The following is a 114,189-nucleotide window of genomic DNA, read 5'->3' as shown; positions in this document are numbered from 1 at the left end:
CAGACTCCACGATGCCCTCCCACTTCGCAGGAATTATGCAGGGATTGCGGACGCACGCTTTCGGGCAGCGGGTTATCCTGCGTCGCTCATGGATACCCCTATGCCTGCCTTGCCTCGTTCGCCGCCGCGCACTCGTCTGCGCCTGCGCGTGGTGCACAAGCTGTTTCTGCTGCTGGTGCTGGCTGTTGCGCTGGCGCTCGGCGCGCTGGGCAGCATTACCATCCTCAATCTGCGCAGTGGCTTTGTCGCCTACGTCAACAGGCTCGACCTGGCGCGGCTGGCCCCGCTGGCGCAGGAACTCGATCAGCGTGCCGATGCGGCGCAGGGCTTCGATGGCCTGCGCAACAGCACGACCTGGGACGCGCTGCTGCATCGACTGCTCGACCCGAAGCCGCCTCGCGACGAGCCCGATCCGGGCGCAAACCGTCCCCCACCGCCGCCTATGCTAGAGCCCTCGCTGCGCGCGCCGGGTCGCGGCGACGATGCGCCACCACCGCCGGCGTTGTCGCCGCGAGTTTCGCTGCTGGACGCGCAGCACCGCTGGATCGTCGGCGCGCCGTTGCGTGCGGATGCTTTGGAGCGGCCGCTGCAGCAAAACGGCGTGCTGGTCGGCTGGCTGGCGCTACAGCCGCTTGCGCATCCGGTGGAAAGCCGCGACACCGATTTTCTGTCGGCCCAGATCCGCGACATGTCGCTGCTGGCCGGCGTGCTCGTGCTGCTGGCACTGGGCGTGGCCTGGATCTTTGCGCGCCACTTGCTGGCACCACTGCGCGATGTCGAGCAGTCGGCCGACCGGCTGGCCAATGGTACATACGGACAGCATCTGGAAACGTCGCGGCGCGACGAGCTGGGCGATCTGGTCCGGCACATCAACCGCTTGAGCAGCGCGTTACAGGCCAACGAGAGTGCGCGCCGGCGCTGGATTGCCGACATCTCGCACGAGTTGCGCACGCCGCTGTCGATCGTGCGCGGCGAGATCGAGGCCATGCAGGATGGCGTGCGCGTCGCCGACGCCGGCGGCTTGCGTTCGCTGCACGAGGAGGTGATGCGGCTCGATCGTCTGGTCGACGATCTGCATCAGCTGTCGATGGCCGACCTGGGCACGCTGAGCTATCGGCCGCGGCTGATCGATATCGCCCAGCTGATAGACAGCGCTTGCACGAGTCTCGAGCCGATCGCGCGCGAAGCCCAGCTGACGATCGAGCGCGATCTTTCATCGGCGCTGGTGCGAGTCGATCCCGACCGCATGCGCCAGTTGATCGACAACGTGATGGGCAACAGCCTGCGCTACAGCGATGGCGGTGGGCGGGTGCACATCAGCATGGAAAAGCAGGCACAGTCGGTGGCTGTTTTTTTCGACGACACGCCGCCGGGCGTGGATGACGATTCGCTCGCACGCCTGTTCGAGCCGCTTTATCGCGGAGAGGCATCGCGCGACCGAAAGCGCGGCGGCAGCGGCCTGGGTCTGGCCATTGCCCAGCGGATTGCGGCGGCACACGACGGAACGCTGCATGCGCTGGCGTCGCCGCTCGGGGGCCTGCGCATCGTTTTGACTCTGCCCCTGGTACAACGCTGACATGACGCACGCCCATCACATCCTGATTGCCGAAGACGAGCCCAAGATCGCCGCCTTGCTCAGCGAATATCTGCAGGGTGCCGGTTATCTCGCGTCGATCGTCGAGGAGGGCGATCGCGTTCTGTCGGCCATCGGCGACACGCGCCCGGACCTGCTGCTGCTCGACGTGATGCTGCCGGGCATGGACGGTCTGCAAATACTGCGCGAGCTGCGCAAGAGCAGCCAGTTGCCGGTGATCATGCTCACCGCACGGGTTGAGGAAATCGATCGCTTGCTGGGCCTGGAATTCGGCGCCGACGACTACGTCTGCAAGCCGTTCAGCCCGCGCGAGGTGGTGGCGCGCGTGCGTGCGCTGCTGCGCCGTAGCCGCGGGCCGGCATCTCCCAATCCGTTTGTGGTCGACGAGTCGACGCAGCGCATCCTTGTCGGAGGCAAGGCGTTGCCGCTGACCACCACCGAGTATCGGCTGCTGCAGACGCTGTTAGCCCATCCAGGGCGCGTATATTCCCGCGACCGGTTGCTCGATCTGATGCACGACGATTTGCGCGATGTCACCGATCGCGTGGTGGATAGCCATATTCGGAATCTGCGACGCAAGCTGGATGATCTCGTGCCGGGCGGCCCGTATGTCCATTCGGTCTACGGCGCCGGCTATCGTTTCGAGCTGCCTGAATCCGCGCCGAGTTGAGCGGTGGCTTTAAGAGCCCCGATCTAATCACCCCAGGTAACGAACATCACGATCGCTGCAACGGCCATGGTCGCGGTGGCCAGCCAGCCGAATATCTTCAGCGGCAGCGGCATGGTGAAATCCCCCATGACCTTCGCCTGCGATCCCATCAGCATCATCACGACCATCAGCGGTACGGCCACCACGCCGTTGATCACCGCACTCCAGTACAGCGCCTTGATCGGATCGAGCGGCGTCAGGTTCAAGGCGATGCCGGCGACGCTAGCTACGATAAGCACGCCGTAGAAAAACTTCGCTTCGCGCACTTTGTGCTGCAGGCCGCTCAGCTGACCGAAGGCGCCAGCCGCCGCATAAGCCGTTGCACCGGCCAGAACCGGTACCGCCAACAGTCCGGTGCCGATGATGCCGGCTGCGAACAGCGCGAAAGCCAAGTTGCCGGCCAGCGGCCGCAGCGCTTCGGCCGCGTCGGACGACGACTGGATATCGATCTTGCCGTGCGCATGCAGAACCACGGCGGCGGTGAGAATGATGAAGAAGGCGATGAGGTTGGAAAAAATCATCCCCACCGTCGTGTCGATCCCGACCCGGCGAAGCGTATCCGGTGCCTGCAAAGGCGCCAGCAGCAGCGGGCTGCGATCGGCATGCGCTTCAATCTCTTCGACCTCCTGCGCCGCCTGCCAGCAAAACAGGTAGGGGCTGATGGTGGTGCCCAGCAGGGCGACCAGGCCTACGGCGTATTTGGCATTCCACGTCACTGGAGGGATAACGATGCTTTTGAGCACGGGCAGCCAGTGCACGTGTATCACCATCACCGTTCCCACGTAGGCGAAGAGGCTGAGCGTCAGCAGCTTCAGGATCGGCGAGTAGCGCGAGAAAGGGATGAACACCTGCAGCACCAGCGACAACACGGCGAAGCCGCCGGCATAAAGCAGTGCCGGGCCGCCAATCAGCAGCTTCAGCGCCGCGCCCATCGCGCCGATGTCGGCCGCCAGGTTGATCACGTTGGCTACGAAAATCGATACCACCAGTGCATAGACCAGCTTGCGCGGATAGTAGGCGCGGATGCCGTCCATCAAACCGTGTCCGGTCACGCAGCCGATGCCGGCGCTGATCGCCTGAATCGCGATCATCAGCGGCATGGTGAACAAAATGCACCACAGCATGCCGTAGCCGAACGCGGCGCCGACCTGGGAGTAAGTGGCAATACCGCTGGGATCGTCGTCCGCCGCGCCGGTGATCAGACCTGCGCTTAAATTGCGCCACACCGGTATGCCCGGTTTGTCCTTGTTGGGTGGCGCGTGAGAGTCCATGAGGCGAATTTCCTGCGCGAAGGTGCGGTGTGTGCGGTGGGGAGCATCGCACATACGCCTAACCGCTCAGCAACTAATTCATGCCATTCAGACTCAACCTCCCGACCGATGACGTTTGCCGCTTACGTAACGAGCCGACCACAGGCATTTCATTTCCTAGAAGGCAAGGTGTTCGAGTATTTTTAAACAGGTGTAGCCGATGACAGAACACATCCAGTTGCGTAATCGACCCAGCCGAGCCTCGTGGTGCCGGCGGTTTCGATGCACCGACAGCGAGCTGCTTGAGGCGGTACGCGCGATCCATAGCACCGACTCGACAGCTGTCGGTATCTATCTTTTTACGCGACGTGCATTAGAGGCTTTCCGACTTCCCAAGGTGGCTTGAGTTACGTTTCTTTAGGTGGGCAATGTGCACTCGACTTGCGCAAGAAAAACGCCCCTAACTGGGGCGTTTTTTATGAGGCTGATTCAAGGAAGTCGCCGTACGGCTGTTTCAGCGGATGCGCGTGATGTTGCCGTTCTGATCGAGCTGCACGATATCGCCGGCGCGGATGCCGCTGGCGTCCTTCACCTGCACATTGTTGTAGCTGCCGTCGCCCATGCGCATGCGCACGAGATAGCTTTCGCTGCTGCCGCCCTTGCCAATGGCGTTACCGGCAAAGCCGCCACCGACCGCGCCGCCGACGGTGGCGATCTTGCGACCATTGCCTTTGCCGATCTGGTTGCCCAGTACGCCACCGGCTACCGCGCCGATAATGGCGCCGGCCACGCCGTGGTTGCTGCCCTGGGTGATGTTGCGCTCCACGCTCTGCACCGTGCCGCACTGGTCGCAGCGCAGATAGATGCCGTCCTGGCGTACCAGTACGCCGCTGGCATCCGGGCTGGCGCTTGCCGCGCCGATGCCGCCGAAGCTCAAAGCCATAGCGAGGGAGAGGGAAAACAGCGGCTTGATGTTCATGAGTAGTCCCGAAGTGGAGAAGACACGGTTGTGTTGCAGCACCATCAGTCTAATCAGCTCAGCTGAATCGCCCCCGTCAATCCGCCGAATTTTCCTTGAACCGTCTTTCGTCATGTCATGTCATGTCATGGAGCGGCGTTGGCATTTGTCTGCGGCAAGTCGTCGCCGCTGTTGCCGGTGCGCCTCAGCAGCCACGCCAGCACCGGCGGCGTCACCATCGCAGTGAGCAGCGACATCGCCACGATGATGGCGTACATGCGATTGTTGAAGATGCCCGCCGCCAGGCCAAGGCTGGCAATCACTACGCCGACCTCGCCACGCGGCACCATGCCGAACCCGATAATCGTGGCGCTGCGCCGGCCCAGCGACAGCGAGCCTAGCCAGCCGCCGATCAGCTTGGAGACGATGGCGATGACGGTGGCGATTGCCAGCATGATCAACGCGTCGGCGCTGGCCAGTTCATGCAGGTCGATCTTGCTGCCGGTCACGACAAAAAAGAACGGTGTGAGCAGGGCGAGCAACGGCATCATTTGTTTTTCCAGCGTATGCCGCTGCTGCGTTTCCGACGCGATCATGCCGGCCAGGAAGGCGCCGATGATCGCGGCCAGCCCGAACAGCGTGGAGAGATAGGCCAGGCCCAGGCACATCGCCAGCACGATCATCAGCGGCGAATGCGGATCGCGCGGCTTTTCCAGCCAGTCGGAATTCCAGCGCATGACGCGCGTGCCGCCCCAGCCGATTACCGCTATAAATCCGACGGCGCCCACCAGCACCGCCAGCAGATGGCTGGGGTCGAAACCGCCGCCGCCCTGCAGCGAGACGACCACTCCCAGAAGCAGCATCGCGAGGATGTCGTCGATCACGGCGGCGCCGAGAATCACCTTGCTCTCGATTCGCTGCAGCGCATGTAACTCCTGCAGTACGCGCGCGGTGATGCCGGCCGAGGTCGCCACAAAAGCGGCTGCCACGAACAGGGACTTGTCCCAGCCGAAGCCGCTGCCGTGTGCCCACAGGCTGCCCATGGCGAAGGGTACGGCAACGCCCAGCACGCCGACGAGAAACGCCACCTTTCCGACCTTTTTCAAATCCTCCAGTCGCGTTTCCAGGCCGACGGAAAACAGCAGCAGCACCACGCCGATCTCGGCCAGCACGTCCAGCGGCGTGCCGATGGCGATCTGGTCCGTGGCGATAAGGCCGAGCAGAGAAGGGCCTATCACGCAGCCGGCGGCGATCTCGCCGACGACGCCGGGCAGCTTCAGCCGCTGCGCGATTTCACCACCCAGCTGGGCGGCGATAAACACCACAAACAGCGTAAACAGGATGTCGCTCGCGTGCTGCATTCGGTGCGCTCAAGCGGTCTTCGAAAGCGCCATGCTACATCGACAGTCGCGCGACGGTTGCCGCAGCGCGTGCCCCGATCGATCGGCGCGCAGATCAGCGCGCCGCGGCGGCGCTGGCCAGTGGTCTATCCTTCGGCAGCCGGCTGAAGATACGGCTGGCGATCGCGGTGATGCCACCGAGCAAGACCACCGTCCAGCGGAAGGCGACGATGTATTGCTCATGCGCATGGCCTTGCAGCAGCGCTTCCATCAGCAGCGTGGCCAGGGCGATGCCGAAACTCATTGCCAGGTACTGCGCGGTCGAGGCCATCGACGACGCCATCGAGGCATATTTGATATCGAGATCGTTGTAGATCAGTGTGTTCATCGCTGTGTACTGCATGCCGGTGCAGGCGCCGTAGACGAAGACCAGCAGCGCCGTGGCCCACATCGGCGTGGTCGGCCCGAGCAGCGCGAACATCGCCATCAGCACCGAGGCGATCAGCGTGTTGCCGAACAGCAGGCGGCGATAGCCCAGATAGATCAGGGTGCGGTTGATGGCCCACTTAGCACTGATCGAACCGAGCGCCTGTGGCACCATCATCAGGCCGGCCATCAGCGGCGACCAGCCGCAGCCGACCTGCAGAAACAGCACCAGCAGCAGAAACATGCCGGAGATGCCGAGCCGGGTAAACAGGCCGCCCGCGAGCGCCACCCAGACACTGCGCACGCGCAGCAGGGTGAGGTCGGCGACCGGAAATTCGGTGCGTCGGCTGTGCCACACGTAAACCGCACCCAGCAGCAGCGCGAGCAGCGTGCACAGGCCGATAGAACTCCACGGCACCGGCGTGCTGCCGGCCAGTTCCGAGGCGGTGAGCAGCAGGGCTGAGGCGGCGGCAAACATCAGAAAGCCGGTGAGGTCGAAGCGATTGGCTTGATCGAGTCGGTAGTCCGGCATGTCGCGCCGATTCATCCACACCCCGGCAATCGCTACCGGCACGTTGATCAGAAAGATCAGCCGCCATGAAGTGAACTCCACCAGCGCCCCACCGAGCAGCGGGCCGAGCACCGAGCCGAGCAGGCCGAAGGTCGCCACCGTACTCATGGCGCGGACGAACTCGCGCTTCTCGATGCTGCGCACCAGAACATAGCGGCCCACCGGCATCAGCGAGGCGCCGCCGATACCTTGCAGCACGCGCGCAGCGACCAGCTCGGGCAGCGTCTGCGCCAGACCGCACAGCAGCGAGCCGGTGCCGAACACGATGATGGCCAGACCGAACACCCTGCGCGTGCCCAACCGGTCGCACAGCCAGGGACTGGCCGGAATCAGAATGGCGAGCGTCAGCACGTAGCTGGTCAGCGCGGTCCGCATGCCCAGCGGCGTGACGCTCAGCGCGTTCGCCATCGCCGGCACCGCGGTGTTGACCACGGTGGAATCCAGCGACTGCATGAAAAACGCGGCGGCCACCAGCCACAGCAGCCCACGATAGCGCTCGCGCGTGGATATCTCCTGCACCACCTGCGAAACCGAGGCGGGCTCGGCGACCGTGGCGACGGCAGCACGTGTCTCTGCAGTGGCGGCATCGAGGGACATAACCCTTGCATGATAGCTGCTATGGCAGCTTGTTCCTCGTGAAAGATCTTTCAGAAGTCAGCTCGGCTTTAGCTGCGCCGCTGTGTCGTGCGGCTTCGAGCGTGTGCCGGTCATCCGAAAGCCCGCGGTGTCGTTAAACTTGGACGACCCAGGAGATTTGCATGACCGAACGTCCAGCCCTTGCCGATTCCGCTGCGCGCGCCGCGACGCTGCGGGAGCTGATCGAGCAGGCCAACCATCGCTATCACGTGCTCGACGATCCGCAGATGCCGGACGCCGAATACGACCGGCTCATGCGGGAACTCGAAGCGCTGGAGGCCGAGCATTCCGAGCTTGCCACGTCCGATTCGCCGACCCGCCGCGTCGGTGCCCGCGCGAAAGGTGGCTTTGCCGAGGTGCGTCATGCGCTGCCGATGCTGTCGCTGGGCAACGCGTTCGAACAGGAGGGCGAGAACGACCGCGAACGCTTCCACGAAGTCGCCGAATTCGAGCGTCGCATCGAGCAGACGCTGGACCGGCGTGAGGCGGTATTTTCTGTCGAGCCGAAGCTCGACGGTCTGGCGATCAGCCTGCGCTATGAGCACGGCGTCTTCGTGCAGGGCGCCACGCGCGGCGACGGCGAAACCGGTGAGGATGTCACCGCGAATCTGCGCACCGTGCGTGCCATTCCTTTGAAGCTTCGCGGCAAAGGCTGGCCGTCGGTGCTGGAAGTGCGCGGCGAAGTGATCATGCTGCGCAAGGATTTCGAGAGCTTCAACGAACGCGCCCGCGCCAACGATGAAAAGCCGCTGGCCAATCCGCGCAACGGCGCGGCCGGCTCGCTGCGCCAGCTCGACCCGGCCATCACGGCGAAGCGGCGGCTGAGTTTTTTTGCGTATGCCATCGGCGTGGTGGAAGGCGGTGAACTGCCGCCGACGCATTCGCAGACGCTGCAGCAGCTGCGCGAATGGGGCTTTCCGGTATCGCCCGAGGTGGATATAGCCAAAGGTTTCGATGGACTAATCGCGTACTTTCATCGTATCGGTGCCAAGCGCGATGCACTGCCGTACGACATCGACGGCGTGGTCTACAAGCTCGACGACTACGCCGGCCAGCGCGAGATGGGCTTCGTCTCGCGCGCGCCGCGCTGGGCGATCGCGCACAAGTTCCCCGCGCAGGAACAGCTGACGACGGTGGAGGCGATCGAGATCCAGATCGGCCGCACCGGTGCGGCCACGCCGGTAGCGCGTCTGGCGCCGGTACAGGTGGCCGGCGTGATCGTCACCAACGCCACGCTGCACAACGCCGACCAGATCGCGCGGCTGGATGTGCGCGTGGGCGATACGGTCATCGTGCGCCGCGCGGGCGACGTGATTCCCGAAGTCGTGCGCGTGATGGACGAGCAGCGGCCGGCGCACACGGTACCGTGGTCGATGCCGACGCATTGTCCGGTCTGCGGCTCGCAGCTGCTGCGCGAGGAGGGCGCCGCCGCGTTTCGCTGCTCCGGCGGCTTGATCTGCGCCGCGCAGCGTAAAGAGGCGCTGATCCATTTCGCCTCGCGCCGGGCGATGGATATCGAGGGCCTGGGCGAACGCTTCGTCGATGCGCTGGTGGAGCTCGACATCGTCAAGACGCCGGCCGACCTTTACGGACTCACCGTCGAACGCTTTATTGCCATGAAGCAAGCTATCGACGAACGCGATGGCACTACGCCGGAGACGGTGAAGGCCGGTAAGGTCGCAACGAAATGGGCAGAAAATCTGGTCGAGGCGATTCAGGCGAGCAAGCAGTCGACGCTTCCGCGCTTTCTGTTTGCGCTGGGCATCATGCATATAGGCGAGAGCACAGCCAAGACGCTGGCCGCCTGGTTTGGCCGTCTGGATCTCGTGCGCGCGATGCCGGCGCCGATACTGCGCGTGTTGCCGGATATCGGCGACGAGGTGGCCAACTCGATTGCCGGCTTTTTCGCGCAGCCGGGCAATGAAACCGTCGTCGACGCGCTGCTCGCGACCGGCATAAGCTTCAGCGACGAGGCGGCGCCCTCGCCAAGGCTGCGCGAGCGGCTGGGGCTGGGCGTGCTGCTGGATGTCGCCGCTATTCCCAAGCTTGGCAGCAAGACCAAGAGCGGCGAATTGCTCGGCAAGCATTACGCGACTCTGGCTGACTTGAAGAAAGCGGGTTCGGCACATTGGGTGGTCGCCGGGTTGCCGTCCGCAGTGGCCACCAACTTGCAAAATTTTCTCGACGACGATGAAGCGTTGGCGCAACTGCGTGACGTCGATGCGGCGATGCAGTCGCTGCTCGATGCCATTCCCCAAAGCGCCAATGTGCAAAAAGCGCCGCTCGAAGGACAAACCGCGGTGCTGACCGGCACGCTGCCGACGCTGAGCCGCGAGGAGGCCAAAGAGCGGCTGGAGGCGCTCGGAGCGAAGGTGTCCGGATCGGTCTCGAAGAAGACGGATTTTGTCGTGGCCGGCGAAGCGGCCGGCTCCAAACTCGACAAGGCGCAGGAGCTCGGCGTGGCCGTGTGGGACGAAGCGCAGCTGCTGGCGCTGCTGGCCAAGCACGAGGCTACCGCTTGAGGTCCCGGAAGCTGACGCTAGCCGGGGCGCTGCAGCTGCGCGCGAGCATCTATGCGCTGATCCGCAGCTTTTTCGCCACGCGCAACGTGCTCGAAGTGGAAACGCCGATCCTCTCGGCGGCCGGCAACAGCGAGCCGAATATCCAGAGTTTCACCACGCGCTTCAGCGGACACGTCGACGCGGGCGAGGCGCAGCGCTGGCTGCGCACCTCGCCGGAATATCCGCTCAAGCGACTGCTCGCGGCAGGCATCGGCGACTGCTACGAGCTGGGCCGGGTCTTTCGCAACGGCGAGGCCGGCGGCCGGCACAATCCCGAGTTCACCATGCTGGAGTGGTACCGGGTCGGCTGGGACCATCGCCGTCTGATGGAAGAAACCATCACCCTGGTCGAGGCCGCGCTCGCCATGGTCGGTCGCCGGGCCGAGGTGCATATCGTCAGCTATCGCCAGCTGTTTCTCGACGAGCTGGGCATCGATCCACTGCATGCGCCGATCGACGAGCTGCGCGCGCCGCTGGCCGAATACTCGATCGATCCGGCCGGCCTCACGCGCGACGACTGGCTCGATCTGCTGATCACCCATCGGCTGCAGCCCGCGTTTTCGCGCGACTGCATCACGGTGATCCACGATTACCCGGCCACACAGTGCGCGCTGGCAAAAATCCGCGCCGGCGATCCGCCGCTGGCCGAGCGGTTCGAGCTGTATCTGGGCCAGCATGAGGTAGCCAACGGCTATCACGAACTCAACGACGCCGACGAGCAGCGCATCCGTTTCGAACGCGACCAGACCACACGCCGCGAACGCGGTTTGTCCGAGTCGCCGCTAGATCATCGGCTACTGGCCACACTGGATGAAATGCCCGACGCGGCCGGCGTCGCCATGGGCATCGAGCGCCTGCTGATGTGTCTGGCCGACACGAATGCCATTGCCGACGTGCTGGCGATTCCATTTCACGAGGCCTGAGCGGCGATGACGTCCAAGTCCAACGCTGTGTCACTACTGACCTCGATTCACCATGTCGCCATCATCTGTTCGAACTATCAGCGATCGCGCGCGTTCTATAGCGAGACGCTGGGGCTTTCGATCGTGCGCGAGGTGTATCGCGAGGCGCGGCAGTCTTGGAAGTGCGATCTCGCGCTGAGCGACGGCGTGCAGATCGAGCTGTTTTCTTTCCCCGAACCGCCGCCGCGGCCATCGCGGCCGGAGGCTCAAGGCCTGCGGCACCTGGCCTTCGTCGTCGACGATATCGATGCATCGATCGCCACGCTGTTGCAGCGTGGCGTGACCTGCGAGCCGGTTCGCCTCGATGAATACACGGGCCGGCGTTTTACCTTCTTCGCCGACCCGGACGATTTGCCGATTGAGCTCTACGAAGCGGGCTGAATCGCCGGGCTAGAAATTCGCGCCGATGGCGAAGCTGAGAAAGTCGTGATCCTTCAGCAGATCGTAGGGCGCATTGTCGACCCAGTTGGTATAGCTCAGCGTGGCGAAGTAGCGCTTGGCGTATTGCGCAGCCAGGCTGATGGTGTACGGCTTGCGGCCCTGCACCAGCTGGTTGTCGACCGAGAAACCGTGCACGTCCTGACCCCACGACAGCGAGGGCGACAGTGTCCAGCGGCCGGGCAGCGAATAGTTGAGCTGGCCTTTCAGCCGATAACCCCAGGCCTGGCGCGTGTAGTAACCCTGGCTCACGCAGCCCTGCTGGTTCTGCACCGGCGAGCAGCTGCCGTCGCTGTACTGTGGCGAGAATCCCCAGGCAAAGCCGCGGCCGTAGCGCGCTTGCGACAGCGGCGGCAGATTCACGTGACTCCAGACCGCTTCGCCGCCGATCGTGGCGGTGTCGGCGCCCCAGATGTCGTTGAACAATCGCGTCGCGTTGATCTGCCCCTGCGTCTTGTCGAAGCGGTCGTAGCCCTGCAAGGTGTCGCCGGGCAGCAGCAGCGCCATGCGGTTGCCGATCGGGCCACCGTCGCGGGTCAGTGCCGCGAACATGTCGGCGGTGTTGATCTGTACCGGTTGATCGGCGGTGTAGGAGACTTCCGCCGCAACTTTCCAGCCACTGATATGCGTCGATGCCGAGAGGCCGGCGATATGGATCCCATTCGGAAACGCCCAGTAGTCGGTGATGCCGGACAGGCGCTGCGACAGCGCGGCATCGGCGGCCGGTACGCCGGCGGCTTCGAGCGTGGGAATCAGGCTTTTGTTCTCGATCGCCGGATTGATCGTGGTGGCGTCCAGATACGGCGCACGCGAGTTCAGGCGCATGTAGTAAAGGCCGAAATCGGTACCGATGCTTTCGGCCTTGTAGTGCAGCAATAGGCCGAACTGCCCGCTGTTGCTGCCATGCAGATCGTTGCCGCGCGGAAGAATGCCGCCCACCGCATTCTGGTAGCCGTCGCTCAGCCACTGACCGGCGCCTTTCGAGTACGCATTGAGCGGATAGTAGGCATTGCTTTCGATGCCGGCACAACCGCGGTCGATGCCAAGATCGCTGCCGGAGAAAAACGTACCGCAAGGGTCGTACTCGTTCGGCCGCCACTTCCACTGGTAAAACCCTTCCACACTCAGCGGGCCGTCGAACGTCAGCTTGCCCCACAGCATCTCCACCGGCAGCTGCGCCTCGGTGGACGGATCGGTACCGGGGCGGTGCAGGGTGGTGTAGTCGGTGGGATTGATCTGGTTGATGTTCTGGACGAACAGATCCTCGCCCCACTTGATGCTCTGCTTGCCTGCGCGCACGTCGAGGCTCGTGCTGTCGCCCATGTCGAAGTGATCGTAGACATAGGCGTTGAGAAACATGAAGCCGGAAAACTGGTTGCTGTGATCGAAGCCGCGATCGCTGAGCGGGCGGTTCGGCGTAAAGCCATTGGGCGTATTGCCCTGCGGCACGTCGCGGTTTTCCAGCGCGGCGTCGTACCAGGCGCGTGCGCTCACGTCGATGCCGAGATTGCCGTATTTCAGATCGACGCCGCTGACGATCTTGTAGAGGTTGGAGTAGACGTCGCCCTTGCCGTAATTGAGGTTGCCGTCGTCGGCGGTGTCCGCGCCGTCGCCCCCCTTGGGCCTGCCATTGGATTCGAAGCCCTTGCCGACCAGATGCCTGGACGGATTGCTGGTGCGCATGGCCGCCCCGGCCACCAGCCGGGTTTTCCATTCGCCGATGATGTCGCCATTGGCGAGCGTGAAATCCTCGGCGTGCAGCGGAACTACGCAGGCGAGCAAAACAACGGATGACAGGGCGGTACGGCGTATGAAATTCTTCCGTGAGTGGTGCATGACATGGGCTCGTTGCTCAAGTAAGTGCGGTTTATAGCACTTTGTTGTCATGGCATCTATTGGGTTTTCGGGTGGCTGCAAGAACTCGCCGATAGGAGCGTGAAACCGCTTTCAAGGCTGAAATATTGGTGTATGTTCGCCGTCCGACGCCCACGTAAACAACCAGTCGAGTCCTCGATGCCATTCCAAACCCAGTCCTCGCGATCGACAGCCCGCCCGCTCGATCGCAACGACGCACGAACGCTGACGCTTTCCGCATTGGGCGGCGCGCTGGAGTTCTACGACTTCGTGGTGTTCGTGTTTTTTGCGAAGGTGCTGGGCCAGCTTTTCTTCCCGGCCAGCGTCGAGCCCTGGCTGGCGCAGCTGCAGGTGTACGGCATCTTTGCCGCGGGGTATCTCGCGCGCCCGCTGGGCGGCATTGTGATGGCGCATTTCGGCGACAAGGCCGGGCGCAAAAAGATGTTCACGCTCAGCGTCTTCCTGATGGCGCTGCCGACGCTGGCGATCGGCCTGCTGCCGACCTATGCGCAGCTCGGTCTGCTGGCACCGCTGCTCTTGCTGCTGCTGCGCATCGTGCAGGGCATCGCCATCGGCGGCGAGATTCCGGGTGCCTGGGTGTTTGTCGCCGAGCACGCGCCGGTCGGCCGGGTCGGTTTTGCCTGCGCGGCGCTGACCTGCGGACTCACGGCCGGCATCCTGATCGGCTCGCTGCTGGCCGCGGCGATCAGCAAGCACTATGCGCCGGATCAGGTGCTGGCCTTTGCATGGCGTATCCCGTTCGTGCTCGGCGGCGTGTTCGGTTTCATTGCCGTATGGCTGCGCCGCTGGCTCAGCGAAACGCCGGTGTTTTCGGCATTGCGCGAGCGCAAGCAGCTGGCGCAGGAGCTGCCGCTGAAAACGGTGGTGCGCAATCACCTGGCCGGCGTGTGGCTGTCGGTGCTGGTGACCTGGATGCTGACAGCCGGCATCGTCGTGGTGATTCTGATGACACCGACTCTGGTGCAGGTGAAGTTTCATCTGGCGCCGACGCTGGCCTTCGAAGGCAGCAGCATCGCCGCGCTGTGCCTGTGCTTCGGTTGCCTCGGCGGCGGCCTGCTGGTCGACCGCATCGGCCGCGGCTGGGCGCTGCTGCTCGGTTCACTGGCCCTGCTGGCGGCCACGTATGCGCTGTATCTTGATCTGGCCGCAGGCGGCGCGCATTTTTTGCCGCTGTATGCGATCGCCGGCTTCAGCGTGGGCGTGGTCGGCGTGGTGCCGTCGGTCATGGTGGCCGCCTTTCCGCCGGCGATCCGCTTCACCGGCATTTCGTTTTCCTACAACATCGCCTACGCGATTTTCGGTGCGATCACGCCGCCCCTGATCGGCGTGCTGGCGGAGAAACTCGGCCCGCTGGCGCCGGCACATTACGTGGCGATCACGGCTGCGGTCGGCATCGCGGTGGCGGTTTATCTGTTGAGCACGCGCCGCGCGTTCTACGAACGCTGAGACACATCAGAACTCCAGCTCCTGCGCGGCGCAGAGATAGTCGACCAACGGCGATACTTTCTTGTACGTCGATACGAGCCACGGCAGCAGCTCGTCGGAGCAGGCCAGCGCTTCGTCGAAGTGTGCCGAGGCGACGAAGTCCTTGCGCTTGAGGTCGTCGATCAGTTCGTGGGTGGGATCGTAGCCGCGCGGCGGCCGGCTCAGCGACTCGCCGCCCAGCGTCAGATGTTCGCGAAATGCCTTGCTCTGCGTGGCACGCTTCCACGTCGCCGGGTTGTCCGCGATGAATTCGCGGATGTGTTTCAGCGCATCCGACTCCGGATGCCACATGCCGCCGCCCGCAAAGCAGTCGCCGGGCTGAATATGCATGTAGAACGAGGGCGCGGGAATCTCGTGGCGGCGCTCGTGGAAAAACCGCGCACCCTGCCACGATTTGTAAGGCAGTTTGTTGTTGGAAAAACGCGTATCGCGAAAGATGCGGAACAGCGAGCCGCCGTTCTTACGGGGATCGGCGCGGTAGTGCGTGCTGATCTTCGCCAGCGGCGCCTGCAGGTCGGTAATCAGCTGCAGATACGGTTCGCGCACGTGGCGCTCGTAGTCGTCCTTGTGCGCATGAAACCACTCGCGGCTGTTGTGATGGTCCAGCGCGGCGAGAAAGCGAAAGGTGGCGGGCGTGAAATAGGCTTTGGACATGCGCGATCGTCAGGCGATAGTGAGATGAAAATAGTCCGACAGTTTGCCGTATGCGGTGTACTTATGGCGCGATAGCGCTCGTTGAACGGCCCGGGCAATAGGTCGCGCTAGACGCTTGCAGCAAGCTCCTCTCCCCACGCCTGCAGCTGGTCGAGCAGGCCGAGCTTGCCCTGCGCCTGCGGATCGGCGCGCAGTTCGGCGATACGGGCGAAGTATTCGTCCAGCGTCAGGCCGGTCAGCGGGGTATGCCGCGTCAATCGTGCTTTGCGGAACGCATCCCAGCGCTGACGCTCGTCATCGTCCAGAGTCTGCGGCCAGTTGCGCGCGCGATAGCGAAAAAGCAGTTCGGCATAGCGCGCGTCGCGAAAGGGAAAGTGGCGTTCGCCCAGTTGTTCGGGCGGCGTCGCGCGCACCTGGGCCAGCAGCTTCTTGTCGGCATCGGGCAGAAAGCCGCCGCCGTAAAGCGCCAGCTCGGGATCGTCCGGCGGCGGCAGCTCGGCCGCGCGCTGGAACACGCGGCGCAGCTTTTCGGTCAGTCCTTCGGCGGCATGCAGCATACTGCGGTGGGCGAGGCAGGCATCCATATTCAGCTGCAGGCGATTGGTATCGATGCCCTGCAGTACGGACAGCGGCGCCAGCGCGGGCGCGTGATTGGCGCGCACGGTGCGCAGTGGAATGCGCTCGATGCCCTCCGGCAAGTCGGCACGTGAAGTGAAGATGCGATCGGCGATCTCTTCTTCATCGAGCGCCAGCCACGTCGTCGGATCGGTGGCGAGATCGTAGACAATCACTTCGCCCGCGCGGCTGGGATGCGGCGCCAGCGGCGCAATCACCGTGAGGCAATGGCGGCTGGCCGGATAGCGCGAGGACACATGCACCACCGGTGTCATGCCGATCACGTCGAGCATCTCGAACACTTTCTGCTTGCGCCGCAGACCGTAGTACCAGTCCCACAGCCGCGGCTGGCGTACGCGGATCAGCCGAGCCAGGTCGATCAGCGCGTAGACGTCGGACAGCGCGTCGTGCGCGCGCTCCTGCGTGAGCTGGTTGGCCGTGGCCAGATGCTCGAGCTTGAAGCTGGGCGAGCCGTCCTCCCGCGTCGGCCACACGATGCCTTCCGGGCGCAGCGCCTGACACATGCGTACCAGATCGATCAGGTCCCAGCGCGAGTTGCCGTTTTCCCACTCGCGCCCGTACGGCTCGTAGAAATTGCGGTACAGCATTTGCCGTGTGAACTCGTCATCGAAGCGCAGCGAGTTGTAGCCCACGCCGCAGGTGCCCGGGGCCGACAGCTGCTCGTGTACGCGGGCGGCAAACTCGCTTTCCAGCAGGCCCTCGCGTTCGGCCAACTGCGGCGTGATGCCGGTAATCATGCAGGCGTCGGGATGCGGCGGCATTTCGCGCGACGGCCTTCCGTAAAACATCACGGGCTCGCCGATAATCTCCAGTTCCAGCGTAGTGCGGATACCGGCGAACTGCAGCGGGCGGTCGCGCCGCGCGTCGGCGCCGGAGGTTTCGTAGTCGTGCCAGAAGAAAGTCTGCATGGCGTGAATCATCGCACGCGCCACGGCGGCCGAAGCTCAAGGGCGCGCGTGTACGTATGTGAATAGGCAGGTCGGCACACGCATTTGCTGGGCAGATCGAGCAAGACTGATAAACTGGCTTTCCCAAGGAGCATGCATGAGCCTCGTGAACGAAGAAAACCTGATCTGGATCGATCTGGAAATGACCGGACTCGACACCGACAACGACTCGATCCTCGAGATTGCCACGGTGGTGACGGACAAGGATCTCAACGTGCTGGCCGAAGGTCCGGTGTTTGCCATTCGCCACGAGATCGACCGGCTGGAGTCGATGGACAGCTGGAACAGCAACCAGCATCACAAGTCCGGTCTCTGGCGGCAGGTGCTGAACTCCGAAACCGATCATGCGATGGCCGAGCAGGCGACGGTAGAGTTTTTGCGTGCCTGGGTGCCACCGGGCAAGTCGCCGATGTGCGGCAACTCGATTTGCCAGGACCGCCGCTTCATGCACCGGCAGATGCCGCGGCTGGAACGCTATTTTCATTATCGGAATCTGGATGTGTCCACGCTGAAGGAACTGGCCCGGCGCTGGGCGCCGAATGTGGCCAAGAGTTTCGGCAAGGAATCGGCGCATACCGCGCTGTCCGATATCCGCGATTCGATCGACGAGCTGCGCCATTATCGTCGGTTCATGGGCGAGCTTGGCGGCTTGTCCGTCGCGTGAGCCACGCCAGCGCTTTGGCATCCATCGAACGTCGAGGAAACGAACATGTCGGTTGATGCATTTTCTGCTGATACATTTTCTTTGGACGCATTCGCCACGGTGCTCGATTGCGCGGGTCGTCCGCTGCGGCTGGATCGTCCGCGCGTAGCGGGCATCATCAACGTCACGCCGGATTCGTTTTCCGCCGACGGTCTGCACCATCAAGTCGATGCCGCCGTGGCGCAGGGTCTGCGCATGGCGGACGAAGGTGCCGACATGCTCGACGTCGGCGGTGAATCCACTCGACCAGGTGCCGCCGAGGTTTCTGTCGAGGAAGAACTTCGTCGCGTGCTGCCGGTGATAGAGCAGCTGATCGCGCGCACTGCCTTGCCGATTGCCATCGACACCTCCAAGCCTGAGGTGATGCATGCCGCCGTGGCCGCAGGTGCGGGCATGATCAACGACGTTTACGCGCTGCGCCGCGACGGCGCGCGCAGCGCCGCGGCCGAACTGGGCGTGCCGGTGTGCCTGATGCACATGCAGGGCGAGCCGGGCAACATGCAGGATGCCCCCCATTACGACGACGTTGTCGCCGAGGTGCATCGATTCCTCACCGATCAGCTGTTTTCCTGCGAGTTGGCCGGTATCGACCGAAAAAAAATCCTGGTCGATCCGGGCTTCGGCTTCGGCAAGACGCTGGAGCACAATCTGGCTCTGCTCAGCGCGCTCGAACGTTTCGGCAATCTGGGAAGCGGTGTGTATGTCGGCCTGTCGCGCAAGGGCATGATCGGCACGCTCACCGGCAAGACCACGCCAGCCGAACGTGCGGCGGGTTCGGCCGCGGCCGCGCTGATTGCGGCGCAGCGCGGCGCGCGCCTAGTGCGCGTGCACGACGTGGCGGCGACCGTCGATGCGCTTGCGGTGTGGCGCGGAGTGCACGCGATCGATGCCGTGCCCAAGCGCCAAGAAAAGACCGCCACGCCGCGCTGGCCCGACGATGACTGAGCGGCGAAACCGGCGCGGCGCTATGCTCCCGCGTCTTGGAATGCCGTTGAAAAGGGCGACACAATGAATCAGCGTAAGTATTTCGGCACGGATGGTATCCGCGGTCCGGTCGGTCACTGGCCGATCAGCGCGGACTTCATGCTGCGGCTCGGCCGCGCGATGGGCGCGGTACTCGTGCGCGAGGGAAGGGATCGACCACGGGTGCTGATCGGAAAAGACACGCGCGTGTCCGGCTACATGTTCGAATCCGCGCTGGAGGCCGGTCTGGTGGCCGCCGGTGCCGACGTGGGCTTGCTCGGCCCGATGCCCACGCCTGCCGTCGCGTTTCTTACCCGCTCGCTGCGTGCCAGCGCAGGCATCGTGATCAGCGCCTCGCACAACGCGCACCACGACAACGGCATCAAGTTTTTCTCGGCCAACGGCGAGAAGCTATCCGACGCGGTGGAGCTGGCGATCGAGCAGGAGGTCGATGCGGACTTCGTCACGGTCGACTCCGAACGTCTGGGCAAGGCCCGGCGCATCGATGATGCGGTGGCGCGCTACGCCGAATTCTGCAAGGCCACGGTGCCGGAGGATTTCAGCCTGCGTGGCTTCAAACTGGTCATCGATTGTGCGCACGGCGCCACCTACCAGGTGGCGCCGAAGGTTTTCAGCGAAATGGGCGCCGAGGTCATCGTCATCGGTGACAAGCCCGACGGTTTCAACATCAACCGACAGTTCGGCTCGACCCATCCGCAGGCGGTGCAGCAGGCGGTGCTGGCGCACGCTGCGGATATGGGCATGGCCTTCGATGGCGACGGCGACCGGCTGGTGCTGGTCGATCGCCACGGCGCACTGGCCGATGGCGATGACATTCTCTACGTGCTGGCCAACAGCCTGCATGCGCGCGGCCTGCTGAAAGGCCCCGTCGTGGGTACCTTGATGAGCAATTTCGGCTTGGAGCAGGCGTTGGCCCGGATCGACGTGCCGCTGGTCCGCGCCAACGTAGGCGATCGCTACGTGATGCAGCTGCTGCGCGAACGCGGCGGCATGCTCGGCGGTGAAACCTCCGGCCATATCCTGTGCCTCGATCGCGCGACCACTGGCGATGGCATTGTCGCTGCGCTGGCGGTGCTTGAAGCATTGGCGTTGTCTGGCGAGGATCTGGCATCGGCACGTCAAGGCCTGCATAAAATGCCGCAAGTGATGCTCAACGTGCGCACGCAGGGCGCACGCGAAGCCATGGCGGGAGCGGCGGTGCAGCAGGCGTTGGCGGAAGTGGAACAAACGCTCAGCGGCCGCGGCCGCGTGGTACTGCGCGCTTCCGGCACCGAGCCCCTGGTGCGCGTGACGGTGGAAGCGGAGGATGCCCTCGAAGTGCGGGCGTTGGCCGAACAGCTGGCCGACGTCGTAAAATCAGCGGCCCAAACCTATCTCGCCGACGTCTCATGAAACAGGTTCCCACGCTCGATATCCGCCGTTACGACACCGACCGCGATGCCTTCGTTGCCGAGCTCGGCGCAGCCTATCGCGAGTTCGGTTTTTGCTGCATCAGCGGACACGGGATCGAGCGCGAGCTGATCGACAACGCCTACGACGCGTTCAAGCGCTTCTTCGCGCTGCCTGCCGATACCAAGATGAAGTATCACGTGCCCGGCAGCGGCGGTGCGCGTGGCTATACGCCGTACAAGGTCGAAACGGCAAAGGACAGCAAGCATGCCGACCTGAAAGAGTTCTGGCACGTCGGCCGCGAGATAGCGCGCGATTCGATATTCGCCGACGTCATGCCGCCGAACCTTTGGCCGGTCGAGGTGCCGGATTTCAAGCCGTACGGCTATGCGCTGTATCAGGCGCTGGATCAGCTCGGCGCGCGCGTACTCCACGCGCTGGCCCTGCATATCGGGCTGCCGGAGCGCTACTTCGACGACAAGATCGATCAGGGCAATTCGATTCTTCGTCCGATCCACTATCCGCCGATTACCCAGGACAACATCCCGAACGAGCGCGCCGGCGCGCACGAGGACATCAACTTCATCACCCTGCTCGTCGGCGCCAGCGCCGAAGGGCTTGAGGTCTTGAGCGAGGGCAAGTGGCTGCCGGTCACTACCGAGGGCGATGCGATCGTGGTGAATATCGGCGACATGCTGCAGCGGCTGACCAATCACGTGTATCCATCGACCTCGCATCGCGTGATCAATCCGGCGAATGCCAACGCGCGCAAGCCGCGTTATTCGGTGCCGTTTTTTCTGCATCCCAACCCGGACGTCGTGCTTGACCCGGTGCCCGAGTGCATCACGCCGGACAATCCCAGCCGCTACAGCGAATCGATCACGTCGCACGCGTATCTGATGCAGCGACTGCGCGAGATCAAGCTGATCTAAGAGCCTGTTCAACGTCTACACGTAGCTCGCGTTGTCTCGCCGTGGCCGCCAGGTGGTTGTGCGTGGCGCAGCGCTTGCCTGACTGGCAAGTCAAGCCTTGCGCTGCCGCCTGGCGGCCACGGCGAGACAACCCGCAGGGCGGGGTCTGTTTGCCCCCATTCCTGCGTCATCACTCGGTCGTGGACGGACGCCCACTCCTCGCTCCTCAAAGCCGGTGCCATCCATGGCGCCTCCCCGTATACCCTCGTTCTTCCTTGGCCTGCGCGCAAACAACTCCCGGCGCGTGCCACGCGGAGACGTTGAACAGGCTCTGATACCCGTTCGCGGCATCGGTCTGACGACGTGAGGTCAGTCGTGTCCGTTGCGATAGCGCTTGGACTGCTTGGCCGACAGCGCCAGCGCGAGCCGGTCCGGCACCAGTTCGAACACGGCCTTGATGAAGCGATTGAGCTTGCCGGTCACGTGCACCGCATCGCCACGCTCCACGGCATCGATGCCTTGCCGCACCACTTCTTCCGCGCTGAGCCACATGAAACCGGGCAGCTTGTTCATCTTCTCGCGCGTGCCGGTGACGTCGTGGAATTCCGAAAGGGTGAAGCCTGGGCATAGCGCGCAGACGTTGACCCCGGCGGATTTGTTCTCCAGCGCCAGGGATTGCGAAAATTTGATCAGATAGGACTTGGTCGCGGCGTAGAGCGTGTGGCCGGAGGTACCGGGGAGAAAGCCGGCCAGCGAGGCCACGTTGATGATGCGGCCGTAGCCGCGATCGCGCATGCCCGGCAACAGGCGTCGCGCCAATTCGGTCGGCGCCGTGAGCAGCACCTGCAACGAATCGGCATGCGTGCTCCACGGGCTGTCTACCAACGCACCCGGCACACCGTAGCCGGCATTGTTGATCAACCAGTCGACCTTTATGCCGCGCTCGTCCAGCGTAGCCATCAGTTTTTGCGGCGTCGCCGGGTCGGCAAGATCGCAGGGCAGCACGGTGACGTTAGAGCGGTATTTATCTCGAAGTTCAGCCGCGAGCGCTTCGAGGCGATCGCTGCGGCGCGCCGTAAGCACCAGATCGTGCCCGCGTGAGGCGAGCTCGCGTGCGAAGGCGGCGCCAATGCCGGCCGAGGCGCCGGTGATCAGACTGACGGGGCGTGAGGGTTTCATCGGTTATTCCTGCGAAAGTTGCCCATTCTTGACCGTATCCGTCGCCGGGCGCCACCGACGAGCGGGTTTGTCGATGTTTCATCCCGGGGTAAGCTTGCGGTTTGACCGAAGCGGAAGCGAACCCATGCGCACGAAACTCGTCGCCGGCAACTGGAAGATGCACGGCAGTCGCTCGATGGCGACCGCTCTGGTCGACGAGATCGTGGCGGCAAAACCCGCGTCGATCGACGTAGCGATTTTCCCGCCGTTCCCTTACATCGCCGCTTTGGCCGAACAACAGGGCGACGCCGGGCTGGCTCTGGGCGCGCAGGATGTCAGCGAACACGAGGGGCAGGGCGCGTATACGGGTGAGGTCTCGGCGGCCATGTTGCGCGACATCGGCGCGCAGTGGGTACTGGTCGGTCATTCCGAGCGTCGTCATTACCATGGCGAAAGCGACGAGCTGGTCGCGCGCAAGTTCGCCGCCGCCCGCGCTGGCGGGCTGACGCCGATTCTCTGCGTCGGCGAAACCCTGGAGCAGCATGAGGCAGGGCAAGCGCAGGCCGTGATCGGCCGCCAGCTGCAGGCCGTGCTCAAGCTCAACGGTATCGCCAGCTTCGATACTGCCGTGGTTGCCTACGAGCCGGTCTGGGCCATCGGCACGGGCCGCACCGCCTCGCCGGAGCTGGCCCAGCAGGTACATGCCTTCATTCGTAGCCAATTGGAAAAAGAAGATGTTATAATTTCGCGGCTAACACGACTGCTTTACGGCGGTAGCGTTAAAGCGGCCAACGCCGCTGAACTATTCGCGCAAGCGGACGTGGATGGCGGGTTGATCGGGGGCGCCTCACTGGCTGCAGCTGATTTTCTCGGTATCTGCCACGCGGCGCATCAAGCGCAACAGGCCTAAAAGAAACCATGTTCGTCATTTTCAGCGTGTTCTACATCCTGATCGCTGCTGCCATGATCGTTTTGATCCTGCTGCAGAACGGCGCGGGTGCCGATGCCGGCTCCGGCTTCGGCAGCGGTGCGTCGGCGACGGTATTCGGCGCACGCGGGTCGGCCACGTTTCTGACGCGGGCTACCGGCGTTCTGGCGACGCTGTTTTTCCTGTTGAGCCTCGGCATGGGTATCTACCTGCACGCCAATGGCCAGTCGCGCGCTGCCGCTGCCGATCTGGGAGTGATGTCGGGCGTCACCGGTGCTGCCAAGTCGTCATCGGCAGCCGCCGTGCCGGTCGCACCGGTCAATTCCGAGGTTCCCTCGGCCACTCCGGCGACCCAGCCTGCGGCTCCGGCGAAGGCGGACAATCAGGGTGAAGTACCGGCGGCACCTGCAAAAGATTCAACGAAAAAGCACTGAGTAATACGTAATACACCTGCCCAGGTGGCGGAACTGGTAGACGCACTACCTTGAGGTGGTAGCGACGCAAGTCGTAGGGGTTCGAGTCCCCTCTTGGGCACCAATAAACGTTTCAGGGATTCTCCTCAAGTCTCTTAAACACAGAAACCCCGCATTGTTGCGGGGTTTTTTGTTTCCGATGGTCCTGGTCCATCAGGACGGCCAGAATTTTTGCGTAGGCGTAACTGCTGGCTCGGTCATCGTCGGCGATGACCGAGCCAGCTCTCCCTCAGATCCGTGACGCGGGTCGGTCAGTAAGAGATACTGGACCAGGCACGCTTCATGGCGAGAACCCAGCCGATCACGCTCCAACCCAAAAGCAGGTTGAGCGTAAAGATGGCTGAAGTATTGGGATCTCTGCGGCTTGCGGCGATAAGCGCCGGCGCAAAGTACCAGGACAGACCAATCGCAAAAGCGACCAGAAACATAGTGGTTTGCACGATTCCCCCCGGAATCCGCCAGAGAAGTGTTGTGTTTTGGCGGCAGCACGAATATACCGCATCTTTTTGCAGCAAGTTACAACCAGGCCAGATCCAGGCTTTGTGTCGAGTCCTGCCGCCGCGTTCCACGGGCAACCCTGCGCGGGCCAGGCGGTTTGTCCGCATCTCGGCGTCATCACTTCGTCATGGGCCGGCGCCCACTCCTCGCGCCTCAAAGCCGACGCCATCCATGCGTACCCTCGTTCTTCCTTGGCCTGCGCGCAAAGCGCTCCCGGCGCGGCGCCAGGCACGGGTAGATCTCGAACAGGCTCTACTAAGAGCTAACGGCAGCCTGCCGCGCTATCCACCGCCGTCAAAGTGCCACAGTCGTATCCTGCCAACTCAGTGCAGGCGGTTCCAGGAGCGAATCGAAGCCTGATGGCGAGCTTGATCCACTGCAGATTTCAGCTGGTTGAGGCCAAACGGTTTCTGTAGATAGGGAGCGTGCCCAGGGAGCGGATTGCATCCATGCGACGAGGCGACGACGTGCGCGACATCTTTTGCGTCCAGCGCGTTCAGCACAGGCTCGGTCGAATGGCCTCTGACGTCGGTCTCGATCACAGCGAGGTCGATGTTTTCACTGTTCACCGCGTCCAGCGCGGCTTTTATCGAACCCACTGTCTCAACTGACGTATAGCCGATCGCGGTGAGGCCATCAGCGATCGTCTCAGCGACGAGTGAATTGTCTTCCACGACTAACGCCGATGGCGATACATCTTCCTGCTGGCCGAAAGGCTTGTTTGCCATCATCACCGGATTTCCTATCTACTCAGCGTTGCAACAGCCAATCATCACCATACGCGCTCGATCATCCCGGGATGTTACGGTCCCACGCCGGCCGGGCCGTTGTCTGACGGGCGTGCTTCCTGGTGCGTTATGCCGAGATAGAAACCCGTAACCAAGATCGCGATCGTTGCCGCGATGAGAACCAGGAACGCCCAGCTGCGCTTGCGCTTCATGAGCTCAGTCTACGCGCCATCGCGACGATCATGTGGCGAGCCATATCGAGCAAGCCCAGAAAGCCCCACAGGAAACAGACAAAGGGTGCAATCGTGAGTGACTTTTGGTGTAACTTTCAGCTCGAAACTCCGCGGGCATTGCTTGAGCTAGCCTTTCGTGGCCTCTCTTGGCACCAGGTAAATGTTTCAGGCCAATCAATCGTGACAGAAAAAAGAATCGCCATTCGGCGATTTTGTGCTGAATTTGCTTCGGATAGCTTGGTGCTGAATAGTTTGAGCTTTGAGCAGGGTAAGTGGCAAACGGCGCCCGAACCTCGTCGTATTCTGACGCGACGCGTCCAAGGCACAGGCCGTTGCGCCTCATGGTTTAGCCGCTATTACCGCACGAAGTATGTGGGCCTCTGCCGACAGATCGTGGGCGGACAACGTGGCACATTAAGTGCTTGAGTGACGGAGGCCAACGGCTTTGCGCCGTTTCTTAAATGAGCTTGTCATGGACGGGTTGACGCAATGGTGATCATTTCCCTGAAGCAGGGGCGTAACGGCAATTGGAACGTCACCCGCGCGCATATCACGTTATTCAGTGACCTGCAGCTGGAAGCGGGTATCGCGCTGGCAAAAGAAGTCGCGTACGACGAACATGTGCGCAGCGGTCGCCCTCTGCGTGTCGAGATGCCTGGGCCGGCATCGACGCTGGTACTGGCTCGCTATCTGAACGCGTCGGAAGCGTCTTCCAAAGATGTCATGGCCGCTTGATTCTTCACCGGCACGGTTTGCGGGCGAGTCGTCCCGTGCGATAAAAAATAAAACATTGAGTGCCTCACGCTGGCCGCCGTACCCGCGTCGAGCTTTTTCAACACGGCTGAGCTCGCGCTTGCCAGGCATGGTTGGAAGGGACTTGGTCGAACTATTCAAGGAGCGATGACATGATAAATATTGTTCTGGTGGACGATCACGAGTTGGTTCGCACCGGCTTTCGCATGATTCTTCAGCAGCATGCGGATATCAGCATTGTTGGCGAGGCAAAAAATGCGGAAGAGGGGCTGCGGCTGATTCGAACGCTGGCACCGGATATTGCCTTGGTCGACGTTCATATGCCGGGCATGAGCGGCGTGGAGCTGACCGAACGCGTGTGTCGCGGCAAGATGTCTACCCATGTGGTAATCGTTACTGTCGTGGATGACGCGCGTTTCCCCAAGCGGCTTCTCGATGCTGGCGCGCTGGGTTATCTGACCAAGGGCTGCACGTCCGAGGAGCTTGTCGCCGCTGTGCGCCAAGTGGCTTCCGGTCGGCGCTATCTGGCACCTTCCGTCGCCCAGCAGCTCGCGCTGGCTACGCTGGACGGAAACACCTCGCCGTTCGATGTGTTGTCCAGCCGCGAACTGGAAGTGGCGATGATGCTGGTCCGTGGCAAGCCGCTGACGACGATCGGTGAACAGCTCAATCTCAGTCCAAAAACCGTATCTACCTACAAGCAGCGCCTGATGGAAAAGCTGCGCGTCGATCATGTGCTCAGTCTGGCTCATCTGATGACTGTGCATGGTTTGCTCGATACGTCCGGTCAGCAGGTCGGCGGCTGAAGCCTCTTTCTATCAGCCAAGAATCAGGCAAAAAAAACCGGGCGAACGCCCGGTTTTTTTATCCGAAGAAGCTTCCCATCACTCCTTCAAATCGTCCTTGCGCTCGTGCTCTTGCTCGGTCGTATCCTTGGCATGCGCTATTTCGGGCTTGCCGAAGCTTGCCTCAACGGCATGAGACGTCGCTTGCGCGAGCAGATCGCCCTGCTTGGGCAGCGGCGCCACGGGTACGTCGACCTTGATCTCGTTGGAAGTGTCGGTATGCACGTCGTCAGCCACGACGGATGTAGCGACGGGTTCGATCGCCTGCACCGGGGGACGCGCTGATTCGGAGGCATTCACCAGGCTGACCGTCGAGGCCTGATCGGTGCTTTCACTGAGGTCGGCGAATGCTGCGATCGACTGCCGGTCGAGCACGGCGTCGGCAGGTGACGCTGAAAGCGTCTTCGGCTCTTCCGCCGCTGCACTAAAGGGCAGCGTATGCGAGGAGTCTGCCTGGGTAGACGCTGGCGGCGCCTTGACCGTCAGCTCGTCGGCATGATTCACCGGTTCGGAAGGCGCTGGAGCGCCGGCTTGGTCGGGAATCGGCGGAAGCGTCGGCAGGTTGAAACTGGTCGCCGCGGGCAGGGTCGTTGTGGCGACGTCGTCCGTCACGACATCGCTTTTCGGCGTCGCAGGCGCCAACGCATCAGCCGGAGCCGGCGAAATCAGCGCCGGCGTTTCTGCCACATCGGCGGAAGCACGGGCATCATGGCTCCGATCTCGTTTCGGTCCTGCGGAGGGACGGACAGAATCGGAGTCGTCAGCAGCTACAGGCACAACGCGCGTAGGCCGGGTATCGCGCGCAGCGGCCGGCTTTGGCAGCTCAGCTTTTTCCGTCGGGTCATTGCGGTCTTCGTCGTCCAGCCCGGCTGCCTCTGCCGTGTCCAGCGCTGTTCCCGTCGATGCGGTTTCGTCATGCCGGCGCCGGCGACGACCACCGCGACGGCCGCGGCGGCGACGTGACTGACTGCCGTCGGCATCGAGCTCTTGCGCGCCAGATTCGGGCGCTACCGACTGAACCGGCGTCGCGGTCAGCTGGGCTTCTTTCGCGATGGTTTCCGGTGCCTCAGCCGGCGTCGTAGAAGCATCGTTCAACGGCTGCTCGGTCACGGCTGGGCGAGGCTGGCGCTCGGCCTTGGGCTGCTGCGGTGGATTGGGCTTGCGCTCGGCGCGCGGCTGATTGCCGTCGACGTTGGCAGGCTTCGGCTGCCGCTCCGCCTTGGCCGTTTGCGACGACTGCTGCGGCTGGCGCGACTGTTGGCCGTCATTGTTGCGCTGACGGTTGTTCTTCGGCTGCTGCTGGGATCCGGGCTTCGGTCCGTTTTGTGCCGACGAATCGCGGCGCGGCTGCTGCTGACGCGAACCGTTGCTCTGGCCACTGTTGCTGCGACCAGAACGCTCGTCGCGACGGCTGTCGCGCGAAGCGTCGCTGTATTCCGTGCGCGGTTTGGGGGCGGGCGCCGGAGCCGGCGTTTCAGCGCCACGGAACCAGCCCAGCACGCGCGACATCAGGCCGCCCGAAGAGGGAGCCGCCGCAGCGGCGGTGGGCGCCTGACGGACGGCAACGGGTGCTTTTGCGACGGCGGCTTCGGCGACTTCCTCGCGCACCGGCGCGGGGCTGGCGGGCATGATGCCGCTCACCGCGGGCTGTTCGCTGCTGCCGAGCGTCTGGCCCATCTTGGGCAGTCCGGTGGGCTCGACGGCGGTCAGGCGCTCATAGCTGGGCTTGCTGTGCTCGCCCATGTCCGCTTCGCGGATGCGCTGGATTTCGATGTGCGGCGTCTGCAGCTTCTCGTCGGCGATGATCATCACATGCACCTTGTGGCGCATTTCGATCTCGACCACGCTGGCGCGCTTTTCATTGAGCAGAAAGTTGACCACGCTGGACGGCGCCTGCACCAGCACCTGGCCGGTGTTCTCCTTCATGGCGTGCTCTTCGATCAGGCGCAGGGTCGACAGCGCCAGCGATTCCACGCCACGGATGTGGCCGTGGCCTTCGCAGCGTGGGCAGACGATCTGCGACGCCTCGCCCAGGCTGGGGCGCAGGCGCTGGCGCGACATCTCGAGCAGACCGAAGCGCGAGATACGACCGACCTGGACGCGGGCGCGATCGTGCTTCAGCGCGTCCTTGAGTTTATCTTCTACGTCGCGCTGATGCTTCGGGCTGTCCATGTCGATCAGATCGAGCACGATCAGGCCGCCGGCATCGCGAATACGCAGCTGGCGGGCGATTTCCACCACGGCCTCGCAGTTCGTATTGAACGCGGTTTCCTCGATATCGCTGCCCTTGGTGGCCTTCGAGGAGTTGACGTCGACCGCGGTGAGCGCCTCGGTCTGATCGATGACGATCGAGCCGCCGGACGGCAGGCGCACCTGACGATCGAAGGCATTCTCGATCTGCGTCTCGATCTGGTAACGGGTGAACAGCGGGGTGTCGTCTTTGTAAAGCTTGAGCTTGCGCAGGGCGTTCGGCATCACCTGCTGCATGAAGTCGCGGGCGTCGTTGTAGAGCGACTCTTCGTCGACGAGAATTTCGCCGATGTCCGTGCGCAGGTAATCGCGCAGGGCGCGAATGAACAGCTTGGACTCCTGATAAATCAGGAAGGGCGCCTTTTGCGACATGGCCGCCGCGGAAATCGATTTCCACAGCTGCAGCAGATAATCAAGGTCCCACTGCAGCTCTTCGGCATCGCGACCCAGACCGGCGGTGCGGACGATCAGGCCGACGTCATCGGGTACGGTGACGTGGTCGAGCGCTTCTTTCAGTGCCTGCCGGTCTTCGCCCTCGATCCGCCGCGAGACGCCGCCGGCTTTGGGGTTGTTCGGCATCAGCACCATGTAGCGGCCGGCCAGGCTGATGAAGGTGGTCAGCGCTGCGCCCTTGTTGCCGCGCTCCTCCTTTTCGACCTGGACGACGACTTCCTGGCCTTCCTTGATCAGCTCACGGATGCTCGCCTTATGCGGGTCGAGCCCGGTGGTGAAGTAGTCGCGGGAGATTTCCTTGATCGGCAGAAAGCCGTGACGTTCGGCGCCGTATTCGACAAAGCAGGCTTCAAGTGATGCTTCAACGCGGGTGATGCGGCCTTTGTAAATATTGGATTTTTTCTGTTCCCGCGAAGGGATTTCGATATCGAGGTCGTACAGGTTTTGGCCATCGACAATGGCCACGCGCAACTCTTCACGCTGAGTCGCGTTGATCAACATACGTTTCATGGTGGTTTCCTCAGCTTTGCCGCGCGTCGCGCGCCTCGGTGGCGCCTGCGAATGGCGGCCTGCCGGGGATCGCGCCGCAGCGGTTAAGCGGCAAAATGACCAACGCCGATACCGGCGCCGGGATGATTCGGTCAACTACGCCTGCCGCCTCGATGCCCGATGGCACCGGACAACGGCAGCCCGAACCGTTACGATGAAAGGGAGTCGAGGCTGGATGCCAATCGGGCAACCGCCGCAATCCTCGCCGACGTGACGGGCCGTCATTCGACCCGATCCAGACATCGGTGGGCAAAATGTGGCGCCCGCCGAGTATCCTATTTCACCAGGTTTTTTTCAATGCAGACGGTAACTTCCCCCGACGCACCTCAAGGTGTACGTCAAGTAGCGATCGGCCCCGAGCGCGATGGTCAGCGGATCGACAACGCCCTGGTCACCCTGCTCAAGGGCGTGCCCAAGAGCATGATTTACCGGCTACTCCGCACCGGCCAAGTGCGCGTGAACGGCAAGCGGGCCAAGCCCGATACCCGTCTCACCGATGGCGATATGCTGCGCATTCCGCCGGTTCGCGTGGCCGAGCGACCCGAGGGCAAGGGGCCTGCGACCGGCATGGTGGCGCAGGTGGCCGATGCCATCATTTTCGAGGACAAACACTTTCTGGTGATCGACAAGCCCGCCGGCATTGCCAGCCATGGCGGCAGCGGCGTGAGTCATGGCGCCATCGAGCTGCTTCGCGCCGCGCGGCCGCAGGAACACCTTGAGCTGGTGCATCGGCTCGATCGCGATACCAGCGGGGTGCTGGTTTTCGCCAAGACTCGGTCGGGGCTGACCGGACTGCAGGCGCTGATCCGGGGCGGCGAGGTCACCAAGCAGTACCTCTGTTTGATGCTCGGCCACCCGTCGAAGGCCAAGTTTGACGTCAACGCGCCGTTGCTCAAGTCAGTCATGCAGGGCGGCGAGCGGATGGTGCGGGTAGCCGACAACGGCAAGCCCTCGCTAACGTTTTTTCGTGAAATGGAGCAATACCCCGCCGCGCGTCTGATGCAGGCACAGCTGGGTACGGGGCGCACTCATCAGATCCGCGTCCACGCCGCCCATATCGGGCACCCGCTTGCGGGTGATCCCAAGTACGGCGATAAAGAGATGAACAAGCGGTTCAAGGACATGGGACTGAACCGGATGTTCCTGCATGCGGCGCACCTGAGCTTTGAGCTGGAAGATCGCTCATACAGCTTTTCCGCCCCGTTGCCGGATGACCTGAAGGACTTTCTCGACGTGCTTTCGGTCAAAGGCAAGCGGCTGATCTATACCCTGCCCAAGTCCCGCACCGACTTTTGACTAGCGCGCCAGCAACTGTTCGACCCGCGCCGCGCAGATAAAGTCGTTCATCGACAGACCGCCGACATCGTGCGTCGACCACAGCACCTGGCAGTGGCCGTAACCAGCCTCGATATCGGGATGGTGATCTTCATGGTTGGCCATGAAGCCCACCGCATTGATAAAGCCCAGCGTGTGGTGGAAGTCGTCGAATTTGAAGTCTTTGATGATGGCCGCCTCATCATCGCTGAGCTTCCAACCCGGCAGCTGCTTGAGCAGCGTGGCCACTTTTGCGGCGTCCAGTGCGTGTTCCTTGCCCTTCAGAGGCCGGCAATGCTGTGTGGCTAAATCGTTGGTGGTCATGGGTATCTCCGGTGATTGAAAGAGCTGCCAAGCGTCGAGTGTGAATGCCGGAAAGTCAAAGGCGCGCATCGGCGCGCTAAACAGGACTAAAATGGTGCTGTTTCGCCTGTGTATGACGGCAGGCGTTGATCAGATTTTCGCGGAGTAGACATGATCGAGATTTCAGAGCACGCCCAACAGCATTTTCTGCGGCTGCTTTCGCAGCAGGGCAGTGACGGCATGAGCATCCGGCTGCGGGTGACCCAGCCGGGTACGGCAGCGGCGAACTGCGAGCTGGAATTTTGTGAGCCGGCGGATCTACAGGGTGGCGAGTGGACCATCGAGTGCAAAGGCTTCGATTTCCATATCGATGGCGACAGCGCGCGCTGGCTGGAGGGCGCCACGATCGATTTCGAAACCAATGCCACCGGCGGCCAGCTCAATATTCGTGCGCCGAAGATCAAGGGCGAGGTGCCGTCGGCCGAGGCTGGCCTGATCGAGCGTGTGCGCTACGTGCTCGATGCCGAGATCAATCCCCAGCTGGCTTCGCACGGTGGTCGAGTCACGCTGCTCGAAATCGATGCGGAGGGCGCTGTGCTGCTGCAGTTCGGAGGAGGCTGCCATGGTTGCGGCATGGTTGACGTCACTCTCAAGCAGGGCGTCGAAAAGACCTTGCGCGCTCGCGTGCCTGAGATAACGGCGGTTCGAGATGCCACCGATCACTCGGGTGGAGAAAAACCTTATTACAGCAAGACCGAAGGGCGTTCCGCGCTCGGTTGAGTCATTCCTGCGGGCCCGCGGTCGCACGAACTCCAATATAAAAAGGCCCGCAATTGCGGGCCTTTTCGATGTCGTCGCCGATCGACCGGCGCAGTTATTTGTCGCCGCTGACGTGTCCTTCCAGGGTATCGAGCTTGGTGGGCAGGCCTGAGAAATAGGCCGCGATGTCTTCGATATCCTGGTCTGACAGAGTCGCGTCCATACCTTTCATGATGGCGTTGTTGCGCCGTCCGTCTTTGTATTCGTGCAACGCCTGTTGGATGTACTCATCGTACTGGCCGGCCAGGCGCGGATATTGGGGGTCGACCGCATTGCCGTCGGTGCCGTGGCAGGCGAAGCAGGTGCCCGCCTTCTTTTTGCCGTTCTCGGCATTGCCGTTGGCCAGCAGCTGCGTGGACGCAAACGCCAGGATGGCACCTAAGGAGAGCAGGGTGAGCGCACGGGTCATGCGAAGAGTCCTTGACGACTACTGAGCGAGGCTGGAAAGGTAGGCGGCGACGTTCTGGATGTCCGTATCGGACAGGCTTTGCGCCTGCCCCCCCATGGTCGGGTGCGTGCGGTCACCGCTCTGATAGCCATGCAGGGCGTTGATGATGTACTGCTCGTTCTGCCCGGCAATCTTCGGCACCGGATACTGCGGGTATGCATTGCTGTAGCCGGGCACGCCGTGGCAGCCGGCGCAGGTGTAAACCAGCTTTTTGCCGGCCGCCTTGTCGCCCGCGGCATGCGCGCCCGCGGTGGCTAGAAGGGCAGTGGCCGCGGCCAAGCTGAGTAGTTGCAGTCGGGTCATCGAGATCAGTCTCACGATTGCGGCGAATTCGCGGTCATGTAAGCGACCGAGTATAGAGGTTGCGTCGCGGCCCGAACAACAGTCCGGAGGCTTTCGCCGCATGACCGATGCCGCTGCGCGCGCCCGCTGTATTCTGGAACGTGTCGTGCCTATAGAAACACGCCTACGGCCGCGGCGATTCCGCCTTTTTCGCAGCGACTTATCCATCTGCGGCCCACAATGACACGGATTCGATTGATGATCGTGCCGTCGTCCCCATATACTCGGCAGGTTAAATCGTTTTCCCCGGGGGTGTTCTGGCTTCGACGGGGGTAGTGAGATGACTTGGTGCATGCCGAGGGGGCAGCTTTCCTCGTAAATCCAGCAGCAAACTTCTAGTTGCCAACGACGACAACTACGCTCTCGCCGCTTAAGGCGTAAGCCCCGAACCCACTTGTGCTCGTGCTTGTCGGTGTAGGGTCATTATCACGAGATCGCCGAAGACTGCCGCCTGGCGGTACTAGGTCAAATCAATCAGGCTGGTTCCGCGGTGCGCTTTGCCCATCGTGCTTGTCGCGGAACGAGATCGAACGTTGAGCTAAGCATGTAGATCCGGGCGTTGAACGCTCTCGGACGCGGGTTCGACTCCCGCCACCTCCACCAACAACTCGGCAGCTCTTTAATTTGAAAGAGAAATTTGGTGCCTTCACTACCCCTCACAGGGTACCAATGAAGGTACCAAATGCCGAAACCTCTGATGCTCCAACGACGAAGCGGACTTTACGTCCGCTTTTTCGTGCCCGTTGATTTGCAACCCAGGGTGGGGTCCACCTATCTCGTTCGAAGCCTTCAAGGCGTCCGGGCCGACACCGCCCGTCTCATGGCGGCGGCATTTGGGTATGCTTTGAACCAAGTGTTCGAGCGGTTGAGGATGGATGCCATGATCGAACCCAAGGGGCTGCTAGACGTTGCGCTGGCAGGGGTGAAGACCGGTAAGATTTACGACATCGAACTTCCAAACGGATTAAGAATCCGAACGGATGGCAGTGACACCGAGCATCAACGTGTTCGAGAAACCATTGATGACTTGACGAAGGCGGGGGCCTTCCAGGCTATCCCCACATCTGCACCGGCCCCAACCAAGGCGGGTCTTCTCTCCGAGCGCGTCCAAGTCTTTTTGGAGCAGATGAAGCTTCGGGAACGGAGCGAAACCGACCTACTCGATTCCACGTTCACCCTGAAAGTCTTCCTGGGTATCGTTGGAGACAAAGACCTGACGGAAGTCAGCCCGGATGACATGGACCAGTTCATGGTCGCCCTGTCGCATTGGCCTGCCAATGCCAGCAAGAAGCCCCAGTACAAGGGTCTGACGCCCACTCAGGTCGTCGCCAAGGCCAAGGCTAGTTCCGACAAAAAACTAGCCCCCAGGACGAAGGAAAAACACCTCGACCGGTTGCGGGTTTTCTTTAAAAACTGCATGGACCGACGGCTGCTTTCCTACAACCCATGCGATGGCTCGCGCGTCACTGGCAAAGCCCAGGATGAAGAACAGACCAAGCGACCTTTCGATGAGAAAGACTTGAAGGTTCTGTTCGACCCGAGCCATGTCACGCCAACCATGCCCCACAAGCACTGGATACCGATCCTTGGCCTGTACACGGGTGCCCGGCTCAACGAACTAGCGCAGTTGCAGGTGGAAGACCTTGAGCAAATCGATGGGATCTGGGGTATCCACATTCGCCGCCAGGTGAAGAATCGAAGCTCAAAACGCTTTGTGCCGCTTCGGCAAGAAGTGCTCGACCTCGGATTCATCGACTATGTTGAAAGCGTCAAACAAGCCAGGTTTGAGCACGTGTTCCCTGGCCTTCCCGCATGTACACGTAGCACCCCCATGCGATGGGTGAAGGAGTCTTCCCTTTAACCGTGCCCTTCGGATTCCACGAGATTTTCGCCATGGTGCCGTCCTAGCTTGTCTGGTGAAGACCATCATGCCTCAGTGGATGGGTGGTCAGGCAACGGCCTGCAAAGCCGTGGATGGCAGTAGACGGGATCTACCTTTGCGATTCCGCGCTTGTCAGCTTTTCGTGCTTGTCTGATGTACTGAGCTTGTCATGCACTTTCAGAGCAGCATTGGCTTGACCGGAGCCACGCCAACACCGGAAGGAAAACAGGCCCAAAAGCAGTAGTACCCAGCCACCAGCGACACGCTGCTCATGTACGGTCTTTTCAATATAGGCAGTTATTTTTGGGTCCGGCCATAGCTTGCAGATGCTGGCTGCATCGCCTGGTGTGAACTTGGTCTTGGCCACATCCCCAAGCTTGGGCTGAGTGCACTGATCTCTGTCAAATTCCTCTGATGACCATACAAAGATGGCCTTCGCACTGTCCTGCCCAAGCAGGAACCACCGCCCTGAAGAATTGAATATTAGTATCGCCCGATATGTAGCGAAGGTCAGAAGCACCGGAAGCATGACCACCATGAAGAAGACGGAGAGCGTGCCAAACGCTCGCTTGTCGAACTTCAGCCACCGGACCTTCTTCTCCTTGATGCAACGCAGCTCTGGATCAAAGTAGTCACCCGCCCGTCCCACGGTCTCCAAGCTGATGTTCTTGGACTTGGCCCAGCGAATCATCCCTCGGGCGTCTTTGTTGGTTTCAGCATCGACAGCCACAAAGCGGAAGAGCATCAAGCTTGACTGCTCACCCAGGTAGCTTTTGATCACGGGGTCGGTGATGCCGCCCTTGCCGTGGAACATTCTCCAAAGAAAATACTTGAGGATGTACCAAGAGCGCGTCTGGAAAACTATCCAGCCAAAGAAGACGAGGCCAGCCAGCCCGCTCAGGAAGCCAGCTAGGTGGCTGTAGGTAAAGAAGTCCTGGAACATCCATTGCCCCTATCCGTTTGAAGAACCTGCCATATATCGGCAACCCGTCGCAACTTCTGAGACGACCGGCCACAACAGGTCAGGCCATGGCCGTGTGGGACGCAGGTTCGATTCCAACTTTGGGAATCGAATGACACTCGTCGGATGCCTGCTTATCGCGAAGCCTGGATCACCTGTGTTCACCCACGGGCGGGGGAGCATGGCTAAGATGCAAGGTACGACTTGAGGCACCAAATTTGCGCCGAGTTGATACTTGTTCGGGTCTGAAGGACCCAATGGCATCAAGGGGTTGGCTCGGGTTCTCTGAAACGTCCCGCCACCTCCACCAATTTAGTGCGCGACGCTGTACAACGAAGGCCGGTAACCCAAGCGAAAGCAAAGGTTCCGGCCTTTTTTGTGCGCGTATTGTCGGCTTGGGGCTTGCTGCAATCCGAGCTGGAAATCGCGAGAGCGTCTCTGCCCTCTGGTCTCCTTCAAGCGGCCCCTAGGTGCAGTTCCTTCAACGATGTGCCGCCGCGAGCAGCGCATCGCAGGCAAGAGCCGGGCTGCCGGTGCGCTCGTAGGTATCCACCCAGCTGCGGTAGTTATGGATCACCGGTTGATCGTTGGGATGAAAGCCGGGCTTGAAGTAGGCCAGCAGTTTGGGAGTCAACGATCCGAAGACGCCTTTTCTGGGGCCATGAATCCACAGAAGATTCTTGATGTGCAGCCACAGCCGCTCCGGCCCGGAATAGCCATCGGCCTTGAGCATGCGATTGGTGATGGAATACGAGATACCCAGGATGTCTTTGGTGAACACCACCATCGCGGCAACGCGCTTCCAGTAGCCCACTTTGGCGATCTTGCGCATGACATCGAAGGCTACCGACTTGTGCTCCATTTCCTCGATGGCATGCCAGGCCAGCATGGCACGCATGCGTGGATTCATTCCTTCGGTAGTCGACACCTTGGCGAAAAACGCCTCGGCCAGCATCGCGGTGAAGTGCTCGGCTGCTGCCGTCAGCGCCAGATTGAACTGCGGCGAGTAGATGCGCATGCGCCGGGCGATCAAGGCCTTGATCTGATCCAGCAACGCCTCGACCGGCAGGCCCTGCGCTTCAAGCAACTGGTTGTAGCGCGTGTGGGCCATGCCATGCTGACCCTCCTGGCGCGTAAAATCGCGGACGGCGACTTGCAGCTCGGGGTCCGTGATCTGATCGCGAAATGCCCGTACGCAGGTGATGAAGTAGCGCTCCCCGTCGGGGAAACTGAGCTGTACGGCATCTACGTAGCGCGATTTGTAGGCATCGCCGCGATACCAATATTTGGGAATGCTCGCATCCAGGCCGAAGTCTAGATTTTCGCGGGGAACGATGGTTTCGCTGTAGCTGATAGCGGCAGGCATGAGGTATTCCTCTGCTATTTCATTGTGGCTAGGCTAGGCGGTCGCCTACGGGTAGGCTATGCCGCGTGACGCCAAAATATGTCTTTTGGCGACAGCTGCGTTAGAGTCGTCGCCCAGAGACTCATGCGAGGCGTAGCGGCCGATGACGGCGGACAATGGCGATTCCGTTGAGAAAGGCGACGGCCACGGGGGGCGTTCCATTTCCTTTCGCGACGTTTCTCTTCTCGCGCGAGTCGCAGCGCTTTGCGGCTTCGATATCGAGTCGGTGCTGTCGGACGTCGGCATCCGGGTGTCGGACATGCAGGACGACGGCGACCCGGGCGATGTGCACCTGATAACCACCATGATGGATTTCGGCGTGCGACGCTCCACCCGGGCCTACTTTCCCTTTGCCCTCGGCGAACATTACGCCTTCGAGCACACGCCGGAAGTACAGACCTTTCTGGCCACCTGCAGCTCGTTGAGGGAGGCGCTGTGGCTGCTGGATTTTCTGCCGCATTTCGTCCACCCGAGCATGACGGCGAGGTATGACATCGCCGGCGATCGCTTCACGATCTATTTCGAGCTTCATGACGCTTCAGACGCTCTTGTCAGCTCGCCGGGCCTGACCGAGACTGTGCTTGTCGTTCTGAATCGCGTGCTGAACCAGCTGTTGGGCCAGCATTCCTGTCCCGACATCACGTTCCGACATCAGCCGATGACGAACCTGGCTGCCTATGAAAAGCAGTTCGGCTCGCTTCCTCGCTTCGGCGGCAGCTTTGACGGCGCCAGCCATCCGCTGGCGTTGCTCGATCACCCGATACCCGGCAGCTCGCCAGCGCTGCACGCCAAGATGCGACTGTTGCTGGAGCAGCGGCTGAAGCAGCTGCAGGAGGTGGATGGTCTCGAAAAAGCGCTTTCCGGCTTGCTGCGGCACTCGCCCGCGATGACGGTCGGCCAAGCGTCGAAGCGACTGGGTATCGAGACGCGCACACTGCAGCGCAGGCTGAAGAAAACCGGCAACTCGTTTGCCGCCATCCAGGCGCAGGCCCGGTTTCAAGCGGCCAAAAACATGCTGGCCGATCATGATTTGGACATCGATACGATCGCGCTGAAGCTGGGTTTTGCCGATCGCACAACCTTCAGCAAGTCGTTTTCAAAGTGGTCGGGGCTTCCGCCGGCGACCTATCGTCGGGTGCGAGCGAGCCAGGGCGCTGACCGCCGGTGATAACTTGCGCGCTCGATGAGCGAAACCGTCCGGAGCCTTTGCCGGTCAGCCTGACGAGTTCGGCGTAGGCGCGGCCCAGCATCGGCTGGGAGTTTTTCGATCAGGTGCCGCGATTGTGCGAGCGCATGGTGCGCTGCTTTTCGATCTGCCAGTCGCGCTGCTTTTCGGTGTCGCGCTTGTCGTGTTCCTGCTTGCCGCGTGCCAGGCCGATTTCGACCTTGACCTTGTTGCCCTTCCAGTACATGGCGGTAGGGACCAGGGTGTAGCCCTTGCGCTCGACGGCGCCGACCAGCTGATCGATTTCCTTGCGATGGAGCAGCAGCTTGCGCGTGCGCCGGTCTTCGGCAATCACGTGGGTGGAGGCACTGATCAGCGGCGGGATCGACGCGCCGACAAGAAAGACTTCGGCATTCTTGGCGACAGCGTAGCTCTCGCCGAAGTTGATGCGGCCGGCTCGTAGCGCTTTCAGCTCCCAGCCCTGCAGGGCGATACCCGCTTCGTAGCGTTGATCGATGTGATATTCGAAACGCGAGCGTTTGTTGAGCGCGATAGTGCCGCCGCCCTTGTTGTCTTTGTCCTTTGCTTTAGCCATGTCCGTTAAACTCGGGCTTAGTTGCCCTGATGCCGGATCGACCGCATATCGGGTCGAATCCTGCGTGATATGAAGAGGCTGCCATGATCGAAATTCGCCGCAGCGCCCTGGTGAATTACTCGCCGGCGCAGATGTTCGACCTGGTCAATGACGTCGAAGCATACCCAAAGCGGTTCGCTTGGTGTGCGGGTGCCGAAGTTCTGGAGCGCGGTAATGATGTGCTGGTGGCCAGGCTCGATCTCAAGTTTGCCGGGTTTCGCCAGAGCTTCACCACGCGCAATACGGTAAATCCGCCGGCGCGCCTGCACATGAGTCTGGTCGACGGTCCGTTTCGCAGCCTGGACGGGGTATGGGAGTTCATTGCCCTCGGCGACGTGGGCTGCAAGATCAGTTTCGCGCTGGATTTCGATTACGCGGGCCGACTTGGCGGTGGCGCCATCAAACTGGGATTTCAGGGACTGGCCAACCGGATGGTCGACGATTTTTGCCGCGAGGCCGAGCGGGTTTATGGTTGAACGCGTCATCACCGTGGAAGTCGTTTATGCCGGCGCCGATCGTCAGCATCTGCGACGTGTCGACGTGGCTGAAGGCTGCACCGCGCTTGAAGCGATCGAAGCGTCCGGTATCGCCGACGCCATGCCTGCCGGAGTCATGCACCGCGACCGGCTGGGAATTTTTTCCAAGCGTGTGCCCTCTGATCACGTCGTAGAACAAGGCGACCGGATAGAAATCTACCGGCCGCTCGTGCTCGATCCGATGGAGGCGCGCCGAAAGCGCGCCCGCTGATCCGGGCGCGCGAATCTCGCCATCAGTGACCGTCGTTGCCGCCGCTGGTGGGCGAGGGCTGTGTGCCGTTGCCGGTATCCGTGCCAGAACCGAAGGTGCCATCGTCTTTCTTGTCGTCGGCTGACGTGTTCTTGTCGCCCTTGGTTTCGTTGACGGGATAGCTGGCGTGATACTTCTTGCTGTCCTTAACGAGCTGCTGCGCATCCTGCGCGAAAAAGTCGCCCTGGGTCCGTACCAGCGTGTCGTTGTTGAAGGTCAGCGTAAAGGTGCGCAGCTTGATCGGGCCGCCGCGATGCTGCTGCGTCGACACGTAGTCCCAGCGGCTGCTGTCGAAGGGCGTGCTGACCGATGGCGTGCCCATCAGTACCAGAACCTGACGCTTGGTCATGCCGGGCTTCAGCTGACCGACCATGTCCTTATCGAGCAGATTGCCTTGCTGCACGTCCGGGGTATAGACGAGGTGGCAGCCGGCCATCGAGAGCGCCAGCACGGCGAAAACCAGCAGGGTGATCAGCTTTTGCATGCGTCTTGCGTCCAGATCGTAAAGGTGTCGGATGATACACTACGGGCTCGATGGCGCCGCGTGCGATAGGGTCGGTTATGGAACAGGAAACCAGAGAACTGCGTCGGGTCGGCCTCAAGGTCACCCATCCGCGGATGCGAATTCTGCAAATTTTCGACGAGGAGGGCGTGCAGCACCTCACCGCCGAAGACGTCTACAAGAAACTGCTCGCCCACCAGGAAGACATTGGCCTCGCCACCGTTTACCGGGTGCTGACCCAGTTCGAAGCGGCCGGCATCATCGTCAAACACAACTTCGAGGGTGGTCAGGCTGTCTACGAGCTGGATCGCGGCAAGCATCACGATCACATGATCGACGTAGACAGCGGAACCGTGATCGAGTTCGTCAGCGAGGAAATCGAGCGGTTGCAGCGCGAGATTGCCGACAAGCATGGCTACGTGATCGAGGATCACAGCCTGGTGATTTACGTGCGTCCGAAGAACCGCCCCAGGAAAGGTTGAGCGAAGCCGGGGCCTTCTGCCCTTCTGCCGGGCAAATAGCGCGCATAAAAAAGCCGTGAAGAGGACTCCTGTCCACTCACGGCTGCTCCACTATCCTGACTCACGACCGGCGAGGGCATTGCGTGCCGTTTGCCGAGGCTCGTCGCCGGATAGCGGCGAAACAGCATCCTGCCGTTTTTCAGAACCACCGTCCCCACGGTGACCCTGATCCACCATCTTGCAATGGTGGCTCCCCCACATCGATGACCTGATCGTAACGAAGTCTTTACGTTCCAGGTATAAGAAAAATTCTTACTCCAGCCGAGTGAGATCGGGCAAGCTATTGTTGCTTCGCAACAAAATGCGCAAGTGCACGCCGGCGTGATCCGCACGTAGCCGAAACTGTCCGCCGAGTGAAGTCACCCGATCGCGCATGCCTTGCAGACCGCGGCCGCCGCGGGGCATGCGATTGGGCAGTCCGGTGCCGTTGTCACGCAAGTCGAGCAACGCAAGCACCATGCCCTGGCGTTCGCCGATACGCAGGCGCACCCTGAACTCGCTGGCCTGCGCATGTTTGACGGTATTGGTCGCGCTTTCCTGGGTCAGTCGATAGATCGCCGTTCGCGTGTCGTCATCCAGAAGGCGCGGATCGCCGTGGAGTTCGGTGAAATAGGCGATATTGGCCGCCTGCAATAGATCGCGGATCGGACCCTCGTCCAGCGCGCGAATCAGCCCGAACTCGTCCAGTACGGCGGGGCGCAGATCGTCAAGCAACCGATGCAGCGCGCGGCGCATGTGCCCCAGGATGGTATTGATCGAGGCGCTGATGTCCTGCATGCCGGCGTCACGCAGGCGGCTCTGTGCCAGCTTCACATGGGTCTGGATCGCGGTGATGTTCTGCCCCAGCTCGTCGTGCAGCTCGGCCGCAAGATAGCGGCGCTGGTTTTCATCGGCCTGCAGATTGCCGCGTGCGGCGCTGCGCAGCTGCTGTGCCAGCTGATCCAATCGTCGATTCACCGCGCCCAGATAAACGTTCTGCTCGGCCACCCGCGCGCTGCTGCGGCGCAGGGCGTCGGTCGCCGAACCGAGCATGATTGCGCCCGTGCCGGCCACCGCCAGAAACAGATAGGCCGCCGCGGTGGACGGCGCATGCCCGAGATGCTGTTCGACCAGATTCATGCCGAAACTCGAAATGATCATCGCCATGCTGGCTCCGCGCCAGCCGTGGCGGAAGGCGAAAAACAGCACCGGCGCCAGCGACAGCACGCGGGCGAATTGCGGCTGCGGCGCGGCCTGCTCGGACAGCACCAGCAGTATCATCATCGAGGGGAACATCACCAGCAGCCCGTCCATCGCCAGGCTGGCCAGCGAGCGATGGTCGAAGCGCGTGCGCAGCAGCAGAATCATCAGTGGCACGATCAGCAGAATGCCCAGATAGTGGCTGAGCAGTTCCTCCCCGAGGATGCTGATGATCAGCTCGGGCGAGCCCGGTTCATGGATCAGGTCGAGCAGGGCCGCGTCGACAGCGGTGGTTGCCGCGACGACGAACACGACCGAGAGCAGCAGCCGGGTCACCTCCTGTGGGCTGTTCAAACTGGCGTGCAGGTTGAGGCGCCGCAGCAGCCATAGCGCCAATGCCATCACCAGCGGCTCCGGCAGCTCGGTAATCAGGAATCCGTTCCAGCCCAGCGGCATGCCGTGTGCCATGGCGATGCCGGCGGTGACCGCAAGCTCTGCTCCCAGCAGCCAGCCCCAGTGGCGCAGTGGCGTAAGCAGCAGCGCGCCGAAGCGTAGACCGTACGGCAGCATCCAGTATGGCTGCACGGTCAGCCACAGCAGTAGCCACAGCAAGACATAGCCGATAGCCAGCAGCGGGCCGGAATCCGGCAGATGGAGTGATTTCAGGCGCATGCGCGGATGGTACATGCGACGTCCGGCGCTCGGCGGACAAGCCTGCCATCGGCGATCACGGTCACTGCATCTGCCTAAGTCGCCATGCACTGTGTAAAGTAATGCGATGCATACCATTGTCCTGGTCGATGACCACGCTATCGTTCGTGAGGGATTCAAACGGCTGATCGAGCTCGAGCCCGATCTGGACGTGGTGGCCGAGTGCCGCAATGCCGATGACGCGGTGGAGGCAGTCAGCCGGTGGCGGCCCAATCTGGTGGCGCTGGATCTGTCTCTGCCCGACGGCAGTGGGCTGCCGTTGATCGAGCATCTGCTGAGCGTTTCCAGCGAAACGCGCATCGTGGTACTCAGCATGCACGACGGCGATCCGTATGTGTCCGAAGCGCTTCGTCGCGGTGCCAGCGGTTATGTCACCAAGGGTGTAGCGCCGGAGGAACTGGTCGCCGGGCTACGCGCGGTGATGAATGGCGAAACCTTTCTAAGCTCCGATCTGCAAGAGCGCCGCGCCGGCCGTTCAAACGCCGGGCTTGATCCGATCAGCCGACTGACGGCGCGCGAGCGCGAAGTGTTTTTGCTGCTGGCCGGCGGCCTGACGCCGAAACAGGTGGCGGCGGAACTGGGCATCGGCCAGAAAACCGTTTACATCCACCGCGCCAGCCTCATGGGAAAACTGGGCGCGGGTTCGGAGCTCGACCTTTACCGCATGGCTACGGATCGCGGGCTGCTGCCGGTCAATACCTGAGGCTCGATTGGGGACCGAAATGCGACGCGGAGAAGGGCGTCAGCTGTTCTGCGCCCGCTCCAGCATCTGCTTTGCGTGCGCGCGCGTTTCGCGGGTGATCTCCACGCCGCCCAACATGCGCGCCAGTTCATCGCGTCGACCGGCGGCATCGAGCGTCTCGATGTGCGTGCGGGTCGCGTCGCCGTCGGTCTGCTTGCTCACTCTGAGATGCGCGTGGCCCTGGGCCGCGACCTGCGGTAGATGGGTGACGCACAGCACCTGCCGCTGAGAACCCAGCGCACGCAGCTTCTGGCCGACCACCTCGGCGACGGCGCCACCGATGCCGGTATCGACCTCGTCGAAGACCATGCTGCCGACCGTGTCCTTGCCCAGCGTCGCCACTTCGATGGCCAGGCTGATGCGCGCCAGTTCGCCGCCGGAGGCTACCTTGCGCAGCGGTCGCGGTGGTTGGCCGGGGTTGGCGCTGACCAGCAGTTCGCAGCGTTCCTTGCCTTGGGGATCGGGTTCATCGCCATCGATCGATTCGAGCTCGATGCGCAGGACGCCGCCGGCCATGCCGAGCTCGCTCATCAGGGCGCTTACCTCGGTGGCGAGTCTGGCGGCGGCCGCGGTGCGTGCTTTGCTGAGGTCAGCAGCAGCGACGTCGTAATCCTTCTGCAGGCGCTCGCGCTGCGCGGCCAGCTTTTCGAGCGCTTCGCCCGCGCCTTCGAGTTCGGCCAGCTCGATGCGCACGGCGCCGAGCTTCTCGTGCAGCTCGACGACGGGTAGCCGATGGCGTCGTGACAATTCGTGTAGGCGTGCCAGATGCGTGTCGACTTCCTCGAAGCGCTCAGGGTCGAGATCGACATCCTGCGCATAGCGGCTCAGACCGTCGACCGCCTCGCCCAGCTGGATCTCGGCGTTGTCGAGCAGCTCCAGCAGCGGTGCCAGCCGGTCGTCGATCGCGGTGAGCTTGCCGAGCTCGGCATGGGCGCGACCGAGTGCGCGTCGCAGGGCGAACTCGCCGTCGCCGTCGAGCAGTTCGACCACGCCCGAGGCGCCTTCGGCCAGACGCCCGGCGTTGGCCAGCCGCTTGTGGCTGGATTCCAGTTCGGCGAGCTCGGCTGGCGCAAGCGCCCATTTTTCCAGCTCGCCCAGTTCATGACTCAGCAGCTCGATGCGCCGGTCGCGATCGTCGCCGCCGCTGAGTTTGCGCACGCGGGCGCCGAGCTCGCGCCACTGCAGCGCGCTGTCGCGCACCTTGGTCAGCAGCGCATCGTGGCCGGCGTAAGCGTCCAGCAACGCCATTTGATGGGAGCGCGACAGCAGCGCCTGATGTTCGTGCTGGCCGTGGATTTCCACCAGCAGCGAGGCCAGTTCGCCTAGCTGGCGCGCATTGGCCGGGCGTCCGTTGATCCAGGCCTTCGAGCTGCCCTCGACGCGGATCACGCGGCGCAGCTGGCATTGACCGTCTTCGTCCAGCTCCTCGCGCCGCAGCCACTCGCGCGCTTCGGGCAGATCGCTCAGATCGAACTCGGCAGTCAGGTCGGCCCGATCGCTGCCAGCGCGTACCATGCCGCTGTCGGCGCGGGCGCCGGCCAGCAGCATCAGCGCATCGACCAGCAGCGATTTGCCCGCACCGGTCTCGCCGCTGACCACGGTCAGGCCTGGGCCGAAGGCGATCTCGGCGCCTTCGACTACCGCAAAATGACGAACATAAAGCGAAGTAAGCATGGGGGAGACAATGATGAGGTCGGTGGATTGTAGCGGCACGCTGCCGGTACGAAATAAGCCTTGTACTTGCAAGCGACGCGCGCAGACCTTATTTCTGTGCAGTCTCAAGGACTGCTACAGCCCATGATCAATTCGCACGGCCCCGATCTCGACGCCCGCACGCGACGCCTGTTGCGTACGCTGATCGCCCAGTATCTGGTCAACGGCGAGCCGGTAGGTTCGCGCACGCTGTCTCGCTCGTCGGGGCTGGACGTGAGCCCGGCGACCATTCGCAACATCATGGCCGACCTCGAAGACGCCGGGTTGGTGTCCTCGCCGCATACCTCGGCCGGGCGCGTACCCACGCCGCGCGGGCTGCGTCTGTTTGTCGACAGCCTGATCGAACTGCAGCCGCTGCCGCAGGAAGAGATGGCACGCCTGCAGCGAGAGCTGCCGCCGGGGCCGACCAACACGCTCGACCTGCTCGGCAACGCATCGACACTGCTGTCGGCGATGACGCACTTTGCCGGCGTGGTCACCGTGCCACGACAGGCCGACTTTCCGCTGCGCCATATCGATTTCGTGCCGTTGCCGGACGCGCGCGTGCTGGTGATTCTGGTGTTTTCCGACAACCAGGTGCAGAACCGCATCGTGCAGCTGGCCAAGCCGCTGGACAGCCGCGAGCTGGAAGAGGCGGCGAATTATCTCAACGCGCAGTTCGTCGGTTTCCGGGTGGATGACATCCGCGCGCACCTGCTGGCCGAGCTGCGCGAGGCCGGCAGCGAGCTCAATCGCCTGTTGTCCAGCACGATGGAACTGGCCACTGCGTCGTTTGCGCCGCAGGCCGGCGGCAGCGACGTGCTGGTCAGTGGCCAAACCAATCTGATGGCGTACTCGGAGTTGTCGGATCTGCAGCGACTGCGCGAACTGTTCGAGGCATTCCAGCAGAAAAACGAATTGCTGCAGCTGATGGAAGTGTGCGCCCGCGCGCCGGGCGTACGGCTTTTTATCGGCGAGGAATCGGGTTTCACCGCGCTGGACGGTTGCAGCGTGGTCACCGCCAGCTACGGCGCGCAGGGGCGCGTATTGGGTGCAGTGGGGGTCATTGGCCCAACGCGCATGGCCTACGATCGGGTCATTCCGGTCGTGCAGGCGACTGCCACATTGCTCAGTGACGCCTTGAATCGCGCCACGACGGCCTTATAACCGCAGCGGGAGATACGGGTTTCCCGCCAATTGTCGAAGGTCGGCCATCCGCAGCGGTGCCGGCCATGGAAAAGTCTGGGAGTGTTTTCAATGCATAACAATGATCCGCACGCGTCCAACGACGCGCAGGATGGCCATGATGATCTTGCGGCCGAGTCGGCACCGGAAAATGCCGAGCTGGAGGCATTGCAAAGCCAGCTGAAAACGTTGGAAGCCAGCCACGCCGAGCTGCGCGAAACCGTATTGCGCGAGCGGGCCGAGCTGGAAAACCAGCGTCGCCGCATGCAGCGCGATCTGGAGCAGGCGCGCCGCTTCGCCAATGAAAAGCTACTCAACGAGCTGCTGCCGGTGTATGACGGTCTCGAGGGCGGCTTGGCGGTGGAAGGCGGCGATCTGGCCTCGATGCGCGAAGGCATCAGCCTGACCTTGAAGGCGCTGCTGAAAGTCGGCGAGAACAACGGCATGGTCCAGATCGATCCGCTCGGTCAGCCGCTCGATCCCGAGCGCCACCACGCGGTGAGCATGGTCGAGGCGCCGGACAAGGCACCGGGCACGGTCGTGACCGTGCTGCAGAAGGGTTACGTATTGAACGACCGCTTGCTGCGTCCGGCGCTGGTCGCCGTGGCGAAGGATTAGGACTTTTCCGGCTGGCGCCTGGCTGAATGAGGCGCCGGCAAATGGATCGAAATCGCATTGAGGGCGTTGCTGGCATTGAATCGCCGGGCCACACCCCCACCTGATAACCAGTCGCGGCCGCGGGGGCCGCTAGTAAAAATATCGGAGTAGTAGACATGGGCAAGATCATTGGTATCGACTTGGGCACCACCAACTCGTGCGTCTCCGTCATGGAAGGCGGCACGGCCAAGGTCATCGAAAATTCGGAAGGCGATCGCACCACGCCCTCCATCGTCGCCTTCAACAAGGACGGCGAAGTGCTGGTGGGCGCCTCGGCCAAGCGCCAGAGCGTCACCAACCCCAAGAACACTTTCTACGCGGTGAAGCGCCTGATCGGCCGCAAGTTCGCCGACGCGGAAGTCCAGAAAGATCTGAACATCGTGCCTTATGCCATCGTCGCGCACGACAACGGCGACGCGTGGGTACAGACCTCTGACGGCAAGAAGATGGCGCCGCAGGAGATCGCGGCGAAAGTGCTGATGAAGATGAAGAAGACCGCCGAGGATTATCTGGGCGAGTCCGTCACCGAAGCCGTGATCACCGTGCCGGCCTACTTCAACGACAGCCAGCGCCAGGCGACCAAGGACGCCGGCAAGATCGCCGGCCTCGACGTCAAACGCATCATCAACGAGCCGACCGCGGCCGCGCTGGCCTATGGCATGGACAAGAAGGGCGGTGACCGCAAGATTGTGGTTTACGATCTCGGCGGCGGCACGTTCGACGTGTCGATCATCGAGATCGCCGAAGTCGACGGGGAGAAGCAGTTCGAAGTGCTGGCCACCAACGGCGACACCTTCCTCGGCGGCGAAGATTTCGATATGCGCGTCATCGATTACCTCGTCGACGAGTTCAACAAGGAGCAGGGCATCGACCTGCGCAAGGATCCGCTCGCCCTGCAGCGTCTGAAGGATGCCGCCGAGCGCGCCAAGATCGAGCTGTCGTCCAACCATCAGACCGACGTCAATCTGCCGTACGTCACGGCCGATGCATCCGGTCCGAAGCATCTCAACATCAAGCTGACCCGCGCCAAGCTGGAGTCGTTGGTCGAAGAACTGATCAAGCGCACCATCGATCCGTGCCGCACCGCTCTGAATGACGCCGGTCTGCGCGTGTCCGACATCAACGAGGTCATTCTCGTGGGTGGTCAGACCCGCATGCCGAAAGTGCAGGAGTCGGTGAAGGAGTTCTTCGGCAAGGACCCGCGCAAGGACGTCAACCCGGACGAGGCCGTCGCTGTCGGCGCTGCCATCCAGGGCGGCGTGCTGGGCGGTACGGTCAAAGATGTGCTGCTGCTGGACGTGACCCCGCTGTCGCTCGGCATCGAGACGATGGGCGGCGTGATGACCAAGCTGATCGAGAAGAACACCACGGTGCCGACCAAGGCCGCGCAGACGTTCTCCACAGCCGACGACAACCAGACCGCCGTGACCGTGCACGTACTGCAGGGCGAGCGTGAGCGCGCCAGCGCCAACAAGTCGCTGGGCAAGTTCGACCTGTCCGGTATTGAAGCAGCGCCACGCGGCATGCCGCAGATCGAGGTCACCTTCGATATCGACGCCAACGGCATCCTGCACGTGTCGGCCAAGGACAAGAAGACCGGCAAAGAACAGAAGATCGAAATCAAGGCCGGCTCGGGTCTGTCCGAGGACGAGATCCAGCGCATGGTGGCCGACGCCGAGGCGAACAAGGAAGAAGACAAGCGCTTCCACGAGCTGGTCGCCACCCGCAACAAGGCCGACCAGCTGGTGCACTCGACTCGCAGTGCGCTGAAGGAGCACGGCGGCAAGATTCCGGCCGACCAGCTCAGCACGATCGAAGGCGCATTGTCCGATCTGGAAAAGGTCAAGGATGGCGAGGACAAGGCTGCGATCGACGCCAAGGTCGAGAAGCTGGAGCAGGCGGCGCAGGCGCTGCAGGCCGCAGCTCAGGCCGGCGGTAACGCCGATGCCGGTTCACAGTCGGCGCCGGGCGGCTCGGCTCAGCCGGACGACGTGGTCGATGCCGAGTTCACCGAAGTGAAAGACGAGAAGAAATAAGAAATAATCGGCAGCCGTCCATCACCAAAAGATGCGGCAGGGTCGTCAACACCAGCCCGTGCCGGGATCATCCCGTCGCGGGCTTCGTGTTGAGGGGCAAGGCGTTGATGACACGAGGATCTGGAGCAGTATCGCTCGATCTTTAACCGGCAAGCGGCAAGCAGTGTGGATGCATGAATGAGCAAGCGTGATTACTACGAAGTGCTGAGCGTCGAGCGCAGCGTCACTGAAGTCGAGCTGAAGAAGTCCTTCCGCCGGCTGGCGATGAAATATCATCCGGACCGCAATCCAGATGACCCGGGCGCGCAGGAAAAATTCAAGGAGGCCAAGGAGGCCTACGAAGTGCTGTGCGACCCACAGAAACGCGCGATCTACGACCAGTACGGCCACGCCGGACTCGAGCAAGGTGCCGGCGGGCGCGGCGGGGCCGGCTTCGGCGACGTGGGCGATATCTTCGGTGACATTTTTGGCGACATTTTCGGTCGCAACAGCGGTGGTCGTCAGCGTCGCGGTGCGGATCTTCGCTACATCATCGAGCTCGACCTGGAGGAAGCCGTTTTCGGCGTCAGCCGGCAAATCGAAGTGCCGACACAGGTCAACTGCCACCACTGCAACGGCAGCGGCTCGGAAGACGGCAAAGTGGTGCAATGCAAAACCTGCCGCGGTCATGGCCAGGTGCGCATGCAGAACGGCATTTTTTCGGTACAACAGGCTTGCCCGCACTGCGGCGGAACTGGCAAGGCCATCGAGAAGCCGTGCAAGAAATGCCATGGCGAAGGTCGTATCGAAGAGTCGCGCACGCTTTCCGTGCAGATTCCGGCGGGCGTGGACAACGGCGACCGCATCCGTTTGAGCGGGCAAGGTGAAGCGGGCCCGGGCGGCACGCCGGCGGGTGACCTTTACGTAGAGGTGCGGGTGCGCGAGCACGCGATCTTCCAGCGCGAAGGCAACGATTTGTACTGCGAGCTGCCGATCCGATTCACGCAGGCGGCCTTGGGCGTGGAGCTGCCGGTGCCGACGCTGGAAGGCGAGGTGCCGATCAGCATTCCGGCCGAGACGCAGACCGGTACGCAGTTCCGCCTGCGCGGGCGCGGCGTCAAGTCGGTGCGCAGCACGCGACATGGCGACCTCATCTGTCGTGTGGTGGTTGAAACGCCGGTGCGTTTGACCAAGGCGCAGCGTGAGCTGTTCGAGGCGCTTGAGGCCACCTTCGAAGAAAGCGACGGCGATCGGCATACGCCGCGCGCCAAGGGCTGGATCGACGGCGTCAAAGAATTCTGGTCGCGGGTCACCGCTTAACCGCTGCTCTCCATCGAGGCGTTGCGAACGGCGGCCTGGTGATTGCTGCCGGCTGTGCCGCTCGCGCTACGATGGATCGTTCAACGCACAAATAGGGAGCGCGCCGGTGACTCAATCTCTCCGCCTCGGCATCAGTGGTGCGTCCGGTCGCATGGGCGCCGCCTTGCGTGACCTGCTCAATGGCGACGAGCGGTTCGAGCTGGTCCATGCGGTGGTGTCATCCGCATCGGCCCACGCGGGCCAGCCGGTTTTCCCTGATGGAACGCATCCCCTGCGTTACGCGCGGGATTGGTCGAATGCTCCGGCTCTCGATGTGGTGATCGATTTCAGCGGTCCGCACGGTTTGAGCGCGACGCTCGACTATTGCCTCGCCAACGGCACGCCGCTGGTCACCGGCACCACCGGTATGGACTCGATGCTGGAAGCCCGTCTGCAGAAAGCCACGGAAACCATCGCCCTGCTGCGCGCGGCCAATTTCAGCCTCGGCGTGGCTGTACTGACGCATCTGCTGCGTGACGCGGCGGCGAGTCTGCCCGAGTGGGATATCGAGATTGTGGAGGCGCATCACAGCCGCAAGCAGGATGCGCCTTCCGGTACGGCACTCGCGCTGGGACATGCCGCCGCCGCGGCACGAGAGACGACGCTGGATGCGGCAGCCGTCTATACACGCGAAGGTCGGACAGGCGAACGGGTTGAAGGCTCGATCGGCTTTGCCGTGGTGCGCGGCGGTGACATCGTCGGCGAGCACACGGCGATGGTGATCGGGCAGGGCGAGCGGCTGGAGCTGTCGCATCGGGCCACGGATCGTTCGATTTTTGCGCGGGGCGCGTTGCAGGCGGCGCTGTGGTTGCGCGGTCGTGCCACTGGTCTGTGGAGGCTCGAGGACGTCATCACCACGCCGCGTTGAGTACGGTCGCTGGCTGTTTTCACGTATTGGCCGGCGAGCAATTCCTTGCGATTTGCGCCCGCTGTCGTTAGCATCACGGCCTTGTCATTGGGGAGTAGCCAGCCTCGTACCCAGAGGCGTTCGCATCAACACAATTGGGGCCGGACTTTCCGGAACCATGGTGCGATCAGCAAGCCGTCGCTTCGCGCGACGGCTGTGCCCGGCGAGACCTTTGGCCATCGACATGCTCACCCGGCCGGGCGAGCGGTGTCGATGCGCCATCGGTTTCCGCTCGCCCGGCCCTCGTGCATTTCATGCCGCTTACTTTCGCGTTATTCATTGGCTCGGCGGTCGCGATTTATCTCGCCTGCGAGTATTTCGTCAACGGCGTCGAGTGGTTCGGGCGCAAACTCAAGCTGAGTTCCACGGCTACCGGCACGGTGCTGGCCGCGTTCGGTACGGCCTTGCCCGAGAGTGCGGTCACCTTTGTCGCGGTGATTTTCGGCAAGACGCCCGAGGCACGAGATATTGGCGTGGGCGCTGCGCTCGGCGGTCCGCTGGTACTGGCCACGATCGCCTACGCTGTCGTCGGTGGCGCGCTGTGGCTGCACCTGCGCCGGCTCAAGCGGTCCGACCGGCTGATTCGCGTCGACAGCAAGCGACTGGCGCGCGATCAATCCTGGTTCCTCGCGATCTTCGTGGTGAAGTTCGGGTTGGGCCTGGTTGCCTTTGCCATCAAGCCCTGGCTTGGCCTTCTGTTTCTCGCCGCCTACGGCACGTACGTCTGGCGCGAGATGCGCAGCGGCGACCACACGCCGGAGGACGAGGAACTCGAGCCGCTGAAGTTTCGTCCGACCCAGCTTGATCCGGCCATGCGCTGGGTGGTCGCACAAACCTTTATCGCCCTGGCAGTGATCGCCGCCGCGTCGCGACTGTTTGTCGGCCAGCTCGAAGCCATCGGTGCGCTGTTTTCGCTGCCGGCGCATCTGGTGGCCCTGGTGCTGAGCCCGGTCGCCACGGAATTGCCCGAAACCGTGAACGCACTGATCTGGGTGCGCCAGGGCAAAGAGCGGCTGGCGCTGGCCAATATTTCCGGCTCGATGATGATCCAGGCCACCATTCCCAGTTCGCTGGCTCTGTTCGCCACGCCGTGGCTGTTCGACACCCCGCTTGTGGCAGCCGGCGTGCTCACCATGATAGCGATAGGTTATCTGTGGTGGCTGTTCCAGCGAGGCCGGGTCGACGCGCGCTGGCTGCTGCCGGTGGGCGCGTTGTACGGCGTGTTCGCTGCGTTCGTGGGCTGGTATTTCAATCGATGACCAGCATCGCAAATACCGGGGAGACTTGCGCGAGCTTGCCTAGTCCGGGTGAGAAGCGTTGCGATCGCGGCCGGCGCCGAGCTTGGTATCCAGGCTGCCGAAAAGTTTCTTGAACACGCGCGAGAATTTGCCGCGCTTGGTCTTGCGCAGTTTCTCTTCTTCGCTGGTCAGCCACGCCACCTGGATGACGCGCCGCTCACCCTCGAACGGCAGGTGGCCGTGAAAAGAGTTGTCGCAACGCTTGAATACCGCAAATTCGCCATACAGCGGCGTTAGCTCCGGCACCACGATACTGTCGATGTCGTCGATCTTGTGCAGAAAGCGCAGGCAGCCGTCGCTGGTATCCGGCCACTGCGTGTTGAGGTAGATCAGCGCGGTGGCGACCTTGGACTTGCTGTCGGTGTGGATGGTGCCATGGCGCTTGTTGAGCAGCCGGCACAGCGTGACCAGGGTCGGGTACTGGCCGAGATCGTCGATGCCCAGCCGCTCGCCGACCGCCCGGGCGAACGCCGGAGAGGTCATGTTGTCGATCAGCGCATTGACGCTGGGGCCGCAGTCGCTGGGGTCGTAAGGGAAAAATCCCGCGCTGGGATAGCGCGGGAAGTCCTTGTCCAGCTCGTTGCGGGCCTCGTCCGGCAGCTGACCGTGCGCAACCATGAAGGGAAACGGGTGCTGCGTAACCGTAGTATCCGGACGATCGAGTCGTGCGGGATCGAGCAGAACGGCGGCGCTCATGACGGCTGGCTCCCTGAAAATATCGGTTAGTTTAGCGCCCGCCGGTCCGGAAATAACGTGAGTTCCCCGTGCGGTTCATGCTTTGTAAGGTGGACAGAAAGGACGCTGCGTCTTATCATTTCAACCCGCCCAGATACTTTCCCTCCCGAGCTCCACAAGCCAGCCATGGCGCGGCTTGCGGGTCTTGCTGCATCAAAAAGGCGGACACCTCATGCATATTTCCGCTCTGCTCGCCCTCGAAGACGGCAGCGTGTTTCACGGCTACGCCGTGGGCGCCACTGGCGACACTGTCGGCGAAGTGGTTTTCAACACGGCGATGACCGGCTATCAGGAGATCCTCACCGATCCCTCCTACGCGCGCCAGATCGTCACGCTGACCTATCCCCATATCGGCAATACCGGCGTCAATGCCGAGGATGTCGAGTCCAACGCGGTGCACGCGGCAGGCCTGATCGTTCGCGACGTGCCTCGCCGTGCCAGCAACTGGCGCAGCAGCGAAAGCTTGCCCGATTACCTCAAGCGCAATGGCACCGTGGCGATCGCCGGTATCGACACGCGTCGGCTCACGCGCATCCTGCGCGACAAGGGCGCACTGTCCGGCTGCATCATGGCCGGCGAGCATGTCGACGCGGAAGCGGCCTTGGCCAAGGCGCGCGCGTTTCCCGGGCTGAACGGCATGGACCTGGCCAAGGCGGTCAGCGTCACCAAGCCGTACGTCTGGAACGAGGGCGTTTACGACCTCGACAACACCCGCTTCAACCAGCCGGCCAAGCGCTTCAAGGTCGTCGCTTACGACTTCGGCACCAAGCTCAACATCCTGCGTCTGCTGGCCGAGCAGGGCTGCGAGGTTACCGTGGTGCCGGCGCAAACCTCTGCTGCCGACGTATTGGCGATGAAGCCCGACGGCGTGTTTTTGTCCAACGGCCCGGGCGACCCGGCGGCGTGCGATTACGCCATTGCGGCAACGCGCGAATTCCTGGAGGCGAAGATTCCGCTCTTCGGTATCTGCCTCGGACACCAGATCATGGGCCTGGCGGTCGGTGCTTCCACGCTGAAGATGAAGTTCGGTCATCACGGGGCCAACCATCCGGTGAAAGACCACGACGACGGTCGCGTGCTGATCACCTCGCAGAACCACGGCTTCGCGGTCGATCCGGCCACGCTGCCAGCCAACGTGCGCGTCACCCATACCTCGCTGTTCGACGGCTCGCTGCAGGGTTTCGCGCTGACCGATCGCCCCGCGTTCTGCTTCCAGGGTCACCCGGAGGCCAGCCCCGGGCCGCTCGATATCGGCTACCTGTTCGATCGTTTTGCGGCACTTATGCAGGAGGCCCGCTGAGATGGCCAAGCGTACCGACATAAAAAGCATCCTCATCATCGGCGCCGGTCCGATCGTCATCGGCCAGGCCTGCGAGTTCGATTACTCCGGTGCCCAGGCCTGCAAGGCGCTGAAGGAAGAAGGCTACCGGGTGATCCTGGTGAACTCCAATCCCGCCACCATCATGACCGACCCGGAAACCGCCGACGCGGTCTACATCGAGCCGATCAACTGGCAGACGGTCGAGCGCATCATCGCCAAAGAACGACCGGACGCGGTGCTGCCGACGATGGGTGGCCAGACCGGCCTCAACTGCGCGCTGGATCTGGCCGATCATGGCGTGTTGGAAAAATACAACGTCGAGCTTATCGGCGCCTCGCGCGAAGCGATCCGCATGGCCGAAGACCGCGAGCTGTTCCGCGTCGCGATGGCGGAAATCGGGTTGGATTGCCCCAAAGCCGAGGTCGTGCGCACCTTCGAACAGGCGCTGCTGACACAGGCCAAGGTCGGCTATCCGACCATCATCCGGCCCAGCTTCACGCTCGGCGGCTCGGGGGGCGGTATTGCCTACAACCGCGAAGAGTTCGAGGAAATCGTCAAGCGCGGCCTGGATCTCTCGCCGGTGGGTGAAGTGCTGGTCGAGGAGTCGGTGCTGGGCTGGAAGGAGTTCGAGATGGAAGTTGTCCGCGATACCGCGGACAACTGCATCATCGTGTGCTCGATCGAGAACCTCGATCCGATGGGCGTGCACACCGGCGACTCGATCACCGTGGCGCCAGCGCAGACGCTGACCGATAAGGAGTACCAGCGCCTGCGCGACGCCTCGATCGCCGTGCTGCGCAAGATCGGCGTAGATACCGGCGGCTCCAACGTGCAGTTCGGTATCAATGCCGAGAATGGCCGCGTGGTGGTCATCGAAATGAACCCGCGCGTCTCGCGCTCCTCGGCGCTGGCGTCGAAGGCGACCGGTTTTCCGATCGCCAAGATCGCGGCCAAGCTCGCCGTGGGCTACACGCTGGACGAGCTGAAGAACGACATCACCGGTGGCCTTACGCCGGCGTCGTTCGAGCCCTCGATCGATTACGTGGTAACCAAAATTCCGCGCTTTGCGTTCGAGAAATTCCCCTCCGCCGATGCGCGTCTGACGACGCAGATGAAGTCGGTCGGCGAGGTGATGGCGATCGGCCGCACGTTCCACGAGTCGCTGCAGAAGGCGCTGCGCGGTCTGGAGATCGGCAAGACCGGTCTCAATCCGACCGGTCTGGATATCAGCACCGACGACGGTCTCGCCGTGCTCAAACGCGAGCTGCGTGAGCCGCGGCCGGACCGTGTCTTCCATCTGGCCGATGCGTTCCGTGCCGGCCTGTCGCTGGAAGAAGTGCACAACCTCAGTCGCGTCGATCCATGGTTCCTCGCCGCGTTCGAGGACATCGTGCTGACCGAGACGGAGATTGCCGAGCAGGGGCTCACCGCGATCGACGAGCCGCGCATGCGCGAGCTGAAGCGTCTCGGCTTCTCCGATGCGCGCGTGGCAGAACTGCTCCATACCGACGAAGCGGCGGTGCGCCATCTGCGCCATACGCTGGGCGTGCGGCCGGTCTACAAGCGCGTGGATTCCTGCGCGGCCGAGTTCGCCACCAGCACGGCCTACATGTATTCGACCTACGAGGAAGAGTGCGAGGCCGCGCCGACCAGCCGCGACAAGATCATCGTGCTCGGCGGCGGCCCGAACCGGATCGGTCAGGGCATCGAGTTCGACTATTGCTGCGTACATGCGTCGCTGGCCCTGCGCGAGGACGGCTACGAGACCATCATGGTCAACTGCAATCCGGAAACCGTCTCGACCGACTACGACACCTCCGATCGCCTGTACTTCGAGCCGCTCACGCTGGAAGACGTGCTGGAAATCGTGCACATCGAAAAGCCCAAGGGCGTGATCGTGCAGTACGGTGGCCAGACGCCGCTGAAGCTGGCGCGTGCGCTGGAAGCGGCCGGCGTGCCGATCATCGGCACCAGCCCGGACAGTATCGATCTGGCCGAGGATCGCGAGCGCTTCCAGCACATGATCGAAAAGATCGGCCTGAAGCAGCCGCCGAACCGCACGGCGCGCAACGCCGACGAGGCGCTCGCCTTGGCGCGCGAAATCGGCTATCCGCTGGTGGTGCGTCCGAGCTATGTGCTGGGTGGCCGCGCGATGGAAGTGGTGCATGACGATGCCGACCTCTCGCGCTACATCCGTGACGCGGTACAGGTGTCGAACGATTCGCCGGTGCTGCTCGATCGCTTCCTCGACCACGCGGTCGAGGTGGATGTGGACGTGATCGCCGATGCCGAAGGCAACGTGCTGATCGGCGGCATCATGGAGCACATCGAGGAGGCGGGCGTGCATTCGGGCGATTCGTCCTGCTCGCTGCCGCCGTATTCGCTGAGCGCGGAGATTCAGGATGAGATGCGGCGTCAGGTGACCATGATGGCGCGGGAACTCAAGGTCATCGGCCTGATGAATACGCAGTTCGCCATTCAGGGCGAGACGGTATTCATTCTGGAGGTGAACCCGCGCGCGTCGCGCACCGTGCCGTTCGTCTCCAAGGCGATCGGCGTGCCGCTGGCCAAGATTGCCGCGCGGGTGATGGCGGGGCGCACGCTGGCCAGCCTGGGTGCCACGAAAGAGGTCATCCCCGAGTACTACTCGGTAAAAGAGGCGATCTTCCCATTCCTGAAATTCCAGAACGTCGATCCGATCCTCGGTCCTGAGATGCGTTCAACCGGCGAAGTCATGGGCGTGGGTCGCAGCTTTGGTGCGGCGTTCGCGCGCGGTCACGAAGCAGCCGGCATCAAGCCGCCGAAGGTAGGCAAAGTCTTCCTGTCCGTCCGCGACAGCGACAAGGAGCGCCTGCTGCACGTAGCCAAGGAGGTCGTGGCGCGTGGTTTCAACCTGGTGGCGACGTCGGGCACGGCGAGCTATCTGGCCGAACACGGCGTGATCTGTGAGCGCATCAACAAGGTGCTCGAAGGCCGGCCGCATATCGTCGACTTGATCAAGAACGGCGAGATCGTCTATATCGTCAACACAACCGAGGGCAAACAGGCAATCGCCGATTCGTTCTCGATTCGGCGCGAGGCCTTGCAGCATCGCGTGACGTATTCCACCACCGTGGCAGGCGCGCGCGCGCTGGTCCATTCGCTGGATTTCCGCAGCGATGGCGACGTGCACAGCCTGCAGGAACTGCACAAGGAGCTCAGCGCATGAGCCGTCCACCGATTACCAAAGCGGGCGCCGAGCGCCTGCGCGCCGAGCTGGAGAAACTGAAGTTCGTCGATCGGCCGCGGATCATCGCGGCCATCGCCGAGGCACGCGCGCACGGTGACTTGAAGGAAAATGCCGAGTATCACGCGGCGCGCGAGCAGCAGAGCTTTGCCGAAGGGCGCATCGCCCAACTGGAATCCCTGCTGTCGAATGCCGAAGTGATCGACGTGACCCAGCTCAATCCGGGCAGTCGCGTGGTGTTCGGTGCCATCGTCGATCTGGAAGACGAAGACACGGGTACGGCAGTGACGTATCAGATCGTTGGCGATCTGGAGGCGGACATCAAGCTGCACATGATTGCGGTATCGTCACCGATCGCGCGCGCGCTGATCGGCAAGAACGAGGGCGACAGCTTTGAATTCACTGCGCCCAATGGCGTCAAACACTACGAAATCACCGGCGTTCGCTACAGCTGATACTTACATGGCGAGATGCAACCGCGTCTCGCCATGCGAAAGCCATTTCGATGGGCATAAAAAAAGGCCGCTTGCGCGGCCTTTTTCATTGCATCGCTAACGTGTGGGTCCGACTGGACTCAGCGCTGGCGAGCCTTGAAACGCGGATTGCTCTTGCAGATCACGAACACCTTGCCGCGACGGCGAACGACCTTGCAGTCACGGTGCCGCGCCTTGGCGGACTTCAAAGAGTTAAGCACCTTCACGGCCAGCTCCTGACACTATTCAAAAGTTAAGTCAGCAAGTGTAACGGGGCTACGTGGTTATCACAAGCCTTGCACGGCGGTCACCGCATCGGCCACGGTGGCCATAAATTGCCTAAGGGCAGGGGAGTCGTCGTCGACGCGGCAAGCCACAGCCAGTAGAAGATAGGCGTCGGAATCCTCCAGCGCTAAATAGCTGACTCCCGCCAGACGCACCGCGCGCATGCTCGCAGGCACCAGCGCCATGCCAAGTCCTGCCGCGACCAGTGCCAGCAGGCCATTGATCTGCTGGGCCTGTTGAATGATCAGTGGCTCGAAGCTCGCCTTCGTCGCCAGTTTGACCAAACTGTCGTAGAGCGTGGCGGCAAGCTCGCGCGGCTGGGAAATAAACGCGTCACCGGCGACTTCGATCAGGCGCAGGCTTTTTCGGCCGGCCAGCCGGTGGCCGATCGGCACGGCAAGCACCAGGGGTTCGCGATCGATCACGCGCAGCCGTAAATTGCGCGCATCCTGGGCGTGCAGCGGTTCATCGCGCACAAAACCGACGTCGATGTGACCGGCCAGCAGCGCGGCGAATTGAGGTTCGGTGTACATCTCGCTCAACTGCAGGCGCACGTTCGGCGCAATTTGCCCGTAACGCAGTAGCGTCTGCGGTAGCGCAGGATGGAAAGAGACGGAAGTCGTGTAAGCCAGGCGTAGCTGTCCGCTATGGCCTTTCGCCGCCGCGACGACGTGGCTGCGCGCCTCATCGGCCTTGGCCAGAATCTGCCGCGCCTCTTCCAAAAAAATCTTGCCGGGCTCGGTCAGGGCGACGTTGCGCTTGTTGCGCTCGAGCAGTCGCACGCCCAGATCCTGTTCCAGCGATTGAATCTGCTGCGATAACGGCGGTTGCGACAGGTGCAGCCGGATCGCCGCGCGAGTGAAGCTGAGCTCCTCGGCGACGGCCACGAAATAACGCAGCTGGCGAAAATCAAACATATCGACACATTGCTGATTTATAGCGTTATCAAATAAGTAAGAGCCTAAATATATATTGGATACTTAGATGCGTCGATCACATACTTCCGCTCGTCCCGCCGCTTCCCCTCCCCCTAGCGGCGGTGGCCCTCGCCCCGCGGTAACGCTAAATACGACATCTGGTCATCTCCCCCCTGACCCATGTTGATGCGTTACAAACGCGGGGCGTTCTTTTTTTTGGCAGCCCACCGGCAGCTCTCGCGCCGAGGCGGCTACATCCGGCTGGCGACCTGCGTACCCTGCGCGATAGCGCGTTTTGCATCGAGTTCGGCCGCCACGTCGGCACCGCCGATGACGTGAACCCGGATGCCGGCGGCGATCAAGTCATCGGCCAGCCGGCGGTTCGGCTCCTGACCCGCGCAAATTACGATGTTGTCGACCGGCAAAATCTGCGACTGGCCGCCGACAGTGATATGCAGGCCCTGGTCGTCGAAGCGCTCGTAGCTGACGCCACCGAGCATCTGGACCTGCTTGGCCTTGAGGGTGGCGCGGTGGACCCAGCCGCTGGTCTTGTTGAGCCGTCCGCCGGGTCGACCCTCGCTGCGCTGAAGCACCCAGATCTGCCGAGCCGGTGCCTCGGGCTGCGGTTTCTGCAGGCCGCCGCGGTGCGCCAGCTGCATGTCCACGCCCCATTCGTGGGTCCAGCGCGCCACGTCGGTGGCGGCTGAGGGAGCGTTTTCCACGAGAAACTCGGCCACGTCAAATCCGATGCCGCCGGCACCGATCACGGCGACCTTTGCGCCGACCGGCGCGTGGCGCGCCAAAACATCCAAGTAGCTCAGAACGCGAGCATCATTACTGCCGGGAAAGCTCACCGCGCGCGGCGTGATGCCTGTGGCGATGACCACCTCGTCGTAGCCGCCGGCGACCAGCGAGACCGCATCCGCGGTCTGGCCCAGTTGCACGTCGACGCCGTGGTCGGTCAGCTGATGACCGAAGTAGCGCAGGGTTTCATAAAACTCTTCCTTGCCTGGGATCTGCTTGGCGTAATTGAACTGGCCACCGATTTCCTGCGCCTTGTCGATCAGCGTCACGGCGTGGCCGCGCTGGCCCAGCGTGCTGGCACAGGCCAGGCCGGCTGGGCCTGCGCCGATGACGGCAATGCGTTTGCGTTTCGAGGCTGGTGTAATGACCAGCTCGGTTTCATGGCAGGCGCGCGGGTTGACCAGGCAACTAGCGCGTTTGCTCTGAAAGACGTGATCGAGACAGGCCTGATTGCAGGCGATGCAGGTATTGATGCGGTCGCCACGTCCGGCCTTGGCCTTTACCGCCCACTCGGGGTCGGCCAGCAGCGGCCGCGCCATTGAGACCATATCGGCGGCGCCGTCGGCAAGAATGCTTTCCGCCACGTCGGGCATGTTGATGCGGTTGGTGGTGATCAGCGGGATCGCGACCTCGCCCTTGAGCTTCTTTGTGACCCAGGCGAAACCGGCGCGCGGCACGCTGGTGACGATGGTCGGCACGCGCGCTTCGTGCCAGCCGATGCCGGTATTGATGATGCTGGCACCGGCCGCTTCGATGCCCTTGGCAAGCGTAACGATTTCGTCCCAGTCCTGGCCGCCTTCGACCAGGTCGAGCATCGACAGGCGATAGATGATGATGAAATTCTTGCCCACCGCTTCGCGTGTGCGACGAACGATTTCAATCGGCAGGCGCATGCGCCTTGCGGCGTCGCCACCCCAGGCATCGCTGCGTTGATTGGTGCGGGCGGCGATGAACTGGTTGATCAGATAGCCTTCCGAACCCATGACTTCGACGCCGTCGTAGCCGGCCTCCTGCGCCAGCTTGGCGCAGCGCACGAAGTCCCTGACGGTCTGCTCAACCCCGCGCGTGCTGAGCGCGCTCGGTGTGAACGGCGTGATCGGCGATTTGATCTTCGAGGGTGCCACCGACAGCGGGTGGTAGCCGTAGCGGCCGGCGTGCAGTATCTGCATGCAGATCAGCCCGCCCTCGGCGTGCACGGCATCGGTCAGCTTGCGGTGGCGCGGTTTGTGCCATGGCATCGACAGGCGACCGCCGAAGGGTTTCAGCCAGCCGCGAATGCTCGGGGCGATGCCGCCGGTCACCATCAGGCCCACGCCGCCGCGGGCGCGTTCGGCGAAATAGGCGGCCAACTTATCGTAATCGCTGGCTTTGTCCTCGAGCCCAGTGTGCATCGATCCCATCAGGATGCGGTTGGGCAGGGTGACGTGGCCAAGGTTCAAGGGGGCAAACAGGTGCGGATAGTTCATGCGATCACGGCCGGTTCAAACAATCGTATGAATGTGCCGGTGTTCGAGGGTTGAAAGCAAGTGTTGGATGGAGCGTATTGCCGTTTCAGGCCAGCAATTGGTGCACGAGGGCGATGTAGCGGCGCATTGCTTCTTCCTCCGATACACCTTGCAGCTTGGCCCACGCCTCGTGTTTGGCCGTGCCTATGAAATCGAAAAAACCGGGTGGCGCGCTGTTCAGATCACCCTCCGATCCTTGCTTGTAAAGCGCGTAGAGCTTGAGCAGGGTGTCGTTGTCAGGGCGCTTGCCGTGTCGCTGAATATCCTCAGCGGCCTGTTCGAACTCGCGGCGAAGATCGGTCATGATGGGGGTCGGAAAAGCTTGCGAACCAAGCGCATTGGTGTGATATCACGCGACTCAGTCGGGGTCAACGAGGCGGTGCACGCGCTAAACTGGCGGCCTGCTTTTCCTCGAACCAGGATTCTTCATGAGCCATGCCACGCCCGCGCCCGTTCTGACTATCGATGGACCATCGGGATCAGGCAAAGGCACGATCAGCGCGCTGGTGGCCCGGCATCTGGGCTGGCGTCTGCTCGATTCGGGTGCGCTTTATCGCGCGGTGGGCTATGCCGCTGGTATGGAGGGGCTGGATCTGTCCGACGTGGACGCGGTAACCCGCTGCGCGCGCAGCACCCGCATCAGGTTCAGCGCGGCGATCGATGGCGGCGAGACTCGCGTCCTCGTCAACGGGCATGACGCGACGGACGAGCTGCGCACGGAGACGGCTGGCGCGGCCGCCTCGGCGATTGCCTCGATGCCATCGGTGCGTGAAGCCTTGGTAGCGCTGCAGCTCGGCTTTCGCAAAGCGCCCGGGCTAGTGGCCGACGGGCGCGATATGGGGACGGTGATCTTTCCGGATGCCGCGTTCAAGGTGTTTCTTACCGCCAGTGCCGCCGAAAGAGCGAAAAGACGCTATAAGCAGTTGAAGGAAAAGGGACTTAGCGTTACACTTTTCGGCCTTCAGCGCGAAATTGAGGCGCGTGACAGCCGCGATGCATCGCGTGCGGTCGCGCCGCTCAAGCCTGCCGAAGATGCCTTGCTGATCGACACCACCGGCATGGGCATCGAGGAGGTCGTCGCGAAAGTACTCGCCGTGGTGCAGCCGTAAACAGCGGCACCGCGGTTTTCTCGTCCCGGTCGAAGCTTCCCTTTGGAGGCGACGTCGGGATTTTGGCCAACGGTGACAAGGGTTGTCGTTCCTGCGGGAACCACCCGGACTTGCCCTCAACCGGTGGACCGGCCGGTACGTGCGCAATCTTAAGTAAAGCGCAGCGAGCCGCGGTCTTTTCCCACTATGGAATCAACATGACTGAAAGTTTTGCCGAACTGTTTGAACAGAGCCAGCAGGCCATCTCCAAGCTGAAGCCTGGCGCCATCGTCACCGGTATCGTTGTGGAAATCCGCAACGACGTCGTCGTGATCAACGCCGGCCTGAAGAGCGAAGGCATTGTCCCCATCGAGCAGTTCCGCGATGAGCAGGGCGTGCTTGAGGTGCAGGTAGGCGACGAGGTGAAGGTTGCCCTCGAAGCTTTGGAAGACGGTTTCGGCGAAACCAAGCTGTCGCGCGAGAAAGCCAAGCGTTCGATGGTGTGGGACGATCTGGAGCACGCGTTCGACAAGGAAGAGACCATCGTTGGTCTCATCTCCGGCAAGGTCAAGGGCGGCTTCACGGTCGACATCAAGGACGTCCGCGCGTTCCTGCCGGGCTCCCTGGTCGATGTGCGCCCGGTGCGCGATCCGGTTTTCCTCGAGGGCAAGGAACTCGAGTTCAAGATCATCAAGCTCGACCGCAAGCGCAACAACGTCGTGGTCAGCCGCCGTGCCGTGGTCGAGACCGAGTTCTCGGCCGAGCGCGAGCAGCTGCTTGAGCGCCTGACCGAGGGCGCGGTGGTCAAGGGCACGGTCAAGAACCTCACCGACTACGGCGCGTTCGTGGATCTGGGCGGTATCGACGGCCTGCTGCACATCACCGACATGGCGTGGAAGCGCGTTCGCCATCCGTCCGAAGTGGTCAACGTCGGCGACGAGCTGGACGTGCGCGTGCTGAAGTACGACAAGGAGCGCAACCGCGTTTCGCTGGGCCTGAAGCAGCTGGGCGACGACCCGTGGGTCGCCATCGCCCGCCGCTACCCGGTCGGCAGCCGCCTGTTCGGCAAGGTCTCCAACGTCACCGACTACGGCTGCTTCGTCGAGATCGAGCCGGGCGTGGAAGGCCTGGTGCACGTCTCGGAAATGGACTGGACCAACAAGAACGTCAACCCGGCCAAGGTGGTTCAGGTGGGCGACGAGACCGAAGTCACCGTGCTGGACGTGGATGAGGAGCGTCGCCGCATCTCGCTGGGTATCAAGCAGACCCGCTCGAACCCGTGGGAAGCCTTTGCCGCCATGCATAAGAAGGGCGACAAGGTCTCCGGCCAGATCAAGTCGATCACCGATTTTGGCGTGTTCATCGGCCTGGATGGCGGCATCGACGGTCTGGTCCATCTGTCCGACATCTCCTGGCAGGTGACCGGCGAAGAGCTGGTGCGCAACTTCAAGAAGGGCGACGAGATCGAGGCCGTGGTGCTGGCCGTCGATCCGGAGCGCGAGCGCATCTCGCTGGGCATCAAGCAGATGGAGCAGGATCCGTTCGGCCAGTTCATGGCGGCGAACCCCCGCGGCACGATCGTCAACGGCGTGGTGAAGGAAGTCGACGCCAAGGGTGCGTTGATCGACCTGGGCGAGGGCGTCGAGGGTTACCTGCGCGCCAGTGACATCGCCAAGGAGCGCGTCGACGATGCCACCGAGCATCTGAAGGTTGGCGACAAGGTCGAAGCCAAGTTCACCGGCATGGATCGCAAGGGTCGCCAGCTGGCGCTCTCGATTCGCGCCAAGGATGAGGCCGATCTGCCGGAAGAGCCGGCCGCTCCAGACTATGCTTCCGCCTCCACCGGCACGACCAAGCTGGGCGCGCTGCTGAAGGAACAGTTCGACAAGGCCGACTGATCGTTGCGAGAGCACGACACGGGGCGGCACGAGCCGCCCCGTTGTTTAACGTCACGGACATTGGGGTCCCATGACCAAATCTGAATTGATCGAGGCGCTGGCAAGGCGTCAAACCCATCTTGCGTTTGCAGACGTCGAATTGGCCGTCAAAAGCGTGATCGAACAGATGAGTCATGCCCTTGCTCACGGTGAGCGTATTGAAGTGCGTGGCTTCGGAAGCTTTGCACTGCATTATCGGCCACCGCGCATGGGGCGCAATCCGAAGTCGGGCGACGCCGTTGCGCTACCCGGCAAGCACGTACCGCATTTCAAACCCGGTAAAGAGCTACGGGAACGGGTGAATCAGCATCTGGAAGAAACCAGTAGTTGATTGCGTGAGCAAAACACGTTTATCGAGGCAGGCGACCGCAAGTCGATCCTGCCTTTTTTATGTATGTCATTGTCGGAACCGCGCAAGCATCGCAAGCCGTTGGCCCGCGGTCGGCGCTCGCGTCGGTATCTGTGCCAGTCACGGTCAATCGGGTAAAGTCGACGCATGCGATTACTAGTCATCCTTATTCTTTTGGTTTTTGCGGCGGCGGGCATCGTGGTCGGTGCGCTGAATGCCGACATGGTCAACTACGACCTCGTACTTGCCCGGGTGCATGTGCCAAAGGGCGCGGCGTTGCTGTGTGCGCTAGTGATCGGCTGGCTGCTCGGCGGGCTGACAGCGTGGCTGGGCGTGATCACGCGCCAACGCCGTGAACGTCGTCGGCAGCTGCGCGACAACGAAAAGAAGCTGTCGGCCGCTGCATGAATTATCCCTACGCGCTGGTTCTGCTGGTGCCGGTGGCTTTCGTACTCGGCTGGCTGGCCTCTCGTCGACTGGGCGCGAAACGCTCCGGCGCTGAAGTCAGCGAGCTGTCCTCGGATTATTTCCGCGGCCTGAATTATCTGCTCAACGAAGAGCAGGACAAGGCGATCGAGGTGTTCCTCAAGCTCGCCGAGTACAACCGCGATACCGTCGAAACGCATCTGGCGCTCGGCAATCTGTTTCGCCGCCGCGGCGAGGTGGATCGCGCGATTCGCCTGCATCAGCATCTGGTGTCGCGCCCAGGCTTGTCCGACGCGATGAAAACGGTGGCCCTGCTAGAGCTGGGCGAAGACTATATGCGGGCCGGTCTGCTCGATCGCGCGGAGGCGCTGTTTTCGGATCTGGTGGCGATGGACGCGCATGCGCCTTCCGCGCTGCGGCATCTCATTGCGATCTATCAGCACGAGCGCGATTGGCACAAGGCGATCGAGCACACGCGCCGGCTCGAGGCCATGACCGGCGAAGACGAAGCGGCGATGAAGGCGCAGTTTTTCTGCGAACTGGCCGACCGCGCGCGCCAGCACGGCGCGCGCGCCGAGGCGCGCGACTACCTGCGTCAGGCCTTCGAATGCCAGCCCGACTGCGTGCGCGCCTTCATGCTGACCGGTCGGCTGCAGTCCGAGGACGATCATCACGCGGAAGCGGTGCTGGCCTATGAGTCCGCCATCGATGCCGATATCGCGTTTGCGCCGGAGATTCTGCCGCCGCTGCTCAACAGCTATGCGCGCTCGCAGCAGATGGATCGTGCCGAATCGTTTTTGCGCGACATGCTCAGCCGCTACCACGGCATCTCCCCGGTGCTGGCGCTGGCGCATATCTATCGCCAGCGCGACGGCGAACGTGCGGCGATCGACTTTCTCACCTCGCAGCTGCGTCAGCGCCCGTCGGTGCGCGGCCTGATGGCGCTGATCGATGCCACGATGGATAGAATCGAAGGCGAAGCGCGCGAGAATTTCCTGATCCTGCGCGATCTCACCAAGAAGCTGCTGGAGGGGCAGGCGATGTATCGCTGCAGCCGCTGCGGCTTCGGTGCCAAGGCGCATCACTGGCAGTGCCCCAGCTGCAAGAGCTGGGGCACGGTACGACCGATTCATGGCGTGGCCAGCGAATGACGACAGGTATCGTTTCTGTCGCTGCCTGGCCATTCGTCGCTCTGATCATCACATTTTTCCTCGTCCGTGGTGCCATTGCTTACGCACATTGGCGCGGCATGCTGGATCAACCTGGGCAGCGTCGGTCGCACCGCATTCCCACGCCGCGTGGCGGCGGTATCGGCTTGGTTCTCGCGCTCCTGGTTTGCATGCCAGGAGCCTTGCTCAGCACACAGAAAGCATGGACAGCTCCCATCGTCGTCAGCCTGGAGATCGCTTTCGCACTCGTCGCTCTGGTCGGCTGGTGGGACGACCATCGTCCGCTGCCGGTATTGCCCCGATTCGGTGCGCAGCTGCTTGCCGTGCTGTTGTTTTCCAGCGCCTTGCTCGCTACCGGTTTGTCGTGGTGGTGGCTGCCGCTCTTGCTGGGCGCGGGTGCATGGAGCATCAATCTGCATAATTTCATGGACGGCATCGACGGGCTGCTGGCGCAGCAGATCATTTTTGTCGGGGCTGGATTGGCCTGGATGAGCTGGTCGATCGGGCAGTTGGCGCTGGCCATCGGCGCAACGGCGATGGCCGCCTCGGCGTTGGGATTCTGGCTATTTAACCGCCCGACAGCACGTATTTTTATGGGCGATGTCGGCAGCGGCAGTACGGGCTTTCTGATATTCGGCCTTGGCGCCATGCTCTGGGGGCTCGATCACGCGCTGCTCTGGCCGGTGCTGATTCTCTCGTCGGCATTTGTGCTTGATGCCACGTTGACATTGGTGATGCGAATGTTACGAGGCAAGCGCTGGTACAAGCCGCATCGAGAGCACCTGTATCAGTGGATGACCCGACGCGGTGGCACGCACGGGGGAACGGATGTTCGCTATATGGCCTGGAATCTCCTGGTGGCTGGCCCGTTTGCATGGTTGGCGTTCAGTCATCTGAACATCGCCCTGCCGATTACTATGGCGTTCTACCTAAGCGCATCGGCCATGTGGCTTTTGCTCAAACGTCGCTGCATGCGACGCAACCTGTCGAAGGATCGTCATGTCGCTGCGTAAATTGGTTGGTTTTATCCACCCGCGCGTCGCCGTCGTGATCCACGATCTGGCGATGACCGCGCTGGCCTGGTGGATCGCCAAGATGTTGCGCTACACGTTCAACCCCGGCGACGTCGTCAGTTTCCAATTGCTCGAATTTCCCATCGTTCTGGTTATCCAAGGGCTGATTCTGCGATGGACCGGTCTGTATCGAAGCGTATGGCGTTTTGCCAGCCTGCCGGATTTGTGGAATATCGCCCGCGCCTCGCTGATAGGTGCAGTAACGATAGGCTTGGCACTGTTTTTGTACGACAGACTGGACGGCGTTCCCCGCACCACCTTTCTGCTTTACCCGCTGGTGCTCGGCGCGCTGCTGGGGCTTCCGCGGCTGGCCTACCGTTTCTGGAAAGACAGCCGCCGCGAGCTGCTTAAGAACAGCGATGACGTGAAGCGCGTTCTCATCGTTGGCGCGGACCGCGCTGGCGAGGTGCTATCACGCGATCTCCGTCGCGACAGCCGCTATGCCGTAGTTGGTTTCGTCGATGACAAGCCCAGCCTGCGCGGCGCCAGCATTAATGGCCATCCCGTATTGGGTCGCTTCGACCAGTTGTCGGACGTGGTGCGCGAGGCGGCGGTGCAGATGCTGCTGATTGCGCTGCCTGGGGCCTCGACCAGCGAAATGCGGCGCGTCGTAGAGCTTTGTGACCATACCGGACTGCCGTATCGCACGATTCCCCGGCTGGAGGACGTCGTTGCCGGGCGCGCGCAGTTCAACCAGATCAAGGAGGTGGCGATCGAGGATCTGCTCGGCCGCGATGCCGTCGAACTCGATTGGACGTCCATCCGCGAAACGCTCACCGCCCGCCGCGTACTGGTAACCGGCGGCGGCGGCTCGATCGGCTCGGAGCTTTGTCGTCAGATTGCGCGACTCGGTGCGCAGTCGCTGATCGTGGTGGAGCAGAGCGAATACAACCTTTATCGCATCATGCAGGAACTGCGTGCCGATTTTCCGGAGCTGATCTTCGAGGGCATACTGGCCAATTGCGGCGATCAGGTCGCCATGCAGAAAGCCTTCGCCGAAACCAAGCCGCAGGTGATTTTCCATGCCGCGGCGTACAAGCACGTGCCGATGCTGCAGGCGCAGTTGCGATCGGCCTTCCGCAACAATGTGCTCGGCACGCGCACAGTGGCCGATCTGGCGCGCGAGGTAGGGGTCGAGTGTTTCGTTCTGATCTCCACCGACAAGGCGGTCAACCCGACCAGCGTGATGGGTGCCTGCAAGCGCGTGGCCGAGATCTACTGCCAGAACCTCAACGCTCACGCCGATACCCGTTTCATGACCGTACGCTTCGGCAACGTGCTGGATTCGGCGGGCTCGGTCGTTCCCCTTTTTCGCCAGCAGATTCTGGACGGTGGCCCCGTCACGGTGACCCACCCTGAAATCTCTCGCTATTTCATGACCATTCCCGAAGCCTGTCAGCTGATTCTGCAGGCGGCGAGCATCGGTAAGGGTGGGGAAATTTTCGCGCTCGACATGGGCGAACCGGTGAAAATTCGCGATCTAGCCGAGCAAATGATTCGCCTTACCGGCAAAAAGCCCGGCACGGAGATTCCCATCGTTTATACGGGTCTGCGCGCTGGCGAAAAGCTGTTCGAAGAATTGTTCCATCCGCTGGAAAATTACAGCGGCACCGGCCATTCGAAAATTTTTCTGGCGCAGCACCGCGAAGTTTCGTGGGAGCTGTTGCAGGCCCTGTTGAACAAGGCCGCCGAAGCCAGCGATGTGTTCGACGAAGAAGAGCTGCGGCGCTGCGTGTCGAGCCTTCTGCCGTCCTTCCGCTGGACCGAAGTGGCGCAGCCCGATAACGTGGTGTCGATACGCCGCATCAACCCGGAGAAGAGTGAGTGAGTAAACCCCTGCGCAAGGTCGTGTTCCCCGTTGCCGGACTCGGCACGCGTTTTCTCCCGGCGACTAAGGTCGTAGCGAAGGAAATGCTGCCGGTGCTGGACAAGCCGTTGATCCAGTACGCGGTCGACGAAGCCGTGGATGCCGGTGCCGATACGCTGATCTTTGTCACCAATCGCTACAAGCACGCGATCGCCGATTATTTCGACAAGGCCTATGAGCTGGAAGCGAAACTGGAAGAAAAGGGCAAGGACGAACTGCTGGCACTCGTGCAGGGCACGCTACCCTCGCATGTGCGCGCGATCTTTGTGACCCAGCCCGAAGCGTTCGGCCTCGGTCACGCGGTGCTCTGCGCTAAGCCGGTGGTCGGCGACGAACCGTTTGGCGTGGTCTTGCCCGACGACCTGATCTGGAACGGCAAGATCGGTACCGGCAAGGGCGCGCTGCGGCAGATGGCCGAGCTGGCGAACGCGCAGGATGCGGGTGTCATTGCCGTGGAAGAAGTGCCGCACAGCGACACCGATAAATACGGCATCGTCGATGCCACGCCGGTCGATGAACGCAGCGCCTGGATTCACCACATGGTGGAGAAGCCCAAGCCGGCCGACGCCCCGTCCAACTTGGCCGTTGTCGGGCGCTATGTGTTGCCCGGACGCATCTTTCAGCTGCTGGAGCAAACGACGCCAGGAGCCGGCGGCGAGATCCAGCTGACCGACGCGATCGAGGCGCTGCTGAAAGAGCAGGGCAGGGTTCTCGCCTATCGTTTCGAAGGCACGCGCTTCGACTGTGGCAACAAGGCCGGCCTGGTACGCGCCACTATGCATATGGCCATGCAGGACCCCACCCTGGCTGCCGTGGTTCGCGATTTCGTCGGCAAGATTTAATCGTCCGACTCATAAGTCGAAGCCCAATCTACTGTGCGGGCGATAAAGGCCGACATCCGATGGATGTCGGCCTTTTGCTTTGGGGGAGCGTGCCGAACGAGGCCTGCGCCGACTGCCAAGCTCTTCCGCGACATGTCAGAATCGGCGCCGCAGTCTGCCATTTTCGACGCGCAGAATGCCTGGGGAAATAAGGAACAATTGCCGTCGCTACGCCCGTAGGCGCATCAATGCGGGCGATTTGAATGCACTGTTGTCGCAATCATCGGATGAAGAAAAGGGGACGTCATGGATCTGCTGCGGTTTCTGCTCATGTTGCCGGTGCGCCTTGCGCGTGGTTTGTTTCGTGGACTGGGCTGGATCCTGCGGCCCATTTTTGGTCATGTATCCTGGTCCGCGCCCACCTGGGCGCCCGCGACCGGCGCGGCGATCAAGCGCAAGCCGCGGCAGTTTGCCGGCGGCTTTTTCATCGCGTTGCTGGTGATCGCCGCCGCCTGGCTTGGCTGGCAGTGGTACCAGCATCGCCCCAGGCCGATCGAGCCCGAACGCATTAGCTTCGAGGCGAAAACGCCTGCAGTGACCGACTATCTCGCGCAGCCGGACGGCACGCCGAAAATCACCATCCATCCGCTCGATATCGCTTTTTCGGGATCGGCAGCGCCGATCGAGCTGGTCGGCAAACCGGTTACCAAAGGCATCAACATGCGCCCTGCGCTCAAAGGCGCATGGACCTGGACCGACGATCACACATTGCGCTTTGTCCCTGCCGAGGATTGGCCTGTCGGTGCGCATATCGAGGTGCGATTTGATGTTACCGATGCCTTTGCGCCCCACGTGCTGATGGCGGACGATCGTCTTGCGGTCGATCTGCCCGCTTTCAGCGCAAAATTGGGCAACGGCGAGTTCTATCAGGATCCGCAGGACCCCACGGCCAAGACCACCATAGTGCCGGTCAATTTCAACTATCCGGTGGATACCGCGCAGTTCGAGAAACGTATCGCGATCGCGCTGGCCGACAAGGACGGCAAGCCCGGCACGCCGATGAAATTTACCGTCACCTACGACGCGTTCAAGCTCAACGCGTGGGTGCATTCGCAACCGTTGGATCTGCCGCGCGATGACAGTGCCGTACTGTTGAAGCTGGACAGCGGGGTACGCAGTTCGCACGGTGGTGACGGTACGCCCGATGCCTTGCAGGCGCGTATCCGCGTGCCCGGCCTATATAGCCTGACATTGCAGGACATCGGCCCGACCCTGGTCGACAACGACAAATACGAGCCGGAACAGGTGCTGGTGATCAACGCCAGCGGCAAGGTACGCGGCAGCGATCTTGCCGGCCTGACCAAGGCCTGGGTGTTGCCGCGCAAGAAGGATGGTGTAGACCAGGCCGATGATGACGTACCTTACGGCTGGGACGTGTCCGAGGTCAGCGACGCGGTCCTGCGCAAATCTCAGCCGTTGCCGATCGCGCTGGTGCCGACCGAAGACGATTTCGCCACGCTGCAGAGCTTCAAATATCACGCCGAACCCGGTCAGCGCATCTACGTGCATGTCGGCACGGGGCTTAAATCCTTCGGCGGTTATGTGCTCGGCAAGCCGACGGCTCAAGCCTTTACGGTGCCCGACTATCCCAAGCTGCTTCGCTTCATGGCCGACGGCTCGCTGCTCTCGCTCAGCGGGAGCAAGCGCGTCTCGGTCGTGTCGCGCAATCTGCCCGGGATGCAGTTGGAGATCGGTCGCGTGCTGCCAGACCAGCTGCAGCATCTGGTCAGTCTCAACCAGGGCACTTATAGCCATCCGGAACTGATGTATGGCTTCAGCGAAGACCATATCGTCGAACGCTTTGAACAGAAGCAGGCGTTTCCCAAGACCGACCCCGGCAAGGCGCATTACGAGGGCGTCGACCTTGGCCAGTATCTGAAAGACGGCAAGCGCGGCGTCTTTCTGCTGCACCTGTCCGGCTACGACCCGGTGGCCGAGAAGAAAAAGGCCGCGGCGGCGGCCAAGGCAAAAGCGCGCGCGCTGGAGGGCACTGCGCAGGCGCCCGGCGGCGCGCCTGCGAGCGACACCAGCGCAGCCGGCGAGGACAGCAGCGATACGGCCGACAGCGCCGATCAAGGAAGCAGTGAGGCCGACGAGGGTGACGAGTCAGCCGACGGTGCTGCCGACAACGCGGCGATGCCGACCGACACCCGTCTGATCGTGGTGACCGATCTGGGCATGCTGGTGAAGCGCTCGCTCGACGGCAGCCAGGATGTTTTCGTGCAGTCCATCCGCACCGGCCAACCGGTGGGTCAGGCCAGCGTCTCCGTGCTCGCCGTCAACGGGCAGACGCTCTACACGCAGGCTACAAGCGGCGATGGCACGGTGCACTTCCCGACGTTCAAGGGACTGGACCGTGAAAAGAAGCCGGTCATGTACGTGGTCAGGAAAGGCGACGATCTGTCCTTCCTGCCGATCGGCGGCGCGGATCGCCAGCTCGATTACTCGCGCTTCGATATCGGCGGCGAACAGAATGCGGTGAACCAGGGCCAGCTTTCGGGCTATCTGTTTTCCGATCGCGGCATCTATCGTCCGGGCGACCTGTTCCACATCGGCTTGATCGTGCGCGCGGCCAGCTGGACGCGTAGTGTGGCCGGTATTCCGCTGCAGGCGGAGGTGGTCGATCCGCGCGGTGTCACCGTCAAGCAGATGCCGTTGACGATGGACGCGTCCGGCTTCGGCGAGCTCGATTACACGCCGGCCGAAACGGCGCCGACCGGCACCTGGACGGTCAATCTTTACATCGTCAAGGACGGCAAGGCCGACGCGCAGATCGGCACGACCACCATACAGGTGAAGGAATTTCTGCCCGATCGCATGAAGGTCAGCGCCAAGCTCTCCGAGCAGGTGCCGGAAGGCTGGGTCAAGCCTGACCAGCTCAAGGGCATCGTCGATGTGCAGAACCTGTTCGGCACGCCGGCGGCCGACCGCCGGGTGGAAGCCTCGCTGACGCTGCGTCCGGCGTGGCCGGCGTTCCACAGCTGGCCCGACTACCACTTCTACGACGTGCGCCGCGCCAAGGAGGGCTACGAGGAAAATCTGCAGGACGGCAAGACCGACGACAAAGGCCACGCCGAGTTCAATCTCGACCTGAAGAAATATGCCGATGCCACCTACCAGCTGTATTTCCTCAGCAAGGCCTACGAGGCCGAGGGCGGTCGCAGCGTGGCGGCTGCCGCGCAGACGCTGGTCTCGCGCAACGACTGGCTGGTCGGTTACAAGGCGGTGGACAACCTCGACTACGTCAAGCGGGACAGCCCGCGGACGGTGCATCTGGTGGCGATCAATCCACAGGCAAAAGCCTTTGCACTCAGCGACCTGAAGGCACAGCTGATCGAGCGGCGGTTTGTCTCCGTGCTGACCAAGCAGGATTCGGGCGTCTACAAATACGACTCCAAGCTGAAGGAAATCGCGATCAGCGAGCAGCCGCTGGCGATTCCCGCAGCCGGTCTCGACTACGCGCTGCCCACCGATAAGCCCGGCAATTACGCCCTGGTGATCCGTCGCGCCGCCGATCGCACGGAAGTGAACCGCGTCGAGTACTCGGTGGCCGGCGACGCCAACATCTCGCGCTCGCTCGACCGTAACGCCGAACTGCAGCTCAATCTGAGCAAGCAGGATTACGCCCAGGGCGAGCCGATGGAAATCGCCATCCGTGCGCCATATGCGGGCAGCGGCCTGATCACCATCGAGCGCGACAAGGTCTACGCCCACGCGTGGTTCCACGCCGATACGACCAGCTCGGTGCAGCACATCACGGTGCCGGCGGATTTCGAGGGCAACGGCTATATCAACGTGCAGTACATCCGCGATCCGTCGTCGGATGAGGTATTCATGAGCCCGCTGAGCTACGGCGTGGTGCCGTTCTCGGTGAACCTGGACGCGCGGCGCAATCCGATCACGGTGGATTCGCCGGCGCTGGTCAAGCCCGGCCAGACGCTGACGCTCAAACTGCATTCGAGCCAGCCGACCAAGGCCGTGGTGTTTGCGGTGGACGAGGGCATCCTGCAGGTCGCGCGTTACAAGCTCGGCGACCCGCTAAAGTTCTTCTTCCGCAAGCGCATGCTGCAGGTCGGCACATCGCAGATTCTCGACCTGATCTTGCCGGACTTCGAGAAACTGATGGCGATGGCCGCGCCGGGCGGCGATGCCGACGGCGCCATCGGTCGTCAGCTCAACCCGTTCAAGCGCAAGCGCGACAAGCCGGTGGTGTTCTGGTCCGGCATTGTCGACGTCGACGGCGAAAAGGATTTCAGTTACACGGTGCCCGATTACTTCAACGGCAAGCTGCGCGTGATGGCGGTATCCGTGTCGCCCGATCGCATCGGCACGTTCGAAGGCTCGACCACGGTGCGCGGTGATTTCGTGCTGTCGCCCAACGTGCCCACCACGCTGGCGCCCGGCGACGAAGCCGAGGTCAGCGTCGGCGTGGCCAACAATCTCACCGGCCTCAACGGCAAGCAGGTGCCGGTGGCGGTGACGCTGAAAACCGGACCGCAGCTGCAGGTGGTCGGCAATGCCACGCAGAGCCTGACCCTGGGCGAGATGCGCGAAGGTGTGGCGATCTTTCACATCAAGGCCACCCGCACGCTGGGCTCGGGCACTCTCGCCTTCAGCGCCGGCTACGGCGACAAGTCGGCCAGGCAGAGCGTGGACCTTTCGGTGCGGCCCGCCTCGGCGTATCGCACCCAGGTCGACGTTGGCCTGGTCGATGCGCACAGTAAGGTGGAGCTGCCCGATCTGCGCAAACTTTACGACGCCTACGCCTCGCGCGACGCGGCGATCTCGACCCTGCCGGTCGTGCTGGCCGAGGGGCTGACCAGCTATCTGGTGAACTACCAGAACTACTGCAGCGAGCAGCTGATCAGCGCGGCGATGCCGCGTCTGGTGGTGGCAAAATGGCCGGTGGTACCGGTTTTCGCCCACGTCCTGCAACCGGCGCTCAGCGAGAAGAAGATCAGCAACGACGAGGCGCTGGCCCAGTTCCTCGATGCGCTGCATTCGCGTCAGAACGGGCAGGGCGGCTTCGGCGTGTGGTCGGCTACGCCGGACTCCGAGCCGTTCGTGTCCGCGTATGCGATGCATTTCCTGCTCGAGGCGCGCGACCGCGGCGTGACCGTGCCGGCTGACATGCTCGACGCCGGCAACAAGTATCTGCATCAGCTGGCGGCTGACGAGAGCATCGATTCACTCGATGCCCTGCGTCAGCGCGCTTATGCGGTGTATCTGCTGACCCGCCAGGGCAACGTCACCACCAACGATCTGGCGGCGGTGCAGAAGCGTCTGCAGGAAGCGTTTCCGAATGACTGGAAGAGCGATCTGGCGGCGGCATGGCTGGCAGCGTCATACGAAATGCTCAAGCAGGACAAGGAGGCCAATCAGCTGATTGCCGGTCCGCAGAAAGCGCTGGAGCGCAAGCTGGACAAGGACGCTTACGTCTACCAGTACTACTACGATCCGCTCACCCGGGACGCCAGCGTGCTGTACCTGCTGTCGAAGTATTTCCCCGATCGGGCCAAGGCGCTGTCACCGCAGGTGATGGAAAACATTACCTGGCCGTTGGCGCATAACCGCTTCAATACGCTGTCGTCGGCGATGACGATCCTGGCCATGGACGCGTATGCCACGCAGAGCGCGGGCGAACTCGACAAGCTGGCCATCGACGAGGTGCACGGGGACGGTACGGTCAAGTCGATCGCGGCCATTCAGGGCAGTCTGCTGCAGGCCGGAAGCTGGAGTACAACAGCGGCGAAGCTGCGTTTCTCCAACGGCAGCAGCCTGCCGGCCTGGCACGTGGCCAGCCAGGGCGGCTACGACACCGACGCGCCATCCAAGGCGATCAAGGACGGCATGGAAATCGTGCGTGATTACACCGACAGCCAGGGCAAGCCGCTCGATCAGATCAGCGTGGGCGAAGAAATAGACGTCCATATCAAGATCCGCGCGACCGGCAGCGACGGCGTCGGCAATGTCGCCATCGTGGATCTGCTGCCGGGTGGCTTCGAGCCGGTGATCGATCCGCCGCCGCCGGTCACCGACCAGCAGCAGGTCGATGCGAACGGCGAAGCCGATCAGGGCGGCGACAGCCAGGTGAAGCCGACGGCGTTCCGTTCACCGGTCGGACTGTCAAGCTCGACCTGGTGGCCGGAGTACGCGGATATACGCGAGGATCGCGTGGTGATCTACGGCACGGCCACGCCGGACGTGCGCGAGTTCGTCTATCGCATCAAGGCCAGCAATGCGGGCAAGTTCATCGTGCCGCCGGCCTATGGCGAATCGATGTACGACCGCAGCGTGCAGGCACGTTCGCCCGGTGGCGGCGTGCTGACCGTGGTGAGCAAGTCGCCGTGAGTTTGAACGTTTCGCCCGGTGCCCGACCCTGAGCGTCTTTGGAATCGGGCGAAACGCCGACGCCATTTATGAAAAAAGGGTTTCCCATCCATGTCGTCAGCCAGCTCGTTCGATGGCTGATTGGCTGGCAGAACTGGCTGGTCGGCTTCGCGCTGATCGCCCTCGTGCTGATCGGCTGCCGGCTCTGGCCACATCCGCGTCTGCGCGACTGGCTGCCGTCCTCCACGGCGGTCTACGACGATCGCGGTCGGTTGATGCGGCTGACCCTGGCCAGCGACGACCGCTATCGACTGTGGGTGCCGCTCCAGGAGATCTCGCCGCAGCTGAAAGACGCGGTGCTGCTGCACGAGGATCGGTGGTTCTACTGGCATGCCGGCTTCAACCCGTATGGACTGGCGCGCGGCGCATGGGTGACCTACGTGCGCCACGGCGATCCGCAGGGAGGCTCGACCGTTACCATGCAGCTGGCCCGGTTGCTGTGGAAACTCAATACGCGTTCGCCGCTGGGCAAGCTCAAGCAGGTCGCACGCGCCGTGCAACTGGAGTTGTTGTATTCGAAGCGGCAGATTCTCGAGGCTTATCTCAACGACGCGCCCTACGGCCGCAACGTCGAAGGCGTCGGCGCGGCGAGTCTGGCCTATTTCAATAAATCGGCGGCCGCGCTGAGCTTGCCGGAGGCGCTGACGCTGGCCGTCATTCCGCAGGATCCGACGCGGCGATTGCAGGGAACGCCGCCCGCGGTGGACGCGAACGGCAACGACAACGTCATCAACTCCCAGCTGGCCGCGTCGCGCAATCGCCTGTATGCCCGCTGGTTGCATGACCATCCCAATGACGCCTCGCTGAAACCGCTGTTCGCGCTGCCGCTGAATCTGCGTCCTCTCTCGCAGCTGCCGTTCGAAGCGCCACAGGCGGTCGAGCAGGTGCTGGTAACGCGTCAGATTGCCGGCGGTAGCGGTAGCTCCCACGTCGGCACCACGATCGACCTGGATATCCAGCACAGTCTTGAGCGGCAGATCACCCAGTACGTGGCGCACAACCAGTCGCGCGGTATCCGCAATGCGGCGGCGCTGCTGATCGATACGCGCGACATGGGCATCAAGGCGATGGTGGGCTCGGCCAATTATTTCGATCGCTCGATCCAGGGTCAGGTCAACGGCACGCTGGCCAAGCGTTCACCGGGCTCGACGCTCAAGCCTTTCATCTATGCGCTGGGTTTCGATCAGGGCGTACTGCATCCGCAGACCGTGCTGCGCGACGTGCCCAGCTCGTTCGGACCGTATACGCCGGAAAACTTCGACGGCCATTTTCTCGGTCCGATCACGGCCACCGACGCCTTAATTCGCAGTCGAAATATTCCCGCCGTGTGGGTCGCCGCGCAGCTGAAGCAGCCGACCCTGTACTCGTTTCTGCACGATGCCGGCATCAGCCGCATGGCCAGCGAAAAGCACTACGGCCTGGCCCTGGTGCTGGGCGGCGGTGAGGTGACGATGCAGGAACTGGGCGGCCTTTACGCGATGCTGGCCAATCGCGGCGAGCTGAGACCGCTGCGCTTGAACAGTAGCGATCCGCAGGTGGACGGCACGCGCCTGCTCAGCGACGAGGCGAGCTTCATGGTGATGGACATGTTGCGGCAAAATCCACGGCCCGATGAAACCAGCGGTGCGCAACCGTCGTCCCTGCCGGTGTACTGGAAGACCGGTACCTCCTGGGCGTTCCGCGACGCCTGGACAGCCGGCAGCTTCGGACCCTACTTGCTGGTCGTATGGATAGGCAATTTCGACAGCACGGGCAATCCGGCGTTTGTCGGCGCGGAGGCGGCGGCGCCGCTGTTTTTTCAAATCATCGACGCGCTGCGCGCCGAGCGCCAGCAAATGGTGGAACCGATTAGGCACATGCCGGCCCATCTAAAGCGCGTGCAGATATGCCTAGCCAGCGGCGATCTGCCGAATCAGTGGTGCCCGCAGAAAGGCATGACCTGGTTTATTCCCGGCAAGTCGCCGATCCGCGTAAGCAACGTGCATCGGCCAGTGGTCATCGACGACGCGACGGGCCAGCCCGCCTGTCCGCCTTACGACGGCAAGCGCACGCATGTCGAGGTTTACGAATTCTGGCCGTCCGACCTGCAGCAGGTGTTCGCCCAGGCCGGTATCCCTCGCCGCAAGCCGCCGCAAAACCCGGAGTGCACGAACGCCGGCGCCACCGCTGGCGACCCACCGCAGATCACGTCGCCTTTGCGTGGCAGCACTTACGCGATGCGCCTCAACGGTCGGGGACAGGAGCGTATCGCCTTTACCGCCACGACCGATGCGGACGTCCATGCCTTGTACTGGTTCGTCAACGACGCTTTCGTCGGTCGCAGTGGGCCGGGCGAATCGTTGCTATGGCAGCCGCAGACCGCGGGCAGCTTCAACGTGCGCGTGGTCGATGATCACGGTCGCAGCGATCAGCGGGCGCTCGGTGTGAGCCTAGTCGACTAGGCAAGCTGTAGCCTGCGCTATGCTCAGGCTTTACGTTGGCCCATTCGATCGTGACGCAAGCGCCTGCCTCTTCGTATTACCGTGCCACGGCGACGCCTTACGACGCGTATGCACCGTTGGAAGGCACGACGCATGCGCGCGTCGCGATTGTCGGCGGCGGTTATGCCGGCTTGAATACGGCACTGGGTTTGGTCGAGCGCGGTGTGCGCGACGTGGTGCTGATGGAGCGCGAGCAAATCGGTTTCGGCGCGTCCGGTCGCAACGGTGGTTTCGTGTTCGGTGGGTACTCGCTCGGTGAGCAGGCGCTGCTCGATCAGCTGGGCGCGTCGCGTGCGCGCACCTTGTTCGATCTCACGACGGAAGCGGTTCAACGGATACGTCGACGCGTCGTCGATTACGGCATTGCCTGCGACATGGTCGACGAGGGCGTGATCTGGGCCAACTGGTTTCGCGATCCCACGGTGTTGCGCCAGCGGCAGCAGCTGCTGGCCGAGCATTACGATTCATCGTGGCAATGGCTGCCGCAGGAGCAGCTGCGCGAGCGCGTACGCAGCGACCGTTACCACGACGGCCTGTACGAACGTGACGCGCTGCATCTGCACCCGCTCAACTACGCGATCGGTCTGGCGGCTGCCGCGAGCGGGCAGGGTGTGCGTATCCATGAAGACAGCGGCGTGATCGGTCTTGCCCGCGAAGGTGCGCAGTGGCGTCTGCGTACCAAGCAGGGCGATGTGCTGGCCGATCAGGTGGTACTGGCCTGTGGCGGCTATCTCGCCGGGCTGCGGCCGACGATCGACGACGCGATTCTGCCGATCGCTACCTACGTGATGGTGACCGAGCCGCTGGGCCCGCGCATGGACGACTGCCTGCGCACGCGTGCCGCCGTTTACGACACGCGTTTTGCATTCGATTACTACCGGGCGCTGCCCGATGCACGGCTGCTGTGGGGCGGCCGGATCTCGGTACGCAATCGCTCGCCGAACGCAGTGAAGCGGCTGCTGACGCAGGATATGCTGCGCGTTTTTCCGCAGTTGCAAGGCATGAAGATCGATTATGCGTGGTCGGGGTTGATGAGCTATGCACGGCATCAGATGCCGCAGATCGGCGGCAGTGGCGATGGCTTGTGGTGGGCGCAGGCGTTCGGTGGCCATGGTCTGGCGCCCACGTGTGCCGCCGGCGAACTGCTCGCCGCGGCGATTGCCGCAGGCGACAATCGCTGGACGGCGTTTGCGGATTACGGTTTGCAGCGCACGTATCGGCCGTTCGGTTATCTTGGTGCGCAGGCAGGCTACTGGTGGCAGCAAGGCAAGGATCGGTGGAAGGCAGCGCGAGAAACATAGGGAACGAACATGAGTGAAGAAAATCACGCGGCGTTGGGAGAAATCAGCTGGGCCGATTTCGAAAAAGTGCGGATCGTCGCCGGCACCGTCGTGCGCGTGGAACCGTTTCCCGAGGCGCGCAAACCGGCGTGGAAGGTATGGGCGGACTTCGGCCCCTACGGTGAAAAGAAAACCAGCGCCCAGATCGTCGCGCTGTACAAGGCCAAGGATCTGGTCGGCCGTCAGATCGTGGGCGTGATCAACTTTCCCGAAAAACAGATCGGGCCGTTCCGCTCGCAGTTTCTGCTTACGGGTTTCCACACCGTGGAAGGCGTCGTGCTGACGTCGGTCGAGCGTCAGGTACCCAACGGAACGAGACTGGCCTGAGCCGCCATCAGGCCGCCTTTTTTTGGTTGTCCAGCCAGACTTCGAGACCCTGCGCGTTCAGTTCGATATCCATGCCGATGATGTCGACCAGCGCCGGCTTGTCGCGCGACCAGCCGTGCGCGTTAGCGCGTCCGAGATAGAGGTCGGCCAGCAGATCCTTCAATATGTCATGTCGCTGGGAGGTTTTGTCTGCCGAGTGCGCCAGTTCGACCATCGCATCGATTTGAGCGTGCAGGTCGGCGGCCAGGCGATCGATGTCCTCGACGCGACCGTAGTGGGTGAGGTACATCGCGGCCGGCTTGAGGGCCACCAGGCGATCAATGGAGGCATGCAGCTCTTTTTGATCGAACTGCACGGGGGAGGTGGTCGGTACGATGAACGGACGTCCGTCCTGGTCGAATTCGCGATACGACAAACCGAACACGTCGCCGGTGAAACACACGTTGGCGCGCGAATCGTAAATCGTGTTGTGGTGCTTGGCATGTCCTGGTGTATCCAGGCAGAGCAGCGGTCGCCCGGCAAGATCGACGAGGTACTCGTCGGTGGCCTCGATCACGCGCTCGGCGGGTATCGGACGCAGGTGGCCATACGTTTCTACCATCACCGCCTCGCCATAGACGGCGCTGGCACCGGCCCATAACTTGGATGGGTCGATCATGTGGCGGGCCCCACGCGGATGTACCACAAGTTTGGCGTTGGGTAGCTGCGCGATCAGCTCGCCCGCGCCGCCGGCGTGGTCCAGATGCACGTGCGTGAGGATCAGCCAGTCGACATCGGCCGGCGTGAGCCCGGCCTGATCCAACGCGGTAAGCATGCGCGGTACGGCGTAGTTGGTGCCGCAGTCGACGAAGGCGCCACGACCGTTTTCCACGATGAGATAGGCCGCATCAAATTGCGGTCTGACGAAGCCGGTGTCGATGGTGTGAATGCCGTGGCTGGTTGTCATGCTTACTCTCGCGCACGTTGACTATGAAATAGCGGTGCACAAGCGTAGCAAAACCCTCAGCAACGAAATGTTGACACGCTTAGGTGGCGATGGAACTAGAACGCTGGGGGCTGAACCCCCAGCGTTGGTGGCCACCTAACATAGCGTTTCTCGATCAGGCCGAGGCATCAACCAGGACAAGGTCGGTATCTTCCAGCGCCTTGATCCGCAGCACGGGCTCCTGATGAATGGCCGCGCCATCGCGCGTGTGCAGCGTGACGCCGTTGATCTCCACCGAGCCGCGCGACGGCACCAGATAGCCATAGCGATGGTCGCCCAGCGCATAGTCCGTCGACTCGCCGGCCTTCAGCGTGGCGCCGAGCACGCGCGCCTTGGTGCGCAGGGGCAGAGCATCGGCGTCCTGCGCAAAGCCGCTGGCCAGCGCGACGAATTTGCCGGAGCGATCGCCGGCGGGGAACGGTTTGGCGCCCCAGGAAGGCGGCTGCCCGCGCTCGTCGGGGATGATCCAGATCTGGAAGATGCGGGTGGTCTCCGACTCCAGGTTGTATTCGCTGTGGGTGATGCCGCTGCCCGCGCTCATCACCTGCACATCGCCGGCTTCGGTGCGGCCGGTATTGCCCAGGTTGTCGCGATGGGTGATCGCGCCTTCGCGCACATAGGTGATGATTTCCATATCGCCGTGCGAGTGCGGTGGAAAGCCGGTCTGCGCGGCAATCGTGTCGTCGTTCCATACGCGCAGAGCGCCCCAGCCCATGCGCCTGGCGTCGTTGTAACCGGCGAACGAAAAATGATGCTTGGCGTCGAGCCAGCCATGGTTGGCTCCGCCCAAGCTGTCAAACGGTCTGCGTTCAATCACGACATCTCTCCGATAGGTGTTTCGCGCCGGTATCGGCGCCTGCGGCAAAGGTAGGGGTTCCAGCCTTGCGCTTAAATACGCAGCCGGGAAACGGACTGTCACCCAATTGGCCGTTTTTGACGAGGATTGCCGGCCAATGGCCATGAGTCGCTATGGCGAACGGTCAAGCAGCGGCGTAACGATCTGCTCCAGCCGTTCGGGCGTCCATACCGGGTTCTTGTCCTTCCAGCCGTTGTCGACGAGATCGCCGCTGCGATCGATGGTAAAACTGACCGGCAAATGCCAGATGCGGCCATAGCCGGGCACGTGAGGATCGCCCAAGAGCCCCACCGGAAAACTCACGTTCCGTGAAATCGCGCGCACCTGGTCCAGCTCATCTGGGGTGTCGAGACTGAAGCCGAGAACGACCAGCCCATCGCCGGCATGCCGCTGCGCGTAGCGGGAAAGCAGCGGCAGCTCTTCGCGGCATGGACCACACCAGGTGGCCCAGAAAGTCACGATGACGACCTTTCCCTTCAGGTCCTGCGTGGCGATCGACTTGCCGTCGAGCGTGGTCAACCGGATCGGCGGAGCGGGCTGACCCACGACAAGGCTGTTGGCGCTCGCTGCCGTCGACAAGAGCAAGGCGGACACCATCGCGATCAGGCAGCGCGAGATGACGGTTCTCACGCAGCTTGTTGGTCGGGCGGATGGGGTGCTGTTGCTGCGCATGACGTCTCGGGATGATAGCCGCCTGAAAATACAGGCGGCGGCTTTGGATAAACGATCTTCACAACGCCATACTGATTCCAACGGTTCCAGTCCAGCCAGGAAACAGTTGATAGCCCGCCAGATGGCTGTACACCGGCACCTGCACGAAAGCGTACAGCTGCAGCTTTTGGGTGATGCTGGCGCTGATGCCGGGGCTCAGGTAGGCCACCGTGCCCTCGGTATCGGGCTGATCGGCGAAGGCGCCCTGGTCGGCACTTTTGTGCAGCAGATTGAGCTGCAGTTGCGGCACCCAGTCCGCGTGCGCTTCATAGCGTACGCCGATGCTCATCGTGGCCAGATTGCCTGGCCGGTAATTGGCGCCCGCCGCACTCATCCGCTCCGAAACCGCCGCCTGGAACTGGCCGTTGACGAAGCCGTCGAAGTTCTGGCTGATTGGCTGGAAGTAGTAGGCGCCGACGATCAGGTCGGTACTACCGGTACCCGCCTGCAGACTCGAATCCAGCGCCTGACCGGCACCCGGGCCGTTCTTGAATAGCACCGGCGTGCCGACGAAGGTGCCGTCGTCCGTTTCTCCGCCGTAGTTGCCGGTAGGCAATTTGACGCCGAACTGCACGCCGAGATTGTGCGTCGGCAGAAAGCCCTGATAGCTGGCCAGCAGCTTGATGTCGCCGAGGCTGGACACGCTGGCGTTGCTGAGCTGGTCCGGCGCGCTTTCGGCCGGCGTGTACGGCTGCAGCTGGGTGCCGTAGGTATCGTGATCGCGCTTCACGTAGGGAACCAGCAGGCTGATGCCCCAGTCGGCGTTGAAGCGATAGGCGGCGGTGAAATTGAGGTACTGGTTTTTGGTGTTGTGTTCGATTTCACCGCCGCCCAGCGACGGGTCGGATGGCCGATTGACGACTTGCTCGGGGCTGGCGTGGCTGTCGCCGCTGCGCAGTTCGTTCTGATCGATGTACGTGTAATCCATATTGATACGCCAGCCCGATTCGGCGGAATAGCCGGTGGCGGCATCGGTGCTGAGCGTGCAGCCGCACGTGGCGCAGGCCTGTGCCGCGATAGGCAGTAGCGATAGCAGCAGCGCGGCGGGAAGTGACAGCGTTGCCTTGGAACACGATGAGAAATGCATGGGGGAAATCCTTGCCGGCACGGCGCTGAGGCCGCGCATCAATGAGGGCTTCGGCATCTCGCACGACATCGGCGCACGGCCGTCAGCGCAATCGCGCCAGCCGCTTTATGGCCTGGATGTGTGGAGTACCGAGCATGATTAGATCAACGCTCGTTTCGTCGATCGGACAAACGAGGCGTCAAGATCAACTACCGTCAAACGTGCGACGGCGGCCCTCGGGGATGGGCGCTCAGCAGCCGCGGAAGCGGGCCGGCGGGAATGCCCTGTTGAAATAAAGTCTGGGCAGGGAGCAGCAGCGGCGGCAGCGCGAGGCTGACGTCACCCAGAGCCAGCGGACTGTGGCAGAGCAGGCTGCAATAGCCGCATTTGTCCAGCGGCGAGGTCGGCTCCGACGGGCTGTTCGGGTGATGGTCGCTGAGCCCGTGCGGCGTACACCAGCTGCCCATGTCCATCGACATGGCATGGCTCGGCAGCATCTGCGAAACCACGGGCATGCCCACCGTGAGCCACATGGCGAACAGAGCCAGCCATGCCACCCACGTCTGCCGCCTTGTTTTTCGCAATCCCACCATCCCGATCCCGCAAGCCGGTCAATCAAGCGGGCGTAGGATCGCATATTTCTTCCAGCCTCCGGCCTCGGCGATACGCGACATAGCGCCCCATGGCCGCGCTCGGCTCGTCTTATCTCAACGCCTGTCGCGTGTTACCACTCCAGCATGATCTTGCCGATATGCGAGCTGCTCTCCATCAGCCGATGCGCTTTGGCGGCATCGGCTGCGGGAAAGACCTGGTGGATGATCGGCTGCACCTGGCGCGATTCCAGCAGCGGCCAGACAAGGTCATGCAGCGCTTTGGCGATGGCGGCCTTGAAAGCGACGGAACGCATGCGCAGCGTGGAACCGGTAATGGTGAGGCGGCGGCGCATGATCAGGCCGGCATCGATGGTGGCCTTGGCACCACTCAGCGTGGCGATGACTACCAGTCGGCCGTCTTCGGCCAGCAGCTCGATCTCGCGCGGCAGATAGTCGCCGGCGACCATATCGAGAATCACGTCGACGCCCGCACCGTCGGTATGGCGTTTTACCTCTTCGACGAAATCCTGCTCGCGGTAGTTGATGGCGATGGCGCCCAGCTTTTCGCAGGCGGCGCATTTGTCGGCGCTGCCGGCGGTAGCGAAGACGCGATAGCCGAAGGCGTGCGCGAGCTGGATGGCCGTGACGCCGATGCCGCTGGAGCCGCCTTGCACCAGCAGCGACTCGTCCTTGCCGCGACTGCCCTGGCCGAGCAGGCCGCGATCGAAGACGTTGCTCCAGACGGTGAAGAAATTTTCCGGCAGCGCCGCCGCCTCGACCATCGAGAAACCTTTCGGTACGGGCAGACACTGCAGTAGCGGCGCCACCGCATACTCGGCGTAACCGCCGCCGCCGATCAGCGCGCACACCGCGTCGCCACGCTTCAGGCCGAACGGATTGTCGCCATCCAGATCGCCCTCGACCAGTTCGCCCGCCACTTCCATGCCGGGAATGTCGGAGACGCCCGGCGGCGGCGGGTAATGACCCTGGCGTTGAAACACGTCGGGCCGATTGACGCCCGACGCGGCGACCTTGATCAATGCCTCCCCCTTGCCGGGCTTGGGAATGTCGCGCGATCCGAGCTTGAGAACGTCCGGCTCACCGGGGTGCGTAATGTCGATGACTTGCATGGTAGACATAGGGTCTCTCTGACAACGAATAGAATCGAGCGGCGACGCCCGGCGCACGCCGCTGAAAGATACAACTCAGGCGGCGGCTTTCTTGCCCGCTTCGTCGAGCGACTTGAACTCCTCGTCCGATAGCTTGATGCCTACCGCCGCGACGTTTTCTTCCAGATGCGACACCTTCGACGTCCCGGGGATCGGCAGCATCACGGGGCTGCGCTGCAGCACCCAGGCCAGCGCGATCTGGCTCGGCGCGGCGTTGTGCTTCTTGGCAATGGCGTCGAGGACGGAGCCTGGCTTGGCCAAATCACCGGCGGCCAGCGGAAACCACGGGATAAAGCCGATGTTGTGTTCGGCGCAGTAGTCCAGCACCTTTTCGCTGGCGCGATCGACCAGGTTGTACTTGTTCTGGACAGTTGCGACCTTGAAATGCTTGGCCGCGGCTTCGATGTCGTCGATCGACACCTCGCTGAGGCCGGCGTGCGCGATGATGCCATCGTCGATCAGCGATTTGATCGCGGAAAACTGCTCGTCGCGCGGTACTTTGGAATCGACGCGGTGCAGCTGCCACAGATCGATGCGTTCCACGCCGAGATGCCGCAGGCTTTTGTGCGCCTGCTGGATCAGATATTCCGGGCGGCCCACCGGTATCCATTTATCCGCCCCCGTGCGCGTCAGGCCACCCTTGGTCGCGATAACCAAATCCTTATAGGGATGCAGCGCTTCGCGGATCAGCGGTTCGGATACGTCCGGCCCATACGAATCGGCGGTATCGATGAAATTGACGCCCAACTCGGGCAGGCGTTTGAGCGTACCCAGGCATTCGGCACGATCGGCCGGATCGCCCCACACACCCTTGCCGGTGATGCGCATCGCGCCGTAGCCGAGGCGATGAACCTCGAGCTCGCCCCCGATCTTGAATGAACCCGATTGCGATGCGTTGATACTCGACATGGGAAGCCCTCAGTTGGAAATGAAAAGTGGTTTGTCCGGCTGCCGGCGGCAGAGGTGCGCTTGTCCATCTTCTATCTGTGGGCGTATTGCCGGTCGACAACCTTAACCTTCCATGGCACCGACGCCGCCACGTGGGCGACAGTGGCGATTGTCCTGGCCTTGTAGAACGTCAGGGAGATGCGGGAACAGCCGCCGCGGTTCTGCCGGGCTCGCCGGTTGCCGGCGTTACGCGCCATACGATATTGCCCACATCGTCGGCGACCAGCAGCGCACCCTTGCCATCGGTGATCACGCCAACCGGTCGTCCCTGCGCCTGACCTTTGGCGTTGAGGAAGCCGGTCAGTACGTCTTCGGGTAGGCCGGAAGGTTGGCCGTTCTGAAAGGGCACAAAAACGACTTTATAGCCGCTGCGCGGATTGCGGTTCCACGAGCCGTGCTGGCCGACGAAGGCGCCGTTGTCGTAATGCACGGGCAACAAATGCGCGGTGTAAAAGGTGAGACCCAGCGATGCCGTGTGCGGGCCCAGCGCATAGTCGGGCACGATGGCTTTGGCGATCAGGGCGGGATTCTGCGGCTGCGCGCGCTCGTCCACGTGCTGGCCGTAATAGCTGAAGGGCCAGCCGTAGAAGCCGCCGTCCTTCACCGAGGTCATGTAATCGGGGACTAGATCGCTACCGATCTCGTCGCGCTCGTTGACGGCCGTCCACAGCGCGCCGCTTTGCGGTTGCCACGCCATGCCGTTCGGGTTACGCAGGCCGGTGGCGAACACACGCGAGGTGCCGCTGGCGATGTCGAATTCGAGAATGCGCGCGCGATCGTGTTCCACCGCCAGACCGTTCTCGCCCACGTTGCTGTTGGAGCCGACAGTGATGTAAAGCTTGCTGCCATCGGGGCTGGCGATGACGTTCTTGGTCCAGTGATGATTGATCGTGCCGGCCGGCAGATCCATGACCTTGGTCGGCGCCGCCGTAATGGTCGTTTCGCCCGGCACATACGGAAAGCTCAGCAGCGCATCGCTGTCGGCGACGTAAAACGTATGACCGACCAGCGCCATGCCGAACGGCGAGCTGAGGTTTTTCAGAAATACCGTCCGCGTATCGGCGATGCCGCTGCCGTGCGTGTCGCGCAGCAAGGTGATGCGATTGGCACTGGGCACACCGGCGCCTGCGCCGGCCATCACCTTTTTTGCCACCCAGCCCTTGATGCCGCGGCTGTCGTCAGGTTTGGGTGGTGCGTTGGTTTCAGCGACCAGCACATCGCCGTTGGGCAAGGTGTAAAGCCAGCGCGGATGATCCAGGCCCTTGGCGAACGCGTTCACCGACAGACCCGCTGCCGCAACAGGCGCTGCGCCCTCGGGCCAGCCCACCGCTTTGGCAGTCTTCATCGTGGGAAGCAGCGTCTTGTGTGGCGCGGGCAGCTCCGGATGACTGCCCGTGCCATCGCGCACCTGCAGCGTGGCCGTATCGCCGCAGCCGACCAGCATCAGCGCCGTCGACAAGGCCATAGCCGAGGAAACCGCGGTTCGAAAGAAAACACGCATGACCGTACTCCGTTGAGCAAGACGCTAGTGCATACCTTTACCGGGGAATGCTGTGTGAAAACTTAGCGCGGCATGGACACACGCATCACGCGCGACGTGGAGAAATGCCGAACGGCGAGCGCCACCGGCACCGCCTGATTCTCACTTTCATCGCCCGCGTTGGAGCAACTCATGGCTGATCAGAAAAAACTGTTTCTCACCGAACTTCGTCTGTGCGGTGAGTCCAATCACTGGCGCGTTGATGCGCGCTACACCGGCGCAGTAGAACAGGAGGAGGGCGGCGACGACTCCGCCGATCAGCAGGGCGACGGAGAGAAAAAGAAGTCTTCCCAGCCGGAGGAAATCCAGCTGTCGATTCTGGTGCCGGCGGGCGACCGCTCGGTGGTCGATCTGCAGATCGACGCGATGGATCGAGCCATCGCCTTTCTGCAAACCACAGTGAACGCGGCGCGCCAGGAGCAGCTCAACCGATCGGACGCTGCCGTCCGCGAATAGTTCTGCAGGCCGACGCCGCTGGATCAGCCCGCAACGTATTGCCGCGCGTACGCTTTGCGGGCATGGTTGATCGCCTTACAGGTGACCAACGGACCCATCCTTGAACGGTAACGAAAACCTGCTGGCGATCGATCGTGCCAACGTGATGCAAGGCGATCGCCTCGTACTCGACCGCTTGAGCCTGAGCATTGCCGACGGGCAGCACACGGCGATTCTCGGCCCTAACGGATCGGGCAAATCCACGCTGGTGAAGGTGATTGCGCGCCAGCTCTATCCGCTGGCGCAGCGCGATGGCAGCGGCACGGTACGCATCTTTGGGCGCGACCGCTGGAACGTGGCCGAGCTGCGCAGCCTGCTGGGCATCGTTTCCCCGGCGGTGCAGCTGGATTACACCAGCGATACGCCAGTGGAGGTGTTCGATGCGGTGGTGTCCGGTTTCTTTGCGGCGCGCGGCGTCAGCTTTCATCATCAGGTAACCGACGACATGCGTAGCCGTGCGGCAGAGGCGTTGTCGCAAGCCGGCGCGGCGAATTTGATAGGCCGTGACATGGCCAGCCTGTCCACCGGCGAGGCCCGACGCGTGCTGATTGCCCGCGCGCTTGTCCATCAACCGCGTGCGCTGTTGCTGGACGAACCGTGCGCCGGTCTGGATATGGCCAGCCGCCGACGCTTTCTGGAAAGCCTGCGCGAACTGGCGCGCGCAGGCACCACACTATTGCTGGTGACGCATCATGTCGAGGAAATCCTGCCGGAAATCGACCACGTGGTATTGCTGCGCAAAGGGCAGGTGTTTCGACAGGGTTCGAAGGCGGATACCCTGACCGACGACGCCCTGTCCGGCACGTTCGGCATGCCGGTGCAGGCGACGCGGCACGGCGACTACTACGCTGCGGCGCTGGACTGAATCGGCGTCTCGATCGATCCGCGCGCTATGCGTGCTTACCAGTCCGTCGGCTTGTAGTCCTTCAGAAACTGTCCCCACACGTGATTGCCGGTACGCACGCCGTGGACGATCGGATCGACGATGCGCGCCGCGCCGTCGATGATGTCCAGCGGCGGATGAAAACGCTCCTCGATGACTTTCTTTGCCGCCAGCCCGGCCGGATCTTCATCGGTGACCCAGCCGGTGTCCACGCTGTTCATGTGGATGCCGTCGTTGTGGTAGTCGGCCGCGGCGGTGCGCGTCATCATATTGAGCGCGGCCTTGGCCATATTGGTGTGCGGGTGGCGCGTGGTCTTGAAGCTGCGATAGAACTGACCCTCCATCGCGGAGACGTTGACGATGTGCTTGTCCCGCTCCGGCGTGCGCAGCATCAGCGGCTTCAGCCGCGCATTGATGATGAAGGGCGCGATCGCGTTGACCAGCTGCACCTCGAGCAATTCCACCGATGGCACTTCGGCCATCAGCAGACGCCAGGAGTTGCGCTCGCGCAGGTCGATCTGCTGCAGGTCCTGATCGAGTCTGCCGTCGGGAAACAGATGCTGCTGCGCCAGCAGCTCTTCCGGCAGCAGCGGCAGCTGCGAGAGTTCGGCCGCACGGGTGAGGCCGGCCATGCTCGATGCGCCGCCCGTCGCTGCGACGTCGCTCGCTCCGGCCTCGGGCAACAGATGTGCGCCACGCAGCCCTTCGTAATGGCCGACCAGCTGGCGCACGTGCGCCGGCAGATCGTGCAGTGCGGCCGTTTCGCCGTCCATCATGTGGGCGTAGAAATCGGGCGGACGACGTACCGTCTGGCAGGCGTTGTTGATGATGAAATCCAGACGCGGCCGCGTCGTCAGCAACTCGTGGCAGAACGCCTCCACGCTGGGCGTGTGGCGCAGGTCGAGGCCGTAAATCTGCAGCCGGTCGCTCCACTGCGCGAAGTCGGGCTCTTCCGCATAGCGCGCCGCGGAGTCGCGCGGAAAGCGCGTGGTGACGATCAGTTCGGCGCCGGCGCGCAGCAGTTTCAATCCGGCCTGATAGCCGATCTTGACCCGGCCGCCGGTCAGCAGCGCCACGCGTCCGCGCAGGTCGGCCAGCTCGGTGCGCTTGGCGTAGTTGAACGTCGCACAATCCGGGCACAGCTGGTCGTAGAAAAAGTGAATGGCCGAATACCTTTTCTTGCAGACGTAGCAGTGCTGCGGCTCGATCGCCTCACGCGGTTGCGCGGCATCCGCATCGGGCGGCACGTCATGGGGTTCGAAGCCTTCCGGCGCAAACGCGCTGGGCGCGCTGAACACCGGCTTGCGCCGCAGCGCGCGAATGCCGGTCTGGTTGAGCACCTCGTCGTCGGCGCGGATTTTCGACGCGTAATGCGCTTTTTGCCTGGCCTTGAGCTTGATCCGTCGCACCGCCGGATCGGGGTGGTACACGTTGGCTACGGCCTGCTGCAGTCGTGCGCGCTCCTGTGCCGGCAACGCGGCCAGCAGCAGCGGATCGGCCACCAGCGATTCGAGCAGCGCGGTGGCTTCGCGCAGGCGATCGAGCAATGCCGATTCCGTCTCGTCGGAATCGGGCGGGTTGGGCGGGAGGCTGGTCAAGACGTTTTCCGTATTCGTGAGAGGCGCAAGTCATGCCGAACAACGGCGCATTGGTCGACGCCTTGCTGAGGCAGCCGGTTATTTTGCCTGCATTCTCCTGCCAGCGCGCGTGCTCCTGCGAGCTGTCGTATCGTTATCGGTGAACGAGCCGCACACTTCAGCTCTGCTAAAAGGTGCACGAAACACGAATGTCGGCTTGCGTGCTTTTACGTCGAGCTTCATCAACGCGAGGTAATCATGAGCAGCACGACAGCATTGCCACACGTGATCATCATCGGTGGCGGCTTCGGTGGACTGAGCGCGGCGCGTGCGCTGCGTAAGGCGCCGCTGCGTATCACGCTGATCGACCGTACCAACCACCACCTGTTTCAGCCGCTGTTGTATGAGGTGGCGACAGCCGGCCTGTCCGGGCCGGATATCGCGGCGCCGCTGCGGCATATTTTGCGCAGGCAGGCCAACATCACTGTGCGCATGGAAACCGTCACGTCCATCGACGTAGGACAGAAGCGCGTCTCGATGGGCGAAGACGTGATGGCGTACGACTATCTCATCGTGGCTACGGGCTCCAGCCACGCTTATTTCGGCCACGACGACTGGGCCACCGATGCGCCGGGCATGAAGACGATGAACGACGCGCTGGCCATCCGTCGGCATATCCTCAACGCGTTCGAGGCGGCCGAGCGCGAGTCAGACCCGGCGAAGCGTGCGGCGTGGCTCAGTTTTGTGGTGATCGGCGCCGGGCCCACCGGCGTCGAACTGGCCGGTACGCTGGCGGAGATCGCGCATCACACCTTGGCCAACGAATTTCGGGTCGCCGATCCGCATCAGACGCAGATTCATCTGGTCGAAGCGGGCTCGCGCGTGCTGGCCTCGATGCCGGCCGATCTGTCGGCCAAGGCGCAGCGGCAGCTGGAGCAGATGCAGGTGCGCGTGCATCTGAATTCGGCCGTCACCGGCGTCGGCGAGGACCATGTGCAAATCGGTGAGCAGCGCATCGAGGCGCGCACCCTGGTCTGGGCGGCGGGCGTCGCCGCGTCGTCGCTGGGCCGTCAGTTGGATACGCCGTGCGATCGCGCCGGTCGCGTGCAGGTATCGCCCGATCTGTCGCTGCCGCAGCATCCGGAAGTCTTTGTGATCGGCGACTTGGCGCATCTGCAGCAGGATGGCAAACCGGTGCCGGCGCTGTCGCCTGCCGCCAAGCAGATGGGCGCGCATGCGGCGCAGATGATTTGCGAGCGCATGGCCGGCCGCGCCACGCGTGCATTCCGCTACAAGGATTACGGCAGCTTTGCCACCATCGGTCGCGGCAAGGCCGTCGCCGATCTGCGCGGCCTCCATCTGTCCGGGCTCGTTGCGTGGTGGCTGTGGCTTGTCGTGCACATTTTCTTTCTGATCGGCTTCGGCAATCGCATGCTCATCACCACCGGCTGGGCCTGGTCGTATCTCACCTGGCAGCGCAATGCGCGGATCATCGTCGGCGGCGAATCGCGAAAGTAGCGCGCCTGGTTAATCGCCGCCGCTGCGCACCTGCGCATGGCTGATCAGCGCAAAGATGAAACTGCCGCCGACGATATTGCCGGCCAGCGTGGGCAGCGCAAAGCGCAGCGCGTAGTCGGCGAAGCGAATATCGCCCGCGAATACGAGGTAAAGCGACTCCACCGTGCCCACGATGATGTGAGTAAAGCCGCCGATGGCTATCAGGTAGGTCACAATCACGATGATAGCGATCTTGGCTTTCTCGGCCGATGGCAGCAGCCACACTAGGGTGGCGATCAGCCAGCCGGCGAGGATGCCCTTGGTGAACATCTGCAGCGGCGAGTTCTTCATCAGCTCCTTGCCGATATCGGTGAAGGCCGATTGCGTATCGCCGTCGAACTGCTGCAGATGCAGAATGCCATAGGCAAACATCGCGGCGCCGATCAGGTTGCCGATCAGCACGATGCCCCACATCCGCAACAGGGAAGCGAATTTGCGCAGGCTGGGTTCGGTCATCAGCGGCAGCACGGCCGTCATGGTGTTCTCGGTAAACAGCTGCTGCCGGGCCAGGATGACCACGAGATAGCCAAAGCAATAGCCGAAATTTTCTAGCAGAAACCGTCCGGGAAAATCCCTCAGATGCGTGTGCAGCAGGCCTCGCGCCAGCAGCGAAAAACCCATCGACAGGCCGGCCGCCAGCGACGACCAGCCCAGCGCCGCGACGCCGCGCTTGAGCTCGTGCTCGCCTTCGCGGCGGATGATTTCATGCAGCACCGCCGCCCGTGGCGGGCGCTTTTCCTCGACGTCGCCCTGCTCATTGCCGGACAGTGCGAAGCCGTCGCTGGGACCGGCGTCCTCGTTATCGGCTTTGCCGTGTTGAGGGGATGGCTGATCTTTCACGCGCGGGCTCCATTGATGGGCTTCGTCCATCGAGCCGTAGGGCGCTCATGATGAATGGCGCGATGTATCGGCAGCGTCCACGCGCGGGAGGGCAGGGATCTATCTCGGCGCTAGCCGCTGTTTCGGCCGATAACCGCTCAATTCATCACCGGCGTCGTGCGCAAAGCCGGCGTGCCAGCGCATCGAACTAAGCGAGATCAGCGTCACCACGACGAAGGCGATGGAGAAGTCCATCAGATGCGGTTCGGCGTGGTCGCCCACGGCCATGGTCAGCTTCAGGATAAGCGCGCCGCTGCACACGCCCACGGAAAGCATCAGCTGCTGCAGCGTGGTGTACAGGCTGCTGGCCGCGCTGGTGCGCGAGTTGGGTACCGCCTCATAGGCGACGGTGTTGTAGGCGGCAAACTGAAACGACATGAACGCGCCGCAGCAGAACAGCAGGGTGAACATCAGCCAGTCGGGCCAGCCCGGGCGGAAAAACGCGCAGACCGCGTAGCCCAGGCTGGAAAGCATGCCGTTGACCATCATGCCGCGGCGAAAACCTGTCATTCGCAGCAGGCGCGGCGTGACGCTGCGCATCACCAGCGCGCCGAGCGAGGTGGCCAGAATCAGCTTGCCGCTTCTTACCGCCGACAGGCCGAAGCCGATCTGGAACATCAGCGGCAGCAGAAACGGCTGCGCGCCCTGGGTCACGCGCATCAGCGAACCGGAGATCACCGACAGGCGGAAGGAGTCGATCTTCAGCAGCGACAGATCCATCAGCGGATCGGGCCGCCGCTTCGCATGCCAGACATAGGCCGCGCAGGCGGCCGTGCCGATGGCGAGCAGGAGCAGGGCGCGCAGCAGGTCGGCGTTCTGCCCGATCGTTTCGAAGCCGAACAGCAGGCAGCCCAGGCCCACACCGCACAGGGCAAAACCGAGAAAATCGAAGCGCGACGGCGTCGATTCGCTGGGAATCTCCGGCACAAACCGGCGCACCAGCCAGAAGCCGAGCAGGCCGATCGGCACGTTGATGTAGAAGATCCAGCGCCAGCTGAGGTAGCTGACGATGAAGCCACCCAGCGGCGGCCCAATCAGCGGCCCGAGAAACGCCGGCACCAGCGTCCACGACATGGCCGAGACGAGATTGCGCCGCTCCACCGTGCGCAGCAGGATCAGCCGCCCGATCGGCGCCATCATCGCGCCACCGGCGCCCTGCAGCAGTCGCGCACCCACCATCGCGGGCAGGCTGGTCGTCAATGAGCAGACGATTGAACCGGCGACGAATACGCCGATCGCCACGCTGAAAACGCGCCTCGCGCCAAAACGGTCGGCCATCGCGCCGCTGGCCGGAATGAAGATCGCCAGCATCAGCAGGTACGAGGTAATCGCGATGCTCATCGCCGGCGCGGTCACGGCAAAATCGTGCGCCATCGTCGGCAGCGCGGTGGCCAGCACGGTGGCGTCCATCTGCTCCATGAAGATGGCGCAGGCGACAATCAGCGAGGTCACGCGGTAATCGGGAAACACCGGCGCCGAGGGAGCAGGCACCACGGTTTCCTCAAGGGAGGGGCTTGCCACTGAAAATCCTTTGGGCGAGCAGTCAGGCCAGTACGGCGAGCCAGGGGAAGCCAGCCAGACCACTCAAGAAAGCGACGCCCGGTTCGCGCGTCGCAACGCGCCAATTATTCGCCTGCGGGCGAGCCAGGACAAGCGCGGCGCTTGCTCTGCCGGCGAATAGCCTTGAGTGGCGTTGACGCTATCGTCGCGCGAGCGCATCGGCCTGGGGCGAAGTAACGCAGCCGGCACGAGCGCGGCGGGCCAGTAACGTAAGATGCCGAAGGTAAGACAAGATCGCCGATCGTCGGGTTGACGACGTGTCCAAAAAACTTTCTTCGTGTGCCGGTAACAGAGCCAGCGCATTCCTTTCGCCTCCAACCATCGCCTTCCACGCCGAGTTACCTATTCCATGCTGACGGTGACATCGCTACGCAAGGCCGTGCCGGGCGGTAGGGTTCTTTTCCAGGACTTGAATCTGACGGTCCGCAACGGACAGTTTGTCGCCATTACGGGCGAGTCGGGCGTAGGCAAATCGACCCTGCTCAACCTGCTGGCCGGGCTGGACCGAGCAGATGCCGGATCGGTGGTGATCGACGGCACCGCGCTGGAGCTGCTGCAGGACGATGAGCTGACCCGGCTTCGACGCGATCGAATCGGTTTCGTCTTTCAGGCCTTTCACGTGCTGCCGCATTTGGACCTGGCGCACAACGTGGCGCTGCCGCTGGTGCTGCAAAAGGTCGACGCCCACGAGGCGCTGGCGAGAGCGACTGGCATGCTCGAGGCGATCGGCCTGGGCGGAAGGGGCGCGGACTATCCGCGACAACTTTCCGGCGGCGAGTTGCAGCGCATCGCTATCGCTCGCGCCTTGATCCATCGTCCAGGCCTGATTCTCGCCGACGAGCCGACCGGCAATCTGGATCCGGAAACGGCGGCGAAAGTCATGGCGCTGTTTGTCGATCAGGTGCGCGAGGCTGGCGCCTCCGTGGTGCTGGTCACCCACTCGCCGGCCTCGGCAGCGGTGGCTGATCGTGTACTGCACCTCACGCGCGACGGGCTGGTCGAGCATGGGTGAGCGCGGGTCGCTGCCGCTGGTCGCGATGCGCTGGATGATCGTCAGCGAGTGGCGAACGTATCCCTCGCGAATCGCGATCGCGGTGTTGGCCATCGCGCTGGGTGTCGCGCTTGGCTTTGCCGTACATCTGATCAACGGTTCGGCGCTGAGCGAATTCGATCATGCCATTCAGACCGTCAGCGGCGATGCGGATTTGCAGGTCCATGCCACCAGCGCGGCCGGGTTTTCCGAGGCGCTCTATCCGCAGATGGCGCACGTGTCGGGCATCGCCAAGGTCAGCCCGGTGGTCGAACTGCATGCTCAGGCGCAGGGTCATGCCGCGCTGACGATCCTGGGCCTGGACGTTCTCAGTGCGGCGGTGGTCACACCGCGATTGCTGGGACGCCGCAGCGACGGCCAGCATGATCCGAGCGACTTTTTCAGCGACAGCGCGATTTTTCTATCAGCGGCCGCCATGCAGGCCAGCGGCCGGCGCGTGGGGCAGTCGATCGACATCACGTCGATGGGGCACAGCGCCAGTTTTCGCATCATCGGCGACCTGCCGGGTATCCCGGCGGGTCAGGCCATCGGGGTGATGGATATTGCCGCGGCGCAGTGGCGTTTCGGTCAGCTCGGCAAGCTGCAGCGGCTGGACTTTCGCCTCGCGCCTGATGCGGATCGGGCGCAGCTTTCATCGGCACTGGCATCGCGCTTGCCACTTGGCGCGGAGATCGTGACCCGGCATAACGAGGAGACGCGCAGCGATAGCTTATCGCGCGCGTATCGCGTCAACCTGGACATGCTGGCGCTGATGGCGCTGCTGACCGGCGGATTTCTCGTGTACTCGGCGCAATCGCTTTCGGTGGCACGCCGACGCCCGCAGTTCGCGTTGATCCGGGTGCTGGGGCTGGAGCGCCGTAGCCTGGTGGCGCAGATTTTTCTGGAGGCGCTGGTGGTTGGTGCTGTGGGGGCACTTGGCGGGCTGCTCCTAGGCCTCGGATTGGCCGCGGCGGCGCTGCATCTGTTGGGGAGCGATCTCGGCGGCGGCTACTTCAGCGGCGGCGTGCCGCATCTGAGTTTTGCGCCGGGCGCTGCCATTGCTTTCGGCGCGCTTGGTGTGGCCGCTTCGCTGGTGGGCGGCCTGCTGCCGGCGCGCGACGCAGCGCGCAGCCAACCGGCGCTGGCGCTGAAAAATCTCGGCGATGCAATCGATCCCCGCGTCCATCCACGCATCCGGCTCGCCTTGCTGTTGGTGGTTCTGGGCGCGGCAGGAAGCCTGGCGCCGGCGGTGAACGGGCTGCCGATCTTTGGCTATGCGTCGATGGCGCTGCTGCTAGCTGGCGGCATCGCCATGATGCCTTGGTTGGCAAGAACGCTGCTGTGGATTTTTCTACGGCGACCGATAAGCAACGTATCACTGTCGTTGGCGATACAGCGACTGTGGGGCGCGCCGTCGCAGGCGGCGCTGGCGCTGAGCGGTATCGTTGCTTCCACCAGCCTGATGATTGCCATGGCCGTCATGGTGGTGAGCTTTCGCGGTTCCGTGGAGGCCTGGCTGTATCAGGTGCTGCCGGCCGATCTCTACCTGGCGCTAGACGACAGCGGCGTCGGCGGCGGGTTCGATGCGGTGACGCAAAACAACATGCGTCACGTGGAGGGCGTGGCCTGGATGGGTTTTATGAAAGAGACGCCGCTGCGGCTCGCGCCGGACAAACCCGACGTATGGCTTATTGCGCGCACCGTCGACGGCCCCGCCGGCGGTCTGCCGCTGCTGAGCCCTGGCCTCGCCGTGCCGCCCAACGACATTCCGGTATGGGTTTCGGAACCGGCCGCGGGCATTTACGGCATCCATCCGGGCGACCATTTGGTGCTGCCCATCGCCGGGGTCACGCCGCGCGTTTTTGTCGCGGGAATCTGGCGCGACTACGGGCGTCAGCAGGGTTCCATCGTGATCGATAGCGATACCTACACGCGCCTGACCGGTGATGCTCGTCGCAGCATCGCGTCGGTTGCCTTGAAGAAAGGCGCGTTGGCCGATGCGGTGATCGCCCGTCTGCGCGCGGTGCTGCCCGCCGGGGTGGCAGATCATCTGAGCGTGAGCCGATCGCAGGAGATTCGCAGCAAGGGCATTGCCGCGTTCGATCGCAGCTTCGCCATCACCTATCTGCTCGAAGCGATTCCGATTCTGGTCGGTCTTATCGGCGTGGCCGCGACCGTCTCCGCGCAGACGCTGGCCCGAATCAAGGAGTTCGGCATGCTGCGGCACATCGGCGTGTTGCGTCTTCAGATCGTGGCGATGCTGATCGCCGAGGGCGCGCTGCTGGGAGCGATCGGCGGGATCGCCGGCATCGGCCTTGGGCTGGCCATGAGCCAGATCCTGATCCGCGTGGTCAATCCGCAGTCGTTTCACTGGACCATGGATACACGCATTCCCTGGCTGCTTTTTATCATCGTGATCGTTGCGCTGATCGTTGCCGCCGGCGGCACGGCGCTGTTCGCCGGACGGCGTGCGCTGTCGACCGCGGCGGTGACTGCGGTGCGGGAGGACTGGTGATGATCCGGCGGCGCATGACGCGATGGATCCTGCTGGTAATCTGGCTAGTTTCGTGCGGCTTCGCACAGGCACCGGCGCGCGCAGAAGGTCCGGTCTATGCCGATGTGTTGCCGGGTCATTCGCTGACCTTTCCCGCCGACTACGGCGCCCATCCGGACTTTCGGACCGAGTGGTGGTACGTCACCGGCTGGCTGCACACGCCCGACGGTCCAAGAGGCTTTCAAATCACGTTCTTTCGCTCGCGACCGGATGTCGATCAGAACAATCCCAGCGCGTTTTCGCCCAAACAAATCATCCTTGCTCACGTTGCCCTGTCGGATCCGAAGCTGGGCAAACTGATCGATGACCAGCGTATTGCCCGCCAGGGATTTGGTCTGGCAAACGCCGCCACGGGCGATACGGCGGTGGTGCTCGACGACTGGAGCCTGGTGCGCGGTGCCGACGATGTCTACACCGCCAGGGCCGGCACCGAAGCGTTCGGCCTAAACCTGCATTTGCGGCCGACGCAGGCGTTGCTGATTCAGGGCGACCGCGGATACAGCAGCAAAGGCGCGTCGGCCGGCGAGGCAAGCTACTACTACAGTGCGCCGCATCTTTCGGTTGCCGGTACGCTTCGTCAGGGTGGCCGCACGGTCGAGGTGAGCGGCGATGCGTGGCTCGATCATGAGTGGTCGTCCAGTTTTCTGGCAGCGCGTTCGGCCGGCTGGGACTGGACCGGATTGAACCTTGATGACGGCGGCTCGCTGACCGCATTCCAGGTTCGTGATGCCGCCGGTCAGCCGGTCTGGGCTGGCGGAAGCTTCCGTGATGCGAGCGGCGCTACCGTCGTGCTTCGACGCGACGACGTGCAGTTTTCCACGAAGCGCAGCTGGCTATCGCCGCGCACCGGCATCCATTATCCGGTGGTGCAGACGCTTACGATCAAACTGCCATCGGGGTCAAGGCAGTTCATCCTCACGCCGCTGTTCGACGATCAGGAGCTCGATAGCCGCGCGACCGGCGGCCCGGTGTACTGGGAAGGCGCGGTGAAGACCGACGGTGGAAAGGGCTATCTCGAATTGGTCGGGTACGCCACGGCGGTGAAAATTTAGCGGCGCGGTAGAATCTTAAGTATCGCTTCGCTATCGAGACGCCTCGGCGGCTCTTCACGGTAGTTCGCGTGGCAAAACATCATTCTTACATTTCGCTTGGCTTAGCCAGGCCTGCTTCGCTTTCAAGGAAACCCCATGCGTTTGGCTGTTGGTACGGAACTGGTTGCCCAGGCTTTGTTGTTTGATATGGACGGTACGCTGATCGATTCTCGCGTCATGGTCGAGACCTTGTGGAAGGACTGGTGCGACGCGCACGGCGTGGATTTCGACTGGGTGCTGCCGCAGTTGCACGGCGTTCGTCTCGCCGATTCCGTCCGTCATTTCACGCCCGCCGGTTATGACGTGGAGCTGGAAATCCGCACGATGTACGACATCGAGCTGCGCAGTACCGATGGCATCGTGCCGATCAAGGGCGCGCTCGAACTGCTGGCCACCCTGCCCGAGGATCGCTGGACCATCGTGACTTCGGCCGATCAGGAACTGGCGCGCGCGCGGCTGGCGGTTACCGGCATCGTGCCGCCGCCGAAGATGGTTGGCGGCGACGATGTGAAAGAGGGCAAGCCGCATCCGGCGGGTTATCTGGAAGGCGCGCGACGGCTGGGATGCGCGCCGGAAAAGACCCTGGTATTCGAGGATGCCGTCGCCGGCATCCGCGCCGGTCAGGCCGCGGGCGCGCGCGTGATTGCGCTGGCGACCGGCCATCCCGGTGAGATCCCTGAGGGAGTGGAGTGGATTCCCGATATGTCGGCACTGCGTTTTGTCGGTGTCGATGCCGACGGCGTGCACCTGCGCGTCGTGGCCTGAGTCGAGGACAAATTCTTATGCGCATTCTGGTTCTCGGGGCAGGCGGTACCGGCGGCTATTTCGGCGGCCGGCTGGCGCAGGCTGGCGTCGATGTGACTTTTTTGGTGCGGCCAGCGCGCGCCGCGCAACTCGATGCCAACGGTTTGATCATCCGCAGTCCGCTGGGCGATGCACAGCTGACGGTGCGCCATCTGACGGCCGAACAGCTGGCGGCCGCGGCGCCATTCGACGTGATTCTGCTCAGCTGCAAGGCGTACGACCTGGAAAGTTCGCTCGACGCGGTGGCGCCAGCGATGGGCGAGCACACTACCTTGTTGCCGATTCTCAATGGATTGCGTCACTACGAGACGCTGGATCGACGCTTCGGTACGGCGCGCGTGCTCGGCGGGCTGTGCTTTATCAGCGTGACCAAGCCGGCCAGCGGCGAGGTGCTTCATCTCGGTAAGCCCGCCTCGGTGACCTTTGGCGAGCGCACTGGCCAGCCGTACAGCGAGCGCTGCGCCGCCATCGCCGCCGCGTTTTCGCAGGCGAAGGTTGAACACAAGCATTCGCTGACGATCGTTCAGGACATCTGGATCAAGTACAGCTTTCTGACCGCGCTGGCTGCCGCCACCTGCCTGATGCGCGCGAGCGTCGGCGTGATCGTTGCCACCGACGATGGTCGTGACTTCATGCAGCGGCTTTATGCCGAATGTATCGAAGTGGCAGCTGCCAGCGGCTTGCCGATACCGGCTACCGCGCAGGAGCTGGCGATCAGGAATCTGACGCAGGATGGCTCGCCCGTCACCGCCTCGATGCTGCGCGATCTGGAGTTCGGCCAGCCGATCGAGGGCGGGCATATCGTGGGCGACATGCTGGCGCGCGCACGCGCCTTCGGTATCGACGTGCCGCTGCTCAGCGTGGCCTGGAGCCACCTGCAGGCGTATACGGCGCAGCGCAATAGCTGAGCGCACGGCAGCGCGTATAAGCACTGACATTGGGCAATAAAAAAGCGCCGTAGTTGTACGGCGCCTTTTTGGTTTGCGGCCAGCAGTAATCGATCAGAGCGCTTCGAAAATACCCGCCGCGCCCATGCCGGTGCCGATGCACATGGTGACCATGCCGTATTTCTGCTTGCGCCTGCGCATGCCGTGCACCAGCGTGGCGATGCGGATCGCGCCGGTGGCGCCGAGCGGATGACCCAAGGCGATGGCGCCGCCCAGCGGGTTGACCTTGCTCGGGTCGAGGCCGAGGTCGCCGATGACGGCAAGTGCCTGCGCGGCGAAGGCTTCGTTGAGTTCGATCCAGTCCATCTGATCGAGAGTGAGGCCGGTCTGCTTGAGCACCTTGGGAATGGCTTCCTTCGGGCCGATACCCATGATTTCCGGCGGCACGCCGGCGACCGAAAAGCCGACGAAGCGCGCCAGCGGCTTGAGGTTGTAATCCTTGACCGCCTGTTCGCTGGCCAGCATCACGGCGCCGGCACCATCGGACATCTGCGAGGACGTGCCGGCGGTCACCGTGCCGCCGTACTGCGCGTTGCGAAACACCGTGCGCAGCTTGCCCAGCACTTCCATGGTGGTGCCGGCGCGCGGGCCTTCATCGGCGTCGATCAGACGGCTGTCTGTGGTGATGTCGCGGGTGATCAGATCGGGGTAATGATCGTCCAACTGGAACGGCGTGATCTCGTCCTTGAATTCACCGGCGGCCTGAGCGGCGAGCGCACGGCGGTGGCTTTCCACGCCGAAGGCGTCCTGCTGTTCGCGCGTGACCTTCCACTTTTCGGCGACCTTTTCGGCGGTGATGCCCATGCCGAAAGCGATGGCGTAATCCTCGCTCTTAGCGAAGATGGCCGGGTTCATCGCAATCTTGTGGCCCATCATTGGGATCATAGTCATGCTTTCGGTGCCGCCGCCGATCATCAGGTCGGCATCGCCGAGCCGGATGCGGTCGGCTGCCTGGGCCACGGCCTGCAGGCCGGACGCGCAGAAGCGGTTGACAGTCACGCCGGGCACGGTATTTGGCAGGCCGGCCAGCAGCACGCCGATGCGCGCCACGTTCATGCCTTGCTCGGCTTCGGGCATGGCACAGCCGATGATGGTGTCGGCAATGCGATGCGGATCGATGCCCGGGCTCTGCGCCACGACGGCGCGGATGACGTGTGCCAGCAAATCGTCGGGACGGGTGTTGCGGAATACGCCGCGCGGCGCCTTGCCCACCGGGGTGCGGGTGGCGGCGACGATATAGGCGTCTTGCACTTGCTTGCTCATGAGTTTTGCTCCGTTGCGTCGCGCGGTTCGCGGCGACGTGCGTTGATTTTTTGATCGTCATCCCGGCAGTCGACGGGACGACGGTTTCCTTTGCGGCGGAGAGTCAGTTCCGCAGCGGCTTGCCGGTGGTCATGGTGTGGGCGATGCGCGCCTGGGTCTTTTCGGTCTTCGCCAGTTCGACGAAGTGCTTGCGCTCCAGCGTCAGCAGCCACTCTTCGTCGACCAGCGAGCCGCGCTCGATCTTGCCGCCGCACAGGGTGTCTGCAATGCGCGTGGCGATATCGATATCGTGCGGCGAGGCGAAGTAGCCTTCCTTCAGATTGGCCAGCGAGGCCTGGAAGGTGGCGGTGCCCGTATCGCCGGCGACAGGAATGGCGCGCGCCGGCATCGGCGGACGGTAGCCGCTCTCGGCCAGCGACAGCGCCACTTTCTTGGCCACGTAAAGCAATTCGTAGGCGTTGAAGATGATGATGTCGCTGTCGCGCAGCAGGCCGAGCTGCTTGGCCTCGAACGCGCTGGCCGAGACCTTGGCCATGGCGATGGTTTCGAAAACCTTTTTCAGCGATTCGAACGGGTCGTCCGGATTGGCCTTGGCCGCGCGCACGGCCAGCTCATGTAAACCACCGCCGGCCGGAAGCAGGCCGACGCCGGCCTCGACCAGACCGATATAGCTTTCCAGCGCGGCCACGGTACGGGCCGAATGCATCTGGAATTCGCAGCCGCCGCCGAAGGCCATGCCACGCACGGCCGAGACGACCGGCACCAGTGATTCTTTGATGGTCATGCTGGTGCGCTGGAAGTTGGCGACCATGGCGTCGAAGTCGTCGAACTTGCCTTCCTTCAGCAGGCCGAGCGCGCCCTTCAGATCGGCGCCGGCCGAGAACGGCTCGCCGGTCTGCCAGATGACGACGGCCTTGAGCTTTTCTTCGGCCAGCTTGATCGCATGCTGCACGCCGTCGAGCACCTGGTCGTTGACGGTATTCATCTTGGTCTTGAACGAGAGGATGCCGACCTCATCGTCGCCCAGCGTCCACAGACGCACGCCGTCGTTCTCCCACACGGTGACGCCCTGGTCGAACTTCTCGCCGAGGATCGGATCGGGGAACAGCTGACGCGCGTACACCGGATGCTGCGAGCGCGGCTTGTAGGTGCTGTCGCCAGCCGACCACGAGCCTTCTTTCGAATGGACGCCTTTACGGCCGTCCGTGACCCAAGCCGGCAGCGGCGCATCGCTCATCGCCTTGCCGGCCTTGATGTCCTCGTCGATCCACTCGGCGACCTGCTGCCAGCCGGCGGCCTGCCAGGTTTCGAACGGACCGAGCTTCCAGCCGTAGCCCCAGCGGATCGCGAAGTCGACGTCGCGCGCGGTGTCGGCGATATCGGCCAGATGGAAGGCGGAATAATGAAACAGGTCGCGGAAGCTGGCCCAGAGGAACTGCGCCTGCGGATCGCTGGAAGCGCGCAGCTTGCCGAACTTCTCCGATGGATCCTTGATCGCGAGGATGGCCGCAACTTCGTCCGACGGCTTTTGCTCGGACGGCACGTAATCCTGCTTGGCAACGTCGATCACCACGATGTCCTTGCCAGCCTTCTTGTAGAAGCCGGCGCCGGTCTTCGAGCCCAGCGCGCCCTTGTCGATCAGGCCCTGCAGCACGGCGGGTGCCTTGAAGTATTTCAGCCACGGATCGTCGGGCAGGGTGTCGGCCATGGTCTTGATGACATGGGCCATGGTGTCCAGGCCGACGACGTCGGCGGTGCGATACGTCGCGCTCTTCGGACGACCGAGCGCCGGACCGGTGAGGGCGTCAACAGTATCGAAACCCAGCTTGAACTGCTCGGTGTGGTGCATCGCGGCCAGCATCGAGAACACGCCGATGCGGTTGCCGATGAAGTTCGGGGTGTCCTTGGCGATGACCACGCCCTTGCCCAGGGTGGTGGTCAGGAAGGCTTCGAGACCATCGACGATGGCCGGGTCGGTCAGGCGGGTCGGAATCACCTCGACCAGATGCATATAGCGCGGCGGATTGAAGAAATGCACGCCGGTAAAGCGGTGGCGCAGCTGCTCCGGCAGCGCTTCGGCCAGGCCGTTGATCGACAGGCCCGAGGTGTTGCTGGCGAGCACCGCCGTGGCGGAAACGTGCGGCGCGATCTTCTTGTACAGATCGAGCTTCCAGTCCATGCGCTCGGCAATGGCTTCGATCACCAGGTCGACATCCTTCAAATGATCCAGATGTTCGTCGTAGTTGGCCGGGATGATGGCGGCCGCAAAGTTTTTGTCGGCCAGCGGTGCCGGCGACAGCTTGGCCAGGTTGGCGATGGCTTTCAGCGCGATGCCGCTCTTCGGACCTTCTTTGGCGGGTAGGTCGAACAGCACGGTTTCGACGCCCGCGTTGGTCAGGTGCGCGGCGATCTGCGCGCCCATGACGCCGGCGCCCAGCACGGCGGCCTTCCGGATGCGCAGGGGTGGATGTGACTCGGATGCAGCGGTCATTGGCTTCTCCAGTAGAACGAACGCAAAGCTTGGGTGGGAAAGTGCGGCCGTTGCCGGCCGTTGTACGAAACGATGTCGGTGTGAGGACGGACTTGGCTGAGGTCTAGGGGTGACTGAGTCCGGCCACGGCGAAACGGATGAGGTGCTGCGCGGTCTCTTCGCGGTGCTCGATCTCGCTGACCCCGCTTTTGCGCTGGATCATGCCGAAGCCCGACATGGCGTGCGTCAGCGCGCCGCTGACCAGGTCGATGCGCCAATACAGCTCCTGCTTCGTCAGCTGCGGCAGCAGGCGGGCAAATTCCGCAGTGAACTGGCGCATCACGTGGCCGTAGTTGTCGGAAAGGAACTGCCGCAGCGTGTCGTCGTGCTCGGCGAAGGCGCGAGCCAGCACGCGCATGAACAACGAACCCGACTCGTCGTGCGACAGGTCCAGCGCGGGTCGGATAAAGGCGGACAGCACATCTTCCAGTGTGGTCGTTTCGGCCCCCTCGACCAGCGACAAGGCCTGCAGGCGGCTGTTGTTCAAGGCATCGAGCCGGCGTCGGAAAATCTGTTCGACCAGTTTTTCCTTCGAGCCGAAGTGATAATTGACCGCGGCCAGATTCACGCCGGCGGCCGATGTCAGCTGCCTCAGCGAGGCGCCATCGAAGCCGCGCTGCGCAAAAAGGGACTCGGCCGCGCCCAATATGCGTTCCTTGGTGGAGCCGGACGGGTTCACTTGCACAATCATCCTGCGGCAGAGGGTCGGTTCAAACGATCGTTTGAGGATACGCGGAGCGGTTTGTCATCGTCAAACATCCCTCTGGATTCGTGATCCTTGTTAAGGACAGGTGATTTGCGTATCCGGTAGAATCTGTCAAACTTTCCTGTACTAAACCCATATTCCACGTAAGGTTTAGCCTTTTTTGTCGGCCCTTGTTGGCCATGACAGCCTTTTTGAAATCCTTTCGGAGCAGATCCCATGGCGCTCGAGCGCACTCTTTCCATCATCAAGCCCGACGCCGTCGCCAAGAACGTCATCGGTGAAATCTATGCGCGTTTCGAGAAGGCCGGTCTCAAGATCGTTGCCGCCAAGATGGAGCAGCTGTCGCGTCAGGAGGCCGAGGGTTTCTACGCCGTGCATCGCGAGCGTCCGTTCTTCAAGGCACTGGTGGATTTCATGATTTCCGGTCCGGTGATGATCCAGGCGCTGGAAGGCGAGAATGCCGTGCTCAAGCATCGCGATCTGATGGGCGCCACCAATCCCAAGGAAGCCGCCGCAGGCACCATTCGCGCCGATTTCGCCGACTCCATCGATGCCAATGCCGTGCATGGTTCGGATGCCGTCGATACCGCCAAGGTCGAAATCGCCTATTTCTTCGCTTCGACCGACGTGCTGTCCAGGTAATTCGTCGTTCCATCATTGGATTTCAGGGAAACGAAAGCGGCCTTCACTGGCCGCGCTCTCGAAGAAACATGAACCAGGTAGCCACCACTTCATCTGACGCAAAGATCGCGAAGGTCAATCTGCTCGATTTCGATCGGCAGGGTCTGCGCGACTTTTTTACGCAGATCGGCGAGAAGCCTTACCGCGCCGAGCAGGTGATGAAGTGGATCTATCACGACCTGGAAGATAACTTCGAGAACATGACCGACGTGGGCAAGGCGCTTCGCGCCAAGCTCAACGACTCGTGCTACATCGGTCCACCCAAGACCATGCTCGACAAGGCCGCCACCGACGGCACGCACAAGTGGTTACTGGGCATGGACAAGGGCAACGCGGTAGAGACCGTGTACATACCCGAGCCCACGCGCGGAACGCTGTGTGTTTCTTCGCAGATCGGCTGTGCGCTCAACTGCCAGTTCTGCTCGACCGGCGCGCAGGGTTTCAACCGTAACCTGTCGACCGCCGAAATCATCGGGCAGGTGTGGGTGGCGGCGAAATATCTGGGCAATATCACCCATCAGAATCGCCGCATCACCAATGTAGTGATGATGGGCATGGGCGAGCCGCTGGCCAATTTCGACGCGGTGGTCAAAGCCATGAGCCTGATGCGCGACGATCTGGGCTTTGGCCTCGCTGCCAAGCGCGTGACGCTGTCGACCGCCGGCATGGTGCCGCAGATCGACCAACTTTCCGACGCCATCGACGTCTCGCTGGCGGTTTCACTCCATGCGGCCAACGACGAGCTGCGCACCGAACTGGTGCCGCTCAACAAACGCTATCCGATTGCGGATCTGATCGCCGCCTGCCAGCGCTGGGTCGCGCGTAAGCCGCGCACTTCGATCACCTTCGAATACACCTTAATGAAGGGCGTCAACGATCAGCCCGAGCATGCCCGACAGCTGATCAAGCTGATGCGCAAGCTGCCGACCTGCAAAGTCAACCTGATTCCGTTCAACCCGTTCCCGGGCACCCGGTTCGAGCGCTCAGGCGCCACCGATATCCGGGATTTCCAGACGCTGCTGCTCAATGCGGGCGTGCTGACCATGTTGCGTCGCACTCGCGGCGACGATATCGACGCCGCCTGCGGCCAGCTGGCGGGGCAGGTCACCGACCGCACGCGACGCAGCGCCGATATCCGCAAGAAACAGGACGAGGAAAGCGTACATGCGCATTAATCGCGCGCTGATGCTTAGCCTGCTGCTGCCGCTGGCCGGTTGCGTGACCACGCATACCGACAGCAACCCCATCGGCAAGAACATGCCGCAAACGAGCAAGGCGGACCAGGCGGTGGAAGCCGCCCGCGTGCATACCGAGCTGGGGCAGCGCTATCTGGCCAGCGGTGATCTGCAGAAAGCCTTGGCCAAATTGACGACAGCCCTGCAGTTCGATCCGAACTACGCCCCCGCGCATACGGTGATTGCTGTTGTCTATGAACGCATCAATCAGCCGGCCCAGGCCGAGATCCACTATCGCAAGGCCGTCGCACTGGAGCCAACCAAGGGCGATGCGAACAACAACCTGGGCTTATTTCTTTGCTCGACCGGTCGCTATGCCGAGTCCTACGGTTATTTTCAGAAGGCGATCGCCGATCCGTTTTACCAGACGCCTGATATTGCTTTGACCAACGAAGGCATCTGCCAACTGCGCAACCACGAAGTGGCAGCCGCGGAATCGAGCTTTCGCGATGCCATTGCGCGCAACGCCAATAACGGCGAAGCACTATTTCAGCTTGCCAAAGCGCTCTATCTGAATAACGATGCGTTCCGGGCGCGGGCTTTCATTCAGCGCTTCGATGCGCTGGGGACGCCAACGGCGGCGGCATTGAAGCTCGGTTACGATATCGAATCTCATCTGGGCAACCAGGATGGCGCCCTTACTTATCGCACTCGGCTGCAAACCCAGTTCCCGGATTCGGAACAGGCGCGCGCCCTCAATACCACTGTCAGCCAATGACTTCCATGCAGCCTGATCCGACCGAACCCGGCAAGAGCACGCCCGATCTTTTCGGGGTCAACCTGCTCGATATGGACGCGACTTCAGCAGCGACGCAGGCCATCAGTTTTGGCAGCCGACTGAAGGCGGCACGCGAGGCGCGAGGCTTGAGTATCGAGACGTGCGCCAGTTCGCTGCGACTGCCTGTGCGCGTGCTGCGCGAGCTTGAACAGGATATGCACGAGGGTATCGACTCGAAGATTTATCTGGGCAGCTACATCACCAAATATGGCCAGTTTCTGGGCATCAACGACGCCTCGATCCAGGTCGAGCTCGATCGCATCAAGCAGGTCGAGCCGCCGCTGGTGGCTACCGGCGGCATCTCGCACTCGCGCTTTTTGCTGGATCGCTACGCCACGGCAGCGACCTACGTGGTGCTGACCGCTGTGATCGTGGTGCCCATGATCTGGCTGGGCGTGCGCGGCACGATGGATCGCAGCCTGACCCACTTGGCGCCGCTCGATGCGGCCCCGGTGGCGCAGCAGGACGCTCCTGCTGCAGTCAGCAGTACTGCAAACGCGGCGAATGCGTCCGCCGGCAGCAGCGCTGTGGCGCAGATTCCGGCACCGCCGCCGAGTGTTGTGGCAGCGGCTCCCCAGGATCAGCCGCTGATGGCGTCGATGGCGCCTTTTCCCAGCATGGACAGCGGTAACCTGCAGCCGGCCAAGTCGGCTGCTCCGGTCGCCGTGGATACGGGCACCGGCAGTCACAGCCTCGGCGTCACGGTTGACGCCGCCAGCTGGGTCGAAGTGATCGGCAAGGACGGCAAGCGGCTCGAATACGGCCTGCTGCCGGCCGGAAGCAGCAAGACGTATCACAGCGATCAGCCGCTGGATGTGCGCATCGGCAATGCCAATGGCGCGCAGATCAGCATCGATGGCCAGCCTGTCGGGCTGGATGATTTCCGGCATGCCAACGTAGCGCATTTTCGCGTACAGGTGCAGGACGGCAAGGCCTCCGCGGCCAGCCTCTGATCCATACCGGGGCCGCTTCGAGCGGCCCTTTTCGGTTATGCTTGCGCACCGTGTGTTCGCCTCACGGCGGAGACGAGCGGCTTTTACTTCCATCCCTCGCGCGGCCTGAGCACGGGCCGGTGATCGAGTGACTTTGAAGGATGATTCATGGCATTTGACGAATACGACAAATACGAACAAAGCGAACTCGTTCAAAAGTGGCTGCGCGAGAACGGGCTGTCGATTGTCGTGGGCATCGCCATCGGCCTGGTTGGCATTTTTGGCTGGCAGCAGTGGCGTAACCATCAGGCGCGCAACGAGGCCAATGCGGCCCAGTTGTATAAGCTCGCCCAGGTATCGGTAGCTGCCAACAAGCCGGAGGCCGCCAACGCCATCGTCGATCAGCTGATGAAAGACTACGAAAAATCGCCGTACGCGGTTTTTGCCGTCAGCGATCGGGCCAAGCAGCAGGTGCAGGCCAAACAGCTGGACAAGGCCGAGGCGTCATTGGATTGGGCAGTCGCCCATGCCACGGACCCGGTACTGAAGTCGCTGACCCAGCTGCGCAAGGCGCAGGTTGAGCTGGCGCGCAATGACGGCACGGCCGCGCTGGCGACGCTCGATGCGATACCGGCCAATAGCTATCAGGGCCTGGCCCAGGAACTCCGTGGTGATGTGCTGGTCAAGCTTGGGCGCGCAGACGATGCGCGCAAGGCTTATCAGGCCGCGCTGTCGGCGCTGAAAGAGCAGGCGCCGCAACGCGGTGCGCTGCAGATGAAACTCGATGATTTGGCCGTGGCCGGGAAGCAGGGTGCATGAAAGCTGAAATAATGAAACGCGTCTTGCTGATTTCGCTGGTGGGACTTGCCGGTTGCCATTCGTTCAAGAAGGAAAATGTCCAGCCGCCGACGCCGCTGGCCAAGGATTTCAAGCCCACCGTGCAGGTTACCCGGGTTTGGGAAACGCGCGTCGGCGGTGGTGCCGGCGAGACCGGCGCACGCCTGCGTCCGTCGGTCGTCGATGGCGTGCTTTACGCCGACAGCACCGACGGCAAGCTGGCCGCTATCGATGCGGCCACCGGTAAGACGATCTGGACCAAGAGCACGCGCACCAAGGGCTGGTTCGGCTGGGGTGACAAGAAGCGCAAAGATGCGCTTTACGCTGGTGGCCCGGCCGTTGTCGGCGACCTGCTCGCCGTCGGCACGCTCGATGGTCACGTCTACGCAGTAAACGCCAAAGACGGCAGCCCGCGCTGGGAAGCCGAGTTGTCCTCCGAAGTGCTGGCTTCGCCGGTGATCGTGGGCGATCTGGTGATCGCACGTACGCAGGACGGCCGCATCTACGGGCTGGAATCGGCCACCGGCAAGCGCCGCTGGGTTTACGACCAGGACACCGTCCCGCTGCTCAGCCTGCGCGGCAACGGCTCGCTGCTGGCGGCCAACGGCGTGATCTTCTATGGCAGCGACGACGGTCGCCTGGTCGCCCTGCGTCTGGACAACGGCTCCAAGCTGTGGGAGCAGAGGCTCGCCAGCGGCGAGGGACGTACCGAAATCGACCGCCTCGACGATGCCGACGGCTCGATCCTGCTCGACGGCGCGGTGCTCTATGGTGCCGCTTATCACGGCAACCTGCTGGCCGTGGATGGCCCCAGCGGCCGTCCAATCTGGACCCATCCCTTCTCCACCTTCGTCTCGCTGGCGCTGGGCGGCAATTCGCTTTATGGCGTCAACGAGGATTCCCAGGTCTGGGCTTTCGACAAGACCGGCGGTGCCGATATCTGGAAGAGCGACGCGCTGAAGTATCGCTGGCTGACCGGTCCTGCCGTGCAGGGCAACTATGTCGTGGTCGGCGATATGGAAGGCTACATCCATTGGCTGCAGATCGGCGACGGCGCCCTGGCGGCGCGCGAGCGTCTGTCCAAGAAAAAGGCCATCCGCGCCCAGCCGCTGGTGGTTGGCGATACTGTTTACGTTGAAGATGTAAAGGGCCATATCGGCGCTTATCGTCTATCCGCGCATTGATCGCGGAGACCATGTACACACCATGCTGCCCGTCGTCGCTCTAGTTGGTCGCCCCAATGTCGGTAAATCGACCCTCTTCAATGTATTGACGCGCAGTCGTGACGCCCTGGTGGCCGATATGCCGGGCGTCACCCGCGATCGCCACTACGGCGTTTGCCGTACCGGGGAAAGGTCGTTCGTGGTGGTGGACACCGGCGGTCTGTCCGGTGTCGATGAAGCCATGGATGTGTTGACTGCCAAGCAGGTGCGTCTGGCGATCGAAGAAGCCAATGTGTTGGTGTTCGTGGTCGATGCGCGCGACGGCCTGCTGCCGCAGGATCATGTGATCCTCAACGAGCTGCGCCGCACCGGCAAAAAGATCATCGCCGCGGTCAACAAGACCGACGGCCTGGACGAGCAGAACGCCCTGGCCGAGTTCGCCGGGTTCGGCATCAACTTCACCGTGCCGCTGTCGGCGGCGCACAACCGCGGCACCGAAGATCTCATCGATCTGATCCTGCCGCTGCTGCCGGTCGACGAAGAAAGTGCGGTCGAAGGCGACGGCGAGAGCGGCAGTATCCGCGTGGCCATCGTGGGTCGCCCCAACGCCGGTAAATCCACGCTGATCAACCGCCTGCTCGGCGAAGAACGGCTGATCGTTTCCGACGTGGCAGGCACCACGCGCGATCCGATCCGCGTGCCGCTGGAGCGCGACGGCAAGCGCTATACGCTGATCGACACCGCCGGCATACGCCGCAAGGCGCGGGTCGAAGAAGCGCTGGAGAAATTCAGCGTGATCAAGACGCTGCAGTCGATCGCTGCGGCGCAGGTGGTCGTGGTGATGATCGACGCGCGCGAGAATCTCGCCGATCAGGATCTCACCCTGATCGGCTATGCGATGGACGAGGGCAGGGCCATCGTCATCGCCGTGAACAAGTGGGACGACATGGACAAGTACCAGCGCGACGAATGCATCCGTGCGCTCGATCGTCGACTGGTGTTCGTCGACTGGGCCAAGCAGGTGCATATCTCGGCGCTGCACGGCTCCGGTCTACGCGAGCTGATGCGCGCCGTGGTACGCGCTCATTTCTCGGCGACCAAGGAGATGGGTTCGTCCGAGCTGACCAAGACGCTGGAAAAAGCCTACGAGAGCTACCAGCCGCCGCTGGTCAACGGTCATGCGCCCAAGCTGCGCTTTGCGCATCCGGGCGGCACCAATCCGCCGACCATCGTGATCCACGGCACCCGCACGAAGCACATCGCGCCGGCCTATCAGCGCTATCTGGAAAACTTCTTCCGCAAGCGTTTTAAGCTGGAAGGCACGCCGGTACGCATCGCGTTCCGCGAAGGCGAAAACCCGTATGCGGGGCGCAAGAAAGTGCTGACCAAGGAGCAGCAGCAGAAGGCTCGCCGCCGGGTCAGCGACCTGATCAAGCGCACGCGCTGAGCGGACTTGATTGCGCGCTGGTCGACATCTCGTAGACTGGCGGCATGAACGAACC

General features: G+C 62.7%; 100 protein-coding genes, 1 tRNA gene, 1 other RNA gene and 1 riboswitch (1 of these 103 only partly in view). Of the genes, 62 read left to right on the top strand and 40 right to left on the bottom strand.

Annotation, left to right across the window (positions count from 1 at the left end; all coding sequences use genetic code 11):
- Positions 1-100 precede the first annotated feature (100 nt).
- Positions 101-1,576, top strand: a complete 1,476-nt coding sequence (locus HDE76_RS02340; protein ID WP_184505214.1) for an ATP-binding protein — start codon at positions 101-103, stop codon at positions 1,574-1,576.
- 1 nt (position 1,577) lies between these two features.
- Positions 1,578-2,264 (top strand): response regulator, encoded by a 687-nt coding sequence (locus HDE76_RS02335; RefSeq protein ID WP_184505212.1) that lies wholly within the window; start codon positions 1,578-1,580, stop codon positions 2,262-2,264.
- A gap of 23 nt (positions 2,265-2,287) precedes the next feature.
- On the opposite strand, the gene HDE76_RS02330 is transcribed toward HDE76_RS02335, so the two are convergent.
- The 4 genes from HDE76_RS02330 to HDE76_RS02310 all read right to left on the bottom strand — a co-directional run bounded on the left by HDE76_RS02330 (position 2,288) and on the right by HDE76_RS02310 (position 7,445).
- Positions 2,288-3,574: a divalent metal cation transporter gene (locus HDE76_RS02330; RefSeq protein WP_184505210.1), complete on the bottom strand. Its 1,287-nt coding sequence runs from the start codon at positions 3,572-3,574 to the stop codon at positions 2,288-2,290.
- 493 nt (positions 3,575-4,067) lie between these two features.
- The gene (locus HDE76_RS02320; protein ID WP_179476724.1) at positions 4,068-4,532 is read right to left on the bottom strand and encodes a glycine zipper 2TM domain-containing protein; all 465 of its coding nucleotides are present in this window, start codon (positions 4,530-4,532) and stop codon (positions 4,068-4,070) included.
- Positions 4,533-4,657: 125 nt separating this feature from the next.
- Positions 4,658-5,872, bottom strand: a complete 1,215-nt coding sequence (locus tag HDE76_RS02315) for a cation:proton antiporter (protein ID WP_184505208.1) — start codon at positions 5,870-5,872, stop codon at positions 4,658-4,660.
- Between the two features lie 94 nt (positions 5,873-5,966).
- Positions 5,967-7,445, bottom strand: a complete 1,479-nt coding sequence (locus HDE76_RS02310) for an MFS transporter (protein ID WP_184505206.1) — start codon at positions 7,443-7,445, stop codon at positions 5,967-5,969.
- A gap of 161 nt (positions 7,446-7,606) precedes the next feature.
- Between HDE76_RS02310 and ligA the strand changes: the two genes are divergently transcribed.
- The 3 genes from ligA to HDE76_RS02295 are packed head-to-tail and all read left to right on the top strand — an operon-like array spanning position 7,607 to position 11,388.
- On the top strand, positions 7,607-10,006 hold the full coding sequence (gene ligA, locus HDE76_RS02305) for an NAD-dependent DNA ligase LigA (protein WP_184505204.1): 2,400 nt from the start codon (positions 7,607-7,609) through the stop codon (positions 10,004-10,006).
- On the top strand, positions 10,003-10,968 hold the full coding sequence (gene epmA / locus HDE76_RS02300) for an EF-P lysine aminoacylase EpmA (RefSeq protein ID WP_184505202.1): 966 nt from the start codon (positions 10,003-10,005) through the stop codon (positions 10,966-10,968). The genes ligA and epmA overlap by 4 nt, the downstream gene beginning before the upstream one ends.
- 6 nt (positions 10,969-10,974) lie before the next feature.
- The gene (locus tag HDE76_RS02295) at positions 10,975-11,388 is read left to right on the top strand and encodes a VOC family protein (protein WP_179476719.1); all 414 of its coding nucleotides are present in this window, start codon (positions 10,975-10,977) and stop codon (positions 11,386-11,388) included.
- A 9-nt stretch (positions 11,389-11,397) separates the two neighbouring features.
- Here the strand turns inward: HDE76_RS02295 and HDE76_RS02290 are convergent, their stop codons facing one another.
- The gene (locus tag HDE76_RS02290) at positions 11,398-13,281 is read right to left on the bottom strand and encodes a DUF1302 domain-containing protein (protein ID WP_184505200.1); all 1,884 of its coding nucleotides are present in this window, start codon (positions 13,279-13,281) and stop codon (positions 11,398-11,400) included.
- 177 nt (positions 13,282-13,458) lie between these two features.
- On the opposite strand from HDE76_RS02290, the gene HDE76_RS02285 reads away from it, so the two are divergent.
- The gene (locus HDE76_RS02285) at positions 13,459-14,766 is read left to right on the top strand and encodes an MFS transporter (protein WP_221262254.1); all 1,308 of its coding nucleotides are present in this window, start codon (positions 13,459-13,461) and stop codon (positions 14,764-14,766) included.
- Between the two features lie 6 nt (positions 14,767-14,772).
- Here HDE76_RS02285 and HDE76_RS02280 read toward each other — a convergent pair whose 3' ends face one another.
- Both HDE76_RS02280 and sbcB read right to left on the bottom strand, forming a co-directional pair.
- Complete coding sequence (locus HDE76_RS02280; RefSeq protein ID WP_184505196.1) at positions 14,773-15,459, bottom strand: DUF2461 domain-containing protein; 687 nt, start codon at positions 15,457-15,459, stop codon at positions 14,773-14,775.
- A 107-nt stretch (positions 15,460-15,566) separates the two neighbouring features.
- On the bottom strand, positions 15,567-17,003 hold the full coding sequence (gene sbcB, locus HDE76_RS02275) for an exodeoxyribonuclease I (RefSeq protein WP_179476715.1): 1,437 nt from the start codon (positions 17,001-17,003) through the stop codon (positions 15,567-15,569).
- 136 nt (positions 17,004-17,139) lie between these two features.
- On the opposite strand from sbcB, the gene orn reads away from it, so the two are divergent.
- The 4 genes from orn to HDE76_RS02255 all read left to right on the top strand — a co-directional run bounded on the left by orn (position 17,140) and on the right by HDE76_RS02255 (position 21,050).
- Positions 17,140-17,706 carry an oligoribonuclease gene (orn, locus tag HDE76_RS02270; RefSeq protein WP_179476714.1) on the top strand — a complete coding sequence of 189 codons (567 nt, stop codon included), beginning with the start codon at positions 17,140-17,142 and terminating at the stop codon, positions 17,704-17,706.
- A gap of 45 nt (positions 17,707-17,751) precedes the next feature.
- Positions 17,752-18,690 (top strand): dihydropteroate synthase, encoded by a 939-nt coding sequence (folP, locus tag HDE76_RS02265; RefSeq protein WP_184505194.1) that lies wholly within the window; start codon positions 17,752-17,754, stop codon positions 18,688-18,690.
- A gap of 63 nt (positions 18,691-18,753) precedes the next feature.
- Positions 18,754-20,121, top strand: coding sequence for a phosphoglucosamine mutase (glmM, locus tag HDE76_RS02260; RefSeq protein ID WP_179476712.1), 1,368 nt, complete (start codon positions 18,754-18,756; stop codon positions 20,119-20,121).
- Complete coding sequence (locus tag HDE76_RS02255; protein WP_184505192.1) at positions 20,118-21,050, top strand: isopenicillin N synthase family oxygenase; 933 nt, start codon at positions 20,118-20,120, stop codon at positions 21,048-21,050. The genes glmM and HDE76_RS02255 overlap by 4 nt, the downstream gene beginning before the upstream one ends.
- Before the next feature lie 348 nt (positions 21,051-21,398).
- On the opposite strand, the gene HDE76_RS02250 is transcribed toward HDE76_RS02255, so the two are convergent.
- Positions 21,399-22,208, bottom strand: a complete 810-nt coding sequence (locus tag HDE76_RS02250; protein WP_184505190.1) for an SDR family oxidoreductase — start codon at positions 22,206-22,208, stop codon at positions 21,399-21,401.
- 124 nt (positions 22,209-22,332) lie between these two features.
- On the opposite strand from HDE76_RS02250, the gene tpiA reads away from it, so the two are divergent.
- The 3 genes from tpiA (at position 22,333) to HDE76_RS02235 (ending at position 23,652) form a co-directional block, all read left to right on the top strand.
- Positions 22,333-23,097, top strand: a complete 765-nt coding sequence (gene tpiA / locus HDE76_RS02245; protein WP_179476709.1) for a triose-phosphate isomerase — start codon at positions 22,333-22,335, stop codon at positions 23,095-23,097.
- 8 nt (positions 23,098-23,105) lie between these two features.
- Positions 23,106-23,549 carry a preprotein translocase subunit SecG gene (secG, locus tag HDE76_RS02240; RefSeq protein ID WP_184505188.1) on the top strand — a complete coding sequence of 148 codons (444 nt, stop codon included), beginning with the start codon at positions 23,106-23,108 and terminating at the stop codon, positions 23,547-23,549.
- Positions 23,550-23,567: 18 nt separating this feature from the next.
- Positions 23,568-23,652 (top strand) — tRNA-Leu (locus HDE76_RS02235).
- 187 nt (positions 23,653-23,839) lie between these two features.
- Here the strand turns inward: HDE76_RS02235 and HDE76_RS02230 are convergent.
- The 3 genes from HDE76_RS02230 to HDE76_RS02220 form a co-directional block, all read right to left on the bottom strand.
- Positions 23,840-24,016, bottom strand: coding sequence for a superinfection immunity protein (locus HDE76_RS02230; protein WP_179477099.1), 177 nt, complete (start codon positions 24,014-24,016; stop codon positions 23,840-23,842).
- Positions 24,017-24,409: 393 nt separating this feature from the next.
- Complete coding sequence (locus HDE76_RS02225; RefSeq protein WP_179476707.1) at positions 24,410-24,817, bottom strand: hypothetical protein; 408 nt, start codon at positions 24,815-24,817, stop codon at positions 24,410-24,412.
- A gap of 71 nt (positions 24,818-24,888) precedes the next feature.
- Positions 24,889-25,026, bottom strand: a complete 138-nt coding sequence (locus tag HDE76_RS02220; protein WP_179476706.1) for a hypothetical protein — start codon at positions 25,024-25,026, stop codon at positions 24,889-24,891.
- A gap of 510 nt (positions 25,027-25,536) precedes the next feature.
- Here HDE76_RS02220 and HDE76_RS02215 point away from each other — a divergent pair.
- The gene (locus HDE76_RS02215) at positions 25,537-25,782 is read left to right on the top strand and encodes a hypothetical protein (RefSeq protein ID WP_179476705.1); all 246 of its coding nucleotides are present in this window, start codon (positions 25,537-25,539) and stop codon (positions 25,780-25,782) included.
- A 170-nt stretch (positions 25,783-25,952) separates the two neighbouring features.
- Positions 25,953-26,606 (top strand): response regulator, encoded by a 654-nt coding sequence (locus tag HDE76_RS02210; protein WP_179476704.1) that lies wholly within the window; start codon positions 25,953-25,955, stop codon positions 26,604-26,606.
- Positions 26,607-26,684: 78 nt separating this feature from the next.
- Here the strand turns inward: HDE76_RS02210 and HDE76_RS02205 are convergent, their stop codons facing one another.
- On the bottom strand, positions 26,685-29,858 hold the full coding sequence (locus HDE76_RS02205; RefSeq protein ID WP_184505186.1) for an Rne/Rng family ribonuclease: 3,174 nt from the start codon (positions 29,856-29,858) through the stop codon (positions 26,685-26,687).
- Positions 29,859-30,194: 336 nt separating this feature from the next.
- Here HDE76_RS02205 and HDE76_RS02200 point away from each other — a divergent pair, with 336 nt between their 5' ends.
- On the top strand, positions 30,195-31,193 hold the full coding sequence (locus HDE76_RS02200) for an RluA family pseudouridine synthase (RefSeq protein ID WP_179477098.1): 999 nt from the start codon (positions 30,195-30,197) through the stop codon (positions 31,191-31,193).
- Here HDE76_RS02200 and HDE76_RS02195 read toward each other — a convergent pair whose 3' ends face one another.
- Positions 31,194-31,535, bottom strand: coding sequence for a 4a-hydroxytetrahydrobiopterin dehydratase (locus tag HDE76_RS02195; RefSeq protein ID WP_184505184.1), 342 nt, complete (start codon positions 31,533-31,535; stop codon positions 31,194-31,196).
- Between the two features lie 150 nt (positions 31,536-31,685).
- Here HDE76_RS02195 and HDE76_RS02190 point away from each other — a divergent pair, with 150 nt between their 5' ends.
- Positions 31,686-32,294 carry an NfuA family Fe-S biogenesis protein gene (locus tag HDE76_RS02190; RefSeq protein WP_184505182.1) on the top strand — a complete coding sequence of 203 codons (609 nt, stop codon included), beginning with the start codon at positions 31,686-31,688 and terminating at the stop codon, positions 32,292-32,294.
- A gap of 94 nt (positions 32,295-32,388) precedes the next feature.
- On the opposite strand, the gene HDE76_RS02185 is transcribed toward HDE76_RS02190, so the two are convergent.
- Positions 32,389-32,742 carry a cytochrome c gene (locus HDE76_RS02185; protein WP_179476700.1) on the bottom strand — a complete coding sequence of 118 codons (354 nt, stop codon included), beginning with the start codon at positions 32,740-32,742 and terminating at the stop codon, positions 32,389-32,391.
- Between the two features lie 18 nt (positions 32,743-32,760).
- Positions 32,761-33,084, bottom strand: coding sequence for a cytochrome c (locus HDE76_RS02180; protein WP_184505180.1), 324 nt, complete (start codon positions 33,082-33,084; stop codon positions 32,761-32,763).
- Between the two features lie 287 nt (positions 33,085-33,371).
- On the opposite strand from HDE76_RS02180, the gene ssrA reads away from it, so the two are divergent.
- Positions 33,372-33,726, top strand: a transfer-messenger RNA (tmRNA) gene (ssrA, locus tag HDE76_RS02175).
- Positions 33,727-33,805: 79 nt separating this feature from the next.
- Positions 33,806-34,984 carry a DUF6538 domain-containing protein gene (locus HDE76_RS02170; RefSeq protein ID WP_184505178.1) on the top strand — a complete coding sequence of 393 codons (1,179 nt, stop codon included), beginning with the start codon at positions 33,806-33,808 and terminating at the stop codon, positions 34,982-34,984.
- A 130-nt stretch (positions 34,985-35,114) separates the two neighbouring features.
- Here the strand turns inward: HDE76_RS02170 and HDE76_RS02165 are convergent, their stop codons facing one another.
- Both HDE76_RS02165 and HDE76_RS02160 read right to left on the bottom strand, forming a co-directional pair.
- Positions 35,115-35,948 carry a DUF6216 family protein gene (locus tag HDE76_RS02165; RefSeq protein ID WP_184505176.1) on the bottom strand — a complete coding sequence of 278 codons (834 nt, stop codon included), beginning with the start codon at positions 35,946-35,948 and terminating at the stop codon, positions 35,115-35,117.
- A 499-nt stretch (positions 35,949-36,447) separates the two neighbouring features.
- Positions 36,448-37,332 carry a metal-dependent hydrolase gene (locus HDE76_RS02160; RefSeq protein WP_184505174.1) on the bottom strand — a complete coding sequence of 295 codons (885 nt, stop codon included), beginning with the start codon at positions 37,330-37,332 and terminating at the stop codon, positions 36,448-36,450.
- 142 nt (positions 37,333-37,474) lie between these two features.
- On the opposite strand from HDE76_RS02160, the gene HDE76_RS02155 reads away from it, so the two are divergent.
- A complete protein-coding gene (locus tag HDE76_RS02155; RefSeq protein ID WP_184505172.1) occupies positions 37,475-38,539 on the top strand; it encodes an AraC family transcriptional regulator in 1,065 nt (354 codons plus the stop codon).
- Between the two features lie 100 nt (positions 38,540-38,639).
- Here the strand turns inward: HDE76_RS02155 and smpB are convergent, their stop codons facing one another.
- Positions 38,640-39,131, bottom strand: a complete 492-nt coding sequence (gene smpB / locus HDE76_RS02150) for an SsrA-binding protein SmpB (protein WP_184505170.1) — start codon at positions 39,129-39,131, stop codon at positions 38,640-38,642.
- A gap of 83 nt (positions 39,132-39,214) precedes the next feature.
- On the opposite strand from smpB, the gene HDE76_RS02145 reads away from it, so the two are divergent.
- Complete coding sequence (locus tag HDE76_RS02145) at positions 39,215-39,646, top strand: type II toxin-antitoxin system RatA family toxin (RefSeq protein ID WP_184505168.1); 432 nt, start codon at positions 39,215-39,217, stop codon at positions 39,644-39,646.
- The gene (locus tag HDE76_RS02140; protein ID WP_184505166.1) at positions 39,639-39,917 is read left to right on the top strand and encodes an RnfH family protein; all 279 of its coding nucleotides are present in this window, start codon (positions 39,639-39,641) and stop codon (positions 39,915-39,917) included. Before HDE76_RS02145 ends, HDE76_RS02140 begins: the two co-directional genes overlap by 8 nt.
- A gap of 22 nt (positions 39,918-39,939) precedes the next feature.
- Here the strand turns inward: HDE76_RS02140 and bamE are convergent, their stop codons facing one another.
- Complete coding sequence (gene bamE, locus HDE76_RS02135; protein ID WP_179476681.1) at positions 39,940-40,440, bottom strand: outer membrane protein assembly factor BamE; 501 nt, start codon at positions 40,438-40,440, stop codon at positions 39,940-39,942.
- Between the two features lie 77 nt (positions 40,441-40,517).
- Here bamE and fur point away from each other — a divergent pair, with 77 nt between their 5' ends.
- A complete protein-coding gene (fur, locus tag HDE76_RS02130; RefSeq protein ID WP_179476680.1) occupies positions 40,518-40,940 on the top strand; it encodes a ferric iron uptake transcriptional regulator in 423 nt (140 codons plus the stop codon).
- 291 nt (positions 40,941-41,231) lie between these two features.
- Here fur and HDE76_RS02125 read toward each other — a convergent pair whose 3' ends face one another.
- Positions 41,232-42,830 (bottom strand): MASE1 domain-containing protein, encoded by a 1,599-nt coding sequence (locus tag HDE76_RS02125; RefSeq protein WP_184505701.1) that lies wholly within the window; start codon positions 42,828-42,830, stop codon positions 41,232-41,234.
- Positions 42,831-42,936: 106 nt separating this feature from the next.
- On the opposite strand from HDE76_RS02125, the gene HDE76_RS02120 reads away from it, so the two are divergent.
- Entirely contained in the window at positions 42,937-43,572 is a 636-nt protein-coding gene (locus tag HDE76_RS02120; RefSeq protein WP_184505164.1) for a response regulator transcription factor, read from the top strand.
- A gap of 39 nt (positions 43,573-43,611) precedes the next feature.
- Here the strand turns inward: HDE76_RS02120 and recN are convergent, their stop codons facing one another.
- Entirely contained in the window at positions 43,612-45,285 is a 1,674-nt protein-coding gene (recN, locus tag HDE76_RS02115) for a DNA repair protein RecN (protein WP_184505162.1), read from the bottom strand.
- Positions 45,286-45,408: 123 nt separating this feature from the next.
- On the opposite strand from recN, the gene hrcA reads away from it, so the two are divergent.
- From hrcA to HDE76_RS02085, 6 genes are all read left to right on the top strand, one after another.
- Positions 45,409-46,470: a heat-inducible transcriptional repressor HrcA gene (hrcA, locus tag HDE76_RS02110; protein WP_184505160.1), complete on the top strand. Its 1,062-nt coding sequence runs from the start codon at positions 45,409-45,411 to the stop codon at positions 46,468-46,470.
- A 90-nt stretch (positions 46,471-46,560) separates the two neighbouring features.
- Complete coding sequence (gene grpE / locus HDE76_RS02105) at positions 46,561-47,106, top strand: nucleotide exchange factor GrpE (RefSeq protein WP_184505157.1); 546 nt, start codon at positions 46,561-46,563, stop codon at positions 47,104-47,106.
- A gap of 155 nt (positions 47,107-47,261) precedes the next feature.
- A complete protein-coding gene (gene dnaK / locus HDE76_RS02100) occupies positions 47,262-49,181 on the top strand; it encodes a molecular chaperone DnaK (RefSeq protein ID WP_184505155.1) in 1,920 nt (639 codons plus the stop codon).
- Positions 49,182-49,358: 177 nt separating this feature from the next.
- Positions 49,359-50,480: a molecular chaperone DnaJ gene (gene dnaJ / locus HDE76_RS02095; protein WP_184505153.1), complete on the top strand. Its 1,122-nt coding sequence runs from the start codon at positions 49,359-49,361 to the stop codon at positions 50,478-50,480.
- Positions 50,481-50,586: 106 nt separating this feature from the next.
- Positions 50,587-51,387: a 4-hydroxy-tetrahydrodipicolinate reductase gene (gene dapB / locus HDE76_RS02090; protein WP_184505151.1), complete on the top strand. Its 801-nt coding sequence runs from the start codon at positions 50,587-50,589 to the stop codon at positions 51,385-51,387.
- A 74-nt stretch (positions 51,388-51,461) separates the two neighbouring features.
- A riboswitch (yybP-ykoY riboswitch) is annotated at positions 51,462-51,615 on the top strand.
- 65 nt (positions 51,616-51,680) lie between these two features.
- Complete coding sequence (locus HDE76_RS02085; RefSeq protein ID WP_184505149.1) at positions 51,681-52,685, top strand: sodium:calcium antiporter; 1,005 nt, start codon at positions 51,681-51,683, stop codon at positions 52,683-52,685.
- Between the two features lie 39 nt (positions 52,686-52,724).
- Here the strand turns inward: HDE76_RS02085 and HDE76_RS02080 are convergent, their stop codons facing one another.
- Positions 52,725-53,420, bottom strand: a complete 696-nt coding sequence (locus HDE76_RS02080; RefSeq protein ID WP_179476671.1) for a 2OG-Fe(II) oxygenase — start codon at positions 53,418-53,420, stop codon at positions 52,725-52,727.
- Positions 53,421-53,631: 211 nt separating this feature from the next.
- Here HDE76_RS02080 and carA point away from each other — a divergent pair, with 211 nt between their 5' ends.
- Genes carA through greA form a run of 3 tightly spaced genes read left to right on the top strand, consistent with a single transcriptional unit; the run spans position 53,632 to position 58,461 of the window.
- Complete coding sequence (gene carA, locus HDE76_RS02075) at positions 53,632-54,759, top strand: glutamine-hydrolyzing carbamoyl-phosphate synthase small subunit (protein ID WP_184505148.1); 1,128 nt, start codon at positions 53,632-53,634, stop codon at positions 54,757-54,759.
- A 1-nt stretch (position 54,760) separates the two neighbouring features.
- Positions 54,761-57,988: a carbamoyl-phosphate synthase large subunit gene (carB, locus tag HDE76_RS02070; protein ID WP_184505146.1), complete on the top strand. Its 3,228-nt coding sequence runs from the start codon at positions 54,761-54,763 to the stop codon at positions 57,986-57,988.
- A complete protein-coding gene (greA, locus tag HDE76_RS02065) occupies positions 57,985-58,461 on the top strand; it encodes a transcription elongation factor GreA (protein WP_184505144.1) in 477 nt (158 codons plus the stop codon). Before carB ends, greA begins: the two co-directional genes overlap by 4 nt.
- Before the next feature lie 119 nt (positions 58,462-58,580).
- Here the strand turns inward: greA and ykgO are convergent, their stop codons facing one another.
- The 4 genes from ykgO to HDE76_RS02045 all read right to left on the bottom strand — a co-directional run bounded on the left by ykgO (position 58,581) and on the right by HDE76_RS02045 (position 62,294).
- A complete protein-coding gene (gene ykgO, locus HDE76_RS02060; RefSeq protein WP_007508267.1) occupies positions 58,581-58,706 on the bottom strand; it encodes a type B 50S ribosomal protein L36 in 126 nt (41 codons plus the stop codon).
- A 60-nt stretch (positions 58,707-58,766) separates the two neighbouring features.
- A complete protein-coding gene (locus HDE76_RS02055) occupies positions 58,767-59,681 on the bottom strand; it encodes a LysR substrate-binding domain-containing protein (protein ID WP_184505142.1) in 915 nt (304 codons plus the stop codon).
- Positions 59,682-59,932: 251 nt separating this feature from the next.
- The gene (locus HDE76_RS02050; RefSeq protein ID WP_184505140.1) at positions 59,933-61,951 is read right to left on the bottom strand and encodes an NADPH-dependent 2,4-dienoyl-CoA reductase; all 2,019 of its coding nucleotides are present in this window, start codon (positions 61,949-61,951) and stop codon (positions 59,933-59,935) included.
- Positions 61,952-62,036: 85 nt separating this feature from the next.
- Positions 62,037-62,294 carry an acyl-CoA-binding protein gene (locus HDE76_RS02045; protein ID WP_179476665.1) on the bottom strand — a complete coding sequence of 86 codons (258 nt, stop codon included), beginning with the start codon at positions 62,292-62,294 and terminating at the stop codon, positions 62,037-62,039.
- A 124-nt stretch (positions 62,295-62,418) separates the two neighbouring features.
- Here HDE76_RS02045 and cmk point away from each other — a divergent pair, with 124 nt between their 5' ends.
- From cmk to HDE76_RS01985, 12 genes are all read left to right on the top strand, one after another.
- Positions 62,419-63,099 (top strand): (d)CMP kinase, encoded by a 681-nt coding sequence (gene cmk, locus HDE76_RS02040; RefSeq protein ID WP_184505138.1) that lies wholly within the window; start codon positions 62,419-62,421, stop codon positions 63,097-63,099.
- 197 nt (positions 63,100-63,296) lie between these two features.
- Positions 63,297-64,976, top strand: a complete 1,680-nt coding sequence (rpsA, locus tag HDE76_RS02035) for a 30S ribosomal protein S1 (protein ID WP_179476663.1) — start codon at positions 63,297-63,299, stop codon at positions 64,974-64,976.
- 70 nt (positions 64,977-65,046) lie between these two features.
- The gene (locus tag HDE76_RS02030) at positions 65,047-65,346 is read left to right on the top strand and encodes an integration host factor subunit beta (protein WP_179476662.1); all 300 of its coding nucleotides are present in this window, start codon (positions 65,047-65,049) and stop codon (positions 65,344-65,346) included.
- A 165-nt stretch (positions 65,347-65,511) separates the two neighbouring features.
- A complete protein-coding gene (locus HDE76_RS02025) occupies positions 65,512-65,772 on the top strand; it encodes a lipopolysaccharide assembly protein LapA domain-containing protein (RefSeq protein WP_179476661.1) in 261 nt (86 codons plus the stop codon).
- Entirely contained in the window at positions 65,769-66,941 is a 1,173-nt protein-coding gene (gene lapB, locus HDE76_RS02020; protein ID WP_179476660.1) for a lipopolysaccharide assembly protein LapB, read from the top strand. The genes HDE76_RS02025 and lapB overlap by 4 nt, the downstream gene beginning before the upstream one ends.
- A gap of 98 nt (positions 66,942-67,039) precedes the next feature.
- Positions 67,040-67,972: a glycosyltransferase family 4 protein gene (locus tag HDE76_RS02015; RefSeq protein WP_255481379.1), complete on the top strand. Its 933-nt coding sequence runs from the start codon at positions 67,040-67,042 to the stop codon at positions 67,970-67,972.
- The gene (locus HDE76_RS02010; protein WP_179476658.1) at positions 67,959-69,860 is read left to right on the top strand and encodes a nucleoside-diphosphate sugar epimerase/dehydratase; all 1,902 of its coding nucleotides are present in this window, start codon (positions 67,959-67,961) and stop codon (positions 69,858-69,860) included. Before HDE76_RS02015 ends, HDE76_RS02010 begins: the two co-directional genes overlap by 14 nt.
- Positions 69,857-70,741: a UTP--glucose-1-phosphate uridylyltransferase GalU gene (galU, locus tag HDE76_RS02005; RefSeq protein WP_184505134.1), complete on the top strand. Its 885-nt coding sequence runs from the start codon at positions 69,857-69,859 to the stop codon at positions 70,739-70,741. Before HDE76_RS02010 ends, galU begins: the two co-directional genes overlap by 4 nt.
- A 285-nt stretch (positions 70,742-71,026) precedes the next feature.
- Positions 71,027-77,131 (top strand): MG2 domain-containing protein, encoded by a 6,105-nt coding sequence (locus tag HDE76_RS02000; RefSeq protein WP_184505132.1) that lies wholly within the window; start codon positions 71,027-71,029, stop codon positions 77,129-77,131.
- A 68-nt stretch (positions 77,132-77,199) separates the two neighbouring features.
- Positions 77,200-79,611 carry a penicillin-binding protein 1C gene (gene pbpC / locus HDE76_RS01995; protein WP_184505130.1) on the top strand — a complete coding sequence of 804 codons (2,412 nt, stop codon included), beginning with the start codon at positions 77,200-77,202 and terminating at the stop codon, positions 79,609-79,611.
- Between the two features lie 35 nt (positions 79,612-79,646).
- Complete coding sequence (locus HDE76_RS01990; RefSeq protein WP_221262253.1) at positions 79,647-80,951, top strand: FAD-binding oxidoreductase; 1,305 nt, start codon at positions 79,647-79,649, stop codon at positions 80,949-80,951.
- Between the two features lie 9 nt (positions 80,952-80,960).
- The gene (locus HDE76_RS01985; protein ID WP_184505127.1) at positions 80,961-81,317 is read left to right on the top strand and encodes a tRNA-binding protein; all 357 of its coding nucleotides are present in this window, start codon (positions 80,961-80,963) and stop codon (positions 81,315-81,317) included.
- Positions 81,318-81,324: 7 nt separating this feature from the next.
- On the opposite strand, the gene HDE76_RS01980 is transcribed toward HDE76_RS01985, so the two are convergent.
- The 4 genes from HDE76_RS01980 to HDE76_RS01965 form a co-directional block, all read right to left on the bottom strand.
- The gene (locus HDE76_RS01980; RefSeq protein WP_184505125.1) at positions 81,325-82,263 is read right to left on the bottom strand and encodes an MBL fold metallo-hydrolase; all 939 of its coding nucleotides are present in this window, start codon (positions 82,261-82,263) and stop codon (positions 81,325-81,327) included.
- 154 nt (positions 82,264-82,417) lie between these two features.
- A complete protein-coding gene (locus tag HDE76_RS01975; protein ID WP_184505123.1) occupies positions 82,418-83,119 on the bottom strand; it encodes a pirin family protein in 702 nt (233 codons plus the stop codon).
- A gap of 150 nt (positions 83,120-83,269) precedes the next feature.
- A complete protein-coding gene (locus HDE76_RS01970) occupies positions 83,270-83,830 on the bottom strand; it encodes a redoxin domain-containing protein (protein WP_184505121.1) in 561 nt (186 codons plus the stop codon).
- Positions 83,831-83,888: 58 nt separating this feature from the next.
- Entirely contained in the window at positions 83,889-84,956 is a 1,068-nt protein-coding gene (locus tag HDE76_RS01965; protein ID WP_184505119.1) for a transporter, read from the bottom strand.
- On the opposite strand from HDE76_RS01965, the gene HDE76_RS01960 reads away from it, so the two are divergent.
- Positions 84,955-85,098, top strand: coding sequence for a hypothetical protein (locus HDE76_RS01960; protein WP_184505117.1), 144 nt, complete (start codon positions 84,955-84,957; stop codon positions 85,096-85,098). The two genes, HDE76_RS01965 and HDE76_RS01960, sit on opposite strands and share 2 nt — an antisense overlap.
- Positions 85,099-85,150: 52 nt before the next feature.
- Here the strand turns inward: HDE76_RS01960 and HDE76_RS01955 are convergent, their stop codons facing one another.
- The 4 genes from HDE76_RS01955 to HDE76_RS01940 form a co-directional block, all read right to left on the bottom strand.
- Positions 85,151-85,492, bottom strand: a complete 342-nt coding sequence (locus HDE76_RS01955; protein ID WP_184505115.1) for a DUF2946 domain-containing protein — start codon at positions 85,490-85,492, stop codon at positions 85,151-85,153.
- A gap of 167 nt (positions 85,493-85,659) precedes the next feature.
- Positions 85,660-86,667: an NAD(P)H-quinone oxidoreductase gene (locus HDE76_RS01950; protein WP_343205635.1), complete on the bottom strand. Its 1,008-nt coding sequence runs from the start codon at positions 86,665-86,667 to the stop codon at positions 85,660-85,662.
- A 66-nt stretch (positions 86,668-86,733) separates the two neighbouring features.
- Positions 86,734-87,606 carry an aldo/keto reductase gene (locus HDE76_RS01945; RefSeq protein WP_184505113.1) on the bottom strand — a complete coding sequence of 291 codons (873 nt, stop codon included), beginning with the start codon at positions 87,604-87,606 and terminating at the stop codon, positions 86,734-86,736.
- Between the two features lie 169 nt (positions 87,607-87,775).
- On the bottom strand, positions 87,776-89,146 hold the full coding sequence (locus HDE76_RS01940) for a sorbosone dehydrogenase family protein (RefSeq protein ID WP_255481377.1): 1,371 nt from the start codon (positions 89,144-89,146) through the stop codon (positions 87,776-87,778).
- Between the two features lie 171 nt (positions 89,147-89,317).
- Here HDE76_RS01940 and HDE76_RS01935 point away from each other — a divergent pair, with 171 nt between their 5' ends.
- Both HDE76_RS01935 and HDE76_RS01930 read left to right on the top strand, forming a co-directional pair.
- Entirely contained in the window at positions 89,318-89,641 is a 324-nt protein-coding gene (locus tag HDE76_RS01935; RefSeq protein WP_184505111.1) for a hypothetical protein, read from the top strand.
- A 145-nt stretch (positions 89,642-89,786) separates the two neighbouring features.
- On the top strand, positions 89,787-90,545 hold the full coding sequence (locus tag HDE76_RS01930) for an ATP-binding cassette domain-containing protein (RefSeq protein WP_184505693.1): 759 nt from the start codon (positions 89,787-89,789) through the stop codon (positions 90,543-90,545).
- A gap of 35 nt (positions 90,546-90,580) precedes the next feature.
- On the opposite strand, the gene HDE76_RS01925 is transcribed toward HDE76_RS01930, so the two are convergent.
- Entirely contained in the window at positions 90,581-92,161 is a 1,581-nt protein-coding gene (locus tag HDE76_RS01925) for an SDR family oxidoreductase (RefSeq protein WP_184505109.1), read from the bottom strand.
- Positions 92,162-92,398: 237 nt separating this feature from the next.
- Here HDE76_RS01925 and HDE76_RS01920 point away from each other — a divergent pair, with 237 nt between their 5' ends.
- The gene (locus HDE76_RS01920) at positions 92,399-93,658 is read left to right on the top strand and encodes an NAD(P)/FAD-dependent oxidoreductase (RefSeq protein ID WP_184505107.1); all 1,260 of its coding nucleotides are present in this window, start codon (positions 92,399-92,401) and stop codon (positions 93,656-93,658) included.
- Positions 93,659-93,667: 9 nt separating this feature from the next.
- Here HDE76_RS01920 and HDE76_RS01915 read toward each other — a convergent pair whose 3' ends face one another.
- Together HDE76_RS01915 and HDE76_RS01910 are read right to left on the bottom strand one after the other, a co-directional pair.
- Entirely contained in the window at positions 93,668-94,537 is an 870-nt protein-coding gene (locus HDE76_RS01915; RefSeq protein WP_343205634.1) for a formate/nitrite transporter family protein, read from the bottom strand.
- Positions 94,538-94,636: 99 nt separating this feature from the next.
- Positions 94,637-96,070 (bottom strand): MFS transporter, encoded by a 1,434-nt coding sequence (locus HDE76_RS01910; protein ID WP_343205649.1) that lies wholly within the window; start codon positions 96,068-96,070, stop codon positions 94,637-94,639.
- 415 nt (positions 96,071-96,485) lie between these two features.
- Here HDE76_RS01910 and HDE76_RS01905 point away from each other — a divergent pair, with 415 nt between their 5' ends.
- The 5 genes from HDE76_RS01905 to panE all read left to right on the top strand — a co-directional run bounded on the left by HDE76_RS01905 (position 96,486) and on the right by panE (position 102,523).
- A complete protein-coding gene (locus HDE76_RS01905; protein ID WP_179476642.1) occupies positions 96,486-97,148 on the top strand; it encodes an ABC transporter ATP-binding protein in 663 nt (220 codons plus the stop codon).
- Positions 97,141-99,681: an FtsX-like permease family protein gene (locus tag HDE76_RS01900; RefSeq protein ID WP_179476641.1), complete on the top strand. Its 2,541-nt coding sequence runs from the start codon at positions 97,141-97,143 to the stop codon at positions 99,679-99,681. The genes HDE76_RS01905 and HDE76_RS01900 overlap by 8 nt, the downstream gene beginning before the upstream one ends.
- Positions 99,682-99,695: 14 nt before the next feature.
- On the top strand, positions 99,696-100,772 hold the full coding sequence (locus tag HDE76_RS01895) for a lipocalin-like domain-containing protein (RefSeq protein ID WP_184505101.1): 1,077 nt from the start codon (positions 99,696-99,698) through the stop codon (positions 100,770-100,772).
- Between the two features lie 135 nt (positions 100,773-100,907).
- On the top strand, positions 100,908-101,576 hold the full coding sequence (locus HDE76_RS01890; RefSeq protein ID WP_184505099.1) for an HAD-IA family hydrolase: 669 nt from the start codon (positions 100,908-100,910) through the stop codon (positions 101,574-101,576).
- 17 nt (positions 101,577-101,593) lie between these two features.
- The gene (gene panE / locus HDE76_RS01885; protein WP_179476638.1) at positions 101,594-102,523 is read left to right on the top strand and encodes a 2-dehydropantoate 2-reductase; all 930 of its coding nucleotides are present in this window, start codon (positions 101,594-101,596) and stop codon (positions 102,521-102,523) included.
- A gap of 93 nt (positions 102,524-102,616) precedes the next feature.
- Here the strand turns inward: panE and HDE76_RS01880 are convergent, their stop codons facing one another.
- The 3 genes from HDE76_RS01880 to HDE76_RS01870 form a co-directional block, all read right to left on the bottom strand.
- Positions 102,617-103,825 carry an acetyl-CoA C-acyltransferase gene (locus HDE76_RS01880; protein ID WP_179476637.1) on the bottom strand — a complete coding sequence of 403 codons (1,209 nt, stop codon included), beginning with the start codon at positions 103,823-103,825 and terminating at the stop codon, positions 102,617-102,619.
- A 103-nt stretch (positions 103,826-103,928) separates the two neighbouring features.
- A complete protein-coding gene (locus tag HDE76_RS01875) occupies positions 103,929-106,316 on the bottom strand; it encodes a 3-hydroxyacyl-CoA dehydrogenase/enoyl-CoA hydratase family protein (RefSeq protein ID WP_184505097.1) in 2,388 nt (795 codons plus the stop codon).
- A 103-nt stretch (positions 106,317-106,419) separates the two neighbouring features.
- Entirely contained in the window at positions 106,420-107,046 is a 627-nt protein-coding gene (locus tag HDE76_RS01870; RefSeq protein WP_179476635.1) for a TetR/AcrR family transcriptional regulator, read from the bottom strand.
- 231 nt (positions 107,047-107,277) lie between these two features.
- Between HDE76_RS01870 and ndk the strand changes: the two genes are divergently transcribed.
- The 8 genes from ndk to moeB all read left to right on the top strand — a co-directional run.
- Entirely contained in the window at positions 107,278-107,703 is a 426-nt protein-coding gene (ndk, locus tag HDE76_RS01865; RefSeq protein WP_179476634.1) for a nucleoside-diphosphate kinase, read from the top strand.
- Positions 107,704-107,771: 68 nt separating this feature from the next.
- A complete protein-coding gene (rlmN, locus tag HDE76_RS01860; protein ID WP_179476633.1) occupies positions 107,772-108,917 on the top strand; it encodes a 23S rRNA (adenine(2503)-C(2))-methyltransferase RlmN in 1,146 nt (381 codons plus the stop codon).
- Positions 108,907-109,695 carry a type IV pilus biogenesis/stability protein PilW gene (gene pilW / locus HDE76_RS01855; RefSeq protein WP_179476632.1) on the top strand — a complete coding sequence of 263 codons (789 nt, stop codon included), beginning with the start codon at positions 108,907-108,909 and terminating at the stop codon, positions 109,693-109,695. Before rlmN ends, pilW begins: the two co-directional genes overlap by 11 nt.
- Before the next feature lie 5 nt (positions 109,696-109,700).
- Positions 109,701-110,708, top strand: coding sequence for a helix-turn-helix domain-containing protein (locus HDE76_RS01850; RefSeq protein WP_343205633.1), 1,008 nt, complete (start codon positions 109,701-109,703; stop codon positions 110,706-110,708).
- 147 nt (positions 110,709-110,855) lie between these two features.
- A complete protein-coding gene (locus HDE76_RS01845; RefSeq protein WP_179476630.1) occupies positions 110,856-111,506 on the top strand; it encodes a tetratricopeptide repeat protein in 651 nt (216 codons plus the stop codon).
- Positions 111,503-112,708: an outer membrane protein assembly factor BamB gene (gene bamB, locus HDE76_RS01840; protein ID WP_184505095.1), complete on the top strand. Its 1,206-nt coding sequence runs from the start codon at positions 111,503-111,505 to the stop codon at positions 112,706-112,708. The genes HDE76_RS01845 and bamB overlap by 4 nt, the downstream gene beginning before the upstream one ends.
- Before the next feature lie 22 nt (positions 112,709-112,730).
- Positions 112,731-114,134 (top strand): ribosome biogenesis GTPase Der, encoded by a 1,404-nt coding sequence (gene der / locus HDE76_RS01835; RefSeq protein WP_184505093.1) that lies wholly within the window; start codon positions 112,731-112,733, stop codon positions 114,132-114,134.
- 44 nt (positions 114,135-114,178) lie between these two features.
- A protein-coding gene (gene moeB, locus HDE76_RS01830; protein WP_184505091.1) for a molybdopterin-synthase adenylyltransferase MoeB crosses the window boundary here: on the top strand, positions 114,179-114,189 show its 5' end (the start). It continues 1,162 nt past the right edge of the window; the window shows 11 of its 1,173 coding nt (coding positions 1-11); its start codon is at positions 114,179-114,181; its stop codon lies off the right edge, out of view.

The organism is Rhodanobacter sp. ANJX3, from assembly GCF_014200755.1.
GTDB lineage: Bacteria > Pseudomonadota > Gammaproteobacteria > Xanthomonadales > Rhodanobacteraceae > Rhodanobacter.
Note: the sequence above shows the minus strand (reverse complement) of the source record. Positions and strands in the feature narration are given on the sequence as shown.

Excerpts from the sequence above, each read along its gene's own strand:
- HDE76_RS02340 (WP_184505214.1), top strand. The coding sequence starts at position 101 with ATGCCTGCCTTGCCTCGTTCGCCGCCGCGCACTCGTCTGCGCCTGCGC.
- HDE76_RS02335 (WP_184505212.1), top strand. The coding sequence starts at position 1,578 with ATGACGCACGCCCATCACATCCTGATTGCCGAAGACGAGCCCAAGATC.
- HDE76_RS02330 (WP_184505210.1), bottom strand. The coding sequence starts at position 3,574 with ATGGACTCTCACGCGCCACCCAACAAGGACAAACCGGGCATACCGGTG.
- HDE76_RS02320 (WP_179476724.1), bottom strand. The coding sequence starts at position 4,532 with ATGAACATCAAGCCGCTGTTTTCCCTCTCCCTCGCTATGGCTTTGAGC.
- HDE76_RS02315 (WP_184505208.1), bottom strand. The coding sequence starts at position 5,872 with ATGCAGCACGCGAGCGACATCCTGTTTACGCTGTTTGTGGTGTTTATC.
- HDE76_RS02310 (WP_184505206.1), bottom strand. The coding sequence starts at position 7,445 with ATGTCCCTCGATGCCGCCACTGCAGAGACACGTGCTGCCGTCGCCACG.
- ligA (WP_184505204.1), top strand. The coding sequence starts at position 7,607 with ATGACCGAACGTCCAGCCCTTGCCGATTCCGCTGCGCGCGCCGCGACG.
- HDE76_RS02295 (WP_179476719.1), top strand. The coding sequence starts at position 10,975 with ATGACGTCCAAGTCCAACGCTGTGTCACTACTGACCTCGATTCACCAT.
- HDE76_RS02290 (WP_184505200.1), bottom strand. The coding sequence starts at position 13,281 with ATGCACCACTCACGGAAGAATTTCATACGCCGTACCGCCCTGTCATCC.
- HDE76_RS02285 (WP_221262254.1), top strand. The coding sequence starts at position 13,459 with ATGCCATTCCAAACCCAGTCCTCGCGATCGACAGCCCGCCCGCTCGAT.
- HDE76_RS02280 (WP_184505196.1), bottom strand. The coding sequence starts at position 15,459 with ATGTCCAAAGCCTATTTCACGCCCGCCACCTTTCGCTTTCTCGCCGCG.
- sbcB (WP_179476715.1), bottom strand. The coding sequence starts at position 17,003 with ATGCAGACTTTCTTCTGGCACGACTACGAAACCTCCGGCGCCGACGCG.
- orn (WP_179476714.1), top strand. The coding sequence starts at position 17,140 with ATGAGCCTCGTGAACGAAGAAAACCTGATCTGGATCGATCTGGAAATG.
- folP (WP_184505194.1), top strand. The coding sequence starts at position 17,752 with ATGTCGGTTGATGCATTTTCTGCTGATACATTTTCTTTGGACGCATTC.
- glmM (WP_179476712.1), top strand. The coding sequence starts at position 18,754 with ATGAATCAGCGTAAGTATTTCGGCACGGATGGTATCCGCGGTCCGGTC.
- HDE76_RS02255 (WP_184505192.1), top strand. The coding sequence starts at position 20,118 with ATGAAACAGGTTCCCACGCTCGATATCCGCCGTTACGACACCGACCGC.
- HDE76_RS02250 (WP_184505190.1), bottom strand. The coding sequence starts at position 22,208 with ATGAAACCCTCACGCCCCGTCAGTCTGATCACCGGCGCCTCGGCCGGC.
- tpiA (WP_179476709.1), top strand. The coding sequence starts at position 22,333 with ATGCGCACGAAACTCGTCGCCGGCAACTGGAAGATGCACGGCAGTCGC.
- secG (WP_184505188.1), top strand. The coding sequence starts at position 23,106 with ATGTTCGTCATTTTCAGCGTGTTCTACATCCTGATCGCTGCTGCCATG.
- HDE76_RS02230 (WP_179477099.1), bottom strand. The coding sequence starts at position 24,016 with ATGTTTCTGGTCGCTTTTGCGATTGGTCTGTCCTGGTACTTTGCGCCG.
- HDE76_RS02225 (WP_179476707.1), bottom strand. The coding sequence starts at position 24,817 with ATGATGGCAAACAAGCCTTTCGGCCAGCAGGAAGATGTATCGCCATCG.
- HDE76_RS02220 (WP_179476706.1), bottom strand. The coding sequence starts at position 25,026 with ATGAAGCGCAAGCGCAGCTGGGCGTTCCTGGTTCTCATCGCGGCAACG.
- HDE76_RS02215 (WP_179476705.1), top strand. The coding sequence starts at position 25,537 with ATGGTGATCATTTCCCTGAAGCAGGGGCGTAACGGCAATTGGAACGTC.
- HDE76_RS02210 (WP_179476704.1), top strand. The coding sequence starts at position 25,953 with ATGATAAATATTGTTCTGGTGGACGATCACGAGTTGGTTCGCACCGGC.
- HDE76_RS02205 (WP_184505186.1), bottom strand. The coding sequence starts at position 29,858 with ATGAAACGTATGTTGATCAACGCGACTCAGCGTGAAGAGTTGCGCGTG.
- HDE76_RS02200 (WP_179477098.1), top strand. The coding sequence starts at position 30,195 with ATGCAGACGGTAACTTCCCCCGACGCACCTCAAGGTGTACGTCAAGTA.
- HDE76_RS02195 (WP_184505184.1), bottom strand. The coding sequence starts at position 31,535 with ATGACCACCAACGATTTAGCCACACAGCATTGCCGGCCTCTGAAGGGC.
- HDE76_RS02190 (WP_184505182.1), top strand. The coding sequence starts at position 31,686 with ATGATCGAGATTTCAGAGCACGCCCAACAGCATTTTCTGCGGCTGCTT.
- HDE76_RS02185 (WP_179476700.1), bottom strand. The coding sequence starts at position 32,742 with ATGACCCGTGCGCTCACCCTGCTCTCCTTAGGTGCCATCCTGGCGTTT.
- HDE76_RS02180 (WP_184505180.1), bottom strand. The coding sequence starts at position 33,084 with ATGACCCGACTGCAACTACTCAGCTTGGCCGCGGCCACTGCCCTTCTA.
- HDE76_RS02170 (WP_184505178.1), top strand. The coding sequence starts at position 33,806 with ATGCCGAAACCTCTGATGCTCCAACGACGAAGCGGACTTTACGTCCGC.
- HDE76_RS02165 (WP_184505176.1), bottom strand. The coding sequence starts at position 35,948 with ATGTTCCAGGACTTCTTTACCTACAGCCACCTAGCTGGCTTCCTGAGC.
- HDE76_RS02160 (WP_184505174.1), bottom strand. The coding sequence starts at position 37,332 with ATGCCTGCCGCTATCAGCTACAGCGAAACCATCGTTCCCCGCGAAAAT.
- HDE76_RS02155 (WP_184505172.1), top strand. The coding sequence starts at position 37,475 with ATGACGGCGGACAATGGCGATTCCGTTGAGAAAGGCGACGGCCACGGG.
- smpB (WP_184505170.1), bottom strand. The coding sequence starts at position 39,131 with ATGGCTAAAGCAAAGGACAAAGACAACAAGGGCGGCGGCACTATCGCG.
- HDE76_RS02145 (WP_184505168.1), top strand. The coding sequence starts at position 39,215 with ATGATCGAAATTCGCCGCAGCGCCCTGGTGAATTACTCGCCGGCGCAG.
- HDE76_RS02140 (WP_184505166.1), top strand. The coding sequence starts at position 39,639 with ATGGTTGAACGCGTCATCACCGTGGAAGTCGTTTATGCCGGCGCCGAT.
- bamE (WP_179476681.1), bottom strand. The coding sequence starts at position 40,440 with ATGCAAAAGCTGATCACCCTGCTGGTTTTCGCCGTGCTGGCGCTCTCG.
- fur (WP_179476680.1), top strand. The coding sequence starts at position 40,518 with ATGGAACAGGAAACCAGAGAACTGCGTCGGGTCGGCCTCAAGGTCACC.
- HDE76_RS02125 (WP_184505701.1), bottom strand. The coding sequence starts at position 42,830 with ATGCGCCTGAAATCACTCCATCTGCCGGATTCCGGCCCGCTGCTGGCT.
- HDE76_RS02120 (WP_184505164.1), top strand. The coding sequence starts at position 42,937 with ATGCATACCATTGTCCTGGTCGATGACCACGCTATCGTTCGTGAGGGA.
- recN (WP_184505162.1), bottom strand. The coding sequence starts at position 45,285 with ATGCTTACTTCGCTTTATGTTCGTCATTTTGCGGTAGTCGAAGGCGCC.
- hrcA (WP_184505160.1), top strand. The coding sequence starts at position 45,409 with ATGATCAATTCGCACGGCCCCGATCTCGACGCCCGCACGCGACGCCTG.
- grpE (WP_184505157.1), top strand. The coding sequence starts at position 46,561 with ATGCATAACAATGATCCGCACGCGTCCAACGACGCGCAGGATGGCCAT.
- dnaK (WP_184505155.1), top strand. The coding sequence starts at position 47,262 with ATGGGCAAGATCATTGGTATCGACTTGGGCACCACCAACTCGTGCGTC.
- dnaJ (WP_184505153.1), top strand. The coding sequence starts at position 49,359 with ATGAGCAAGCGTGATTACTACGAAGTGCTGAGCGTCGAGCGCAGCGTC.
- HDE76_RS02085 (WP_184505149.1), top strand. The coding sequence starts at position 51,681 with ATGCCGCTTACTTTCGCGTTATTCATTGGCTCGGCGGTCGCGATTTAT.
- HDE76_RS02080 (WP_179476671.1), bottom strand. The coding sequence starts at position 53,420 with ATGAGCGCCGCCGTTCTGCTCGATCCCGCACGACTCGATCGTCCGGAT.
- carA (WP_184505148.1), top strand. The coding sequence starts at position 53,632 with ATGCATATTTCCGCTCTGCTCGCCCTCGAAGACGGCAGCGTGTTTCAC.
- carB (WP_184505146.1), top strand. The coding sequence starts at position 54,761 with ATGGCCAAGCGTACCGACATAAAAAGCATCCTCATCATCGGCGCCGGT.
- greA (WP_184505144.1), top strand. The coding sequence starts at position 57,985 with ATGAGCCGTCCACCGATTACCAAAGCGGGCGCCGAGCGCCTGCGCGCC.
- HDE76_RS02055 (WP_184505142.1), bottom strand. The coding sequence starts at position 59,681 with ATGTTTGATTTTCGCCAGCTGCGTTATTTCGTGGCCGTCGCCGAGGAG.
- HDE76_RS02050 (WP_184505140.1), bottom strand. The coding sequence starts at position 61,951 with ATGAACTATCCGCACCTGTTTGCCCCCTTGAACCTTGGCCACGTCACC.
- HDE76_RS02045 (WP_179476665.1), bottom strand. The coding sequence starts at position 62,294 with ATGACCGATCTTCGCCGCGAGTTCGAACAGGCCGCTGAGGATATTCAG.
- cmk (WP_184505138.1), top strand. The coding sequence starts at position 62,419 with ATGAGCCATGCCACGCCCGCGCCCGTTCTGACTATCGATGGACCATCG.
- rpsA (WP_179476663.1), top strand. The coding sequence starts at position 63,297 with ATGACTGAAAGTTTTGCCGAACTGTTTGAACAGAGCCAGCAGGCCATC.
- HDE76_RS02030 (WP_179476662.1), top strand. The coding sequence starts at position 65,047 with ATGACCAAATCTGAATTGATCGAGGCGCTGGCAAGGCGTCAAACCCAT.
- HDE76_RS02025 (WP_179476661.1), top strand. The coding sequence starts at position 65,512 with ATGCGATTACTAGTCATCCTTATTCTTTTGGTTTTTGCGGCGGCGGGC.
- lapB (WP_179476660.1), top strand. The coding sequence starts at position 65,769 with ATGAATTATCCCTACGCGCTGGTTCTGCTGGTGCCGGTGGCTTTCGTA.
- HDE76_RS02015 (WP_255481379.1), top strand. The coding sequence starts at position 67,040 with ATGCTGGATCAACCTGGGCAGCGTCGGTCGCACCGCATTCCCACGCCG.
- HDE76_RS02010 (WP_179476658.1), top strand. The coding sequence starts at position 67,959 with ATGTCGCTGCGTAAATTGGTTGGTTTTATCCACCCGCGCGTCGCCGTC.
- HDE76_RS02000 (WP_184505132.1), top strand. The coding sequence starts at position 71,027 with ATGGATCTGCTGCGGTTTCTGCTCATGTTGCCGGTGCGCCTTGCGCGT.
- pbpC (WP_184505130.1), top strand. The coding sequence starts at position 77,200 with ATGAAAAAAGGGTTTCCCATCCATGTCGTCAGCCAGCTCGTTCGATGG.
- HDE76_RS01985 (WP_184505127.1), top strand. The coding sequence starts at position 80,961 with ATGAGTGAAGAAAATCACGCGGCGTTGGGAGAAATCAGCTGGGCCGAT.
- HDE76_RS01980 (WP_184505125.1), bottom strand. The coding sequence starts at position 82,263 with ATGACAACCAGCCACGGCATTCACACCATCGACACCGGCTTCGTCAGA.
- HDE76_RS01970 (WP_184505121.1), bottom strand. The coding sequence starts at position 83,830 with ATGCGCAGCAACAGCACCCCATCCGCCCGACCAACAAGCTGCGTGAGA.
- HDE76_RS01960 (WP_184505117.1), top strand. The coding sequence starts at position 84,955 with ATGGGGGAAATCCTTGCCGGCACGGCGCTGAGGCCGCGCATCAATGAG.
- HDE76_RS01965 (WP_184505119.1), bottom strand. The coding sequence starts at position 84,956 with ATGCATTTCTCATCGTGTTCCAAGGCAACGCTGTCACTTCCCGCCGCG.
- HDE76_RS01950 (WP_343205635.1), bottom strand. The coding sequence starts at position 86,667 with ATGTCTACCATGCAAGTCATCGACATTACGCACCCCGGTGAGCCGGAC.
- HDE76_RS01945 (WP_184505113.1), bottom strand. The coding sequence starts at position 87,606 with ATGTCGAGTATCAACGCATCGCAATCGGGTTCATTCAAGATCGGGGGC.
- HDE76_RS01940 (WP_255481377.1), bottom strand. The coding sequence starts at position 89,146 with ATGCGTGTTTTCTTTCGAACCGCGGTTTCCTCGGCTATGGCCTTGTCG.
- HDE76_RS01935 (WP_184505111.1), top strand. The coding sequence starts at position 89,318 with ATGGCTGATCAGAAAAAACTGTTTCTCACCGAACTTCGTCTGTGCGGT.
- HDE76_RS01930 (WP_184505693.1), top strand. The coding sequence starts at position 89,787 with ATGCAAGGCGATCGCCTCGTACTCGACCGCTTGAGCCTGAGCATTGCC.
- HDE76_RS01920 (WP_184505107.1), top strand. The coding sequence starts at position 92,399 with ATGAGCAGCACGACAGCATTGCCACACGTGATCATCATCGGTGGCGGC.
- HDE76_RS01905 (WP_179476642.1), top strand. The coding sequence starts at position 96,486 with ATGCTGACGGTGACATCGCTACGCAAGGCCGTGCCGGGCGGTAGGGTT.
- HDE76_RS01900 (WP_179476641.1), top strand. The coding sequence starts at position 97,141 with ATGGGTGAGCGCGGGTCGCTGCCGCTGGTCGCGATGCGCTGGATGATC.
- HDE76_RS01895 (WP_184505101.1), top strand. The coding sequence starts at position 99,696 with ATGACGCGATGGATCCTGCTGGTAATCTGGCTAGTTTCGTGCGGCTTC.
- HDE76_RS01890 (WP_184505099.1), top strand. The coding sequence starts at position 100,908 with ATGCGTTTGGCTGTTGGTACGGAACTGGTTGCCCAGGCTTTGTTGTTT.
- panE (WP_179476638.1), top strand. The coding sequence starts at position 101,594 with ATGCGCATTCTGGTTCTCGGGGCAGGCGGTACCGGCGGCTATTTCGGC.
- HDE76_RS01880 (WP_179476637.1), bottom strand. The coding sequence starts at position 103,825 with ATGAGCAAGCAAGTGCAAGACGCCTATATCGTCGCCGCCACCCGCACC.
- HDE76_RS01875 (WP_184505097.1), bottom strand. The coding sequence starts at position 106,316 with ATGACCGCTGCATCCGAGTCACATCCACCCCTGCGCATCCGGAAGGCC.
- HDE76_RS01870 (WP_179476635.1), bottom strand. The coding sequence starts at position 107,046 with ATGATTGTGCAAGTGAACCCGTCCGGCTCCACCAAGGAACGCATATTG.
- ndk (WP_179476634.1), top strand. The coding sequence starts at position 107,278 with ATGGCGCTCGAGCGCACTCTTTCCATCATCAAGCCCGACGCCGTCGCC.
- rlmN (WP_179476633.1), top strand. The coding sequence starts at position 107,772 with ATGAACCAGGTAGCCACCACTTCATCTGACGCAAAGATCGCGAAGGTC.
- pilW (WP_179476632.1), top strand. The coding sequence starts at position 108,907 with ATGCGCATTAATCGCGCGCTGATGCTTAGCCTGCTGCTGCCGCTGGCC.
- HDE76_RS01850 (WP_343205633.1), top strand. The coding sequence starts at position 109,701 with ATGCAGCCTGATCCGACCGAACCCGGCAAGAGCACGCCCGATCTTTTC.
- HDE76_RS01845 (WP_179476630.1), top strand. The coding sequence starts at position 110,856 with ATGGCATTTGACGAATACGACAAATACGAACAAAGCGAACTCGTTCAA.
- bamB (WP_184505095.1), top strand. The coding sequence starts at position 111,503 with ATGAAAGCTGAAATAATGAAACGCGTCTTGCTGATTTCGCTGGTGGGA.
- der (WP_184505093.1), top strand. The coding sequence starts at position 112,731 with ATGCTGCCCGTCGTCGCTCTAGTTGGTCGCCCCAATGTCGGTAAATCG.